Annotated in this window: 101 protein-coding genes, 2 tRNA genes and 5 pseudogenes (1 of these 108 only partly in view); 56 read left to right on the plus strand and 52 right to left on the minus strand. The window is 48.4% G+C overall.

Annotated features, from left to right (window positions below; all coding sequences use genetic code 11):
* Positions 1–339 precede the first annotated feature (339 nt).
* Complete coding sequence (locus VY86_RS24675) at positions 340–561, plus strand: hypothetical protein (protein WP_158019889.1); 222 nt, start codon at positions 340–342, stop codon at positions 559–561.
* Between the two features lie 29 nt (positions 562–590).
* Here the strand turns inward: VY86_RS24675 and xerC (VY86_RS09920) are convergent, their stop codons facing one another.
* From xerC (VY86_RS09920) to VY86_RS09930, 3 genes are all read right to left on the minus strand, one after another.
* Positions 591–1,619 (minus strand): site-specific tyrosine recombinase XerC, encoded by a 1,029-nt coding sequence (gene xerC / locus VY86_RS09920; protein WP_046976807.1) that lies wholly within the window; start codon positions 1,617–1,619, stop codon positions 591–593.
* Between the two features lie 464 nt (positions 1,620–2,083).
* Positions 2,084–2,419 (minus strand): hypothetical protein, encoded by a 336-nt coding sequence (locus VY86_RS24680; RefSeq protein WP_158019887.1) that lies wholly within the window; start codon positions 2,417–2,419, stop codon positions 2,084–2,086.
* Between the two features lie 48 nt (positions 2,420–2,467).
* Positions 2,468–5,245: a CHC2 zinc finger domain-containing protein gene (locus VY86_RS09930; protein WP_046974830.1), complete on the minus strand. Its 2,778-nt coding sequence runs from the start codon at positions 5,243–5,245 to the stop codon at positions 2,468–2,470.
* Positions 5,246–5,377: 132 nt separating this feature from the next.
* On the opposite strand from VY86_RS09930, the gene VY86_RS09935 reads away from it, so the two are divergent.
* The 3 genes from VY86_RS09935 to VY86_RS09945 all read left to right on the plus strand — a co-directional run bounded on the left by VY86_RS09935 (position 5,378) and on the right by VY86_RS09945 (position 6,353).
* Positions 5,378–5,740 (plus strand): helix-turn-helix domain-containing protein, encoded by a 363-nt coding sequence (locus tag VY86_RS09935; RefSeq protein WP_046976653.1) that lies wholly within the window; start codon positions 5,378–5,380, stop codon positions 5,738–5,740.
* A 78-nt stretch (positions 5,741–5,818) separates the two neighbouring features.
* Positions 5,819–6,142, plus strand: coding sequence for a SymE family type I addiction module toxin (locus tag VY86_RS09940; RefSeq protein ID WP_046973704.1), 324 nt, complete (start codon positions 5,819–5,821; stop codon positions 6,140–6,142).
* Between the two features lie 13 nt (positions 6,143–6,155).
* Positions 6,156–6,353, plus strand: a complete 198-nt coding sequence (locus tag VY86_RS09945; RefSeq protein WP_046973705.1) for a DUF7706 family protein — start codon at positions 6,156–6,158, stop codon at positions 6,351–6,353.
* Between the two features lie 54 nt (positions 6,354–6,407).
* Here the strand turns inward: VY86_RS09945 and VY86_RS09950 are convergent, their stop codons facing one another.
* From VY86_RS09950 to VY86_RS09960, 3 genes are read right to left on the minus strand one after another with little or no spacing between them, the layout of a single operon-like run.
* Positions 6,408–6,881: an SMI1/KNR4 family protein gene (locus tag VY86_RS09950; RefSeq protein WP_046973706.1), complete on the minus strand. Its 474-nt coding sequence runs from the start codon at positions 6,879–6,881 to the stop codon at positions 6,408–6,410.
* A gap of 15 nt (positions 6,882–6,896) precedes the next feature.
* Positions 6,897–7,412 (minus strand): RHS repeat-associated core domain-containing protein, encoded by a 516-nt coding sequence (locus VY86_RS26680; protein WP_046974831.1) that lies wholly within the window; start codon positions 7,410–7,412, stop codon positions 6,897–6,899.
* A complete protein-coding gene (locus tag VY86_RS09960) occupies positions 7,396–8,778 on the minus strand; it encodes an IS4 family transposase (RefSeq protein ID WP_046973493.1) in 1,383 nt (460 codons plus the stop codon). The genes VY86_RS26680 and VY86_RS09960 overlap by 17 nt, the downstream gene beginning before the upstream one ends.
* Positions 8,779–8,993: 215 nt before the next feature.
* On the opposite strand from VY86_RS09960, the gene VY86_RS24685 reads away from it, so the two are divergent.
* Both VY86_RS24685 and VY86_RS24690 read left to right on the plus strand, forming a co-directional pair.
* Complete coding sequence (locus tag VY86_RS24685; RefSeq protein ID WP_158019888.1) at positions 8,994–9,137, plus strand: hypothetical protein; 144 nt, start codon at positions 8,994–8,996, stop codon at positions 9,135–9,137.
* A 473-nt stretch (positions 9,138–9,610) separates the two neighbouring features.
* Entirely contained in the window at positions 9,611–9,790 is a 180-nt protein-coding gene (locus VY86_RS24690; protein ID WP_158019938.1) for a hypothetical protein, read from the plus strand.
* A gap of 30 nt (positions 9,791–9,820) precedes the next feature.
* Here the strand turns inward: VY86_RS24690 and xerC (VY86_RS09970) are convergent, their stop codons facing one another.
* Both xerC (VY86_RS09970) and VY86_RS09975 read right to left on the minus strand, forming a co-directional pair.
* Positions 9,821–10,852 carry a site-specific tyrosine recombinase XerC gene (xerC, locus tag VY86_RS09970; RefSeq protein ID WP_046974818.1) on the minus strand — a complete coding sequence of 344 codons (1,032 nt, stop codon included), beginning with the start codon at positions 10,850–10,852 and terminating at the stop codon, positions 9,821–9,823.
* 248 nt (positions 10,853–11,100) lie between these two features.
* A complete protein-coding gene (locus VY86_RS09975; protein WP_046974819.1) occupies positions 11,101–13,827 on the minus strand; it encodes a CHC2 zinc finger domain-containing protein in 2,727 nt (908 codons plus the stop codon).
* A gap of 136 nt (positions 13,828–13,963) precedes the next feature.
* Here VY86_RS09975 and VY86_RS09980 point away from each other — a divergent pair, with 136 nt between their 5' ends.
* From VY86_RS09980 to VY86_RS09990, 3 genes are all read left to right on the plus strand, one after another.
* Entirely contained in the window at positions 13,964–14,296 is a 333-nt protein-coding gene (locus tag VY86_RS09980) for a helix-turn-helix domain-containing protein (RefSeq protein ID WP_046976802.1), read from the plus strand.
* 77 nt (positions 14,297–14,373) lie between these two features.
* Positions 14,374–14,694 carry a SymE family type I addiction module toxin gene (locus VY86_RS09985; protein WP_046974820.1) on the plus strand — a complete coding sequence of 107 codons (321 nt, stop codon included), beginning with the start codon at positions 14,374–14,376 and terminating at the stop codon, positions 14,692–14,694.
* 14 nt (positions 14,695–14,708) lie between these two features.
* Complete coding sequence (locus VY86_RS09990; RefSeq protein WP_046974821.1) at positions 14,709–14,906, plus strand: DUF7706 family protein; 198 nt, start codon at positions 14,709–14,711, stop codon at positions 14,904–14,906.
* 66 nt (positions 14,907–14,972) lie between these two features.
* On the opposite strand, the gene VY86_RS09995 is transcribed toward VY86_RS09990, so the two are convergent.
* Together VY86_RS09995 and VY86_RS26185 are read right to left on the minus strand one after the other, a co-directional pair.
* Positions 14,973–15,449 (minus strand): hypothetical protein, encoded by a 477-nt coding sequence (locus VY86_RS09995; RefSeq protein WP_046974822.1) that lies wholly within the window; start codon positions 15,447–15,449, stop codon positions 14,973–14,975.
* A complete protein-coding gene (locus tag VY86_RS26185) occupies positions 15,446–16,354 on the minus strand; it encodes an RHS repeat domain-containing protein (RefSeq protein WP_052760811.1) in 909 nt (302 codons plus the stop codon). The genes VY86_RS09995 and VY86_RS26185 overlap by 4 nt, the downstream gene beginning before the upstream one ends.
* 100 nt (positions 16,355–16,454) lie before the next feature.
* Between VY86_RS26185 and VY86_RS24695 the strand changes: the two genes are divergently transcribed.
* The 3 genes from VY86_RS24695 (at position 16,455) to VY86_RS24705 (ending at position 17,257) form a co-directional block, all read left to right on the plus strand.
* Entirely contained in the window at positions 16,455–16,610 is a 156-nt protein-coding gene (locus VY86_RS24695; protein WP_158019930.1) for a hypothetical protein, read from the plus strand.
* A gap of 141 nt (positions 16,611–16,751) precedes the next feature.
* A complete protein-coding gene (locus tag VY86_RS24700; protein ID WP_158019939.1) occupies positions 16,752–16,955 on the plus strand; it encodes a hypothetical protein in 204 nt (67 codons plus the stop codon).
* 80 nt (positions 16,956–17,035) lie between these two features.
* A complete protein-coding gene (locus tag VY86_RS24705; protein ID WP_158019934.1) occupies positions 17,036–17,257 on the plus strand; it encodes a hypothetical protein in 222 nt (73 codons plus the stop codon).
* 30 nt (positions 17,258–17,287) lie between these two features.
* On the opposite strand, the gene xerC (VY86_RS10015) is transcribed toward VY86_RS24705, so the two are convergent.
* A complete protein-coding gene (gene xerC, locus VY86_RS10015; protein ID WP_046974818.1) occupies positions 17,288–18,319 on the minus strand; it encodes a site-specific tyrosine recombinase XerC in 1,032 nt (343 codons plus the stop codon).
* 248 nt (positions 18,320–18,567) lie between these two features.
* A complete protein-coding gene (locus VY86_RS10020; protein WP_046974819.1) occupies positions 18,568–21,294 on the minus strand; it encodes a CHC2 zinc finger domain-containing protein in 2,727 nt (908 codons plus the stop codon).
* Positions 21,295–21,430: 136 nt separating this feature from the next.
* Between VY86_RS10020 and VY86_RS10025 the strand changes: the two genes are divergently transcribed.
* From VY86_RS10025 to VY86_RS10035, 3 genes are all read left to right on the plus strand, one after another.
* The gene (locus VY86_RS10025) at positions 21,431–21,763 is read left to right on the plus strand and encodes a helix-turn-helix domain-containing protein (protein ID WP_046976802.1); all 333 of its coding nucleotides are present in this window, start codon (positions 21,431–21,433) and stop codon (positions 21,761–21,763) included.
* Positions 21,764–21,840: 77 nt separating this feature from the next.
* The gene (locus VY86_RS10030) at positions 21,841–22,161 is read left to right on the plus strand and encodes a SymE family type I addiction module toxin (protein WP_046974820.1); all 321 of its coding nucleotides are present in this window, start codon (positions 21,841–21,843) and stop codon (positions 22,159–22,161) included.
* Positions 22,162–22,175: 14 nt separating this feature from the next.
* Positions 22,176–22,373, plus strand: coding sequence for a DUF7706 family protein (locus VY86_RS10035; RefSeq protein WP_046974821.1), 198 nt, complete (start codon positions 22,176–22,178; stop codon positions 22,371–22,373).
* 66 nt (positions 22,374–22,439) lie between these two features.
* Here VY86_RS10035 and VY86_RS10040 read toward each other — a convergent pair whose 3' ends face one another.
* From VY86_RS10040 to tssB, 19 genes are all read right to left on the minus strand, one after another.
* Positions 22,440–22,916 (minus strand): hypothetical protein, encoded by a 477-nt coding sequence (locus VY86_RS10040; RefSeq protein WP_046974822.1) that lies wholly within the window; start codon positions 22,914–22,916, stop codon positions 22,440–22,442.
* On the minus strand, positions 22,913–27,355 hold the full coding sequence (locus tag VY86_RS10045) for an RHS repeat-associated core domain-containing protein (RefSeq protein ID WP_238591656.1): 4,443 nt from the start codon (positions 27,353–27,355) through the stop codon (positions 22,913–22,915). The genes VY86_RS10040 and VY86_RS10045 overlap by 4 nt, the downstream gene beginning before the upstream one ends.
* Before the next feature lie 18 nt (positions 27,356–27,373).
* Positions 27,374–27,796 carry a DUF1795 domain-containing protein gene (locus VY86_RS10050; RefSeq protein ID WP_046974823.1) on the minus strand — a complete coding sequence of 141 codons (423 nt, stop codon included), beginning with the start codon at positions 27,794–27,796 and terminating at the stop codon, positions 27,374–27,376.
* A gap of 63 nt (positions 27,797–27,859) precedes the next feature.
* A complete protein-coding gene (locus VY86_RS10055; RefSeq protein WP_238591668.1) occupies positions 27,860–29,695 on the minus strand; it encodes a type VI secretion system Vgr family protein in 1,836 nt (611 codons plus the stop codon).
* Positions 29,696–29,776: 81 nt separating this feature from the next.
* Positions 29,777–31,114, minus strand: coding sequence for a VasL domain-containing protein (locus tag VY86_RS10060; RefSeq protein ID WP_046974825.1), 1,338 nt, complete (start codon positions 31,112–31,114; stop codon positions 29,777–29,779).
* Positions 31,115–31,172: 58 nt separating this feature from the next.
* A complete protein-coding gene (gene tssM, locus VY86_RS10065) occupies positions 31,173–34,718 on the minus strand; it encodes a type VI secretion system membrane subunit TssM (RefSeq protein WP_046974834.1) in 3,546 nt (1,181 codons plus the stop codon).
* On the minus strand, positions 34,715–36,142 hold the full coding sequence (tssA, locus tag VY86_RS10070; protein ID WP_046974835.1) for a type VI secretion system protein TssA: 1,428 nt from the start codon (positions 36,140–36,142) through the stop codon (positions 34,715–34,717). Before tssA ends, tssM begins: the two co-directional genes overlap by 4 nt.
* Before the next feature lie 4 nt (positions 36,143–36,146).
* Entirely contained in the window at positions 36,147–36,794 is a 648-nt protein-coding gene (gene vasI, locus VY86_RS10075; RefSeq protein ID WP_046974836.1) for a type VI secretion system-associated protein VasI, read from the minus strand.
* Entirely contained in the window at positions 36,791–37,591 is an 801-nt protein-coding gene (locus VY86_RS10080) for a helix-turn-helix domain-containing protein (RefSeq protein WP_046974837.1), read from the minus strand. The genes vasI and VY86_RS10080 overlap by 4 nt, the downstream gene beginning before the upstream one ends.
* Positions 37,588–40,227 carry a type VI secretion system ATPase TssH gene (gene tssH / locus VY86_RS10085; RefSeq protein ID WP_046974838.1) on the minus strand — a complete coding sequence of 880 codons (2,640 nt, stop codon included), beginning with the start codon at positions 40,225–40,227 and terminating at the stop codon, positions 37,588–37,590. The genes VY86_RS10080 and tssH overlap by 4 nt, the downstream gene beginning before the upstream one ends.
* Before the next feature lie 10 nt (positions 40,228–40,237).
* Complete coding sequence (icmH, locus tag VY86_RS10090; protein WP_082111213.1) at positions 40,238–41,008, minus strand: type IVB secretion system protein IcmH/DotU; 771 nt, start codon at positions 41,006–41,008, stop codon at positions 40,238–40,240.
* Positions 41,008–42,360 carry a type VI secretion system baseplate subunit TssK gene (gene tssK, locus VY86_RS10095; RefSeq protein WP_046974839.1) on the minus strand — a complete coding sequence of 451 codons (1,353 nt, stop codon included), beginning with the start codon at positions 42,358–42,360 and terminating at the stop codon, positions 41,008–41,010. The genes icmH and tssK overlap by 1 nt, the downstream gene beginning before the upstream one ends.
* A gap of 2 nt (positions 42,361–42,362) precedes the next feature.
* Positions 42,363–42,929 carry a type VI secretion system lipoprotein TssJ gene (gene tssJ / locus VY86_RS10100; RefSeq protein WP_071881009.1) on the minus strand — a complete coding sequence of 189 codons (567 nt, stop codon included), beginning with the start codon at positions 42,927–42,929 and terminating at the stop codon, positions 42,363–42,365.
* On the minus strand, positions 42,929–44,215 hold the full coding sequence (gene tagH, locus VY86_RS10105) for a type VI secretion system-associated FHA domain protein TagH (RefSeq protein ID WP_046974840.1): 1,287 nt from the start codon (positions 44,213–44,215) through the stop codon (positions 42,929–42,931). Before tagH ends, tssJ begins: the two co-directional genes overlap by 1 nt.
* 5 nt (positions 44,216–44,220) lie before the next feature.
* Complete coding sequence (tssG, locus tag VY86_RS10110) at positions 44,221–45,273, minus strand: type VI secretion system baseplate subunit TssG (protein ID WP_023043435.1); 1,053 nt, start codon at positions 45,271–45,273, stop codon at positions 44,221–44,223.
* A complete protein-coding gene (gene tssF / locus VY86_RS10115) occupies positions 45,237–47,084 on the minus strand; it encodes a type VI secretion system baseplate subunit TssF (protein WP_046974841.1) in 1,848 nt (615 codons plus the stop codon). The genes tssG and tssF overlap by 37 nt, the downstream gene beginning before the upstream one ends.
* A 2-nt stretch (positions 47,085–47,086) precedes the next feature.
* Positions 47,087–47,527, minus strand: coding sequence for a type VI secretion system baseplate subunit TssE (tssE, locus tag VY86_RS10120; protein WP_046974842.1), 441 nt, complete (start codon positions 47,525–47,527; stop codon positions 47,087–47,089).
* A 6-nt stretch (positions 47,528–47,533) separates the two neighbouring features.
* Positions 47,534–49,012 carry a type VI secretion system contractile sheath large subunit gene (gene tssC / locus VY86_RS10125; protein WP_021323275.1) on the minus strand — a complete coding sequence of 493 codons (1,479 nt, stop codon included), beginning with the start codon at positions 49,010–49,012 and terminating at the stop codon, positions 47,534–47,536.
* A gap of 23 nt (positions 49,013–49,035) precedes the next feature.
* On the minus strand, positions 49,036–49,533 hold the full coding sequence (gene tssB / locus VY86_RS10130; RefSeq protein ID WP_046974843.1) for a type VI secretion system contractile sheath small subunit: 498 nt from the start codon (positions 49,531–49,533) through the stop codon (positions 49,036–49,038).
* 928 nt (positions 49,534–50,461) lie between these two features.
* On the opposite strand from tssB, the gene VY86_RS10140 reads away from it, so the two are divergent.
* The 4 genes and pseudogenes from VY86_RS10140 to VY86_RS10155 form a co-directional block, all read left to right on the plus strand.
* Complete coding sequence (locus VY86_RS10140; protein ID WP_021323277.1) at positions 50,462–50,980, plus strand: Hcp family type VI secretion system effector; 519 nt, start codon at positions 50,462–50,464, stop codon at positions 50,978–50,980.
* 586 nt (positions 50,981–51,566) lie between these two features.
* Positions 51,567–52,409, plus strand: coding sequence for a 23S rRNA (adenine(2030)-N(6))-methyltransferase RlmJ (locus VY86_RS10145; RefSeq protein ID WP_046974845.1), 843 nt, complete (start codon positions 51,567–51,569; stop codon positions 52,407–52,409).
* Between the two features lie 110 nt (positions 52,410–52,519).
* Positions 52,520–53,872 (plus strand): glutathione-disulfide reductase, encoded by a 1,353-nt coding sequence (gorA, locus tag VY86_RS10150; RefSeq protein ID WP_158019940.1) that lies wholly within the window; start codon positions 52,520–52,522, stop codon positions 53,870–53,872.
* A 38-nt stretch (positions 53,873–53,910) separates the two neighbouring features.
* Positions 53,911–54,381, plus strand: a pseudogene (locus VY86_RS10155) (amidohydrolase family protein); the annotation flags it as partial.
* A gap of 144 nt (positions 54,382–54,525) precedes the next feature.
* Here the strand turns inward: VY86_RS10155 and fecA are convergent.
* The 4 genes from fecA to VY86_RS10175 form a co-directional block, all read right to left on the minus strand.
* Positions 54,526–56,886 carry a TonB-dependent Fe(3+) dicitrate receptor FecA gene (gene fecA, locus VY86_RS10160; RefSeq protein WP_046974848.1) on the minus strand — a complete coding sequence of 787 codons (2,361 nt, stop codon included), beginning with the start codon at positions 56,884–56,886 and terminating at the stop codon, positions 54,526–54,528.
* Positions 56,887–56,984: 98 nt separating this feature from the next.
* The gene (gene fecR, locus VY86_RS10165) at positions 56,985–57,935 is read right to left on the minus strand and encodes a ferric citrate uptake sigma factor regulator FecR (RefSeq protein ID WP_046974849.1); all 951 of its coding nucleotides are present in this window, start codon (positions 57,933–57,935) and stop codon (positions 56,985–56,987) included.
* A gap of 1 nt (position 57,936) precedes the next feature.
* On the minus strand, positions 57,937–58,458 hold the full coding sequence (gene fecI, locus VY86_RS10170; RefSeq protein ID WP_046974850.1) for a ferric citrate uptake sigma factor FecI: 522 nt from the start codon (positions 58,456–58,458) through the stop codon (positions 57,937–57,939).
* A 272-nt stretch (positions 58,459–58,730) separates the two neighbouring features.
* Positions 58,731–59,285 (minus strand): YtfJ family protein, encoded by a 555-nt coding sequence (locus tag VY86_RS10175; RefSeq protein WP_046974851.1) that lies wholly within the window; start codon positions 59,283–59,285, stop codon positions 58,731–58,733.
* Positions 59,286–59,572: 287 nt separating this feature from the next.
* Here VY86_RS10175 and VY86_RS10180 point away from each other — a divergent pair, with 287 nt between their 5' ends.
* Positions 59,573–59,779, plus strand: a complete 207-nt coding sequence (locus tag VY86_RS10180) for a DUF1107 domain-containing protein (protein ID WP_011148633.1) — start codon at positions 59,573–59,575, stop codon at positions 59,777–59,779.
* Positions 59,780–59,881: 102 nt separating this feature from the next.
* On the opposite strand, the gene paeA is transcribed toward VY86_RS10180, so the two are convergent.
* On the minus strand, positions 59,882–61,213 hold the full coding sequence (gene paeA / locus VY86_RS10185; RefSeq protein ID WP_046974852.1) for a polyamine export protein PaeA: 1,332 nt from the start codon (positions 61,211–61,213) through the stop codon (positions 59,882–59,884).
* Between the two features lie 155 nt (positions 61,214–61,368).
* The gene (gene msrA, locus VY86_RS10190; RefSeq protein WP_046974853.1) at positions 61,369–62,016 is read right to left on the minus strand and encodes a peptide-methionine (S)-S-oxide reductase MsrA; all 648 of its coding nucleotides are present in this window, start codon (positions 62,014–62,016) and stop codon (positions 61,369–61,371) included.
* 115 nt (positions 62,017–62,131) lie between these two features.
* On the opposite strand from msrA, the gene tamA reads away from it, so the two are divergent.
* From tamA to VY86_RS10205, 3 genes are read left to right on the plus strand one after another with little or no spacing between them, the layout of a single operon-like run.
* Positions 62,132–63,874, plus strand: a complete 1,743-nt coding sequence (tamA, locus tag VY86_RS10195; RefSeq protein ID WP_046974854.1) for an autotransporter assembly complex protein TamA — start codon at positions 62,132–62,134, stop codon at positions 63,872–63,874.
* Positions 63,871–67,644 carry an autotransporter assembly complex protein TamB gene (gene tamB, locus VY86_RS10200; protein WP_046974855.1) on the plus strand — a complete coding sequence of 1,258 codons (3,774 nt, stop codon included), beginning with the start codon at positions 63,871–63,873 and terminating at the stop codon, positions 67,642–67,644. Before tamA ends, tamB begins: the two co-directional genes overlap by 4 nt.
* A gap of 2 nt (positions 67,645–67,646) precedes the next feature.
* Positions 67,647–67,994, plus strand: a complete 348-nt coding sequence (locus tag VY86_RS10205; RefSeq protein WP_046974856.1) for a gamma-glutamylcyclotransferase family protein — start codon at positions 67,647–67,649, stop codon at positions 67,992–67,994.
* A 102-nt stretch (positions 67,995–68,096) separates the two neighbouring features.
* On the opposite strand, the gene ppa is transcribed toward VY86_RS10205, so the two are convergent.
* Positions 68,097–68,627, minus strand: coding sequence for an inorganic diphosphatase (gene ppa / locus VY86_RS10210; RefSeq protein WP_046974857.1), 531 nt, complete (start codon positions 68,625–68,627; stop codon positions 68,097–68,099).
* Positions 68,628–69,587: 960 nt separating this feature from the next.
* Between ppa and VY86_RS10220 the strand changes: the two genes are divergently transcribed.
* The 3 genes and pseudogenes from VY86_RS10220 (at position 69,588) to VY86_RS26295 (ending at position 72,656) form a co-directional block, all read left to right on the plus strand.
* Positions 69,588–70,829 carry a cytochrome P450 gene (locus VY86_RS10220; RefSeq protein ID WP_046974859.1) on the plus strand — a complete coding sequence of 414 codons (1,242 nt, stop codon included), beginning with the start codon at positions 69,588–69,590 and terminating at the stop codon, positions 70,827–70,829.
* Between the two features lie 48 nt (positions 70,830–70,877).
* Complete coding sequence (locus VY86_RS10225; protein ID WP_046974860.1) at positions 70,878–71,183, plus strand: hypothetical protein; 306 nt, start codon at positions 70,878–70,880, stop codon at positions 71,181–71,183.
* A gap of 219 nt (positions 71,184–71,402) precedes the next feature.
* A pseudogene (locus VY86_RS26295) lies at positions 71,403–72,656 on the plus strand (MFS transporter).
* Between the two features lie 341 nt (positions 72,657–72,997).
* Here the strand turns inward: VY86_RS26295 and fbp are convergent.
* Positions 72,998–74,002 carry a class 1 fructose-bisphosphatase gene (gene fbp / locus VY86_RS10240; RefSeq protein ID WP_046974863.1) on the minus strand — a complete coding sequence of 335 codons (1,005 nt, stop codon included), beginning with the start codon at positions 74,000–74,002 and terminating at the stop codon, positions 72,998–73,000.
* Positions 74,003–74,167: 165 nt separating this feature from the next.
* Between fbp and mpl the strand changes: the two genes are divergently transcribed.
* Positions 74,168–75,538, plus strand: a complete 1,371-nt coding sequence (gene mpl, locus VY86_RS10245) for a UDP-N-acetylmuramate:L-alanyl-gamma-D-glutamyl-meso-diaminopimelate ligase (RefSeq protein ID WP_046974864.1) — start codon at positions 74,168–74,170, stop codon at positions 75,536–75,538.
* 46 nt (positions 75,539–75,584) lie between these two features.
* Here the strand turns inward: mpl and argR are convergent, their stop codons facing one another.
* Positions 75,585–76,055 (minus strand): transcriptional regulator ArgR, encoded by a 471-nt coding sequence (argR, locus tag VY86_RS10250; protein ID WP_046974865.1) that lies wholly within the window; start codon positions 76,053–76,055, stop codon positions 75,585–75,587.
* Between the two features lie 453 nt (positions 76,056–76,508).
* On the opposite strand from argR, the gene mdh reads away from it, so the two are divergent.
* Positions 76,509–77,447 carry a malate dehydrogenase gene (mdh, locus tag VY86_RS10255; RefSeq protein ID WP_046974866.1) on the plus strand — a complete coding sequence of 313 codons (939 nt, stop codon included), beginning with the start codon at positions 76,509–76,511 and terminating at the stop codon, positions 77,445–77,447.
* Between the two features lie 102 nt (positions 77,448–77,549).
* On the opposite strand, the gene VY86_RS10260 is transcribed toward mdh, so the two are convergent.
* A complete protein-coding gene (locus VY86_RS10260) occupies positions 77,550–77,816 on the minus strand; it encodes a helix-turn-helix domain-containing protein (protein WP_021323294.1) in 267 nt (88 codons plus the stop codon).
* A gap of 185 nt (positions 77,817–78,001) precedes the next feature.
* On the opposite strand from VY86_RS10260, the gene VY86_RS10265 reads away from it, so the two are divergent.
* Both VY86_RS10265 and VY86_RS10270 read left to right on the plus strand, forming a co-directional pair.
* Positions 78,002–78,349 (plus strand): DNA-binding protein, encoded by a 348-nt coding sequence (locus VY86_RS10265; RefSeq protein ID WP_046974867.1) that lies wholly within the window; start codon positions 78,002–78,004, stop codon positions 78,347–78,349.
* Between the two features lie 76 nt (positions 78,350–78,425).
* Positions 78,426–78,800, plus strand: a complete 375-nt coding sequence (locus tag VY86_RS10270; RefSeq protein ID WP_046974868.1) for a DNA-binding protein — start codon at positions 78,426–78,428, stop codon at positions 78,798–78,800.
* Between the two features lie 22 nt (positions 78,801–78,822).
* Here VY86_RS10270 and ispB read toward each other — a convergent pair whose 3' ends face one another.
* Entirely contained in the window at positions 78,823–79,794 is a 972-nt protein-coding gene (gene ispB / locus VY86_RS10275) for an octaprenyl diphosphate synthase (RefSeq protein ID WP_046974869.1), read from the minus strand.
* Between the two features lie 250 nt (positions 79,795–80,044).
* Between ispB and rplU the strand changes: the two genes are divergently transcribed.
* The 3 genes from rplU to cgtA all read left to right on the plus strand — a co-directional run bounded on the left by rplU (position 80,045) and on the right by cgtA (position 81,933).
* Positions 80,045–80,353 (plus strand): 50S ribosomal protein L21, encoded by a 309-nt coding sequence (rplU, locus tag VY86_RS10280; RefSeq protein WP_021323298.1) that lies wholly within the window; start codon positions 80,045–80,047, stop codon positions 80,351–80,353.
* Between the two features lie 19 nt (positions 80,354–80,372).
* On the plus strand, positions 80,373–80,630 hold the full coding sequence (gene rpmA, locus VY86_RS10285) for a 50S ribosomal protein L27 (protein ID WP_015836118.1): 258 nt from the start codon (positions 80,373–80,375) through the stop codon (positions 80,628–80,630).
* Between the two features lie 127 nt (positions 80,631–80,757).
* Positions 80,758–81,933: an Obg family GTPase CgtA gene (gene cgtA, locus VY86_RS10290; protein ID WP_046974870.1), complete on the plus strand. Its 1,176-nt coding sequence runs from the start codon at positions 80,758–80,760 to the stop codon at positions 81,931–81,933.
* A 57-nt stretch (positions 81,934–81,990) separates the two neighbouring features.
* Here cgtA and dacB read toward each other — a convergent pair whose 3' ends face one another.
* Positions 81,991–83,439 (minus strand): serine-type D-Ala-D-Ala carboxypeptidase, encoded by a 1,449-nt coding sequence (gene dacB / locus VY86_RS10295; protein ID WP_046974871.1) that lies wholly within the window; start codon positions 83,437–83,439, stop codon positions 81,991–81,993.
* Between the two features lie 260 nt (positions 83,440–83,699).
* Between dacB and greA the strand changes: the two genes are divergently transcribed.
* On the plus strand, positions 83,700–84,176 hold the full coding sequence (gene greA, locus VY86_RS10300) for a transcription elongation factor GreA (RefSeq protein WP_046974872.1): 477 nt from the start codon (positions 83,700–83,702) through the stop codon (positions 84,174–84,176).
* A 136-nt stretch (positions 84,177–84,312) separates the two neighbouring features.
* Here greA and yhbY read toward each other — a convergent pair whose 3' ends face one another.
* On the minus strand, positions 84,313–84,606 hold the full coding sequence (yhbY, locus tag VY86_RS10305) for a ribosome assembly RNA-binding protein YhbY (protein ID WP_046974873.1): 294 nt from the start codon (positions 84,604–84,606) through the stop codon (positions 84,313–84,315).
* A gap of 137 nt (positions 84,607–84,743) precedes the next feature.
* Between yhbY and rlmE the strand changes: the two genes are divergently transcribed.
* The 18 genes from rlmE (at position 84,744) to VY86_RS26190 (ending at position 104,100) form a co-directional block, all read left to right on the plus strand.
* Complete coding sequence (gene rlmE, locus VY86_RS10310; RefSeq protein ID WP_015836112.1) at positions 84,744–85,373, plus strand: 23S rRNA (uridine(2552)-2'-O)-methyltransferase RlmE; 630 nt, start codon at positions 84,744–84,746, stop codon at positions 85,371–85,373.
* A gap of 48 nt (positions 85,374–85,421) precedes the next feature.
* Positions 85,422–87,374: an ATP-dependent zinc metalloprotease FtsH gene (ftsH, locus tag VY86_RS10315; RefSeq protein WP_021323302.1), complete on the plus strand. Its 1,953-nt coding sequence runs from the start codon at positions 85,422–85,424 to the stop codon at positions 87,372–87,374.
* A 75-nt stretch (positions 87,375–87,449) separates the two neighbouring features.
* A complete protein-coding gene (folP, locus tag VY86_RS10320) occupies positions 87,450–88,295 on the plus strand; it encodes a dihydropteroate synthase (protein ID WP_046974874.1) in 846 nt (281 codons plus the stop codon).
* The gene (gene glmM / locus VY86_RS10325; protein ID WP_046974875.1) at positions 88,292–89,629 is read left to right on the plus strand and encodes a phosphoglucosamine mutase; all 1,338 of its coding nucleotides are present in this window, start codon (positions 88,292–88,294) and stop codon (positions 89,627–89,629) included. The genes folP and glmM overlap by 4 nt, the downstream gene beginning before the upstream one ends.
* A gap of 175 nt (positions 89,630–89,804) precedes the next feature.
* On the plus strand, positions 89,805–90,143 hold the full coding sequence (gene secG / locus VY86_RS10330; RefSeq protein ID WP_046974876.1) for a preprotein translocase subunit SecG: 339 nt from the start codon (positions 89,805–89,807) through the stop codon (positions 90,141–90,143).
* Positions 90,144–90,203: 60 nt separating this feature from the next.
* Positions 90,204–90,292 (plus strand) — tRNA-Leu (locus tag VY86_RS10335).
* A gap of 60 nt (positions 90,293–90,352) precedes the next feature.
* Positions 90,353–90,429 (plus strand) — tRNA-Met (locus VY86_RS10340).
* Between the two features lie 210 nt (positions 90,430–90,639).
* The gene (gene rimP / locus VY86_RS10345) at positions 90,640–91,092 is read left to right on the plus strand and encodes a ribosome maturation factor RimP (RefSeq protein WP_023043415.1); all 453 of its coding nucleotides are present in this window, start codon (positions 90,640–90,642) and stop codon (positions 91,090–91,092) included.
* 21 nt (positions 91,093–91,113) lie between these two features.
* Positions 91,114–92,622 carry a transcription termination factor NusA gene (nusA, locus tag VY86_RS10350; protein ID WP_046974877.1) on the plus strand — a complete coding sequence of 503 codons (1,509 nt, stop codon included), beginning with the start codon at positions 91,114–91,116 and terminating at the stop codon, positions 92,620–92,622.
* Positions 92,623–92,646: 24 nt separating this feature from the next.
* Positions 92,647–95,358 carry a translation initiation factor IF-2 gene (gene infB, locus VY86_RS10355; RefSeq protein ID WP_046974878.1) on the plus strand — a complete coding sequence of 904 codons (2,712 nt, stop codon included), beginning with the start codon at positions 92,647–92,649 and terminating at the stop codon, positions 95,356–95,358.
* A 65-nt stretch (positions 95,359–95,423) separates the two neighbouring features.
* Complete coding sequence (gene rbfA / locus VY86_RS10360; RefSeq protein ID WP_046974879.1) at positions 95,424–95,834, plus strand: 30S ribosome-binding factor RbfA; 411 nt, start codon at positions 95,424–95,426, stop codon at positions 95,832–95,834.
* Positions 95,834–96,781: a tRNA pseudouridine(55) synthase TruB gene (truB, locus tag VY86_RS10365; protein WP_046974880.1), complete on the plus strand. Its 948-nt coding sequence runs from the start codon at positions 95,834–95,836 to the stop codon at positions 96,779–96,781. The genes rbfA and truB overlap by 1 nt, the downstream gene beginning before the upstream one ends.
* A 122-nt stretch (positions 96,782–96,903) precedes the next feature.
* A complete protein-coding gene (rpsO, locus tag VY86_RS10370) occupies positions 96,904–97,173 on the plus strand; it encodes a 30S ribosomal protein S15 (protein ID WP_015836102.1) in 270 nt (89 codons plus the stop codon).
* Between the two features lie 244 nt (positions 97,174–97,417).
* Positions 97,418–99,547, plus strand: a complete 2,130-nt coding sequence (gene pnp / locus VY86_RS10375; RefSeq protein ID WP_046974881.1) for a polyribonucleotide nucleotidyltransferase — start codon at positions 97,418–97,420, stop codon at positions 99,545–99,547.
* Positions 99,548–99,669: 122 nt separating this feature from the next.
* Positions 99,670–100,554, plus strand: coding sequence for a lipoprotein NlpI (nlpI, locus tag VY86_RS10380; RefSeq protein ID WP_021323312.1), 885 nt, complete (start codon positions 99,670–99,672; stop codon positions 100,552–100,554).
* 106 nt (positions 100,555–100,660) lie between these two features.
* Positions 100,661–100,735 (plus strand): protein YrbN, encoded by a 75-nt coding sequence (yrbN, locus tag VY86_RS26505; protein WP_350305794.1) that lies wholly within the window; start codon positions 100,661–100,663, stop codon positions 100,733–100,735.
* On the plus strand, positions 100,725–102,656 hold the full coding sequence (locus VY86_RS10385; protein ID WP_046974882.1) for a DEAD/DEAH family ATP-dependent RNA helicase: 1,932 nt from the start codon (positions 100,725–100,727) through the stop codon (positions 102,654–102,656). Before yrbN ends, VY86_RS10385 begins: the two co-directional genes overlap by 11 nt.
* A 1,318-nt stretch (positions 102,657–103,974) precedes the next feature.
* Positions 103,975–104,100 (plus strand): hypothetical protein, encoded by a 126-nt coding sequence (locus VY86_RS26190; RefSeq protein WP_274521085.1) that lies wholly within the window; start codon positions 103,975–103,977, stop codon positions 104,098–104,100.
* A gap of 952 nt (positions 104,101–105,052) precedes the next feature.
* Here the strand turns inward: VY86_RS26190 and VY86_RS10400 are convergent.
* A pseudogene (locus VY86_RS10400) lies at positions 105,053–105,307 on the minus strand (carbon starvation protein A); the annotation flags it as partial.
* Positions 105,308–105,352: 45 nt separating this feature from the next.
* Positions 105,353–106,579: an RNA-guided endonuclease InsQ/TnpB family protein gene (locus VY86_RS10405; protein ID WP_046974885.1), complete on the minus strand. Its 1,227-nt coding sequence runs from the start codon at positions 106,577–106,579 to the stop codon at positions 105,353–105,355.
* A gap of 58 nt (positions 106,580–106,637) precedes the next feature.
* Here VY86_RS10405 and tnpA point away from each other — a divergent pair.
* Positions 106,638–107,042 (plus strand): annotated as a pseudogene (gene tnpA / locus VY86_RS10410) (IS200/IS605 family transposase).
* A 57-nt stretch (positions 107,043–107,099) separates the two neighbouring features.
* Here tnpA and VY86_RS10415 read toward each other — a convergent pair.
* A pseudogene (locus tag VY86_RS10415) lies at positions 107,100–107,270 on the minus strand (sensor histidine kinase); the annotation flags it as partial.
* Between the two features lie 236 nt (positions 107,271–107,506).
* Between VY86_RS10415 and VY86_RS10420 the strand changes: the two are divergent.
* The 3 genes from VY86_RS10420 to VY86_RS10430 are packed head-to-tail and all read left to right on the plus strand — an operon-like array spanning position 107,507 to position 110,786.
* On the plus strand, positions 107,507–108,478 hold the full coding sequence (locus VY86_RS10420; RefSeq protein ID WP_046974886.1) for an HlyD family secretion protein: 972 nt from the start codon (positions 107,507–107,509) through the stop codon (positions 108,476–108,478).
* Between the two features lie 11 nt (positions 108,479–108,489).
* Positions 108,490–109,635: an ABC transporter permease gene (locus tag VY86_RS10425; protein ID WP_046974887.1), complete on the plus strand. Its 1,146-nt coding sequence runs from the start codon at positions 108,490–108,492 to the stop codon at positions 109,633–109,635.
* Positions 109,635–110,786, plus strand: a complete 1,152-nt coding sequence (locus VY86_RS10430) for an ABC transporter permease (RefSeq protein ID WP_046974888.1) — start codon at positions 109,635–109,637, stop codon at positions 110,784–110,786. Before VY86_RS10425 ends, VY86_RS10430 begins: the two co-directional genes overlap by 1 nt.
* Positions 110,787–111,906: 1,120 nt before the next feature.
* Here the strand turns inward: VY86_RS10430 and VY86_RS10435 are convergent.
* The 5 genes in view from VY86_RS10435 to tssI are tightly spaced (at most 15 nt apart) and all read right to left on the minus strand, a layout consistent with a single transcriptional unit that may run on beyond the window.
* On the minus strand, positions 111,907–112,965 hold the full coding sequence (locus tag VY86_RS10435; RefSeq protein ID WP_046974889.1) for a type VI immunity family protein: 1,059 nt from the start codon (positions 112,963–112,965) through the stop codon (positions 111,907–111,909).
* 15 nt (positions 112,966–112,980) lie between these two features.
* Positions 112,981–113,196 (minus strand): hypothetical protein, encoded by a 216-nt coding sequence (locus VY86_RS10440; protein WP_046974890.1) that lies wholly within the window; start codon positions 113,194–113,196, stop codon positions 112,981–112,983.
* Between the two features lie 3 nt (positions 113,197–113,199).
* A complete protein-coding gene (locus tag VY86_RS10445; RefSeq protein ID WP_046974891.1) occupies positions 113,200–114,345 on the minus strand; it encodes a DUF3396 domain-containing protein in 1,146 nt (381 codons plus the stop codon).
* A 15-nt stretch (positions 114,346–114,360) separates the two neighbouring features.
* Entirely contained in the window at positions 114,361–114,570 is a 210-nt protein-coding gene (locus VY86_RS10450) for a hypothetical protein (RefSeq protein WP_046974892.1), read from the minus strand.
* Positions 114,545–115,343, minus strand: partial view of a type VI secretion system tip protein TssI/VgrG gene (gene tssI / locus VY86_RS10455; RefSeq protein ID WP_238591657.1) — the final stretch only. The gene runs 911 nt beyond the window's last position; the window shows 799 of its 1,710 coding nt (coding positions 912–1,710); its start codon lies beyond the right edge, outside the window; the stop codon is at positions 114,545–114,547. The genes VY86_RS10450 and tssI overlap by 26 nt, the downstream gene beginning before the upstream one ends.

The following is a 115,343-nucleotide window of genomic DNA, read 5'->3' on the forward strand; positions in this document are numbered from 1 at the left end:
GGCGAGCACGGGGACGAGCAACGAAGCGCAGCGCAGTGCGAGCCGCGCGCAGCCAGTGCAGCGGGGTTGGGGCGGGGGCAATAAACTGCGGCCAGCTCGCTGGCCTGCTTTCAGGGCTGTTGACCTTGACGGACTGACCGGCAGCGGCTTAAGGCGGATGTTGACACCGGAGCCGCCAGGGACGGCGGCGACTGCGGCGGCCGGTTTTGGCACCGCGACTGACAGCAGCGGGCGCAGCCCGGTGCGCCTCTGGGGCTGAGAAGCTCAATCCGGCGGCCAGCCGCTCACCGTTGTTGAGGTGGCCGCGCAGCGCCCTGCGGTGGGCGGCGCCGACATAATGTGCCGTTAAGCGTTGTGGGCCGTGCAGGCCCATTTCGCTTAATGCCACATTATGTTCATTGGGGGCTGACCGGCAACGGTGCTGACAGAGGACGCGACGGCTTAATGCCGGGCGGCCACCATTTACCGCCGGCACGCCGAAGGTCGGCAGGCAGTCTGTGCGCAGGGACGCGCTCAGTCTGCCTTTCACTGCACTCCACACGCTCACAGGGAACCGGCTAACATTAAGATTGTCCGGCAACACAGCACGTTCAGACCGGCTTCGGGCTGTCCGGCTTGTCACTCTCCGCCTGCTTGTCGTCTGGCGTGGCCTGCTTTGACTGCCGTTCTGCCGGGTGGGTCTGCTCATGCACTTGCTTTAAGTGACCGATGGCCACCCGCGTATAGATTTGCGTCGTCTCCAGTTTCTCATGCCCCAGTATCGCCTGGATGTGCCGGGTGTCCGCGCCGTTCTCCAGCATCTGGGTTGCCATTGAGTGGCGGAACAGATGACAGGCCCCCGGTTTAGTCAGTTGCGCCTGTTTACGGATGCTGTCGGCGGCTATCCAGGTTAACGTGCCCTTTGCCAGTCCCCGGCCTTTCCTGGTGATAAACAGGTGTCCACTGTCACCCCGCCGCGTTAACTCGGGCCGGACGCTGAGCCAGCGGCTTAACCAGTGCAGCGCCTGTTCGCCGATGGGCACCACCCTATCTTTACGGCCTTTACCCTGTCTGACCAGCACCACCCCGCGCCCGAAGTCCACCTCGCTTAACAGCAGGTTGGCTACTTCCATCCGCCGGATACCGGTACTCCACAGTACTTCAAGGATAGCGCGATTTCTCAGCCCGGTTGGGGTGTTGATATCCGTTGCGGCTAAGACCGTGTGGGTTTCCTCTTCATTCATTACCTGTGCCGGCAGCCGTTTTTCTTCCTTCGGCAACACCAGACTGTCCACCGGGTTATACAGGATATGGTGACGTTGCAACAGCCAGCGGAACCACTGACGTAAGACACTCAGGCGGTCCCGCTGACTGCCCGGCGTGTAGGGCTGGCCGTCCGCTTTACGGTGGCTTCTCAGCCAGCGCTGGTAACTTTCCAGCAACGGCAGGCTGACCTGCGGTGCGGTCATCACCCCACGCGCTTCGCACCAGTTGACGAACGGCAACAGCCGCTCTTCATAGGACTCTTGTGTCCGTTCGCTTAAGCCCTGTCCCTGCACGGCTTCCAGCCAGGCCGCCAGATGCTGGCGTAAGGTGGCGAAGCGGGCCGGGATGGCGTCGGGTTGACCGTGGGTCTCCATGACAGAGGGGCGTTTTTTTCTGTCTGGCGAGGCGAGGGTTGTTGCCGGGCTGGTTGGGATAGCGTGCTGTTGCTGCAACCAGTCGAACCACAGGCGTAAGGACCGCAGGCGTCGGCGCTGACTGTCCTGCGTATAAAGCTGGCCGTTGGCCTTGCGGTACCGGGCCAGATACTGCTGCCAGTTTTCCAGTAACGGTTCGGTGACCTGAGCGGCGGATATTACGCCCTGTTCCTCACACCAGTTGACGAACGGTGACAGCCGTTCATGACGGGCGGACTGGCTCTTTTGACTCGCCCCCTGCAACAGCAGGTTATCCAGATACGCGTCCAGATGCTGGCGCAGGGTCAGCGAGCGGGGGTTGGATTGATGTTTAACGGGTGATGACATGATGGGATTTCCTGTAGGGAACAGCGGTTAATGGTTATCGGTGTGTGATACATCACGACGGTACGATGGCTTGATTCTTAGGTGGCCGGAACAGTCCTTTTCTGTCTGCCCCAACTTGCGGACCGCTCAGCCCGGTATTGCTGCGGTCTGGCGTCCATTTCCCGGCCTCCAACTTGGGCCCAACTTGACCCCAACTTGAGGGCAACTTGCGGTTCAGTCAGTCCAACTTGCGTCGGTCGTATTCCGGGTTTTCGGGTTCTATGATGTACTGGCAGTACGATACGACGGCTTTTTCTTATTATTGCCGGAACAGTGTTTTTCAACCGTCCCCAACTTGCGAGCCGTTCCTCCCAGTATTGCTGCGGTCTGACGCCGGTTTCCCGCCCTCCAACTTGGGCCCAACTTGATCCCAACTTGAGGGCAACTTGCGGTTCAGTCAGTCCAACTTGCGTGAGTCATATTCAGGGTTTTACCGGTTTTTCCGGCGCTGTCAGGTCAATCAGGCCGCACAGATGGGCTTCTTCTGCGCTGTCGCCGTTCCACAGCAGTTCATACTGCAACAGATGGCCGCGACTGCCGCCGTGGACTAACAGATATTCCATGTCGGCCAGTCGCTGACAGTGGACTTTTAACTGGTTATCGCTCCACTGGGTGTAATGGCGGATATCGCGGCGGGTAAAGCGGACCGCGTTCACCGGGCGTTGCTGCGCTGTCGCCGTCTCTTTCACCATCGCTTGTATCAGCAGTAACAGTTTTCGGGTCTGGGGCGACATTTCATCCAGCGTGCGGCCTAATATCTCGTGGGCCAGCCGGTTTGCTAAGCTAATATCGTCTTTGGTCACCTCGATATATTCAAGCCGTTTGCCCCGGTGTTCCGCGGTCTTCACCTCGCGCTGGTGCTGATGCAGCAGGGCGATACTTTGTATCAGGGTGAGATATTTCATGTGGTCGCGTCGGGTGCGGGTTTTATCGCTCATGAACGTTAACTGTGAGGCATAAGGGTTAACCACATTCAGCGGGCGCAACAGCCGCTGGGCGTTTTGATGCAGTTCGGTGATATATGCCTTTTCATTCTCGGCCAGTAGACCTTCCAGCGTTTGTTTATGGCGCTGCAAGGCGTGGATAGCTTCGGTCTGCTCCCGCGATTCGTTTACCGTCAGCACCAGACAGCGGTTTAACAGCTCTTCATCCACATCTATCGCGGTGGTGGTGAGCATCAGCATCACCGGCCCTTTTACCGTGTACTGTTTGGTCACCAGATTCCCGCTGGCGTCATCTTTACCGGTGCTGGCAATGGTCAGTTCGCCGTCGCTTTGCAACAGTTTGAGCGCATAGGCGGCCTGCCTGACGCCTTCCTCTTCGGCAATGGCTAAGATTTTATGCTGGAGATTGGTTTCCCCCAGATAGAACAGACTCTGGCCGGTCATGGCGCTGTATTGCAGCCGTTCTTCTTCCGGTATCAGATTGAGTACCGCATCCATTAAGCTGCTTTTCCCTGCCGCCGAACTGCTTTGTATCAGCACGGCCAGCGGACGGTCCAGCTTGCGACTGACGGCGGCTAAGTAACCGGCCAGCAGGTTAGTGGATTCGCCCACCACGCCACAGGCGGCTAAGTCAGCGGTGATGCGTTCACTCAGTTTCGGGTCTTGCAGCAGCGCCAGCGCCGCAGCCCGCTGGTCCTCGCTCAGTTCGGGAACCGGTGGGGGTTCGGTTTGTTCACTGACGCCGGCCTGTTGACACTGTTCCAGTACCAGCAACACCTGCCCCAGTGCCCGGCGCAGGTCACCTTCGGCCAGCCCGAGTTCGGTGGCGGCCAGCCGCGCATACCCGCCCCGGCTGCGGGCGCTCATCATGTCCACGCTGTCGGCAAACATCACGCCGCTGTCGGTATCAACGACCTGAACATTCACTTTCATCACCGCCGCCCCGGCTTTCACCTGTGACAGGCCCCGGATACCCCACTGTTGTGTGCCCAGCGTCAGGGATATCTCGCCGTTAGCGCCGGTTTCCCAGACCACATTCGGCATTGACGGCAACGCGGCTATACCGGCGGCTAATGTGCTGACTGTTTCCGGCACCGGAACCGGCTGATGTTCAGCCAGTGCGGCCCGCTCTGTTGCAGTGGTGGCCTGTACCTCTGCCGCTTCCTGCATCGGCACGGCACTGTCGAGCAACAACCCGAAGGCCCGTTCCGGCTCAGCGACCTGACACAGATAGCCGTTGGCATCCATGCCCTCGGGGAACACCACCCGGAACACGGTGATACCGACGGCGGTCAGTTCGGCGGCCAGTTTTACCGCCGCTTCATTGCCTGCCGGATCATTGTCGTAGGCGATCAAGACCTGCTTAACGCCATGCCGCCGAAACGCCTGCCGCATCTCATCGGTGAAGCCGTTCACCCCATAGGCGGCGGTGACATGGCGGTGACCGGCCACCCAGAACGACAGGGCGTCGATCAGGGATTCACAGAGGATGACCGTCCCTGAACTGATCAGCGCCGGCTCATTCCATATCCCGCCATGTGCGCCGGGAAGGTACAGATGCAGCGGCGTTCCTTTACGTAAACGGTCGGTGATTTTGCGCCCGTAGATCTCGCGGATCTGGCCGTTCGGGTCGATAACCGGTATCACCAGCGAACCGGTAAAGTGCTCGTGCCCGCTGTCGCGCATCAGCCCCACGGCCCGAAGACGGGCGCGGATCTGTGCGCCGGCCTGCACCGCCTTGATGGGCAGGCGATAGGCTAACGTGCGGTTGGCAAAGCCCAGTTTAAACTGGGCGACTAATTCCGGGTGGTTGAGCCGGCGTTTTTCCAGATAAGCCAGGGCTTCGGGGGCATTCAACAGCGTATGATGGTAGAACCCGACGACCCGACTGAGCAGCGCCTGCCGTCCGGCGTCATCATCGGCCAGCATGGCGGGTTCATCCGGTTTCACCAGCGGGGCCACCGAGGGGTTATCTCCCAGTATCCCGCGCAACTGTTCCACGGCCCGGCGCAGACTTAAGCCTTTGGTTTTCATTACCCAGTCCAGCACGGAGCAGCCGGCATCACAGCCAAAACAGTGATAAAGATTTTTTGCCGGTGAGATAACCATTGACGGGGTTTTCTCCTGATGGAACGGGCACAGCAGCACGTAATCTTTGCCGCGTTTAAAGAGCTGTCGCCCCTGTTGCTCCACCACGGCGACTAAGGAGACGGCGGCTTTCAGGTGCTGTAATTCTGCTTCCGGGATGCGTGCCATAAGTTTGTTCCTTTGAAACCTTGTCAAGACCACTAATATGTTTTATTATGGCACATATATATGTACTATCGTCAAGTGGATATTAATCAAGGGGGTAAAATCATGAGTCACTCGGTTTACTGGTGCTTATCTATGCCCTTATCTGAACGACTCATTGCTTTACGTAAGCAACGTAGCTTATCTCAGCAGGCGATGGCTGATGCTATTGGGATTCATGCTAATAGCTGGAAGAAGTACGAGACAGGGCAGGCTCAGCCTTCCCTCGATGTATTGAAGAAGATCGCGACTTCGCTGAATGTCAGCACGGACTTTTTGTTATTTGATGAACATGAACGTGTGCCAGTTGATGAACTGTCCTTGCAGTTTGAAGCCATCAGCCAGCTTCCTGATGATGAACAGAGTATTGTTCGTGAAGTGCTGGAGAGTTTAATTATCAAGTATCAGTCCCGACGTTGGGATTCAGCCAGACAGGCAGCGAAGAAGAAAGAAGAGTAACGAATAAAGCTAACGCGGATTGCCAGTGCGCCAACACTGACAACCCGCTCACCACAGCAACTAATAGGAGTAGTCACTATGGCTAAGGCGCATTCTAAAGCAGAAGCGGCAGTAAATAAAGCTGTGAAAACAGAACGTTATTACACGGTGGGCTATGTGCCGAACGGGAATAAGGTCAACAACGCCACACCGGCGATACATTTGAAGGGGCTGTGGCTGAGACAGGCGGGGTTTAATACTGGCGGCCAGATTACGGTGAAGGTGATGGATGGCTGTCTGGTTCTGATTCCTGACAGTGAAGCCACACAACACTATCAGCAGCAATACCAGCGGCAGCAAAGCCAACTTAATGAGATTAAGCTGCGGATGCGGGAGATGCTGGCTGAATACAACGCGGGCTAAGGGAGAGGATAAAATGAAAGTGGTGATTGAGCATTTGCAGGACATTCAGTTAACCCACATTGAAGCGCTGGCCTTGGCCCAACTGGTTAAACGACTGAACTGGGCGGAGATACGCGCCTGTGCCGTGAATGACGAGGAAGCGTATCAGATTAAGGATGCGATCTCTAAGCTCCAGTCCGCTCTGGCTTACCGTGGGTATTCACCAAGGTAGATCATAAGAAGACCGGAAGATATCGAAGGATCTTCCGGTTTTGATTCGAAATCATTATTGAGTTAAAACATCTAAATCAAAATGTTCTGGTTGGAAACCTCTGTTAACAACAAATTCAAAAAAATCCTCTTTTATTGATTCAATGCTTCCATCCCCTGATGAATCAAAAAAATATACTTCATTTTTATATTGAGTCTTCTCTTTTAAAAAACCGTAATAACCACCAGTTTCATCATCACTAAAAGCAATGAAACCTTGTGGCATTGAGACCATTTCATATTCTTTATTCTTAACAGGTAAATACCACTCACTATTAGGATTAAGAGAGTAAATATTCACGAATGCAAAATACCCGGCATTATAATTATTTGAAAAATAAATATATTCATCTGGTAAAGTTCCTCCTACAAGCAACTCTACTTGTTCTATATCCTCCTTACTTGCCAAATATTCATCTCCTGATAAAAACCAATTTGGTTTGATGCTTTTTACATAATTAACAACTCGTGAGAATTCATGTGTATTCATGTTAGTACCAAAATATTAATCGTAAATTAGATGAGGATATATTTGCTCTGCACCTTGTTCTCTTGCTCTATACCACCAATGTAATTTCCTATCCGCATCTCGCATGGCCGGTGTGACACCCTGATTAAATTTATTTGGATGTAATGCAGTATTGCCTCTATGAACGTTTGGTAAAACTTCATGGATGGCAGAGCCTGGCATTTGATGAGCATGATGTAGATCTGGCGAGCCTAAACCTTTAGGTGTTCTTCCATGCAATCCATTAAATATGTCTTGTTTACTCCAGTCTCCAGATATTCTGACGGGCTTATCATTCACTCCATAACCAAAACCCGTTTTTGTATTAGGTTTACTGAAATTAGATGATTCTCTGGCGGCTTTACTTGCTGCGATATTGTCCAGAACACGTTGTTTGATTACTGGGCATGTTGCCAGCCCCAGAGGATCAACCCATCCGGTGGGATTATGGACATACGAATACGGGTTCGGACCCCCATTTAGCCCTGTCTCTTGATCAGATCTCCAAATCAACTGATTTAGCCAGCAAATAGCCGTCTATCAGGGTTTGCAGCCGAAACCAACCTTCCCAAAGTCGTTCCCATCCGACTCGACCCGTGCGTTTGGAATCGTACCAGCCGGCCAGTTTTCCCAGATTGATGAAGGCCCAATGCAAGCTCGGGGCTTTTTTCGGCACACGGCATTTTTCTTGTTTTGACCACAGTAATTTCCACGCCAGGGGGCTTAATACTGTCTCACAGCTCTCTTTCTCTGCTTCTTCTTTGTTCAGACCCTTAAAACGCAGCTGGTGTATCCGTACCGCAATAAAGGCCAGCAGCACTATCATCCGCTCCAGATTATCTTTGCTTTGCATACGCAGCGCTTCTACCTGCGTGCCGCCCGTTTTCCACGCTTTGTGAAATTCTTCTATCAGCCAGCGGCGCTCGTAATAACTGAATATTTTATGGGCGTCTTCCTGACTGTTGACGGGTTCGGAGGTCAGAAGATGCCAGCAAAGCCCATCCTCCGGACCTTTTTCGTAGCAACCGACATAAAATATCCGCACCGCTTCACCGCTTTTTCCTTCGGGGATTTTCAACGTCACTTCGGCATAACGGATATCACAATGCGCGACACGCGCCTGACGCCCGCCTTTCTGTCTGATCTGAACTAATCGTTCTCCAGCACTCTGTAACTGGCTGATAAAGTCATAAAGTTTATCCTGACTTTCCTCAATACGCCGGTTTTGCATCGAACGGATGACGAAACGGTGTTTTTGGCTCGTTTTATAACGCAGATATTCAATGATATCGGCTTCACGGTCACAGACAGAAATCACGTTGGCCATCTGCTCCCCTAACCGGCTGTCGACGGCTTGTGAGGCCCGTTCCCACTTATAACTCTCTTTCCCTTCATAAGGGCGTGTGTCGCGTTGTCGGCTTTTGCCATAATCACTGACATCTCGACACCAGCGCTGTTGCTCTATCAACCCCACGACCTGTTGTTCTTCAGGCGCAAATAACAACACCGAGTGTACCTGCATGCCCCGGGATTTTTCCGTCGAGGTGGTATAGCCGAGTTCATCGGCGACCGACGCGTGGGAAAATGACAGGGTTGTCGTGTCTTCCAGCGCTAACAGGCAACGATAACGTTGAGCGTGAGCGACGGTGGCGGTAAATCCGGCTTCGGCGATGGCCTGAGGCGCAATGGCGGAATTTCGGGTCAGTCGGTAGGCCGCTTCAACATCGGCAGGAGAGTCAAGAGATTGCACGAGCGATTGTCCTATATGGTTAGCCAACGAACAGGCCACTTTCACCAGGCGGTTGGTACGGCGTTTATCACCTAATTCCGCATGTTGAAACGTGTCATTTGCCCATTGTTCAGCGCAGGTTGAAAACATAAAGATTACCTCAAGTCGTGTTTGTTATTGAGATCAATCTATGAGGAAAAAGTTCAATAACGAGGGGGCAGGTTAAAATATTTGTGTAGGAAAGACAGCATTTAGCCCGAGCGGGTCTTAGGGACTATCCCGACGCCATCATACAGTTTAGCGGACCTTTCCCCCTGATTTAGCAGCCTTTTTCTCCGCCGCTTTTTCCCACCCTGTTAAAGAACATGCCAACTGGCCCCGACGGGCACTTTCCCGATGTTAGCGCATTTTTTCCCCGACGTCAGCGCCGGGTTTCGCCCCGCTTTGCCTGCCGGAACCGGGTTTTATTGGGAACCCGTGGCGGCGGTGCAGCTTGTCTGCGCCGCTGACGCGGGTTGGCCGGGTGCGGGCTGGCGAAGCCCGCAGGTGAAGCTTTTCAGCGGGGAGCCCCCGCTCGCGGGGGCGGACGGGGCGGAGATGGCGAGTACGGGAACGAGCGAGGAGCCTGCGACTGCGAGCCGGACGCAGCCAGTGCAGCAGGGTTGGGCGGGGGCCATAAATTGCGCCAGCTTGCTGGCCTGCCTTCAGGGCGGTTGACCTTGACGGACTGACCGACAACGGTTTAAGGCGGATTTTCGCCCCGGAGCCGCCACGGACGGCGGCGACTGCGGCGGCCGGTTTTGGCTCTGGGGCTGACAGCAGCGGGTGAGCGGGCGAACCCGGTGCGCCACACTGCTCTGAGAAGCTCAACCCGGCGGCCAGCCGCGCACCGGGGCCAAGGTAACCGCGCAGCGCCCATGGGTGGGCGGTGCCGACATAATGTTTGTTATGCGAGGTGGGCCGTTCAGGCCCATTTTGCATAATGCCACATTATGTTGAATGGCGGCTGACCGGCAACGAGAGTTGCAGAGGAAGACGAGGCTTAATGCCGGGCGGCCGTCATTTACCGCCGGCACTCAGCAGGTGGGCAGGCAGTCTGTGCGCAGGGATGCGCGCAGTCTGCCTTTCACTGCACCCCACACGCTCACAGGGAACCGGCTAACATCAAAGACTGTCCGGCAACACAGGGCGTTCAGTCCAACTTCGGGTTGGCCGGCTTATCACTCTCCGCCTGCGGGTTGTCTGACGGTGTTTTCTGTTCGGGCTTCCGTTCTGCCGGGTGCGTCTGCTCATGCACTTTCTTTAAGTGACCGATTGCCACCCGTGTATAGATTTGCGTGGTTTCCAGACTCGCATGCCCTAATATCGCCTGGATATGTCGGGTATCGGCCCCGTTGTCCAGCATTTGCGTGGCCATTGAATGTCGGAACAGGTGACAGGCCCCGGCTTTCTCCAGTTGCGCTTTTTGGCGAATACTGGCGCCCGTCAGTTGGGTGAGTCTGTCGCGTGACATCTGCCGGCCATTGAGGGTGATAAACAGGTGGCCGCTGTCATGGCGGTGGGCCAGTCGCGGCCGCACGCTGTCAAGGTAGCGTTGTAACCAGTGCAGGGCCTGTTCCCCGATGGGCACCACCCGGTCTTTACGGCCTTTGCCCTGTCTCACCAGCAGTACGCCGCGCCCGAAGTCGATGTCGCTTAACCGCAGATTGGACAGTTCCATCCGCCGGATACCGCTGCTCCACAGCACTTCGAGGATGGCCCGGTTTCTTAAGCCGGTCGGCCTGTTGATATCAATGGCCTGTAATACCGTCTGTGTTTCGTCCTCGCTTAGCACCTGAGCAGGCAGGCGTTTGTCTCTTCGGGGCAACACCAGTTCCTCGGCCGGGTTATACAGGATGTATTGGCGTTGTCGCAGCCAGCGGAACCAGACTCTGAGGTCACTCAGCCGTTTTGACTGTGTGCTCACGGCCAGCGTGTTGCCGTCGGCTTTACGATAGGCTCTCAGCCAGGACTGATAACTTTCCAGTAACGGCGGGCTGACTTGCGGGGCGGACATGACCCCCCGGGCCTCACACCAGTTAACGAACGGCAACAGCCGTTCCTGATAGCCGGTCAGCGTCCAGACGCTGTAGTGTCTGGCGGTCAGGCAATCCAGATAGGCTTTAAGCTGCTGGCGTAATGTGGTGAGATGAGCGGGGCGTGTAGAAGCGATGGTCTGAGTCATGACGGGGTTTCCTGTAAGGTACATGGATTGTTGTTATGGGGTAATCATTGACTACGATACGATGCGGTTTTTCTTTATTGCCTGCCGGAACAGTGCTTTTTCCTTTACCCCGACCGGTTTAGCGTCGGGGCCTTGTATAGCCTGCATTTGGGTGGATTTATACTGCCCGACCAGCCCACGACCTGCACCCGACAGGCGTGCGACCGTCTGAGTGATAACCCCGACCGGATGGAATCATACGCCGACTTTTAGGGCGCTATCAGGCCGCACAGGTGCGCCGTGTCGTTATCTTCACCGTCGAACAGCAGTTCATAGACGAACGTCAGTCCGCGACGGTGCAACAGCAGGTATTCCATTTCGACCAGCCGTGACAGATGGATTTTTAGCTGGGTATCGCCCCATTGGATGGCGTCACGCAACAGTTTGCGGGTGAACAGCCACTCATGGCGCGGCTGCCCGCTGGCTTTTACCCAGGCTTGTATCAGCAGCAACAGTTTCCGGGTCTGGGGCGGCATCTCATCCAGTGTGCGGCCTAATATCTCGTGGGCCAGCCGGTTTGCTAAGCTAATATCGTCTTTAGTCACCTCGATATATTCAAGCCGTTTGCCCCGATGTTCCGCGGTCTTCACCTCGCGCTGGTGCTGATGCAGCAGGGCGATACTTTGTATCAGGGTGAGATATTTCATGTGGTCGCGTCGGGTGCGGGTTTTATCGCTCATGAACGTTAACTGTGAGGCATAAGGGTTAACCACATTCAGCGGGCGCAACAGCCGCTGGGCGTTTTGATGCAGGTCGGTGATATACGCCTTTTCATTCTCGGCCAGTAAGCCTGCCAGCGTCTGTTTATGGCGCTGTAAGGCGTGGATAGCTTCGGTCTGTTCCCGGGATTCGTTCACGGTTAGCACCAGACAGCGGTTTAGCAGCTCTTCATCGACATCTATTGCGGTGGTGGTGAGCATCAGCATCACCGGCCCTTTCACCGTGTACTGTTTGGTCACCAGATTCCCGCTGGCGTCATCTTTACCGGTGCTGGCAATGGTCAGTTCGCCATCACTTTGTAACAGCTTAAGCGCATAGGCGGCCTGCCGCACCCCTTCTTCTTCGGCTATCGCGAGTATCTTGTGTTGGAGATTGGTTTCCCCCAGATAGAACAGACTCTGGCCGGTCATGGCGCTGTATTGCAGGCGTTCCTCTGCCGGTATCAGATTGAGGACGGCATCCATCAGTGAGCTTTTTCCGGCTGCGCTGCTGCTTTGTATCAGCACGGCCAGCGGACGGTCCAGTTTGCGGCTGACGGCGGCTAAGTAACCGGCCAGCAGGTTAGTGCTTTCCCCCACCACGCCACAGGCGGCTAAATCAGCGGTGATTCGCTCACTCAGTTGCGGGTCTTGCAGCAGCGCCAGCGCCGCTGCCCGTTGGGCTTCACTGAGTTCAGGTTGAGATTGAGTGGCTGTCTGTTCACCGGCACGGGCCTGTTGACACTGTTCCAGTACCAGCAACACCTGTCCCAGCGCCCGGCGCAGGTCACCTTCGGCCAGCCCGAGTTCGGTGGCCGCCAGCCGCGCATACCCGCCCCGGCTGCGGGCGTTCATCATGTCCACGCTGTCGGCGAACATCACGCCGCTGTCGGTATCAATCACCTGCGCATTGACTTTCATGACTGCTGCCCCGGCTCTGACCTGAGCCAGCCCGCGAACACACCAGCGCAGCGGGCCCAGTGAGATGATAATTTCGCCGTTTGGCCCGGTCTCCCAGACGACTCCGGGCAAAGACAGCGGTTTTGTTGCCCGCTCAGCGGCTAAAGCAACAGGGGGTTCCGTTGCCGGGGACGGCGGCGCTGCCGGTGCGACCGGTGCTTCGGTATCGGTTTCCTGCGCCGGGTCATACATCGGCACCGCGCCATCCAGCAATAACCCGAATGCCGGTTCGGGCTCGGCGACCTGACACAGATAGCCGTTGGCATCCATGCCCTCGGGGAACACCACCCGGAACACGGTAATGCCGGTGGCGGTCAGGTCTGCGGCCAGTTTCACCGCCGCCTCATTGCCGGCGGGGTCATTATCGAAGGCAATCAGCACCTGCCTGACCTGATGCCGTTGCAGTGCCTGCCAGTGGTCGGGGGTAAAGCCATTGACGCCGTAGGCAGCGGTCACGTTACGGTATCCCGCCACCCAGAACGACATGGCATCGATTAATGATTCACACAGGATAAGCGATTTGGACGCTATCATGGCGGCTTCATTCCACACGCCGCGGTGCTCGCCGGGCAGGTAGAGATGTTTCGGGGTACCCGCCCGCAGGCGCTGGATGATTTTCCGGCCATAGATTTCCTGTACCTGCCCGTGGTTGTCGAGTACCGGTATCACGAGCGAGCCGCTAAAGTGTTCGTGACCTGACGCTCGCATCAGGCCCACCGCTTGCAACCGGGCCCGGATAGCGGCCCCGGTTTTCAGTTGTTTCTCCGGCAGCCGGTAAGCCAGAGTTCGGTTGGCAAAGCCGGGCTTAAAACCGGCGACTAATTCGGGATGATGTAACCGGCGTTTTTCCAGATAGGCCACGGCTTCCGTGGCGTTCAGCAGCGTATGATGGTAAAACTCCACCACCCGGCTGAGCAGCGCCTGCCGTCCGGCTTCGTCTTCGGCCAGTACGGTGGGTTCATTCGGCTGAACCAGCGGCGCGACAGCCGGATTATTCCCCAGCGTGCCGCGCAGGTGCTCTGCCGCCCGCCGCAGGCTCAGGCGTTCGGTTTTCATCACCCAGTCCAGCACTGAACCGCCAGTGTTGCAGCCAAAACAGTGATAGAGGTTTTTTTCCGGGCTGAGGACCATTGACGGGGTTTTCTCCTCATGGAACGGGCACAGCAGCACGTAATCTTTGCCGCGTTTAATCAGCTTGTGGCCCTGTTGTTCCGCCACGGCCACTAAGGAGACGGCTGTTTTCAGGTGCTGCAATTCTGCTTCCGGGATGCGTGCCATAAAAATGTTCCTTTTAAAACCTTGTCAATGCTCTATATAGATACTATTATATGTCCTATAAAGGTTATTTAGTCAAGTCTATTCGGAACAGGGGGAGATAATGGAAGCCATCACGACTGATAAAGGAACATTCTGGATGAGCTTTTCTGCCCGTTTTCTGCAACTGCGTAAGCAACAAGGACTGACTCAGCCCCAGATGGCTGACAAGGTGGGGATACATCTGACACAAGTTCGTCGCTATGAATCTGGTGAGGCTCAACCCTCTTTAGACATTCTTAAACGTATTGCTGTTACGTTTAATGTTTCGGCTGACTGGCTGATATTTGAGGAGGGCGAGCGGGAGCCGCAGGACGAACTTAAGCTCAAGTTTGAGGCGGTTAAACAGATGGATGAGGAAGAACGACGCTCTGTGACCTCAGTTTTGGATGCCATGATTTTAAAACATCAGGCAAAGCGGTTACTGAGCTGACTTGATTTAACGCGGCGCTGAGGTGCTACAACACCCCGGTGCCGCTCACCACAAGCAACTAATAAGGGTAGTTAATTATGGCTAAGGCGCATTCTAAAGCAGAAGCGGCGATAAATAAAGCTGTGAAAACAGAACGTTATTACACGGTGGGCTATGTGCCGAACGGGAACAGGGTTAGCAACGCCACCCCGGCGATACATCTGAAGGGGCAGTGGCTGAGACAGGCGGGATTTAATACTGGCGGCCAGATTACGGTGAAGGTGATGGACGGTTGTCTGGTGCTGATTCCAGAGAGTGAAGCCACGCAACAACAGCATCAGCAGTACCAGCGGCAACAGGCCCAACTGCGGGAGATTAAGCAGCAGATGCAGGCGCTGATAACCGGTTTTGCGGGTTAAGGGGAGAACATGAGATGACGATAGCGATTGAACATTTACAGGACATTCAGTTAACCCACCTTGAAGCGCTGGCCTTAGCCCAACTGGTTAAGCGGCTGAGCTGGGCGGAGATACGCGCCTGTGCCGTGAATGACGAGGAGGCGTATCAGATTAAGGATGCGATCTCTAAGCTCCAATCTGCTCTAGCGTACAGTGGGTATACCCCAAGATAGATCATAAATAAGGCCGGAAGATCACGGGGATCTTTCCGGCTTTACCAATTTTTATTTCTAATAGTATTAGTAAACTATTAGATTTCCATTAGGCCATTCCCCATCCCAGCCACAAGGGAGGTGACCACTTTCATATACTTCAATTAACTTTTCAAAGAATAGAGGTTTTTTCAATTTATCCTTATATGTGTCTTCTATTAAGTAATGGACGATATCCCAACTAACGCATTGAGATAAAATTAAAGTATCAAATCCATCTATATCGGGAATCTTTTTAACTACTTCTTTCTCAAGGAAATTTTTGGCATCTTTAGCTATATTGTTCCAATTTTGGAATACAATTGAATGATTTATTGCTAAAAAGCCAGATATATCATTGGCTGCTTCTAGTGTTACATCTTCCCATTCTGGAGCAGAAATATATTGATTTGCATCACTCGAACTTTTTACCATCTTAATGCCGGGTATATTTAATTGATTTCCTACATTAGAAAACCAATCTATAGACAAAAGCCTGTTTATTGAATGACTAGATATTTTCATGGTTTCACCTGATTTATTCTCCCTGGTATTCTAGGCACTTTCATACCACCAAGAGCACCATGCTGAATCCTATTTTGTATACTATACCTGATAGCTTGATTTACTTGACTAGCAGATAATCCTGCCGATTCTAAAGAATGTTTGACAGCTTGAGTATATTGAATGTTAGTTGGTCGTTGCCCAGTAAACTCGCCACCTCTTCTATACTTATTCCAGAACTGCTCTAGAGATTTATGAGCCTCATAATGAGGAGTGCCGGGTTGCGTAAAAGCATTACCTTTTAACTTAATTGCAGCACCACTATTGGTTGGAATTACCCCCCTATAAGCGGCATCTTGGTTTAAGTGATGAGATTGCCCTGGTTGAGGATCTTTTTTCAAGCTGCCATGAGGACCTAAGGCAGGATCACCAGATGGAAACTCACATTTCTTTGACGATAGCCCTAACGGATCGATCCAACCCGTCGGATTATGCGCGTAACTGTAAGGATTTACTCCTCCTGCTAACCCCAAAGGATCGGTGCTGAGGTAACAACCCCCTTCCGGTAAATAATACCTGAACCGGTTATAGAATAAACCACTTTCCTCATCAAACAGTTGCCCCGCGAACCGCAGGCCCGGATCCAGCGGCATGGCTTCCGGCAGCGCCAGGTTCAGCCCGTACAGCGACTGTTTCGGCTGCCGCCACACCCGCTTGCCGGCCGGGTCAAACAGCGCCAGCGGCTCACCGGTCGGCGCACTCACCGCATACTGCGTCTCAATCGCCCCCACCACCAGGTCCACCCGGTTGTCCAGATTGAGGGTAAACTGCTGCGTCTGCTGGGCCATCAGCTCCCAGCCGTCAAACACCAGATGGCGGATTATTTTCAGCCGCCCGTGCTGATATTCGCGGATTTCCGCCGGCACGTCGCCGTCCCACAGGTCTGGCGTATCCCGGCATCATCATACTGACGGGTGGACTTTTCCCCCTGATTTAACAGCTTTTTTTCTGCTGCTTTTTCCTGGTTTGTTAAAGTGCATTCCAACTCGCCCCGACGGGCACCTGGCCGATGTTAGCGTATTTTTTCCCCGACGTCAGCGCCGGGTTTTGGCCCGTTTTTCCTGCCATAACCGGGTTTTATCGGGAACCCGTGGCGGCGGGGCAGCTTGTCTGCGCCGCTGACGCGGGTTGGCCGGGTGCGGGCCGGCGAGGCCCGCAGGTGACGCTGTTCAGCAGGGAAGCCCCTGGGGGCTGCACGGGGCGGAGATGGCGAGCACGGGGACGAGCAACGAAGCGCAGCGCAGTGCGAGCCGCGCGCAGCCAGTGCAGCGGGGTTGGGGCGGGGGCAATAAACCGCGGCCAGCTTGCTGGCCTGCCTTCCGGGCTGTTGACCTTAACGGACTGACTGACAACGGTTTAAGGCAGATTTTCGCCCCGGAGCCGCCAGGGAGGGCGGCGACTGCGGCGGTGGGTTTTGGCACCGCGGCTGACAGCAGCGGGCGCAGCCCGGTGCGCCTCTGGGGCTGAGAAGCTCAACCCGGCGGCCAGCCGCTCACCGTTGTTGAGGTGGCCGCGCAGCGCCCTGCGGTGGGCGGCGCCGACATAATGTGCCGTTAAGCGTTGTGGGCCGTGCAGGCCCATTTCGCTTAATGCCACATTATGTTGAATGGCGGCTGACCGGCAACGAGAGTTGCAGAGGAAGACGAGGCTTAATGCCGGGCGGCCGTCATTTACCGCCGGCACTCAGCAGGTGGGCAGGCAGTCTGTGCGCAGGGATGCGCGCAGTCTGCCTTTCACTGCACCCCACACGCTCACAGGGAACCGGCTAACATCAAAGACTGTCCGGCAACACAGGGCGTTCAGTCCAACTTCGGGTTGGCCGGCTTATCACTCTCCGCCTGCGGGTTGTCTGACGGTGTTTTCTGTTCGGGCTTCCGTTCTGCCGGGTGCGTCTGCTCATGCACTTTCTTTAAGTGACCGATTGCCACCCGTGTATAGATTTGCGTGGTTTCCAGACTCGCATGCCCTAATATCGCCTGGATATGTCGGGTATCGGCCCCGTTGTCCAGCATTTGCGTGGCCATTGAATGTCGGAACAGGTGACAGGCCCCGGCTTTCTCCAGTTGCGCTTTTTGGCGAATACTGGCGCCCGTCAGTTGGGTGAGTCTGTCGCGTGACATCTGCCGGCCATTGAGGGTGATAAACAGGTGGCCGCTGTCATGGCGGTGGGCCAGTCGCGGCCGCACGCTGTCAAGGTAGCGTTGTAACCAGTGCAGGGCCTGTTCCCCGATGGGCACCACCCGGTCTTTACGGCCTTTGCCCTGTCTCACCAGCAGTACGCCGCGCCCGAAGTCGATGTCGCTTAACCGCAGATTGGACAGTTCCATCCGCCGGATACCGCTGCTCCACAGCACTTCGAGGATGGCCCGGTTTCTTAAGCCGGTCGGCCTGTTGATATCAATGGCCTGTAATACCGTCTGTGTTTCGTCCTCGCTTAGCACCTGAGCAGGCAGGCGTTTGTCTCTTCGGGGCAACACCAGTTCCTCGGCCGGGTTATACAGGATGTATTGGCGTTGTCGCAGCCAGCGGAACCAGACTCTGAGGTCACTCAGCCGTTTTGACTGTGTGCTCACGGCCAGCGTGTTGCCGTCGGCTTTACGATAGGCTCTCAGCCAGGACTGATAACTTTCCAGTAACGGCGGGCTGACTTGCGGGGCGGACATGACCCCCCGGGCCTCACACCAGTTAACGAACGGCAACAGCCGTTCCTGATAGCCGGTCAGCGTCCAGACGCTGTAGTGTCTGGCGGTCAGGCAATCCAGATAGGCTTTAAGCTGCTGGCGTAATGTGGTGAGATGAGCGGGGCGTGTAGAAGCGATGGTCTGAGTCATGACGGGGTTTCCTGTAAGGTACATGGATTGTTGTTATGGGGTAATCATTGACTACGATACGATGCGGTTTTTCTTTATTGCCTGCCGGAACAGTGCTTTTTCCTTTACCCCGACCGGTTTAGCGTCGGGGCCTTGTATAGCCTGCATTTGGGTGGATTTATACTGCCCGACCAGCCCACGACCTGCACCCGACAGGCGTGCGACCGTCTGAGTGATAACCCCGACCGGATGGAATCATACGCCGACTTTTAGGGCGCTATCAGGCCGCACAGGTGCGCCGTGTCGTTATCTTCACCGTCGAACAGCAGTTCATAGACGAACGTCAGTCCGCGACGGTGCAACAGCAGGTATTCCATTTCGACCAGCCGTGACAGATGGATTTTTAGCTGGGTATCGCCCCATTGGATGGCGTCACGCAACAGTTTGCGGGTGAACAGCCACTCATGGCGCGGCTGCCCGCTGGCTTTTACCCAGGCTTGTATCAGCAGCAACAGTTTCCGGGTCTGGGGCGGCATCTCATCCAGTGTGCGGCCTAATATCTCGTGGGCCAGCCGGTTTGCTAAGCTAATATCGTCTTTAGTCACCTCGATATATTCAAGCCGTTTGCCCCGATGTTCCGCGGTCTTCACCTCGCGCTGGTGCTGATGCAGCAGGGCGATACTTTGTATCAGGGTGAGATATTTCATGTGGTCGCGTCGGGTGCGGGTTTTATCGCTCATGAACGTTAACTGTGAGGCATAAGGGTTAACCACATTCAGCGGGCGCAACAGCCGCTGGGCGTTTTGATGCAGGTCGGTGATATACGCCTTTTCATTCTCGGCCAGTAAGCCTGCCAGCGTCTGTTTATGGCGCTGTAAGGCGTGGATAGCTTCGGTCTGTTCCCGGGATTCGTTCACGGTTAGCACCAGACAGCGGTTTAGCAGCTCTTCATCGACATCTATTGCGGTGGTGGTGAGCATCAGCATCACCGGCCCTTTCACCGTGTACTGTTTGGTCACCAGATTCCCGCTGGCGTCATCTTTACCGGTGCTGGCAATGGTCAGTTCGCCATCACTTTGTAACAGCTTAAGCGCATAGGCGGCCTGCCGCACCCCTTCTTCTTCGGCTATCGCGAGTATCTTGTGTTGGAGATTGGTTTCCCCCAGATAGAACAGACTCTGGCCGGTCATGGCGCTGTATTGCAGGCGTTCCTCTGCCGGTATCAGATTGAGGACGGCATCCATCAGTGAGCTTTTTCCGGCTGCGCTGCTGCTTTGTATCAGCACGGCCAGCGGACGGTCCAGTTTGCGGCTGACGGCGGCTAAGTAACCGGCCAGCAGGTTAGTGCTTTCCCCCACCACGCCACAGGCGGCTAAATCAGCGGTGATTCGCTCACTCAGTTGCGGGTCTTGCAGCAGCGCCAGCGCCGCTGCCCGTTGGGCTTCACTGAGTTCAGGTTGAGATTGAGTGGCTGTCTGTTCACCGGCACGGGCCTGTTGACACTGTTCCAGTACCAGCAACACCTGTCCCAGCGCCCGGCGCAGGTCACCTTCGGCCAGCCCGAGTTCGGTGGCCGCCAGCCGCGCATACCCGCCCCGGCTGCGGGCGTTCATCATGTCCACGCTGTCGGCGAACATCACGCCGCTGTCGGTATCAATCACCTGCGCATTGACTTTCATGACTGCTGCCCCGGCTCTGACCTGAGCCAGCCCGCGAACACACCAGCGCAGCGGGCCCAGTGAGATGATAATTTCGCCGTTTGGCCCGGTCTCCCAGACGACTCCGGGCAAAGACAGCGGTTTTGTTGCCCGCTCAGCGGCTAAAGCAACAGGGGGTTCCGTTGCCGGGGACGGCGGCGCTGCCGGTGCGACCGGTGCTTCGGTATCGGTTTCCTGCGCCGGGTCATACATCGGCACCGCGCCATCCAGCAATAACCCGAATGCCGGTTCGGGCTCGGCGACCTGACACAGATAGCCGTTGGCATCCATGCCCTCGGGGAACACCACCCGGAACACGGTAATGCCGGTGGCGGTCAGGTCTGCGGCCAGTTTCACCGCCGCCTCATTGCCGGCGGGGTCATTATCGAAGGCAATCAGCACCTGCCTGACCTGATGCCGTTGCAGTGCCTGCCAGTGGTCGGGGGTAAAGCCATTGACGCCGTAGGCAGCGGTCACGTTACGGTATCCCGCCACCCAGAACGACATGGCATCGATTAATGATTCACACAGGATAAGCGATTTGGACGCTATCATGGCGGCTTCATTCCACACGCCGCGGTGCTCGCCGGGCAGGTAGAGATGTTTCGGGGTACCCGCCCGCAGGCGCTGGATGATTTTCCGGCCATAGATTTCCTGTACCTGCCCGTGGTTGTCGAGTACCGGTATCACGAGCGAGCCGCTAAAGTGTTCGTGACCTGACGCTCGCATCAGGCCCACCGCTTGCAACCGGGCCCGGATAGCGGCCCCGGTTTTCAGTTGTTTCTCCGGCAGCCGGTAAGCCAGAGTTCGGTTGGCAAAGCCGGGCTTAAAACCGGCGACTAATTCGGGATGATGTAACCGGCGTTTTTCCAGATAGGCCACGGCTTCCGTGGCGTTCAGCAGCGTATGATGGTAAAACTCCACCACCCGGCTGAGCAGCGCCTGCCGTCCGGCTTCGTCTTCGGCCAGTACGGTGGGTTCATTCGGCTGAACCAGCGGCGCGACAGCCGGATTATTCCCCAGCGTGCCGCGCAGGTGCTCTGCCGCCCGCCGCAGGCTCAGGCGTTCGGTTTTCATCACCCAGTCCAGCACTGAACCGCCAGTGTTGCAGCCAAAACAGTGATAGAGGTTTTTTTCCGGGCTGAGGACCATTGACGGGGTTTTCTCCTCATGGAACGGGCACAGCAGCACGTAATCTTTGCCGCGTTTAATCAGCTTGTGGCCCTGTTGTTCCGCCACGGCCACTAAGGAGACGGCTGTTTTCAGGTGCTGCAATTCTGCTTCCGGGATGCGTGCCATAAAAATGTTCCTTTTAAAACCTTGTCAATGCTCTATATAGATACTATTATATGTCCTATAAAGGTTATTTAGTCAAGTCTATTCGGAACAGGGGGAGATAATGGAAGCCATCACGACTGATAAAGGAACATTCTGGATGAGCTTTTCTGCCCGTTTTCTGCAACTGCGTAAGCAACAAGGACTGACTCAGCCCCAGATGGCTGACAAGGTGGGGATACATCTGACACAAGTTCGTCGCTATGAATCTGGTGAGGCTCAACCCTCTTTAGACATTCTTAAACGTATTGCTGTTACGTTTAATGTTTCGGCTGACTGGCTGATATTTGAGGAGGGCGAGCGGGAGCCGCAGGACGAACTTAAGCTCAAGTTTGAGGCGGTTAAACAGATGGATGAGGAAGAACGACGCTCTGTGACCTCAGTTTTGGATGCCATGATTTTAAAACATCAGGCAAAGCGGTTACTGAGCTGACTTGATTTAACGCGGCGCTGAGGTGCTACAACACCCCGGTGCCGCTCACCACAAGCAACTAATAAGGGTAGTTAATTATGGCTAAGGCGCATTCTAAAGCAGAAGCGGCGATAAATAAAGCTGTGAAAACAGAACGTTATTACACGGTGGGCTATGTGCCGAACGGGAACAGGGTTAGCAACGCCACCCCGGCGATACATCTGAAGGGGCAGTGGCTGAGACAGGCGGGATTTAATACTGGCGGCCAGATTACGGTGAAGGTGATGGACGGTTGTCTGGTGCTGATTCCAGAGAGTGAAGCCACGCAACAACAGCATCAGCAGTACCAGCGGCAACAGGCCCAACTGCGGGAGATTAAGCAGCAGATGCAGGCGCTGATAACCGGTTTTGCGGGTTAAGGGGAGAACATGAGATGACGATAGCGATTGAACATTTACAGGACATTCAGTTAACCCACCTTGAAGCGCTGGCCTTAGCCCAACTGGTTAAGCGGCTGAGCTGGGCGGAGATACGCGCCTGTGCCGTGAATGACGAGGAGGCGTATCAGATTAAGGATGCGATCTCTAAGCTCCAATCTGCTCTAGCGTACAGTGGGTATACCCCAAGATAGATCATAAATAAGGCCGGAAGATCACGGGGATCTTTCCGGCTTTACCAATTTTTATTTCTAATAGTATTAGTAAACTATTAGATTTCCATTAGGCCATTCCCCATCCCAGCCACAAGGGAGGTGACCACTTTCATATACTTCAATTAACTTTTCAAAGAATAGAGGTTTTTTCAATTTATCCTTATATGTGTCTTCTATTAAGTAATGGACGATATCCCAACTAACGCATTGAGATAAAATTAAAGTATCAAATCCATCTATATCGGGAATCTTTTTAACTACTTCTTTCTCAAGGAAATTTTTGGCATCTTTAGCTATATTGTTCCAATTTTGGAATACAATTGAATGATTTATTGCTAAAAAGCCAGATATATCATTGGCTGCTTCTAGTGTTACATCTTCCCATTCTGGAGCAGAAATATATTGATTTGCATCACTCGAACTTTTTACCATCTTAATGCCGGGTATATTTAATTGATTTCCTACATTAGAAAACCAATCTATAGACAAAAGCCTGTTTATTGAATGACTAGATATTTTCATGGTTTCACCTGATTTATTCTCCCTGGTATTCTAGGCACTTTCATACCACCAAGAGCACCATGCTGAATCCTATTTTGTATACTATACCTGATAGCTTGATTTACTTGACTAGCAGATAATCCTGCCGATTCTAAAGAATGTTTGACAGCTTGAGTATATTGAATGTTAGTTGGTCGTTGCCCAGTAAACTCGCCACCTCTTCTATACTTATTCCAGAACTGCTCTAGAGATTTATGAGCCTCATAATGAGGAGTGCCGGGTTGCGTAAAAGCATTACCTTTTAACTTAATTGCAGCACCACTATTGGTTGGAATTACCCCCCTATAAGCGGCATCTTGGTTTAAGTGATGAGATTGCCCTGGTTGAGGATCTTTTTTCAAGCTGCCATGAGGACCTAAGGCAGGATCACCAGATGGAAACTCACATTTCTTTGACGATAGCCCTAACGGATCGATCCAACCCGTCGGATTATGCGCGTAACTGTAAGGATTTACTCCTCCTGCTAACCCCAAAGGATCGGTGCTGAGGTAACAACCCCCTTCCGGTAAATAATACCTGAACCGGTTATAGAATAAACCACTTTCCTCATCAAACAGTTGCCCCGCGAACCGCAGGCCCGGATCCAGCGGCATGGCTTCCGGCAGCGCCAGGTTCAGCCCGTACAGCGACTGTTTCGGCTGCCGCCACACCCGCTTGCCGGCCGGGTCAAACAGCGCCAGCGGCTCACCGGTCGGCGCACTCACCGCATACTGCGTCTCAATCGCCCCCACCACCAGGTCCACCCGGTTGTCCAGATTGAGGGTAAACTGCTGCGTCTGCTGGGCCATCAGCTCCCAGCCGTCAAACACCAGATGGCGGATTATTTTCAGCCGCCCGTGCTGATATTCGCGGATTTCCGCCGGCACGTCGCCGTCCCACAGATACGTGGTCAGCTTACCGGTCTGGATACAGCGCTTTTCGGTGCGCCGCCCAAAAGCATCATAACGATATTCCCACCGGTGGCCGTCCGGAGTGATAAGGCCGGTCAGCTGGTTCTGGCTGTTCCAGCGGTATTTCGTCAGCGCCAGCCGGTGGCCTTCGGCTAAGAACTGTTTCTCTTTCAGGCGACCGGCCAGGTCGTAAACAAACCGGTGTGAACCCACCCAGTTCAGGCGGTGACCCGCCTGGTAGAGGGTTTCCCCCATAATCTCCTGCACCCCGTCGAACCGCCGGGCGGGGTAACCCGTTGCATCATATTGATAATGCTCGCGCAGGTTCTGCCCGTCACTGACCGAGACCACCTGGCCGTTGCCGTTAAGGCGGTAGCGCAGCTGCTGCCCGTCATCACTGGCCGCGGTCAGGTTCAGCGCGGCATCATAGTCATACTGGCGCGCCAGGCGGGCATAGGCCGGTTCGCTCATCTCCGCCAGTTCAGCCGGCCGGAAAAGGTGGGGGTTGCAGCCCGCCCGCTGTGCCGTCAGTAACCCCATCAGGTTATACTGCTGGCGCACAATGAAGCCGCTGTCGGTGTAACGACCGGTGTCCCGTCCCGCCTCATCCCGCGCCACTGTCAGGGGCGGCTGGTTGTCTAAGGTCAGCCCGGTCAGTTCCCCGGCCCGGTTAACCTGTATCCGGCTTTGCCAGTGTCCGGGCTGGGTTTGTCCGGCAAATCGTGACGGCCCGGCTGCCGGTGCGGTTTCTCCGGTGAACAGCTGCCGTTCGACGGTGCGGTTATCCGGGTAGTGACGCTGAATTTCCCCGTGCGGCTGGATTTCCCGCACTATCCGGTCCTGGTCGTCGTATTCAAACTGTAAGGTGCTGTCCGGGGCGTCAACCCGCCGCAGCCGTCCGGCGATATCATACTGGTAACGGGTGGTGCCCTCCGGGGTATGCAGGGCGGTGAGGCGCTGTGCCGCGTCATAGTCATAACGGGTGACGGTCTCTTCCCCGTCCCGCTTTTCAATGCAGTTCCCCGACAGGTCATAACGGTAGTGCCAGCGGGTGCCGGCGTAATCCTGCTCGGTGATAACCCGGCCCTCCGCATCCAGCGTGTAACTGTAGGTTTCCCCCATCGGGTTAATCACCTGCGTCAGTTGCAGGGTATCGGCATCATAGCGGTACTGCCAGCGATGGCCTTCGCCGTCCCGGCGGGCCACCGGCAGGTCAAACGGGCCGTATTCCACCTGCCAGGCCACCCCGCGCGCATCGGTCCAGCGGGTCAGGTTGCCGTGACGGTCATGGTCAAAATGTTCCGGGTGGTTGTCGGGCCGGTCGCTGACGGCCACCCGGTGATGCCGGTCGTAACGCCAGCGCCACAGTGCCCCGGCGGCGGTCAGGCTGCGCAGCCGGTCCTGGCTGTCATAGCCCAGGCTGACGGTGCGGTTCTCTTCATCAAACAGCCTGACCAGTCGCTGCCGGGTATCATATTCCCGGGTGCGGCGGTTGCCGTCCGTGTCTTCTTCCACGGTCACCAGCCCGAAGGCATTGCGGGTCAGGGTGGTTTTCCGGCCATCCGGGGCAATAAATCCGGCGGGCTGGCCCTGTTCATCATACAGTGGCAGCCAGGTCCGGTGCAGCGGGTCGGTCATGCCGGTCAGGCGCAGGTCGGTATCATAGCTGTATTGCCAGCGGGCGCCGGTTGCATCGGTGAAGGATGTCACCCGGCCGGTCTCGGCCAGGTAGGTCAGGGTCAGGGTTTCCCCCTGCGGTAATACCTGTTGGACCAGATTACCCCAGTCATCATAGTCATAGCGGGTCACACTGCCGCCGGGCGTGTGGATTTCCGTGACCTGCTGCTGGTCGTTGTAATGCCAGACGGTGGTGTGCCCCTGCGGGGTCGTGGCGCGGGTGAGGCCGGGGGCGTAGTCCAGGTGGACCGGGTAGAAGCCGCCGGCGCCCACGCTGTCGGTACAGCGCCCCTGTTTATCATAACGGTAATCCACCCAGGTCTGGTCACCGTCAGACCAGCGGCTTATCAGGCCCTGGGCGTTATATTCATAGTACAGGTGAAAATGCTGGGTGCTGTCGGCTTCGGCCAGCCGGCCATGGTCATGGTAGTGATACCGCGCCATCACCGCCTGTAAGCCGTCATCGGTCCGGAGGATCTCGGTCAGTTGCCCGTTCAGGTTATAACGCAGGGACAGGACCGGTCCGTCACTGTGAATCACCTGTGTCAGCTGATACTGCGCGTTGTAGATAAACCGCAGCCGGTTGTCATACCCATCCCGGTGTTCGGTCAGCAGCCAGCGCTGGGGCTCATCGGCGGAAGCCGGCACGGGCAGGGAAAAAGACTTGCGGACCGGGGAATCACGGTGGCGGAGGATATAGCCCTGCTCGCCGCGGCTGAGGGTGAAATCCGGGTGGTCCGGGTTGGTGCTGTGCGTATAAGCGGGCGGCAGGGCGAAGTAGAGTGACGCCCCTTCGGTGGTGCCGATGTCTACCCGGTCACCGGTGACCCGGGCGCATTCGGAGAAGCTGTCGGTCCAGTCCGGCCCCAGTAAGCCCTGTTCCCCGGGGGCCCAGCTGCGCAGAAACACCAGCGGCAGGGTCTGGCCGAGGGTGATATCGGTGCGCTGGTCGAAGAGCTGGCCGGTGGTGACGTCAATCGGGTCGCCGGTGAAGAATTTTTTGGTGCTTTCCCGGTAACGTTTCACCCCCCGGGTTTCTTTAAAGGCGGTTTTGGCGCAGGAAATCGTTTTACCCGAGGCGATTTTCCCGACATGCCGGGCCCCGGCTTTTGCCCCGTTCAGCACGGCCTGCCGGCCGGTTTGCGTGAACAGTTTACCCAGACCTTTTATGGCCCCCCGGGAGGGCGGCGCCAGAAACTCAACGGCCATCAGAAGGGCCCGTTCCCAGGCGGAGAACTCTTCGGCAATGGCTAAATAGGTGCCCTGACCGGAGCCGATGAACACGGTTTTGGCCCCGGCTTTGATGGTGGCGCCGCAGGCCAGTTTGTCATCTGTCCGGGCTGCCGGGGCGCCGTTGATAAACACGGTTTCACTGCCCTGGGCAATCAGCGGGGGTGCCGGGTGTTTATTGCAGCCGGCGGTATCGACGGTGGCCCGTGCCGCGGCTTTACCTTCAATAAACACATTGGGGGAGCCGGTCAGCAGTACCCCACTGGGCGGGCCGAGACTGTCCACCATTTTCGTGACCGCCGAACTGGCGGCGCTGATGACGTTACCCAGGGCCAGGGTACCGGCGGTGCCGAGTGCCAGGACCGCGACGGTGGCTAATCCGCCGGTGCCGACCACCACCGCGGCGGCCACGGCAAATACCGCGGCACTTATCAGCGCGCCGGTAATGGCCCCGGCCAGCGCCCCGAGGAAGCTGGCATGTTTAATCGGGTCGCCCTCCCGGGCCGCTGCCGGGCCGGGCGCGCCCGGTGGGGCTGCCACCGGGGCGGTATGTAACGCCCCGACCCGGGCAATCCGGGTGACGATGTCATCACTAAGTGACATGTTGCACCTCCTGTCAAATCAGCCGGCGGCCTGGAAGCTGTCGATAACGGCCAGCAACGCCTCGCGCTGACCGTCCGCAAAGGGGGCGGGGGAGGTCAGGTTGAAGGTCAGCAGCCGGGGGCCGCGGATTTGCAGCACCACGGTCTGGTACATGTCCCCTTCCGGGCTTGTCCACTGGTAATCCAGCCGGCGGGCGGGTTGCTGGCTCAGGGTGATTTCGCTGCGCTGGTGCTCCTGATAACCGGGCAGGTGCGTGCGGAACTGTGCCAGGGTCTGTTCATAATACGCGGTGTTATCCATACCGGCAGGGACGGGGGTGCGGCTGACCACCAGATTAATGCCGCTGTCATCCGGCAGCACGAAGACGTTCATGGATTCATCCCGCCAGCTGGCCGGGAGAGTCAGGGTGCCTTCATGCATCTGATACAGGGTGTTTGTCATGCTGTTTTTCCGTGATTGATTGAAATCATGTAGTTAAAGGTGTTGTTCATGGAGCAATACCGGTCAGTTGACATTGACCTGTTTGCCGTTGAGGGTGATAGTGGCGCCCTGAATGTTGATATTGCCGGCGCTGTCGATGGTGATGCTGCCGCCGGCGGTCGCAATCTCGATACCGCCGGCCCGGGAGTGTATCCGGATGTTATTTTTCACGTTCAGCAGGCTGTCTTGTTCTACGGTGATTTGCCGCAGGCCGGAGATGGCGCTGACTTCATTGCCGGTCACCTCTTTATGGCGATTTTTTCTGACGGAAAGTATCTGGTCATTGCCGATGCTTTCGGTGTGGTTGTGCATGACCCGGGTTTCGCGGTCATTGAGCACCACGGTGTTCATATCGCGCTGCGCATGCAACGCGAGCGCTTCACTGCCTTTGGCATCCTCAAAGCGCAGTTCGTTGTAACCGTCGCCCTTGTGGGTTTTCGAGCGGAAAGCCATCTGGGTTTTGCTGCCCGGCAAGGTGCCCGGCGGGAGGTTGCTGGCGTGATAGGTGCGGCCGGTGACAATCGGCTGGTCCGGGTCACCGTCGAGAAAGTCCACCACCACCTCCTGACCGATACGCGGAATAGCCAGCATGCCCCAGCCCTGGCCGGCCCACGGTTGCGTTACCCGTATCCAGCAGGAGCTGTGGTCGTCACTCCGGCCGTACCGGTCCCACAGGAATTGCAGCCGGATACGGCCGTATTGGTCGCAGAAGATTTCTTCCCCGGCCGGGCCGACGACTTTGGCAATCTGCGGGCCGTCCATCACCGGTTTGCGCCCCGGCCTCGGACGCCAGTGCTGATGCGCCGGGATAAAGGTGAACTGGTTGCTCATGACGGTGCCTGACTCGCCGCCGGCCTGTTCCAGTGCCTGCGGCTGGCGGCCGTTGTGAGCGACGCTGACCAGCTGCCAGAGCTGATTCAGGTCATCGCGGGGATGGCCGGTGAGGGTGAACAGGACCCCCGGCCGCATCGCGGCGTGGTTACTGTCGCCGTGGCCGGTCAGGGCGTCATTGCGCAGGGCTTCCAGCCGGTAGCGGGTGAAATCAGCGCCGTGCTGCTCGTCTTTGAAACGGCCGGGAAAATCGAAGTGTTCATAGCCGGTGTGCTGGAGAGGTTGTTCCCGCATATGGTGGCGGAACTCGGCGGCCCAGACCGGGTTTTTGAAGGTGTAATCCTTCAGTTCCACGGTGGCCGGCCGGACCTGAGCCTGCCGGGTCAGCGCGGTGACGCACAACTGCTGTGCCTGGGTTGCCTCGCCCGGGTGATAGGGCAGGACCGGGCCTTTGGCGAGGGCGCCCGCCACGTCGGCGAACACCAGGGTGTTCTTGTTGCCGGTGAACTCAAAGAAGTAAAACAGGCCTTCTTCGGCGGCCAGCCGGTGCAGGAAGTCAAAGTCGGTTTCCCGGTACTGGACGCAGAATTCCCGTTCCGGGTGCGGATGGCGCAGGCGGAACACCACATCGCGGACGCCGCTTTCTTTGAGCAGGGTGGTGAGAATGGTTTTGATATCCTGCTGCTGAAAAATCCGTGAATTCTGGCGCAGGGTGGTGCGCCACATATCGGGGCGGAGGGTCATCTCATAGCGGGTCTGATGTTTGCCGGTGTTGCCCTGAACAAAGCTGGCGACCATGCCGGTGACGGTGCGCTCGATTTTCCCTGCGCGCAGGATGGCGAGGGTGGCGCTGTTATCAAGGACCGCGGCGAAATCAATCGCCGGGTCGGCACTGGCTAAGCTGACGGTCAGCGTAAACGGGGTGGACAGGCTTTCACTGAGTGAAAACCCGGCGACGACAAAGGTGTGGGGCGGCAGGCCGCCGGCGGTGAGGGTGAACTGCAACCCGCCGGCGGGTTGCGCCGTCATCCGGTCAGCCAGGTGTTGGGCGATTTGCCCGGCGGATTTTTTCTGCAATGACATATAAGGGGTCCTTTTCTGGTTCTGAAGTTACGGCCGGTCTTTCTCAGGGCGCGCGGTCAGCCCGGCGTCTTTTTGCAGCGCATAGTAGCGACTGAGCAGGGCATTAAAGCGGTCGTCGGTCTTTTTTCTCAGCGCCGGTGAGACGGGATGTCCCTGTTCGACCGCCGCGGAGAACTGACGCAGCAACTCTTCCAGCGGCACGTCGCGGTTGTGGCTGGTCTGAATCTGATAAATCGCGGTTTTCAGGTAGGAGAGGGTGAAACTGCCGCGGTTGCGCTCCTGCGCCAGGATTTTGTCGGCTAATTGCTGGAGCTGATTTCGGGTCTGATGCCAGCTGCCCGGTCGCGGGGCGTTATCCAGCCGGACGGCCTGTAACTGTTGCCAGCGGGCGGTTTCTCGCTGCTGTTCGCGGTCCTGCGGCCAGGTTTTCTGTGCCATGTCGGTCAGCTGTTCGGCATGTTGCAGCACCACCAGCGGGGAGGTGTCCGCTAACCGGGTCAGCTGCTGTTCATAGTTTTGCAGGTCCGGCTGATACAGCCAGGCCAGTCTCGCGCCGTCCGGCGTACCGGTCAGGGCCGTGAGCTGGTGTTGCAGCGGTCGGTAAAGCCCCAGCCAGCTGCCGGTCAGGACCAGCGCGCCCAGCAGTACGCCCAGTCCAAAGCCCTGTAAGGCACTCATCCGGGGCGGCGGCTCAGGGAAACGGACCTGGACTTTGGGCTGATGGCTGTCGTAACCGGGGGCGTCGTCGGTTTCCGGTTCAGCCGGTTCCGGCTCGGCGTTAGCCAGGTAAACCAGCGGCGGCATCTGGACAGGCCTGGGCGCCGGTGTGGGCAGGATACGGGTATTTTCCAGTTTTTTGGCGGTGTTCTGGAAAAACCACAGCAGGTTTTCGACTTTGGGCAGGCGTTTTAAATCGGACTGCTGGAGCCGGTCAACTATCAGCTGTAAGGCCCGTTCGGCCCGGTAAATCAGGCGCCGGTCGCGGGCGGTGTAGTCGTGCTGGCGCAGGGCGTGGCCGCTGCGGGTGTTAAACCAGTCGAGCAGGTCGGTGCGTACCGCGGGTTGGGGCGGCCACAACTCATCCCACTGGCTGACCATCACGCCGGCCAGTAACTCACAGCCTTCGGTAAAGCCGGCCAGGCCGCTCAGTTGCATCCGGGCCAGGGTGTAGTAAATCGCGCTCTGTAAATCAACGCCGTGGGTGCGAAACAGCGTCAGGGCCAGGGATTCAATCAGCGGCCAGTTCACCGCCGGCTGAGACGGGTGGTTAATTTTGTTGATTTCTTCGCGTATTGCCGTGAACGCCGGCAGGTGCATCGGGTTACCGCCGGCACGGATAATCAGGTTTTCAGGGGGTTCACGCATGGCAGTTTATCCTTAACGCAGCCCCGCCGGCGCGGGGACAGGGCTTTTTTTATGTTCATCAGTAGAGGGTGTCAGGCAGGGTGAACTGGCTGAACAGACCGCCGGCAAACGGGTTGTCGGATTCATCCACGTAGATACGGTAGGTCATGTCACCGCCATCCACGCTGAACAGCACATCAAAGGAGTCCTGACGTACGTTGGTCAGTTTGCCGCTGTTAATCAGCCGCAGTTGGGCCCACGGGCCGGTGAAGCTGACGGCGCGTGGGGATTTGCCGCTGACGTCCGGTATCAGGGTGAGCTGACTTTCCACCCCGGCGCGCATGGAGTTGGGCCAGATTAAGTGCACGATGCTGCCGCGGCCGTGGGCGTAATCGAGTAACTGTCCATCGAGGTTAAGCAGGCTGCGGCGTTTGTTGCCGGTCAGGCTGAGGGGTTCAATGGCAAACTGGGTGCCCAGGCCGTTTTGCGCGGTGAAGAAGGTGTCGCGGATACGGTCAGCCCGGGTCAGCTGTTTCAGGACATCCGGGCGGATAAGCGGTTCACCGTCGGTGCCGTAGATTAAGTTGTTCTCGACAAACGGTTTGAGGTTCTGCTGATAGAAGGCATCCAGCGTGCCGCCCGGGCGGAAGAAGCGGTCAAATTCACTGAGCGGCACATCCTGGGTGGCTTCCGGGTTGAACGGATAGCGGCCGGCCAGGTAGGTCTGGTACTGTTTGACGACGTTTTCGCTCCATTCGACTTCCAGCGAGCTGACCGCGGCCATCATGACCACCCGCCACGCCTGTTCAGCCAGTTCACCGACCCAGCGGTTTAACGGTTCCGGCAGGGTTTTCGCCAGCTGCTGCACGTCGAAAATGGGGTCGCTGTTGTTCTGTTCCAGTCGCAGCTGGACGGCTTTCAGGGCGGCTTTACCCGGTACCGGGGCGTTCTGAATCGCCAGCAGGTAGCGGTGCAGCTCTATCAGTTTCTGATAAACGCCCTGTAGGGTGCTGTTTTTATCCCCGTATTCCACCAGCACGGCGGTTTCCGGGGCGAATTCCCGGTTGATGCGCACCCGCAGGCGATAATCCGGCGTGTCGCGTAACCGTTGCTGCTCTTTGGCCGGCAGCGTATGATTAATCACCGGCAGGCGGGTGTTGTCGCTGAGGATTTGTAATGCGCGGCTGAGGGGCTGTTCCCCGCTGATAACCTGCTCAATGGCGCCGATGGCCTGCGGGATATCGGTAAAATGACGGATATCCAGATTGTTCATGGCCCCGCGCCAGGTGGCGGTGTAGTCACCCAGGTACTGTTCGGTGATTTGGCGCTGGATTTCTTGCCGGTCGGTCTCGCTGTACTGCACGTTGTGCGACAGATTCAGCACCCAGCTGTCCATCACGGTCAGGTCAATCAGCGGGTCGTCCTGTTTGACGAAGTAGTTGTTCAGGCCGTTCATCGTCAGGAACTGCGGGATAATCAGCTGTTTGTCATTATTGGCGATAAAGATGCTGTCAAAGCTGGGGCCAATCTGGTCACGCAGGTTGAGCGGCGGCGGCAGTGAGTCCTGGGCTTTGATGCGCAGGGTCTGGTACACCCGCTGGTAAATGGAGAGCTGGCTCAGTTCTTGCTGGGCGTTCATCATCGGGCGTTGGTAAGGGGCAAAGCTGCTGATAGCCGCCGGGTTATCCGCCTCACGCGCCGCCCGCCAGTCCGTGTGGTCCAGCGCATAGTCGAGGTGGGTCAGCAACTGTTCCTGTACCTGACGCTGGCCGTTAAAGACCTGACTCCAGCGTTCGCGCATGTACTGTTCTACCAGTGATTTATTGCGGCCGCTGCGGTCTTCCAGCATCCGCATGATGCGCAGGACTTCGAGTTTCTCTTCACTGCCTTTGGCCGCCTGGTTCAGGTCATCCAGCAGGCCATTCATCAGCGCAGGCAGGAAGCGCTGGGACAGCAGTTGCAGGTAGGTGTTTTCAACATACGGGCCGACATCGGCGCCCTGGTACAGTCCCATATCCGCGAACAGCCCTTTCTGATGGTAATCCCCGTAGGCCAGCGTCGCTTCCCGGAGAGGGTTCAGCAGGGGCAACTGTAAGTTCCCGTTGCGGTCTTCCCCTTTGGGTGGGGGAATGGACAGGAAGGTTTTGGCCTGTGCCAGCACTTCTTCACCGGCCCGATAGTTCTTCTGATAGTTATCGTGCCAGCCTGCCCACAGCGCCAGGGCAACCGCGGCGCCGGTGGTGGAGAAGGCCAGGAGTTTGCGGCGGTTGCGGCTTAACCACAGGCGGTTTTCCGCCGCCAGATTGGGCTCGGCCAGCAACACGTCTTCAAACAGCGAGCGGGTGAAGTAGGGGGCGGTATCCGCCACCGGCCAGGTCGGAAAGGCCTGTGGCCCCAGGTGATACTGCACGGCGGCAGACTGGGTAAAGATGTCGTCCATCTGGCCGATTTGTCTGGACGAGGTGAGATAAACGCCGCGCAGTCCGGGCTGTGCCGGGCCGCCATTGTAGAGAATACCCTCCAGCAACTGGATCAGGTAACTGTGCAGTCCCTGTATCTGACGGGTGAAACTGAACAGCGGGCTGCGCTGGTTGATATCCACCTTGTTGAGCATCATGTCCGGCATCGCGGCATTGAGCTGCTGCATCCACTGGTGCCAGAACTGCGCCAGCTCAGTACGCCAGCGGTGCTCATCCTGCGCATTCAGGCTGAAGGTGACGCCCAGTATCTGTGTGCGTTGCGGCTTGTCCAGCGACTGGAACGCCGCACTGAATCCATGCAGCCGATCCAGTTTGGTCAGCACCAGATAGCAGGGGAGGGGGTTGTGCAGGGTTAACCGCAGATCTTGCAGGCGCAGATGGAGCGCAGCAATATACCGTTCGCGTTGCGCTTTGTTGTCGGTCAGTAAACGATGGGTGTCCACCGTCAGGATAATGCCGTTGAGGGGCTGGCGCTGACGGTTTTCGGTCAGCCAGGTGAGCAGGGATTGCCACAGGCGGGCGGGCAACTGGGGCTTGCCAGTGTCTGACGGCGATATCTGGTCGATAAGAAAGCCGTCCGGGTCAATGATGACGGCTTTTTCCCCCAGCCAGCAGCGCAGGTGCAGGGGGTGAGCCTCTTCCCCTTTAGGGCTGTCCGGGAGGGCAATGTCAGTCAGTTTGTAGCCTTCCTGAATCAGCGAGGTTTTGCCGCTGCCGGTATTGCCCAGCATCAGGTACCAGGGGCGCTGGTAGAGGTAATGCCAGGTGCCGAGATGGCGCTGTAACTGTGCTTTCCAGTGATTGAGGTAGCTGTCCTGATGGGTAATATCGGCCAGGACCGGATCGACCTCCCTTAACGCCACATCCAGTTTGAGTTTTTCGAGCTGACGCAGACGGCGCCAGATTTTGGTCCCGATAAAGCCCAGAGCCAGCAGGATAATAATGACAGTCGCCAGCCCGCGGGCGGAGAGATTTTCCAGCGGGTGGGTTTGTCTGAACTGCCAGCCGGGGCCCCACCCCCATATCCAGATGAGGGCAATACAGGGCAGGAGGGCCAGTATCAGCGAGGCGGTGGCTTTGAGCGGCGGCAGGCGCGGCATCGCCGGTTTTTTGATATTTTTCAGAAGAAGAGAGAGCCAGTTCATGGGTTAACGCTCCTGTTGGTCATCGTATCCTTTGAGACGGCGGTCATGGCGGCTTTTTCTGCCAGTGCCGCCAGCAGGCCGGGCTCCCAATGGGTGAGTGACAGGTGTTGTCCTGCCTGTAACAGATGCCGGTAATGTTGTTGCGCCAGGGCCGTCATGCCCGCCTGTTCAAGCAACTGTGCCGTGAGCAGCTGACCGTAGAATTGATCCCGGGGTTCGGTCAGTTGTTGCTGGTGCTGTTCTGCCGCGTTGAGGGCGGCCTCCAGTCCGTGCTGCCGGAAACATTGCCAGATAGCTTCCTGATCCGGTGTTGCGCCGCCGTTAACGGCCGCCGTCGCCGGCGGTTGCAGCCAGTTCAGGGTTGAGGATGAGATAAACGGACTCCTGTCGGAAAAATAGAGGGTTTGTAAAACCGGCAGGCGGTCAAGAAAGGCGTTCAGTTCATCACGGATGGCCCCGGCGACGGCGGCATAGCCGAGTTTTTCGGCAGCCTGAGCCGCGATAGCGTGGCCGTCAAGCCAGTAGGGGGCGAGGGTCAGGCTCTGTTCTATCTGTCGCAGCAGGGATTTATCGGCCGTGGGCAGTTTTGCCAGATAATCCGCGGTCCGGTCTGCCGAAGTGGGCGCCAGTGGGGTTTTGCCTTCACTGTTGGCCATCGGTGCGGTGGTCAGTGTGTGCCAGATGGCATAACGGCGCAGACGGTAACCCGTGGTGGTGTCGGGCTGGCGTTCGCACAGGAGATCAGCAACGGTGAGTAAGGTTTGTTTCCAGGCTTTTTCACTGGAGCTGTCTACCGCGATATCCGGTGCCGGTGTCAGCGCTGAGGTGCCCGCGGGTTGTGCGGCGGTTTCTGTTGATTCAACCGGTGCGGCGACGGGTTTTGGCGCGGGTTTGCGGGCATAGCGGGGGCGTAGCTGGTCGATCTCTTTAGCCAGTGCAGGTTCATCGGTATGCCAGCATTGCGCCAGATGGGCCAGTGCGCCTTGCGCTGCTTCTCGCTGAGCTTCATTAGCCTGTTCGCAGAAACCTGCATGAGCAGTGTCAAAACGTTTAATGACCTGTTGTGCCAGGCGACGTTTGAGCAGGGGTTTTTGCGGCCAGGCGGTCTGCCAGTAATGCTGGATATAATCGGCCAGCAGCTCCATTGCCAGTATCAGTTCAGCGGGATTGCTGCTGTGTTGCAATGTGCGCAATAAATGAACCATCAGCCTGAAATCTTTGCTTTTTTCGCTGAACAGTTGCAGCGCCTGACGCTGGATCTCTTCAATGTCGAGGGTGGAATGGGCCAGTGATCCCAGCTTAACCATTTCCCCGTCAATATATTCCCAGGCGGGTTCGTTTTCATCCAGCTCCTTGCCAATCAGTTCATCCGATAAGGGGGTCAGCAGGAGTGCCTGCCAGTCAAATTGTTTCCTGATATCCATGGGATCACCAACGACAGGCGGTGCGTAAAGGTTTCACCGCCTGTTCCAGTTGAGAAATGTTGAATGTTATCTGACTTCCGTTGTCAGTTTTGATGGTCAGGGTGTGGCCTGTCATCAGTCGTTTAAGTTGTTCAATACCTGGTAGCCCACGGCTGGATTCCAGCAGATAGCCATTTTCGCGTAAGAACCAGTCGGCGCTGAATTGGGTTATGTCAGTCGAAATCATCACCGTGCCGCTGTCTTGTGGTTTAGCCAGGGCGACCTGTATCCGGGTGATGCTATCGATACAACTTAGCATCAGTACCGGCCGTGGTGGCAGTGCGCCGATCGCGGGCGTGGTGAGTATGACGCGGTTCGGTATTCCCTCGGATTGGGTAGTGATAAAACCGGTTGAATGATCAGTTCGTTTCATTTCCTGTTCCATTGCCTGTCTCCAGGCCGGACCGGTTTTTTCTAACGGGATAACGGCAATGTTATCCACTTTATCCAATAGACGGTCATAGCAATCGAGTCTGATCAGCGGTGAAGGTTCTGAACGACATTGCAATAAGGCCGATAATGGAGGCTCTGTTGTGGTTTCCTGAGCTGGTTGAATATCAGGCGTGCCCGTCAGAGAGGCGATTAATGAACTGACAAGTAACAAGAAGCTCATAATTTACACCTGTATTTCGCCAGCTTATAAGTCAATGTGCGGGGAGCAATTCCCAGGCTTTCAGCAATTTGTTTGGTGTTGTTGCCGTAAACATGCTGGCGTTGTATCAGCACCGCACATTCAAACTCTTCGATTGCCTGAGGCAGGTTGTCAATTTTGCTGTAATCGTGAGAGACGCTGGCCGATGTTTTGTTTTCTGCTGTGGTGCTCAATGAAGCCAATAATTCATCAAGCTGTTTCTCTTTTTGGCGCTGGGTCTGGAAGACCTGGCGGATCTGGCGCAGTTGTTCACGCAGTTGTTCCAATTCCTGCAATCTTTTTAGCCGGTGCTGCATCACATAGCAGTAGATGTAAAACATGTTGCTATCGTCAGCAAAGCGACTGACATTTTCGGCGAAAACAGCAATGACACCACATGCTTGTCCGTTGCAGTTAAACAGCGGGATGGCATGCAGACCACAGCGGTGGGGAAGCTCTTCTACAAAGGTGCGAAAGTTTTGATTGTCTACCCGTACTCCTTGATTGAGTGACCCCCAGGTTGTGGGGGTTCCTTTGTACAGGATTTGTACCAACGGATGGTTGATATCGCCAATATTGACGTCCAGTTGCAGAGCGCTTATTTGGTTTGGCGCTGGCAGCCGGTAGCATTCAAGGCGGTTTTCATTCACGTTAAGCAGAGAGACCAGCAAGGCGTCAAAACGCTGGCGTTGGTGATTCACCTGAAGAAAGTGGTGAACCAGCTGCTCAATAGAGTCATTTTCCAATAACGCTAATGCGCTTTTCAGCCGTTGTTTCATGGTATCTCCTCAACCGCCGCGTTGAATTCATGTGCATCAACGGTTAGCTGGATAGTACTGATCTGTTTTCCTGAAGCCATTTTTTGCAGCAGCAGCAGGGATAGTGGCGGCAACAAAGCGCCATCAATGATCGATTCCAGCATACGTGCGCCGTTTTCAGCTCGGGTTGCTCGTTGCAGTATCTCTTCAATAACCTCGTCACTGATGGTGACTTCGGCATTGAAACGTTGGCGTAATAGGTTATCGAGGCGGGTCAGTTTGCCCTGGATAATGGTTTTCAGGGTGTCGTATCCCAACGGCAGATAAGGCACCACTTCCATTCGCGCCAGTAGTGCCGGTTTGAAGAAAGCCGCCAGTTCAGGGTAGAGCAGGTCGTTCATCTCTTCCGGTTTATCAGCGTTATCAACAATGGTTTGATAGCCCAGGTTGGAGGTCAGGAAGAAGACCACGTTTTTGCAATCAATCACCCGGCCTTCACCATCGGCCAGTTCACCTTTGTCGAATGCCTGATAGAACAGGTTCAGTACGTCAGGATGGGCTTTTTCCACTTCATCAAGCAGGACAACGGAGTAAGGTTTTTGGCGAATAGCTTCGGTGAGTACGCCACCTTCGCCATATCCCACATAGCCGGGAGGTGAGCCAATCAAGCGGGAAACGGTGTGTTTTTCCTGAAATTCAGACATATTAATGGTGGTCAGGTATTGACGGCCTCCGAACATTAATTCCGCAATTTGTAAAACGGTTTCGGTTTTACCAACACCGCTTGGCCCTACCAACAGAAAGGCGCCCAGAGGGCGACCGGGGCGACGCAGGTCGGCTCTGGCTGTCAGCAGATGTTGATGCAGACATTTGATGGCGAGATCCTGCCCTTTGATGCTTTGTCCCAGATGGATTGGCAGTTCAGTGACAACAGAGAGTTCACTTTGTGAAAGACGATTAAGTGGTACGCCGGTCCATTCAGCGATAACCGCCGCAATCTGGTCTTTATTCACATGAGGAGAAACCAGTGTCTGTTGTTGCTGTAACTGCTCCAGCTGTTGATTAAGTTCAGCCAGTTTAGTAATCAGCTCTTCGGTTGTTACCTCTGAAGATGTTGCGCTCTTTTCTGTTTCATCAGTTGTTTCATCCGTTAACAGCTGACGGCGCAGTTCAATAATTTGCTGAACCAGTTGCTGTTGTTGCTGCCAACTGGTTTCCAGTTCAGTTAGTTTTTCCGCTATTTCTTGCTGTTGCTGCTGTAGTTCATCCAGTCTGTCAGTATGTTGGTTCAACCCCATCCGTTGTTCCCTTGCCAGAACATCTGATTCCATTTGCTGCTGGTGGAGCTGGTTTTTCAGTGCAGAAATCTGACGCGGCGGAGAGGTCAGATTGATGGCGACACGTGCACACGCGGTATCCAGTACGTCAATCGCTTTGTCCGGTAACTGGCGACCGGAGAGGTAACGGTCACTTAATACCGCAGAGGCTTTCAATGCTTCGTCATCGATCAATACGCCATGAGACTGTTCATAGATTGCCCGCAGGCCACGCATAATAATAGTGGCTTCTTCCGCTGTCGGTTCGGCCACTTTGACCAGTTGAAAACGGCGGGAGAGGGCCGCGTCTTTTTCGAAATATTTTTTGTATTCGCCCCAAGTGGTTGCGGCGATAGTTTTTAGTTCACCACGCGCCAGAGCGGGTTTCAGCAGGTTGGAGATATCCAGCCCGCCCTGTTGGTTGCCTGCGCCAATTAGTGTGTGGGCTTCATCGATGAACAAAATAACTGGTACGGATGATTGGCTGATTTCACTCATGATGCCTTTGAATCGTTTTTCAAATTCACCTTTTACCGCAGCTCCCGCCTGTAATGCGCCCAGATCCAGCGTCATCAGTTCACTGTTGCGCAATTTTTCTGGTACCTGATTGTCGATAATGCGCAAAGCTAGCCCTTCAATCAGTGCACTTTTACCCACGCCCGCTTCACCCACCACAATTGGGTTATTTTTACGGCGACGGCAGAGAATATCGATCATCAGGTCGATTTCAGTGTCGCGGCACAGAACCGGATCGAGTTTTCCCTGACGAGCCTGTTCTGTCATATTCTGAGTAAAGCGGGCGAGCAGGCTGTCACTGTTGGCGGCGGTTTTGCCTTGTCCGTTTTTATCGTTCTCCACAATAGGTTGTTCGGCAGAGCCGGCAGTCCATTGTGTGAAATTTTGACGCAGCAATTCGCGGTTTATTCCCGATAGAAGACGAGCGGATTGCGGTGTCAGGTAGCGCAACGGGCTGAACAGCAATGTCATCAGCATGACACCGCTGCGTAATTCTTGATGCTGCATTTCGGTTGATGCTAACAGCCAGCTATCCTGTAACCACTCCACCAGCATCGGGGAGAAGTTGGGGTAGGCTTGAACCATCGTTTGGTGGTGAGGGATCATTTGATCGAGCTGTTCTTTCAGCAAGTCACTGTCCACCTCGGCTTGATTGAAGATCGCTCTGACATCACTGAGAGGTGTGTTGATCATTTGCAGCAGTAGCTGAGAGACAGTGATCTCAGGTTGCTGCTGGCTGACACACTGTGCCGCCGCCGTTTCCAGAGCGTGCCGGGTCATCGGATTTAAACGGTTAACTAATGTGGGTAGATCAATCTGGATCATCGGTTCTTTCCTAGCTCAGTAAATTATTTAGCTGTTGTAAGATGTTCTCGGTCTGGCTGTGCAGCCGGATAGCATAGAAGCCATAAACCACGGCGAGCAGTGCAGTACCGCTCCAGAACAGGTGTTTGATGGTCAGACGTTTACCCAGTCGGTAGCGGCCATCACGCTTGTTAGCGTTACTGTGCAGAATGGTTGCTGGCGCTTCTCCCCGCAGTGTGTGCAGTTGTTGGTGTAACCGGCGGAATAAATGTTCAAAATCATCACCTTTCTGCGAAGCCACTTTGTAGCGGCCACGGTAGCCAAGGCAGAAGCAGAGATAGATAAATTCCAGCAGATGCTGATAGCGCTTAGGTTCACCCATTAAACGCTCCAGCAACTGAAAGACCTTTTCACCACCCCAGGTTTCATTGTGAAATCTCACCAGCAGTGATTGTTGTAACCACTCATTTTTGCTGTTCCAGCCATGCCCCAGTGCAGTTTCGTCAATGAAGGTACAGAGCATGTAGCGGAAAGAGACAATTGCGCCCGGTTCATAACCTTTAGTTTGCAGAAATTGTTCGATTGCCTGAATATCGGTCACGACCTGTTGGTAAAGCTGGTCCGGCAACGGTTGATCACCCATGTCTTTCAGACGCATCACCATGCCAAGCAGCGGTGTGGCGGCATCAATCATCGGGTTCAAGCTTTCTCCACGCAGCGGTAACTGATACTGACGATGCGAAACAGCATCAGTGACTTCCGGCGTTAGAGCCGGGTTGTCATTAATGGCTTCGGTTTTCATTAGTCACTCCCATTGCTGACTGCCCAGAATTGCATGTCTAATCCAGGGAAGTCCCCCGAGACATGGAAGGCAATGGTGGTGCCTTTCAGAATCTCTTGCCACGCCGTGCCTTGTTGATCAAAACGGAAATAGGTGTAGCCGGCGTGATAAGGCAACTGACGTGGAGCCGCAGGAAGTGCGACCAGTCCTACGCCAGGCAACTGGACGCTGACCCTTTCGCGGATTTTTTCCAACGATGTGACTTTAGTTTGCTGAGGGAATTGGCGGAGTAATTGATCCTGTGGCATCTGTGCGCGGATTGCCAGAATGAAATCCGCTTTGGTCAATACATCACGATCATAAATGTTTGCCACTTGGATACCATTTGATTGATTTTGTAGTTTAATTGGGATCGCGCGCGGGGTCAGGACAACACCCAGTGCTTCGCGCATGGGGATCATGGTTTCCTTGAATGTCTTCGTGAGATTGTCATGAGTGTAATCCGGTACAATGCCAACCTGACGCGATGCAGCCGTGAATGTTCTTAGTTCACCACAGGTTTGGATCAATTGAGTGAAAAAATCTTGTGGGTGCAGAATGGATTGTCTGGCGTAGTGGGTAAACCATGGCTGAACCCGGTTAACTAACTGGAGCATCATAAATTCAGCAACATCAGCTACTCCTTGCTGACTAGGTGAACCAATCCGATCAGAGAGTGATCTACCTCGTTCTATCAGTGCCATATTCACTTCATCCATGTAGATTTTTAACCGGCTGGAAACATTGATGGATGTACAGGTTGGCACGAATTCTTCATCCAGTATGAGAGTCCCAGTCGGCAACTTTTCTATTATCTGGCATAACGGTAGCAAAGAGAACGCGCTGAGATCCTCTGAGCCCTGTTTCAAAACCGGTGTCAGTTGTGCCAGCATGAGCTGGCTGACATCACCGCCATCAGTATGCAGGTCACGGATATCCGCCGTATGTTCACGGTAGCGTACAGCCCCGGCCTGATCGGATTCCGAATGGGAGATTTCATTGAGGGTGTCGTTGGCTATTGGTAGTGCCAGGTAGATACTTTTGCTGTTGCTATCGTGCAGATTCTCTACATCAAGTGGCTGAGGCGTGACATCCTGATGCGGAATAGAAAACACGGTGCCATCCGGCATGATACCGCTGGCTTCAGTGATACCGATACGCCCCAGAGCGAGAAGATCCTTGTCAATAGTCAGGGAACTGAAACCGTAACCGTAACTGGTTAAGGTTGCCAGGCGGCTGTGAGCCAGATAGTCATTATGTTTTTGTTGCTGCTGAAAGTGTTGTGGCTTGATAAATAATCCTTCGCGCCAAATTACCCGATTTTTACCTGACATAATTATTGCTCCTCTTTTCTAAGTTCAACTTCGTTCGCTCTGATGTGCACCAAGATGTGGTATTGCTGCCCTGTGTCTTTTACTTTGATCACTTTTTTCCATTCAGATTGATTGATATCGGCATAACGAACGATGACGCCGATGTAACGGCTATTTTTTTCCAGTGGGATGACTGGCAACGGTTTGTACTGCCCCGGCAATAAGGTGTAATCCTGATGGTCGATGTAATTTTTCCCCAGCGCTTTATCCAGTTTGTCGCTCTCAAGCTGATCATAATCAGCGGCAAGCAGACGGGAATCTTCACTGAGATAGATCAGATGCATTTCAACCGGTGTGGGTTCGCCATTTTTGTTGGGATTGATATCAGGCTCTGCCAGCAAAGTGATCGCCGCGGTGGAAGGTAAATCCGCAGGTTGACCGACCGGGGTCGATGGGTCCCAGACAACCTGTCCGACTTTCTTCGTAGCCTGCCATGCACCGCTGCAACCGCTTAACATCAGCGCTGCCAGCAATACAAGCCATAAGGTGTGATTACTGAACCATGAGGTATTACCGCCGGAGCGTTTCATTACTGGCTATCCTCTAAACCCTGACGCAGAGCGCGGTCATAAGCTTGTTCATAGACTTCACTAAACAGTTTTTCGAATCCTTGCTGGCGGCTGGAAGCCAGTTCGCGGTAGTAACTGGTGTACATTTCCCACGCCCAGGTTGCGTCTTTCTCCTGCGTCTCATGACTGCGACGGTATTGAGCGAAACGGTTGAGCAGGTGTGCCGGTGAGAAAGCATCCAACATGGTGTTCAATGCGGCAGTGATCGCGATCCGGTTAGCCTGATAGTGCAGTTGCAGGTTGTGCAGGCTCTCAGCGACGGCGGATGGCGCAGAGAGATGTACCGGGCTTTTTTGATCCGCGAACATCACCTGCATGGTGGTGTCGTAATCCATATTGAGCCGCAGTGGGTTGTCTTCGATAGGGCGTAGTTGCTTATCACGCAGACCATGCTGTGCACGTTGCAATGCCAGTAAGCCTTCAATCGCCGCTTTCATGGTTTTACCCATTTCTTCCAGAAAGTCGTTGGCCTGTTGGCTGTTATGCAAAGGTAATTGTGTGCTCAATCCTCGCATCAATGGTGTGATAGCGATGTGCTGCTGTTCCATGTCCTGATATTGTTCACTTAAAGGTGAAGAGATACTCGGTAAATCAACAAAATCCCGATCCATAGCATTGCCTCTGTTGTCTGAGAGGGGAGAGAAGAATAATGGGGCGTTGTAATGGCCTTGTTGCAGGCTCTGGTTTATTTCATTACTCACTGGGGTTTGGTCCAGTGTGGTCAGATTTTCGCTGTCGAGAACCTTAAGTGGGTCATGGCTAAAATCGTGGTTAATCGTTGGCGCCAAAGAACGATGATCGGTGAAAGTGGTATCTTGGGCTGGGTCTTTTTCCATCATGGCATCCAGTGGATTGCTATAGCTGGAGACGAGTGATTCCGGTGATACCATCATGGGATCAATCCGATCTGCGTCGGAAAAACTGATATGGCTTTTGATCACCAATTTGCCGACAGTAATTTCATCTCCTTGTTGCAATCGGATGAAGCCGGTACCCGAGGTCAGTGGTGATTGATTCACAAACAGAGGCCCGGCGATCATTTGCAGACAAAATGCGCCATCACGCCACTGAATAGTAAATTGTGATGGATTGATATTGCCTTTCTGATCCTGAATAGACCAAAGATGGCTTTCGCTGCTGCCGACGGTGCCGCCTTGAGTGGAGAACAGGCAACTGGCAGATTTGCCGCTTTCCAGTTGATCGCTGTTGATCACGCGTAATGAAAGGGTTGGCTGTTGTTTTTCCATCGTCTTTATCCACTAACTGAAATTGTGATAAAGGGTTTCTTTTCCGGCTCGCCGAGAAAGCTGGTCCACCCTAGATTATTGTTTTGTTTCGTACCAAGCACCATGCCGCCCGCTTGGTTTTCGGCCAGTCCAAGACGCAGATCCCAAGCCAATTGATCGCGCAGGACAAAGCAGATAAACATCACCAGTGGCAGGAAATTTTTTCCGTCTGGTAGGAATGACAGGAAGTGTTCACGGGATAAGTCATTGATACATATCATAAATTTACTGTTGCAACTTCTCACCCATGAACCGAGGAAAAAGTTTTCTCCCATGATGGACTGTTCAATCTTTTTTTTCCGACCTTTTAATTTCAATTTTCCGCCCAGACGGTTTTGTTGTGATGGTCCAATGGCGATTTTCCTAATTTCCCAGCCATGCACGGTAACATCCGGCAGATCAAAGCAGTGTGAAATCAAACTGCGTATGACTTCTGGTGATCGACCGGGGCTGGCTAGCAGGCCGGCATAGGCCAGCATTTTGCTATGATTGATATTTAAATGAGCACGGTTCACATCACTGCCAAGCCCAACCAAAGCAAACATGCGCTGAGAAAAATCGTCCATTCCGTTTTTGTCAAAACAGATGTAATAACGATATTTCCGCCAGATTTGATAAAGCATGACGACTGAGCGGTGATTGAAAATATTCAGAAAATCAGTCAGCCGGTTTTCGCCTTGGGCTTCTTCCCATGCCAGTGAATCAAGGTAGTAACCAGGCATCGGTGACTGGCTACCATGTAATCCAAGAAAAGAGACTTCCATCTGAAAACGACCTTGCTCGGTACGTTTCACAGAGACAACATCTCTGGTCGGGAAAGCCAGGCTGGCACTGGATTTGAAACTGATTGCTTCCCGGTCAGGGCGATCGGTTTGCCCCGTTTTTTCCCACGCTACCGCCAATTGGTTGAGTAACTCGACCAATTGATAAAAATTGTATTTTGAGACATCCGGCACCAGATTTTCTGGCGAATTTTTCCCCGTTACATCAACGCGTGTTGACCTATTTGTTCCGGCCATTCATAGCATTCCTGATTATCTAAATTGATCACTTTCAGCATGTGGAAGGAATTAATGCTGGCATATAATGCGAAGAAGCGTGACAGTATGTTGCAGAATAGGTAGAGCTCACCTTCAGAGCTGAAAGCCTGTTGCCGGATATACAATGTTGATTCCGAACCACGTACAGGAAGTCCTTTAAACAGGCGGTCTATTGGTTTCGTTTCGATCCGTTCAATCGCGTTCAGCCGTTTTTGTGATGACCGTGATGACTGCCTATTATATATGCTGGGGAGATCGTAGGTACTCAGTACCTGTTTCAGGGAGTCCTTATTCAGTAATGTCATATAATTCAGTGACATATTTGATATGAGGGACCAGTGATATTCGCCGCTCATCAATGGATAAAGTGGAACGGATGGGCGGGTTATATTACGAAACGACGCAAATGACGGGCTGCCCAGTGAAGCGTAATTAATGTCACCCACCCGTAGTTGCAGTGGCAGTTCGCGGTTGGTGCAGGTCAATTTGACAGAAACATTTTCATGCCTTTCCAGTTTCAGTAGCTGTGATGCATCGCCACGTACGAAAGAGAGATAGTGCTCAAGTCCTTTGCGGAAAGGGGATTCTTTGACCCTGATACGGAAATAGCGGGTGTTGAGTTCGCTTTCATGCTCGATTTGATGATGAAAACTTTCAAATGGTACATAGCTCCGCTCACTACCGCGCGTGAAGTCGGGTTTACCATCTGGACCAAGCAGATTGCTTTCCACTTTATCAATGGAAAAAATGTCGTAGCGATCAGGATGGCTATAGCTGGCTTTCAATGGATATTCCGCCTGGCTGCCATCCAATAGGATAGCTTCGCTATCCATTGGGAAGAGGTTGATTGCCGGTACACAATGCAGCCGGAAAGTATCTTGGCGGATTTTAACTTCCGGTGGAAGTGCTTCTGAAAAATAGAGATTCAGCGTAAAATCACTGGCTTTAAGATCTGCCGGTAACTTGGGGAAACCCGTGATATCAAAAAATAGAAACCCTTCAGAAAAGCAGAAGTATTCCTGTAAAATGCGATAACCCATATAAGAATTTTTTGGGTAAGGCAACAGGGCATCTTCCCGGTTAAAACCAACCGGAACGACATCAAAATCCGGCAATGAAATGGTGGTATCGCCTACGATAAGTTTTGCGTCTTCAAGGTAGTAACTGAGCCAAAAATAGAGCTGTGTACTGCTGTAATCATCGCCGCTCAGATAAAAACGCAGCTTATCAAGTTGCAGCTCTTGTAAGCTAAGTTCTGTCTTTGAGGTAAAGTTCAGACCAATAACACCTTGCTCATTGCTGTTATTGACGGAAATGTCCCTGATCGACATTGGAAACAGCCAGACATCACGGCATAAAGTGAAAGTACAGCGGTTGTCTCTGTCTGCTTTATTTGCGTTGGTACTGCTTGAGTATATATTTTCATCTTCCTCGTCATCATCATTTGCTAACGGACAACTCTGGATTTGCGTGCCGCGCTTAATCTGCGTGGCTTTTGTGACGGTGCTTTCATCGGGTGTGTACTGGATAATCGTCATGCTGGGTGTTGGCCGTAGATAGTTTGGCCATAGCATATGCAGTAACCCGTGAGTCAGTTCGGGGAACTGATCATCAATTTTTGCCCGTAAGTTACCGGCAAGGAATGCAAATCCTTCCAACAGACGCTCAACATCCGGGTCAGAGCCTTGTTCAGACAGAAATGAAGCTAGGTGAGGATGTTCAATTGCAGCTTGTTTCCCCAATTGTCTCAGGTAATCCAATTCCTCTCTGAAGTATTTTTCAAGTGACATATTTACTGAGTCCGCTCTAGGCAATAACGCCGGTTGTTATCCAGTTGAATGTTAAATTCAACCACATCATGAATATCATCCAGGGATACCTGGGCACTGATGTGAAAACTCAACAGCAGCGGGTCACTATCATCGTGGATTGCACTGACAGAGACTGACGATATTCTTGGTTCATAACTTCTAATGCAATGTTCTATTGCCTGTTCAATACTTTGCTTAAAGTCAGTTGCGGTGGTTGTGGCGTCATTGAGATCAATAACGCCAAGATCTACCGCACTCTGACAAGCCCCCGGATGGGTATTGAGAACATTATTCAGGTGCCGTCTGATGGAGTTGAGTAGCTCACGCATTCTTGACTGGCGGGAAGAACCGGAGTTCTTCCCCTGAATACGCTCAAACAAGCTGGCAGAGCCCTCTCTATTCCAACTGTACAGCGCAGCCATGACTCATTACTCCTTATCCAAACGCCCTACCAATGACAACTCAAAGCTGGCTCCCATGTATTTGAAATGAGGGCGAACTTGCATTGCCACCTGATACCAGCCTGGATCTCCTTCCACATCCAAAACCTGAATTTGGGCAGAACGCAGCGGGCGACGGCTGCGGACATCTGTTGGTGGATTTTCCTGATCGGCGATGTACTGTTTCAGCCAGGTGTTCAGTTCACGCTCCAGATCCTGACGCTCTTTCCAGGAACCAATCTGCTCGCGCTGCAACACTTTGATGTAGTGTGCAAGACGGTTGATGATGAACATATAGGGCAGTTGAGTACCCAGTTTGTAGTTGGTTTCAGCCATTTTCCCTTCGCGGGTGTTCGGGAATACTTTTGGCTTCTGAACTGAGTTGGCAGAGAAGAATGCAGCGTTATCACTGCCTTTACGCATTGTCAGGGTGATAAAACCTTCTTCAGCCAATTCGAACTCACGGCGATCAGTAACCAGAACTTCTGTTGGAATCTTGGCCTGGATTTGTCCCATTGCTTCGAACAGGTGAACGGGTAGATCGCTGACAGTACCGCCGCTTTGCGGGCCGATAATGTTCGGGCACCAGCGATATTTGGCGAAGCTGTCAGTCAGGCAGGATGCCAGCAGATACGCAGTGTTGCCCCACAGGAAATGTTCGTGATCTTTGCTGACATCTTCCTGATAGTTAAAGTTTTTAATTGGGTTTTCAATAGTTGAATATGGCAGACGCAGCAGGAATCGTGGTGTTGTCAAGCCGAGATAACGTGAATCCTCAGATTCGCGCAGAGCACGCCATTTGGTGTGAGCAGGGCCTTCAAAGACGGATTTCAGATCTTTAATTGCTGGCAGTTCGGTAAAGCTGCTAATGCCAAAGAAATCAGGCGCGACAGAGGAGAGGAATGGCGCATGAGCCATTGCACCAACCGCGCTGACGTATTGCATCAGTTTGATATCGGGTGAGCTATTGCTAAACGCGTAGTTACCGATAACTGCGGCCACCGGTTCACCGCCAAACTGGCCATAACCTGTTGAGTAAACATGCTTGTATAAGCCTGACTGGATGATTTCTGGTGAGAATTCAAAATCTTCCAGTAATTCTTCTTTGGTGGCATGGATGATGTTGATTTTGATGTTTTCACGGAAATCTGTGCGATCAACCAACAATTTCAGTGAACGCCATGATGATTCCAGCTCTTGGAACTCTTTGGCGTGCATGATTTCATCGACTTGAGTGCTCAGTGTTTTATCAAGTTCAACAATCATTCTATCAACGACAAGCTTGTTGATAGGTTCTTCGTTAGAGCCTGTATCCAAAATGCTGCTGATAAAAGCCGCAACACCTTGTTTTGCTATGTGGTAGCCGTCATTTTCCGGCGTCATTCTTGCCTGAGACATAATCTCGTCAAGCAAAGAGGTGGTGGACCCTGGGGCTAATGTTGTACTGCTCTCTTCATGCAAGGACATGTTAAAAACTCCTTTTCAGTCAATTACTTTTGATTGACGATTTCAAGCTCTTTTAGAAGTTGTTCGCGGACTTTTTCATCACCCAGTAATTCTTGTAAACGGGTGCGGAACGCCGGAATATTTCCTAACGGCCCTTTGAGTGCGACAAGTGCTTCACGCAGTTCCAAAAGTTTATTTAATTCAGGAACTTTCTTTGCCACGTTATCGGGTGAAAAATCGTTTAGTGATTTTATTTCCAGGTTAATTGGCAGGTCATCTCCACTATCATCATTGAGACGATTAGGGACGCTAAATGTGAGATTGATGTTTGCTTCATTCATCACAGAATTAAAATTATTTTTGTGCACAGAAACAGCTTGACGTTCTTCAATTGGCGTATCTTCTTTCGTCCCTTTAAGATCACCGACAATAAGTAAATTAAGTGGTAATTCGATTTCAGCTACTTGATCACCGGTATTAGGAACGTATTTTATATTAATCCTTTCCTTCGGTGCTACACTGCCTGGGCTATTTTTACTCATATTAAAATCCTTCGGGTAATACAATTTCGGCAATTAGGAATTATTTGATAACAATATTGATGAGAGAGTTGCCCCTGATACCTACCTATTATGTGTTGGATAACATAAAAATCCCTCCTGATTTAATGAAACGGAGGATTGACTGCATTGAATTGGGTAGTAAGCCGACTTGTACGAGTATATAGATAAATACGGATTCAGAATATTCTTACTCATCGAGCAATAGCATCAATATAGACAGCTCTGCAAAGCAGAGTGTCGCATTTTGTTTTTTTATTGTAAAGATAAAACATAGGCAGATATACCCCTCTATTCGGCCTTTTGATGATTTTATTATATTTTGCAATAATTTACGCTTTGATCTTTTCTTAAGCAATTTCTTTGTCAAGTCCCCCAATATAGTAATATTAGCAGCTATTTTTCTGGGTATTTATAAATTTTTAGTGATTTTTTGTTTCATTGTGTAACAAAGTGTTTCCAAGTGTATTTCTGTTTACATCTTGGAGTTAGTTTCACATTGCAAATATTATTTACGTTATTAATTAGGTGGGTGATTTTGATCTATTCATCAATTTTCAATTGACCAAGAAACAATTTTTCTTGACTTTATTTAAATCTTTATATTTCATGTGGATATGTTATTTGTCTGCTAAGGGGAATTATTGTTATCAGTTAATTATTCTTTTTATTTATAAAAAACAATATTATTTTATTAAAATAGCATTAATTGTAATATTTATGTTTGCTGGTGATGGGCAAACAATTTTGCAATTTAGATTTTATTTTGAAATGAGCTGTTTGGTATTTATTATTCATTTCAGCGTTCATACATTTGTAAGTGATTTTTTTCAAAATGAAATAGTTACTATGGAAATTAATATGATCGCTACCTTAAATATGTTGACACAATTTCTTAAAGGATATTTTTATGCCAACTCCGTGTTATATTTCCATCACTGGAAAAACCCAGGGTAATATTACCGCTGGTTCATTCACTGCTGAGTCAGTGGGTAATATTTATGTTCAGGGGCACGAAGATGAAATGCTGGTTCAGGCATTTGATCATGTAGTTACCGTACCAACTGATCCTCAATCAGGTCAGCCTTCTGGTCAGCGTGCTCATAAACCATTCCGTTTTACAGTTGCATTAAATAAATCGGTTCCATTGCTTTATAACGCATTGGCTTCTGGTGAAATGCTGACGAATGTGGAATTGAAATGGTACCGCACTTCTGTTGAAGGAAAACAAGAGCATTTCTTCACAACTCAGTTGGAAGATGCCACTATTATCGACATTGATTGCAAAATGCCGCATTGTCAGGATTCAACAAAATCTGAATTTACTCAGTTGGTTCGTGTTTCTCTGTCTTATCGTAAGATTAACTGGGAACATACAACCGCAGGTACTTCTGGCGCAGATGATTGGCGCGCACCTATTGTTGCCTGATAGGTAATATAATCATTCAGCCAATGGAATATCGTTTCATTGGCTGAAAAACTTAGTTGTTTTATTAAAATTAAGGATTATTAATAACTACCTTCAATTTCTTTCAGTTTATTTTATTCTTTTTCTTTCTCTATTTTTTACACGTATTATTTAACGATTTTACTAAATGTTTCCGATAACACTCAGTCATCTTTTTATGCTTTTACTTTAGCTATTTTTCCTGGTTACAGTGGATGTTAACATTTTTCAGTGCTTGTTCTAAGCTGGAGATTCGATAAGCATCAACATGAAATCTTGCGTATTTACGGTATATAATAATTTCTTATGATTGGCAGTGAGAACACAGGTAGCAGCACTTTCTTAAATATCATATTTTATCCTGACAAAATGTTTTACCTATCCTAAACGTTAATAGATATGACAAGATTGCTTTTCTGAGTTTGATATCCAGGATCCTGCCATTTTTATCGCTAATGGGGCTATAATGATGCCTTACCATCTGTCCCATCTACTGGGATGGGTTTTTAGTTGTCAGGTATTCCATACTGGCAAGTAATCTATTCTCTGCTCTGGGATCTAAAACCTAATGCTAAGTTATCGTCACAGCTTTCACGCCGGTAATCATGCCGATGTACTGAAACACACTGTACAAAGCCTGATCATTGAATCTCTTAAAGAAAAGGAAAAACCTTTTCTCTATTTAGATACTCATGCTGGTGCTGGCCGCTATCAACTCAGTGGTGAACGCGCTGAACGTACTGGTGAGTATCTGGAGGGGATTGCCCGCGTCTGGCAGCGTGAGGATCTACCACAAGAATTAAAAGTTTATATGAGTGCAGTAACTGCACTGAATCAGAGTAGTAATTTACGTTATTATCCGGGATCGCCTCTAATCGCCCGCCATTTATTGCGGCAGAATGATAAGCTTAATCTGACTGAACTGCATCCGAGTGACTATCCTTTATTACGTAATGAATTCTCCCGTGATAACCGCTCTAGGGTTGTGCGTGAAGATGGTTATCAGCAATTAAAATCACAATTGCCGCCACAAAGTCGCCGTGGATTTATCCTTATTGATCCTCCTTATGAGTTGAAATCTGATTATCAGGCGGTTATTCAGGCAATTGAGGAAGGTTATAAGCGTTTTGCCACAGGTGTTTATGCGTTGTGGTATCCGGTGGTATTACGCCAGCAGATCAAACGTCTGGTTAGAGATCTGGAAGCAACGGGCATTCGCCGCATTTTGCAAATTGAGCTGGCTGTCCGGCCTGATAGTGATCAACGGGGGATGACCGCTTCTGGCATGATCGTAATTAATCCCCCCTGGAAGCTGGAACAGCAGATGAAATCGGTGTTGCCGTGGTTACACAAAGTTCTGGTGCCGGAAGGAACAGGCCACACATTGGTTAAATGGATTGCACCAGAATAATTTTCAGCAATGGCAGTGAGAGCCAGAACCATCACAACTGATTGATACTTTTTGCCATAATAGGCTATCGGGTATTGACCCTTTACACTGATTAGATGGAAACGATCCAAATGAGCAAACATTACAACTATATAGCAATTGGTGGTGGCAGCGGTGGCATTGCGTCAATTAACCGTGCGGCTATGTATGGGCAAAAATGTGCCCTGATTGAGGCTAAAGCATTAGGGGGAACTTGCGTTAATGTGGGATGTGTGCCGAAAAAGGTGATGTGGCATGCGGCGCAAATTGCTGAATCTATCCACCAGTACGGGCCGGATTACGGCTTTGATACCACTGTCAACCGCTTTGACTGGAAGACACTGATTGTCAGCCGTACTGCTTATATTGATCGTATCCATCAATCTTATGAACGTGGTTTGGGTAATAATAAAGTTGATGTGATCCAGGGTTTCGCCCATTTTGTTGATGCACACACCGTTGAAGTGAATGGAGAGAAAATAACCGCAGATCATATTTTGATTGCGACGGGTGGGCGTCCTGTACGTCCTGATGTACCAGGCGCGGAATATGGTATTGATTCTGATGGTTTTTTTGAACTGGGAGAGATGCCAAAACGGGTTGCGGTTGTTGGTGCGGGTTATATTGCGGTGGAAATCGCTGGCGTATTGCACGCACTTGGCAGTGAAACCCATCTGTTTGTGCGTCAACATGCACCTTTGCGTACTTTCGATCCGATGATTGTTGAAACACTTTTGGAAGTTATCAATACCGAAGGACCCACTTTGCATACTGAATCTGTGCCGAAAGCAGTGATTAAAAATGTGGATGGTAGCCTGACTTTGCAACTGCAAAATGGCAAAGAACAAACCGTTGATACTTTGATCTGGGCTATTGGCCGTGAACCGGCAACGGATAATCTGAATCTGTCTGTAACTGCTGTTGAGCTGAACGAAAAAGGCTACATCAAGGTTGATAAGTACCAGAACACCAATGTGAAAGGTATTTATGCAGTAGGTGATAACACTGGTGCGGTGGAATTAACGCCTGTTGCGGTTGCAGCAGGTCGTCGTTTGTCCGAGCGCTTGTTTAATAATAAGCCGGAAGAATATCTGGATTACAGTAATATTCCAACTGTTGTATTCAGCCATCCGCCGATTGGTACTGTCGGTCTGACTGAACCTCAGGCAAAAGAGCAGTTTGGTGAAGATCAGGTGAAAACTTATCAATCTTCTTTCACTGCGATGTATACCGCTGTCACTCAACATCGTCAGCCATGTCGGATGAAACTGGTGTGTGTCGGGCCGGAAGAGAAGATTGTTGGCATTCATGGTATTGGTTTCGGAATGGATGAAATACTGCAAGGTTTCGCTGTTGCATTGAAGATGGGAGCAACTAAGAAAGATTTTGATAACACGGTTGCAATTCATCCGACTGCGGCGGAAGAGTTTGTAACAATGCGGTAATAATATTGTCAAAAATTCATCTATACATCTTTTCTATTCTGGAAAATACGTTCGCTTTGACCACGTTGGATGAGGGCAAATTGGTAGAAACTGCTTCCCGTTTAGTGGAACAGCAAATCACTATTGCCTCCACAGTACTGATCGGCAGCCTGATGATGCCGTTACCGCAACTCAGTGCCAAAGGGGTGTTTATCATGACTGGTACTGACAGTGTGATTGATCACTGGTCGCCATTCGGCACTGGTGACATGTTGGAGAAAGCTAATTTGTATGCGCAATTGTACCATGGTTCAGATGAGTTTCATCTTTCCCGCTCTATGGCTATTGCTACCGGTGGTGTGTTGCCGCTTAACGACCAAGGCCAGCGTATTTGGCCTCAGGTGGGTGATAAAGCTGACTTTGTCCTGGTGACAGCGAGTTGTTCTGCTGAGGCGGTGGCACGTCTGCCTACTCGTCAGGCAACGTTCCATCAGGGGCGCCTGGTGGCTGGTACTGTAGCCAGGGTTTGATTCGTCCTCACCACTTTTAATGATGGCGCTGCCCCGGTAGAGAAAGAGGAATACTGGAAAAAGGCTAATAATGTGTCCTAAATTAGTGGACCACTACAAAATAATAAAGCCGGGCAATGGCCCGGCGAAAGGGTTAACGTAGCATCAGAACTTCAGCGAGCCTTGCATATAGAATATGCGCGGCTGCCCGGCGTAGATGCCTTTATTGTTATCATCATAGGAACGGGTGTAATACTCGCGGTCGAAAATGTTTTTCACCCCAAAGGCTAGAGTCAGATTGGCCATTTGTGGGCCGAAGTCATATGCCATGCGCGCATCCCACAGCATAAAGCCCGGAATGCGGCCGGTGCTGCCATCGGCACTTTCCTGTACTGTGTTAGCGTTATCAGCAAACTGGCTGGATTGGAATTCGCTGTTGAGGTTGAAGGTCCAGTTGCCAGGTTTGTAATCCATACCAAGTGTACCTTTATGTTTCGGTGAGAACGGCACTTGATTCCCGTAGGTCTCGCCTTTTTCACGAATTTCCGCGTTCACATATGTGTAGTTGGCGTAAACCGAAATGTTCTCCAATTTAGGCGTAAGCTCGGAAAGATTGTAACGTGCCTGAGTTTCCAGCCCAGTGTGCCGGGTTTTCCCACGTGCCGTAACAGTATCGTTAGTCTGGTTGGAGTCGTATTGATTGTTGAAGTTAATCAGGAACAGCCCCATTTCCGCAGTCAGAGCGCCGTCGTCGTAGCGGGTTCCGACTTCCCAGGTGCGCGCTTTTTCCGGTTCTACATTGCCGCTCCGCACAGCCTTACCAATCTGGCTGTACTGTACGGTCCCGAATGAGCTTTCTGTATTGGCATAAAGATTCCAGCTGTCAGTAACGTGATAAAGAACGTTGAGTGCAGGCAGCGGCGCATTGTAGCTTACTTCTTGGCGGGTGCCTTTCAGGTTGTTGTTTTGGATGGATTTGATGTGTTCGAATCGTACCCCTGGAGTGATGGTCCAGTTGCCGATATCAATGCGGTCGTCAATGTACCAAGCATGAGCCTCGGTGCCAGAGCGGGTATTACGGTCATAAGGGCTCGATGTGCTGGGTAATTCGCCGCTGCTGGTGGCGGTGTAGTAACGCATTTCGTGACTGGATTCATTCACGTAACGGTAGCCAATCCCTACTTCATGGGCTGAAGGCCCTAAATTGAAGAGCTGGCTATAGCGCGGTTCGATGCTGCGCACCCAGTATTCCCGTGGGGAAAGGGTGATGCGTTTGCCCTGCTCGAGATAACCGCTGCGCAAGGTATGGGTATATAAGCTCTGAATATTGAATTTGTGCTGCTGGTCGGGCTGATACTGATAGCTGAAGCTTGCGAGCTGACGGCGGCCCCAGAAGCGATCATATGGGCGAGTGGATTGCCAGCGATTGGCATCGTAATTGGCGCGTGAAAGACCTCCGGGCATATCCGCACTGCCATCATAATATTGCAGCAGGCTGTTGAAGGTGTGCACTTCATTGGGTGCATAGCGGCTTTTGAGCATCATGTCGTCAATGTGCGTGGCGCTGTGTTCGCGCCAGTCGCTGCCACGTGTACCGGAGTAGAGAAGCGCCGTGCCGAAACCGTTATTTGCCGTACCTCCAATCATCAGATTATGGGTTTCTTTTGGATTATTTTGTGAAGATGTGGGGCCAAGCTGGCCTTCCACGCTTGCCTCAATACCAAAATCCTGTGGGATAGCGCGAGTCACAAAATTCACCACACCACCTACGCTTTGTGGTCCATAGCGCACAGCGCCGCCGCCGCGTACTACGTCTACTGCGTCCATGTTGCCGAGAGATACTGGCGCCAACGATAGCTGTGGCTGGCCGTAAGGCGCGAAGGGTACCGGAACGCCATCCATCAGAACCGTAGAGCGGCTGGCAAGACGCGGGTTCAGGCCACGAATGCCGAAGTTCATCGCCAGGTCGTGGCTGCCGGTACCGTTGTTTTCCGGTGCGCTGACGCCAGGAATGCGGTTTAGCACTTCACGCATTGTTGTTGCGCCTGTTTTAGCAAAATCTTCGCGGCGGATAACATCGCGTGCGCCTGCATGTTCAAACACGTCAGTTTCACGAGCATCGCCCAGCCAGTCGCCTATCACGGTCATCGAATCTTTTTGTGTGACAGACGTGAGTTCGAGCGTGAACGTGTTATCACCCAACGTTTTCGCCTGTAAATCAGTACCGGCCAGTAAGGTGTTCAGTCCATCGGTGATGGAATAATCGCCATGTAGACCGCGACTCTGTTTGCCGCGCGTTAAGCTGGCATCTACCGAAAGGGTAATACCCGAGCGGGTGGAATATTGATTGAGAACTTTATCCAGTTCGCCTGCATTAATGTCATAGTGTGCGCTAGCTGGCGTCACCGAAGCATACGTGATCCCCGAGGTTAGGCAAGCTACCGGTAACAGGCTTAAATGAATCGCCATTACCAGCGGTGTTGTTTTGTGAAACGCGCGCAGTGGCCGTGCACGTAAAGGCGTCATAACGTCTCCATAATCATTTTGTTGCTGTATTCACTTATAAGTCGAATGAAGAGGCAAAAAGGGACAATCGAAAATGATTATTTTTACGTTAATGATTTTTATCCGGGCAGAACATTCACCCAGTAACGAGTAATGTATTGAATCTTAACGGGAAGTGTTTTTTCTATGACGGTTAATACCGTATCGGTATTTTTTATCGGGAAAGTGCCGCTTAACCGTAGTGAGGAGACAGTTGGGTCACAGCGTAATACGCCGTTGCGATAGCGGGCGAGGGTCGCGATCACTTCACTCAGTGGCTTGTCGCTGAAGCTTAATATACCCTGCGTCCACGCGTTGTCTTCGGCGATTGCCGTTGTCAGTTCACTAAAATCGGTGGCGCTGAATCTTAAGCTTTCACCCTGACGCACAATATATTTGCGGTCAGTGCCGGTCAGTATCACTTCTACGGCATACTGTTGCACGCTAACTAGCGTGGTGTTGTCTTCCTGACGAACCGTAAATTGGGTACCCAACGCGGTCAGCTGTGCCTGGCGAGTTTGTACGCGCAATAACCTTGTTCCGGCATCGTGCCCGGTGGTGATGGCAATTTCGCCATACCAGAGATGCACCAGACGTTGCTGAGGGTCAAAACGGACATCTACTGCGCTGTCAGTATTGAGTGTAAGCAGTGTGCCATCGCTCAGTTGATGCTGCTGAATGTCCCCTTTAGCAGTACGGTAACCGGCTCGCAAACCCTCCCCTGTTTCTGAATGCCACAGTTGCCAGATACCGCCAACCCCTAGTAGCAACAGCACGCTTTTCATCATTCTGCGGCGTGACAGGTGTGTTTCCTGAAGTGTACGGCTTGCCACATTGCCTGGCACCACAAGCATCTGGTTACGCAGATTTTCCACCTGTTGCCACGCCCACTGATTATCCTGATGCTGTTCGTACCAACGTTGCCATTTTTCGGTTTGCCGTGGGCTTGCTTGATCGCTACTCAGTATTGCATACCAGTGTGATGCTGATTTTAGGGCCTGGAGACGAGAATTGGTTAATGTGGTATTCATATCAGAGTCCATGCTCCAGGCGAAACAACAAGCAATGCTCGGTGGCTTTGGCCATATATTTTTTCACGGAACTGACAGACACATTAAGACGTGAAGCGATGTCGCTGTAGGTCAGACTTTCAAGCTGAGACAGTAAAAACGCTTGGCGTATTTTGTTGCTCAGGCCATCGATCATCTGGTCGATTTGTTGGAGCGTCTCAAGCTGACACTGACGAATTTCTGGCGAAGGTATAAGCGCCTCGGGCTGTTGCGCAAGCAGTTCCAGATAGGCTTTTTCCAGAGCGTTGCGGCGAAACAGATCGATCATCACCCTTTTGGCGATAGTGCAGAGGAAGGATTTTGGGTCGCGAATTGTCTGTAGCGAATCATTGGTTATCACGCGCAGGAAGGTATCCTGCGCTACGTCGTCGGCGTCAAAGGACGATTGCAGTTTGGGCGTGAGCCAGTTTTTCAGCCAGCCGTGATGCGCGCCGTAAAACGATTCAAGCGTCAGCTCAGCGGAAACAACAATGTAGTCAGACATAGCTTTATAATATCAAAAGTTAATAATCACGGTATTATATTAATGTGAGAATGGTAATCATTACAATTATTCCTGAAGGTTTTTATTTCATGTTAATGTGATGTTGAGTCGGTGTGGTCACGAGACTTGTCGCAAGCCGAGCTTGAATTTACGTGATCCTGAAATTGCTGCTCTTAAGCAAAGCTGACGTTAAATAAGTTGCTTTTCAGTAGGGTTGTGGTGATAAGGGCAAACCGAAACATATCCGCAAGTCGTTATCACCACTGATGTTATTACTGTAATTCTTTACGTACCAATTCAATTACCTGTTTGATTTCGTTGCTGTTTAGCTTACCTTCTTTGGCAAACTTCGCTACGCCGTTTTTATCTAGGACAATAATGGCAGAATTTTTGGGTTCCAACTGCCAGGTTTTTTTGACTACACCATTGCTGTCAGCGATAAACTGGGACCAAGGAAACTCTTTTTTACTGTCTTCAATACTGCTGCGGACAAATGGCCCGGTACCAAATATGGCATCACTAACATTGATGATGGTGGTTGTTTGGTATTTTTCTTTTGAAAAATCAGCACGTTTTATTTCTTCTATCAGTGGAGCATTCAGTTCTTTCGCTGCACTACGACCTGCAATATGTTGTATGACTCTCACTTTTCCGATCAATTTTCCACTATCCCAATTTTGGTAGCTAAACTTATTATTGTTGAGTAACAACTCACCTTTATCATAAACACTGACTGCAGGAACATTTTGTTCCAGGTTAATGTTGTGAGCGAATGCCAGAACAGGAGAACAAAGTAGCGCAGCATATAACATAAAATTCTTGATCATAATTTTTCCTTTGTAAGTGAATGTGACGATGCACGGGTCTTTAGCATAGCGGTTATCAGTTGATTTATCTCTTTAAAGAAGATCAATTTTTTAACATTAAGTAAGAGATAAATTTACATAATTATGCATATCTAAATATCTGTCATTTTATGTAAATTCAGTGCATAAAACTAAAAATAGGGGAACAAAATCCGATAAACTCAGTCTACTATTCTACATAGCGGTGTGGTGTATGGAGTTGGTGCACCAAACGTAACCGTAAGAAGCATAGGAGGAAAAAAGCAGAGATGAAAATTTTTCACCGATATAACCCACTGAAAATTGCTCTCTACGTTAAAACTTTATTCCGTGGACGTTTATACATTAAAGATATGGGGGCTTTTGAATTCGACTGCGGCAAGATTTTACCGCCGAAGGTGAGAGACAAACGCCATTTCAGTGTGATGAGTGAAGTTAATCAGCAGGTGCTACGTTTGCAGGCCGAAATAGGATAGATAACGAGAATAGCCGCGAGCAGCATACTGAATAATCTGCGCCACGGTAAGTGGCGCTTAATATGAGAAGATTAAACGACCTCAGTTCAAAACAGGTCGTTTTTATTTATCATCACAGATGGTTGGATTATGAGCGGGAGCCGTGATGAGGGTGTCAGTGATTTTTGTGACTAATAGCTGATCGATTTTGTAGTTATCAATATCGACAACTTCAAACTTATAACCCGCAAACTTGACCGAATCAGTACGTTTTGGAATTTTCCTCAATCGGAACATCATAAAGCCTGCAATGGTTTCGTAGTTACTGGAATCAGGGAAATCATCAATATCCAGTACTCGCTGTACATCATCAATCGGTGTTCCGCCTTCAACCAGCCATGAATTTTCGTCCCGGACGACAATCTGCTCTTCTTGACCCTGACCAACCAAATCACCCATCAGGGTAGTCATAACATCATTGAGGGTAATCACACCCATGACCAGCGCATATTCATTCAGGATAATAGCGAAATCTTCACCGGCAGCTTTAAAGCTTTCCAAGGCATCTGAAAGCGTTAAGGTATCTGGAATGATCAGCGCGTTGCGGATCTGGACGCCTTTATTGAAGCTCAGGCTCTGGCCACTCAGGACTTGGTTAAGCAGATCCTTGGAATCCACATAACCGATAACATGATCAATATCTCCGTCACATATCAGATACTTGGAATGTGGTTGGGTGGAAACCTGTTGTTTGATACTTTCTTCGCTTTCATTCTTATCAAAGTAGACGACGCTTTCCCGTGAGGTCATGGCAGAAGGAACGGTACGGGATTCGAGCTCGAATACGTTTTCAATCAGTTCATGCTCTTGTTTACGCAGGATACCAGCAATAGCTCCTGCTTCCACAACCGCGAAAATATCGTCAGATGTGATGTCCTCATTACGCGCCATCGGAATTTTAAAGATCTTAAAGATAAGATCAGCCAGTCCATTAAATAACCAAACTAATGGGCGGAAAATTGCCAGACAGAAACGCATTGGATTAACGATTTTCACCGCGACAGCTTCTGGTTTGATCATACCGATACGCTTTGGTGTCAGGTCAGCAAGCAAAATAAATGTACTGGTCACAATGATGAATGAACAGATAAAGCCGAGTTGTTCTGCCCATTCTGGTCGCATAAATTGAATGAAAAAAGCTTTTAGTGAAGGAGAGAATGCCGATTCACCGACAACACCTGCCAAAATGGCGACTGCGTTCAGGCCGATTTGCACAACGGTAAAAAACATCCCTGGAGATTCTTGTAATTTGAGGACATGAGCTGCGTTGACATTACCTTCATCTGTCATCAGTTTTAATTTGATTCGCCTTGAGGCAGCAAGAGAAATTTCAGATAACGAAAAAAAGGCGCTGATCGCGCACAGTAAAAGCACCACTAATAGACTGTTTAGCATAAGGTATCCGTGTTTTACCTCCGGTGATTGGGTAGGTTATTGTTGAAAGAACACCGGAGGAAACAATAAAAATCATATAAAATAAAAAGTTGCAATAAATACTTAGAAAGCTATTGATTAGTGTGTTAATTATAACATCAGTTTGGATGAGTCGGCTAGTTTTTGCTCATTTGTGGTAGGCAAATGCCAATACCGCCTAACCCGCAATACCCCTCAGGATTTTTAAACAGATACTGTTGGTGATAGTCTTCAGCAAAATAGAATGGCCCTGCTTCTGTGATCTCGGTTGTAACAGGTCGGTTATCTTCTTGTTGTTGCATGGCTTTTTGGAAGCGTTCACGGCTGGCTAATGCCAGTTCATGTTGCTGAGGTGACACAGTATAAATCGCGGAACGATACTGAGTACCAATATCCCCTCCCTGACGCATTCCTTGAGCCGGGTCGTGGTTTTCCCAGAAAAGTTTTAACAGGTTTTCGTAACTATTTTTTGCCGGATTATAAACAATTCTGACAACCTCGGCGTGACCGGTCAGGCCGCTACAGACTTCTTCATAAGTTGGATTTGGTGTTGTACCACCGCTGTAACCCACAGAGGTCGTGTAAATATCAGATTGTTGCCAAAACAGCCGTTCTACGCCCCAGAAGCATCCCATACCAAAATAGGCAACTTCCATATTGGCTGGAACAGGCTCTATTGCATGATTGGTGACAGTATGGTTAGGTGAAATCTTAAGTGGTTCAGCTCTTTCTGGTAATGTACTTTGAGAATCAATAGATGGGGTTTCACTAGCTGAAGTTGACACAATTCCCTCCTGTAATTATTAAGTTTTCAGATATTGATAGATTGTATATATTATAAGCTTTATTCAAGATTAATTTTATTATAGTTAAATTATTCCGATTAGGTTAGGAGTTCGCGTGTCGAGATACCCCATTTTATGTTTTCTTTGTGTGTCTATCGCAACTCCCATCGCTCATAGTGCTAGTCTTCGCCTGAAAATAGAAGGATTAACCGGCAGTTTAGAAAAAAATGCCCGAGTTCATCTTTCCACCATCAGTACTGACGAAGTTGCGGCGGATGGTCGTTTCCGCTCTCGTGTAGATAAAGCGATTAGGGAAGGTCTGCGTCCCCTTGGTTATTATGAACCCATTATCGAATTTACCTATCAGGAAAATAGGCCCCCCGCTCGTCCGGTATTAACAGCAAAAGTCACCGCCGGTGAACCTATACGGATTGCCAGTGTTAATGTTGTTTTGGAAGGTGGGGCTAAAACAGATGGAGATTATGCCAAACTTGTTAAAAGCAAAAGTCCAAAAAAGGGGACAATTCTTAATCATGGCGGCTATGAAAGCTTTAAAGGTTCTCTGACCGGGCTTGCTATTAGAAAAGGTTATTTTGACGCCGTAATGAAAAAGAGCCAATTGGGTGTTGCTAAAGAGCGGCATGAGGCATTCTGGGATTTTAATTTTAATAGCGGTGAGCGTTATCACTTTGGTCAGATATATTATCGTGGTTCACAAATTCGTGAAGATTATCTGAGTCACTTGGTGCCGTTCAAAGAAGGGGATTTTTATACCTCGGAACAATTGGCGGAATTCAACCGGCGGCTGGCAGAAACTGGCTGGTTTAATTCAGCACTAGTGACACCTGATTTTAATGCTGCCAGAAAGAGTGGTAATAAGACTCTCCCTCTTGATGCGGTATTAACACCACGTTCCAAAAACTATGTTGAACTAGGTGGGGGTTATGGAACAGATGTTGGGCCACGGGTAAAAGCTAAGTGGACAAAACCATGGCTGAATTCCCGTGGGCATAGCCTTGGCACGAGTATCAACCTTTCTGCACCTGAACAGGTGATTGATGCTACCTATAAAATGCCGCTGAAAACGAACCCGCTGGAGCAATATTATGCGTTGCAGACGGGTTATAAACGTAAGGATGTCAACGATACCGTATCAGATACCGCGACGGTGAACCTTTCCCGTAACTGGGATCTTTCAACTGGTTGGCAGTATGGGATCAATATGCGCTGGAGCCTCAGCCACTTTACTCAAGCCAATGTCACGAATACTGCTATGTTGTTGTATCCGGGAGCGAACGTGAGTCGTATCCGTCAGCGTGGGGGTACGATGCCTTATTGGGGCGATAGCCAGCGTTATTCCATTGATGTTTCTGATACCCTTTGGGGCTCTGATGTGGATTTCCTGGTATTACAGGCGCAAAACGTTTGGATCAGAACTTACTGGGATAACCATCGTTTTGTTGCCCGGGGTAATTTGGGTTGGATAGAAACCAATGAGTTCCAGAAAGTCCCTCCTGATTTACGTTTCTTTGCCGGTGGTGATCGCAGTGTCCGTGGTTACCAATATCAGAAAATTTCTCCTAAAGACGATAAAGGAAAATTGACCGGGGCATCCATGTTGATCGTGGGTTCGCTTGAGTATCAATATAACGTAACGGGTGATTGGTGGGGTGCTGTTTTTGTCGATACCGGTGAAGCAGTCAATGATGTTAGAAGGAGCAATTTTAAGACCGGCGCAGGTGTTGGTGTGCGTTGGGCTTCTCCTGTCGGACCCATTAAGTTTGACCTTGCCAGGCCAATAGGGGATTCAGAATCCCGTAATATCCAGTTTTACATCGGGTTAGGATCTGAATTATGAGATGGATTAAGAAGGTCAGTATTGCTTTTTTGCTGATTATTACGCTGTTGGTTATTACTGTTGCCGGATTGGTAGGAACGCAATCTGGCCTGCATACTATGATTAACAGTGCCATCCGTTGGGTACCGGGGCTGGATATTGCCAATGTCAGTGGTGGCTGGCGTGATTTGACCCTGAAAGGTGTCAGGTATCAGATGCCCGGTGTTGATGTTAATGTGAATCAACTCCATCTTTCGCTGCGTCTTTCTTGTCTGAAAAACAGTCAGTTATGTATTAATGCATTGACGACAGAAGGCGTAAAAGTGGTGATTAATACCAAACAATTGCCACCTGCGAGAGAGTCATCGTCAGAATCAGAGCCTCTGACTGAATTAGAGACGCCGTATCCGATTTTACTTAACTTGCTATCCATTAAAAATGCCGTGGTCACTGTAGATGATAGGGTATTTGCCCTTGATGAATTCAGGACCGCAGCTAAGTGGCAGCAAAAGGCGTTAATTCTTAAGCCAACAAAAATCAATGGATTGCTGGTGGGATTGCCAAAAACGACTCCTGAGCAATTGAAAACAGCGGAAGCAGCAGAGAAAGCAAAGCGGAAAGTTGAACCGGAAAAGTCGTTGGGAGAAATCCTGAAAACAGTGTTCTCTCAGCCGCTACTGGCAACGTTACCTGAAGTGCCTATTCCACTGGATATTACTGTTGAAGAGATCAGTGGTAAGCAATTACGGCTGACCGGTGATACCAATATCATAATCAATGACTTATTACTGCAACTGAGTAATCAGGGGCAGCAGATTCAGCTCGATAAATTGAATGTAAAGGCACCGGAAGGTTCTTTAGCCGTTCATGGTTCCGCGACTTTGGCACAGCAATGGCCGGTAAAGCTGTCAATAAAAGGTGAGATAGATCAGCAAGAGATTCAAGGGCAAAAAGTTGACTTGAAGCTTAATGGAGCCTTGCTAGAGCAACTCAACTTAATTCTGAATTTGTCTGGCCCTGTCAAAGCTAAAATTGATGCCCAGGCGGAACTGGCTAAGGCCGGTTTGCCAGTGCGTATGACGCTTGAAAGCCAGCAACTGAGTTGGCCTTTGACGGGAGAGCCTGAATATCAGCTTGATAATGTAAAAATGCGCCTGAATGGTAAAACGAGTGGTTATGATTTGTCGTTGCGTTCAGGCATTAAAGGTAATGAAATGCCACCGGCATTATTGGTGTTGGATGCTAAAGGTAATGAAGAACGCTTTAAGTTGACCCGCTTGCGCTTGTCTGCCTTGCAGGGAAGGGCTGAACTGGTCGGTGTGGCAGATTGGAGTAAGGCGGTAAGTTGGAATGCGGTGTTGACACTCTCTGGAATCAATACTGCTAAACAGTGGCCGGAATGGCCAGCCGAAATAGATGGAAAAATGGTGACTCGTGGCAGTTTGCACGGTGGTAGCTGGCAGCTCCGAATCCCAGAAATCGCACTTGATGGTAATGTAAAACAGAACTTGATAAAAGCCAGGGGTAAGATTTCGGGTAATGCGGCTGGTCAGTGGAATATTCCTCAATTTGAGCTGGCTTTAGGGCGTAATAAAATCAATCTCCAGGGACAGTTGTTCAAACAGTGGCAACTTGATGGCGATATCAGAGCACCGAGGCTGGATGGCTTATTACCGGGGCTTGGAGGTGTCGTTAATGGGACGCTGAAACTGCGTGGTAATATGCAAGCGCCTCAAATTCTGGCTGATCTGAATGCTAATGGGTTGAAATGGCAGGATTTGCGCATTGATAGTGTTAATGTGAAGGGAGATGTACGTTCTGCTGCGCAGATCCAGGGCGATCTTGCTATCAAAATCGGTCAGTTGAAACAGGCTGATTTAATCGTTCGTAGTTTGACGTTGAATGCTAAGGGCAATGAAAAACAGCATAATTTGCAACTGAAGGTCGATGGTGAGCCAGTTGCCGGTCAACTTGCGCTTAATGGTAGTTTTGATCGCAAGCAACAACGATGGAAAGGCGATATTAATAATACCCGTTTTGATACCCCGGTTGGCGAATGGCGTTTAACCAAAGCTATTACTATTGATTATTTCAATCAGCAGCAGAAAGTCACTGTGGGTACTCATTGTTGGTTGAATCCACATGCGCAGCTCTGCGTACCGAAACCCATTGAAGCGGGTGCCAACGGTAGTGCATCTATTGCTCTTGATCGTTTTGATCTTGCTATGATTCAATCATTATTGGGGCCTGAAACACATTTGAAAGGTGTATTCAGTGGTAATGCTGATGTTAAATGGAGTGCTGGAGGTGGATTGCCTCAGGCCAACGTTAATCTGCGTGGTGATGCGGTGCAGGTTAAGCAAGTGATTGATGGCATCGCATTACCTGTAGATTTTCAAACCCTGACACTCAATGCAGGCTTGAAGAATGGAGCCGCAGAGCTGAATTGGCTGTTTAACATTATGGGAAATGGTCAGTTTAACGGTGCGGTACAGGTTGCTGATCTTGAAGGGCGTCGCAAACTATCAGGCAATGTAGGTATTCAGGATATTTCACTGGCGTTGATCGAACCGATTCTTGGAAAAGGGGATAAGGCAGAAGGTCATTTGAACGCTAACCTGCGTCTGGGCGGAAATGCTAAAAATCCATTACTGTTTGGTCGGTTAAGCCTGAGCGCACTGCAAGCTTCGGGTCATTGGATTCCATTTGATATTACTCAAGGGCAACTTGGTGTAAATTTTGATGGAATACGTTCCAATCTTGATGGTGTTATCAAAACCCCGAAGGGGCAATTTAACCTGAATGGTGATGCTGACTGGCGTAATTTGGATGCGTGGCATGCAAGAATTGCCGCTAACGGTGATAAGTTGAGGGTAACTTTGCCACCAATGGTGAAAATTGATGTCAGCCCTGCTCTGGTGTTTGAGGCTTCTCCTCAGTTGCTGAAATTGGATGGTAACATTGATATTCCCTGGGCGCGTATTACAGTTAAAGAACTACCCGAATCGGCTGTTGAGGCTTCATCGGATGAGATTATATTAGGTGAGAATCTTCAGCCGTTAGAAGTGAAAAAAGCGTCAATCCCGATTCAAAGTAACTTGACGATTCATATAGGCGATGATGTTCGACTCAGTGCATTTGGCCTCAAAGCGAAACTTAGAGGCGCTTTGAAAGCTGTTCAGGGTGAACAGGGTTTGGGTTTGAATGGCCAGGTTGATATTCTTGATGGCCGTTTCCATGCCTATGGACAGGATCTGATTGTCCGTAAAGGGATGATTATGTTTTCAGGTCCACCGGATCAACCATTGCTTAATATTGAGGCTATCCGTAACCCCGAATCAACGGATGGCCGTGTTATTGCAGGGGTGAGAGTTACCGGTTTGGCGGATCAGCCAAAAGTGGAAATTTTCTCAGAGCCTGCTAAATCACAACAGGAAGCGCTTTCTTACCTGTTGCGTGGTGAAGGGTTGGAGAGCAGTGGCTCGGACAACTCCCAGATGACGGCAATGTTGATCGGGTTGGGGGTTGCGCAGAGTGGTCAGTTAGTGGGTAAAATCGGTGAAATATTTGGTGTTTCCGATTTGGCACTGGATACTCAAGGGGTTGGTGATAAATCACAGGTAGTTGTTAGCGGCAAGATCACAAAAGATCTGCAAGTTAAGTATGGTGTTGGTATATTTGATTCACTGGCAACATTAACCTTACGCTATAGGTTAATGCCTAGATTGTATCTGGAAGCAGTGTCTGGTATTGATCAGACATTGGATTTGCTCTATCAGTTTGAGTTTTAAAAATGCGAATTATTGTTTATGGCAGCTTACGGCGCAAACAGGGCAATCATCACTGGATGACCGATGCTCAATGGTTAGGGGATCATCGGCTCGAAGGCTATGAGCTGTATGACCTTGGGCATTATCCTGCGGTAATCCGTGGTGACGGGAGTATTGAATGTGAGGTATATCGCATCAACTCAACTATTCTGACAGAATTAGACGATTTGAAAGATAATTATCGGGAGTATGTAAGGGAGTTGATTCAGACACCGTATGGTAGTGCATGGATATATCTTTATCAGTTTCCGGTAACCGGTTTACGGCGGATAAAAAGCGGTGACTGGTTAAAGCGCCACGCAGAAGAGTAAATAAAAATCCCTTTTTATCACGATAAAAAGGGATTATGACATTAAAAAACCTCTGCCGGTGATGTTCCACAGAGGTTTTTTAATTATGCACGTAAAGATGGATTATTTCTTAGCAGCACGTTCGAAAGAGGAGACAATTTCTGTTTTAGCCGCTTTGGCATTATCCCAACCATCAACTTTGACCCACTTACCTTTTTCCAGATCTTTGTAGCGCTCAAAGAAGTGAGTGATCTGAGCGCGCAGTAATTCTGGCAGATCGTCCACATCCTTAATGTGATCATATTCTTTGGTTAGTTTACTGTGTGGAACTGCAACCAGTTTTGCGTCTTCACCTGATTCATCAGTCATTTTCAGAACGCCAACCGGACGGCAACGGATCACCGCACCTGGTTGTAATGGGTATGGCGTTGGAACCAGAACATCAACTGGGTCACCATCCAGAGACAGAGTATTGTTGATGTAACCATAGTTACATGGATAGAACATTGCGGTAGACATAAAACGGTCTACAAACAGCGCACCGGATTCTTTATCAACTTCATATTTAATGGGATCTGCGTTGGCAGGGATCTCAATAATGACATAGATGTCTTCAGGCAGTTCTTTCCCTGCCGGTACTGAGTTTAGGCTCATGAAAGTTTCCTTTATTTCAAACCAGAATAGAGTGGGGAGTATTATAGCCAAAACATTTTTTAAAGTACTCTCCATTTTTCTGACAAGTAGCTTGTTGGTAAATGCTGTCTCTGAGTTTGGCGACTGTGGGGCAGTCACTAACGGATAGCACAGGTTCTCACTCATCTTTCGATGAAGTCTGATTTTCCAGGCTATTTGGGTTGATGTGTTAACTATGCTGTATATACCAAAATTTTTGGAGTAATATTTTTTTAATAGGAGTGAATCAGAGTCTATTGGGATAGCACTTTTAATAAAGTTGTTCCTGTCCCAAGTTTCTGATGAGCACTATTCTCTATCTATACACGATCACTGGAATTTGTTTAGCCATATTTTTTGCTATTAAACTTGATTGTTTCATGCTCAGCCTCTCGGCAAGCAATGTCTAAAATAAAAGCTGTTTTATCAAGCTGCTGCTTTTGAGAATAAAGCATGTTGACTTGGCTCTGCACGCATGTTTATAGGGATCATTTTAGCCATAAGTGACCCCAATGTATGTCTAATAGGGATACTAAAATAAAAGATATGGTTACTGAGAGAGGAAGTATGAGCCTTTTGGAGTCATATCGAAAGACAGATTATTTGGATGTGTGCAAAGTCATCATCGAAATGATAAATCAGAGTACCACTCAGATAGCCTCCACAATACTTACCCAATTTTTCTTCAACTCTAAAGGTCATATTAACCTCAGTACTTTCCAAGATTTCACCCGCTGTGCAGTAATAATTAGCAAGCAATTCTTAATCGAACACGAATACGCAATGAAAGAAGATGAGTATTCAAGGCAAATACTCTCTTGTTTATTTGAATCATTGATGCAGAGACGACAAGAAAGTGAATTGGTCCGGAATATCGTTGATTTGATTTCATCGTTAACTGAGCAACAAACACTAACATACTACTAAAAGGGAGAGTAATAAATGGAGCAGTTCAGCGTGTATGGAGATACATACCTTAACGACAGATACTCAGTATATGAGCGTTTGAGAAATGAGGCTCCGGCATATTTTTCTAAGGAAATGAATTCATGGTTTATCACTCGATACGAGGATGTATCAAGCTTATTACGTTCAAACGATTTGATTACTAGCCATCTTATTCAGGAAAAATTAGATAACCTCAAAGAAGGTGAAAGTGAACACTTTAAAGAAATTATCGACATCATTTCAACTTGGATGATTTACAACGATAGACCAGTTCACACACGCCTTAGAAAGTTCATGAACCAAGCATTTATGAGAAAAGAGCTTGAAATTATCAAGCCTGAAATTGCTAAGATTACACATACACTGATCCAAAAAATTACAGATAGTGGTTGCACAGAAATTGACTTTGTAGAGGAAATTGCACACCCATTACCTGCGATGATTTTGTGCAAAATGTTAGGTCTAGATGAAAGCGAGGCAGGAAAGTTCATCAAATGGTCGGATGATATTGCTGATTTTATGCAAAATTTTGTGGTATCAAGCGTACCAGACAAAGGAGTTTCAGATATTACTAAAAAGAGCATGAGAGAGATGTTTGATTTTCTGTTTGAAACCATTAAATCTCGTCGCAATATACCTCGAAATGATCTCATCAGTCGCTTGGCTAATTCTGAGAAATTTGAAGACGGAGCGATGTTAGGTGATGCAGAAATAGCGGCTCAAACTGTTCATCTGATTTTCGGTGGACATAAAATTCCGCAATTTATGCTAACAAATATGTTGCATTGCCTGATTACTCATCCTGAACAGATGGAAGCACTTAAACAAGATAGTTCACTACTTGATAATGCACTCATGGAATCAATGCGTTTTGAGGGGCCAATTCAATATGTCACTCGTCATGCATCCAAGGATATCGTACTGCACGGAGAAACTATAAAAAAATACGACTCGGTTTATCTGTTTTTAGGGGCCGCAAACCGCGATCCGCGAGCTTTCCAATATCCTGACATGTTTAATATTCAAAGAGAAGAAAAGTTAAATCATGTTGCGTTTGGTGGTGGGTATCATGCGTGTATTGGTGCTGCGTTTGTACAAATGGAGCTCAATGTGATATTAGAAGGGTTGTTTGGTGCCTTTAAAGATATTCAATCTAACTACAATATTCAAAGCCCTGATTGGTCACATAATCCAACCTTCCATGGTATTAAGTCAATGAGTATTAAGGTAAAATAATAATTATACCCCATCAGTTGTATTATTGTTGGGGCAATAGGGTATTATATGAAGTTTGTATTTTTAACGGATATTTACGGAATCTCAGAGCATGTTGAATTAATTACAAAACGTTTAGATGGTGATGTTTCATTTATTTCGCCTTACGAAAGAGAAAGTGAAATTCCAAATGATAAAGATGCAGTGTATGAATATTTTCACAGTGTATCATCAATAGAAAAATACACACAAAAAGTAAGATGTGCTCTTGAATATGTCGATTCTTCGGTGATACTAGTTGGATTCAGTATTGGTGCTACAGTGGGATTGAGAATATCAGGTGATAGGCATTTTCCGATTCAGAATTCTATTTGAATTTTTGGTTAACGTATTCGTGATTATTTGAATGTAAAACCAATTAAACCTATATCATTGTTTTTCTCCAATGATGAAAAATACTTTATCGATAAGCTAGAGTATTCTTATTGGATAACCATAGAGCTGGTAAATTGTGCCCACTCTGCGATATCATAACCTAATGGTTGTAATATTGCTGTAAGACTAATAAACAAGTCCGTAAGGTAATAATTATATATGTTGAATAATACATTAAAAACATTATGTTTCTCCTATTTTTTTGCGTGGGCCATTTTTCTCAATTTTTACTTTGTTATTGCTGAAAAAAGTGGTTTAGATGCAAATATAGCAGGAATAGTCAGTGGCATATCATTTTTAGCACGTACTGTAGGTCTGCTCACACTCTATCCCTACTTGATTAAACATTTTGGTACTAAAGGAACTGGGATATTACTTGCGGGTGGTACAGTAGTAACGTGCATCTTATTATTAATATCGACAAACAGTTACCTCTCAATAGTATGTTTAATTGCTGTTGCGTTCTTCTTACCGATTGGTCTCCCTGTAACTGAATCAACGTTGACTGGCTCAGATTTAAAAAGTGGTCAGTATGAAACGATTCGTTTATTTGGTTCACTTGGTTTTATTATTTCTATTATTTTTGCTAGTTTCTCATTTACTTATTATCAAAAAGAAATTTTAGTACTACTAATTGTATTGCCGGTATCTATAAATAAGTTTTCATAATTATGCTCCACTTCCAACCAGCCCTTGTGTACCAAGATATACAGCCTTTTCATCCAAGTGGTCTGTAGAATCAATGAGATAGGCTACAGAACCAATGTTGTTCAAAAAGAAAACAAAAGGCATAGGTGTATCAGTATTATGGAAAGCTATTTATATGGTGTGACGATGACTATGAGAGTGTTAAAAAATCAATACTATGATATTTCATTAACTAATTTTCAACCAATACACCTTTATGTATTTAGCATTGTCTTTTTAATTCAGGGTGCACATGCTGGTTTTTATGTGTTTGGTGCTCCGTATTTTCATGGATTAGGCTTCAATTCAGTAAAGATTTCGGCGATCTTCATAATTGGTATTATTGCAGAAATTGGCATATTTAAAACGCTTTCTTCCAATCAATCTATATCTTATCAATCCCTATTATTGGTTGCTACAGTAGCATCAATTATTCGATGGGGAGCTATGATTGCTTCAGACAATTTCATGATCATATTTATATCAGCAATGTTACATGGTATTACGTTTGGTGCGGCACATATTGCATTTGTTAGATTTATTAAAGGCGAAAATCCAAGTGGTAATTTTATTTCATCTTCATTTCTTATTTATGGTGCAATGATCATGAGCTTAAGCCTCAGTATAGTGACATTCAGTATCAATTCAATTGCATTTGAAAGCTACTTTACGATACCTGTGATAGTATCGATTGTTGCTCTCGTGCTAAATAAGATTCCAAAATAGCGCTACATCTTATACTACTCATAATTCTATATATAACAATGGGTTGAAGAAGGCCATGTGTAGCAAAATTATGAAATGTTATTTAGTAGCCATGTTAATGGTATATAAAAAATGTGGCGATCGCATAAAATTTTTTAGATTTTGATGGCTTAATTGAAGAGTATTGTTGGTAGCTTAATTTAATACATTGATTTTATAAGATATTTGATATTTTTTTCTCGTTTTTCTATGGAAATTGTAGGTCAATGGAAAAAGAGGATAGCAATAATAAAGTCATTATTTGACGGCAATGTTAAAGAGGCGGGAAGTTCCGCCTCTTAAGTAGTCATTAATAAATGAAATTATTCATCCGGGAATTCAGCCATAAAACTTTCGGCTTTCTCTACCATTGATTTACTGCCAACAAAGAAAGGCACGCGCTGATGCAGTTTGGACGGGATGATATCCAGAATCCGATTAGCGCCATCACTGGCTTTACCTCCAGCTTGTTCAGCCAGAAATGCCATTGGGTTGCATTCATACAGCAGTCGCAGTTTTCCTGATGGATGACTAGCGGTACTTGGATAAATGTAGATTCCGCCTTTCAGCAGGTTGCGATGGAAGTCAGCAACCAATGAGCCAATATAACGTGTGGTGTAAGGACGTTGAGTCGCTTCATCCTGTTCCTGGCAATATTTAATGTATTTCTTCACTCCCATAGGGAATTTGATGTAATTCCCTTCGTTGATGGAATACATATTGCCTTTGGGTGGGAACTGGACTTTCTCATGAGAAAGACAGAATACGCCGAGTGAAGGATCATAAGTAAAGGCATGTACACCACATCCAGTGGTATAAACCAACATAGTTGAAGAACCGTAGACAACATATCCGGCGGCGACTTGGCGATGACCTGGTTGCAGGAAATCTTTTTCAGTCACTGGTTCGCCGATTGGGGTAATACGGTGGTAGATAGAGAAGATAGTACCAACGGAAACGTTTACATCAATATTTGAAGAACCGTCTAATGGATCCATCAAAACAACATATTTTGCATTTTCAGCGCGGTCGCCTTCGAAAATAACGATGTCGTCTTCTTCCTCGGAAGCGATACCGGCAACTTCACCGCGTGCTTTCAATGCTGCTTTGAGTTTTTCATTAGCATACAGGTCCAGTTTCATCTGAACTTCGCCTTGGATATTGGACGCACCGCTGGTCCCTAAAATATCCACTAAACCGGCTTTGTTGATATCACGGTGAATGATTTTTGCTCCGAGCTTAATAGCGGAAAGCAATGCGGTGAGCTCACCCGTGGCATGAGAAAAATCTTGCTGCTTTTCGACGATGAATTCGCCTAATGTTTTCATGACGAAAGTCCTGAATGTGATTTGATAGTGGTTTTAGAGTGTGCATTGCACTCTTTCGCGGGCAGTTTAGCCAAAGAAAGGGATGATTCATAGGCTATTCCATTTCTTATCTTGCTTTTGATGGTTAGAATAGTGGCTAACTTCATGCTATGGAATGGGAAATCAATGCGTATTCATATTCTTGGTATCTGCGGTACTTTTATGGGTGGACTGGCAATTTTGGCACGTTCTCTCGGCCATGAGGTAACCGGCTCAGATACCAATGTTTATCCACCAATGAGTACCTTACTAGAAAAACATGGGATTAGCCTGATTCAGGGATATGATCCGGCACAATTGGATTCTGTGCCAGATATGGTCATCATCGGTAATGTCATGAGCCGTGGAAATCCTTGTGTAGAAGCTGTGCTGGAGCGTGGGCTCCCTTATACCTCTGGTCCTCAATGGCTGCATGATTATGTCTTGCCGGAGCGTTGGGTTCTGGCGGTTGCAGGGACGCATGGCAAAACAACAACCGCCGGCATGTTGGCTTGGATTCTGGAAGCTTGTGGTTATAAACCGGGTTTCTTGATTGGCGGTGTTCCTGGGAATTTTGAAACATCAGCTCAGATCGGAGAAAGTCCGTTTTTCGTGATAGAAGCCGATGAATATGACAGTGCTTTCTTTGATAAACGATCCAAGTTTGTGCATTACAGCCCACGTACGCTGATCATGAATAATCTCGAATTTGATCATGGGGATATTTTTGGCGATCTGGCAGCTATTCAGAGACAGTTCCATCATCTTGTCAGGATCATTCCGGCTAGTGGCAAGATCTTTGTGCCGGATAACGATATTAACCTGAAGCATGTCTTGTCTATGGGATGCTGGAGTGAATTGGAGCTGGTGGGTGAAACTGGTCGCTGGCAGGCAAAAAAGATAAGTACAGACAGCAGTGATTATCGGGTGTTTTATGGTGGTGAAATTGTTGGAGAAGTGAATTGGTCATTGGTTGGTGAACATAATATGCGTAATGGGCTGATTGCGATTGCAGCTGCACATCATGTTGGTGTCCAGCCAGTCGATGCTTGTCGTGCTTTGAGCGATTTTATTAATGCCCGCCGTCGCCTTGAACTACGTGGTGAGGAGAATGGCATCACCGTTTATGATGATTTTGCGCATCACCCGACAGCAATTCTGGCAACACTGGAAGCTCTGCGTAGTAAGGTTGGTGGAACTGCCCGTATTATTACTGTGTTAGAACCGCGTTCAAATACTATGAAAATGGGGGTAAGTAAGAATGAGATCGCGCCAGCGCTGGGGCGTGCTGATGAAGTGTTCTTATTTCAGCCAGCTAATATTAAATGGCATGTATCAGAAATTGCAGATCGTTGTGTTCAGCCAGCGTATTGGAGCGCTGACATTGATTCGCTGGTGCATATGATTGTTGATAAGGCACAGAAAGGCGATCATATTTTGGTTATGAGTAATGGCGGGTTTAGCGGTATTCATGAGAAACTACTATCTGAACTGAATAAAAAAACTTATCAGTCCTGAGGATGGCGGCAGGAAAAATGAATCGCGCCAGTATGGCGCGATTCATTTAAAGTTCTTGTTCGAACAATTCAAGAATTTTTTCACGTAGCTGTTCTGCTGTGAAACCTCTGGCAAGTGTGATGAAGATGGTGTCGTCACCCGCGATACTGCCAAGTATACCTTCTGCTTTACCAAGGGAATCCAACAAGCGAGCAATAAGCTGAGCAGCACCAGGGCTTGTACGAATGACAACAATTGAATGGTTGTGATCAACATCCAGTACCAGGTTTTTTAGTGGACTAGTGGCAGTAGGGACGCCAAGCTCAGCAGGAAGGCAGTAGACCATTTCCATTTTTGCATTACGGGTGCGAACAGCACCAAATTTAGTCAGCATTCTGGAGACTTTGGATTGATTAATATTCTTAAAACCTTCTTCCAGCAAGGCGGTAACGATTTCTCCTTGAGAGCTAAATTTTTCTTCTTTCAATAACGCCTTGAAAGCTTTTACTAACTCTTCCTGTTTAGAGGGAGTACGCATATTTCACCATATTCAATCATCTATGAAGATTATATTATGCATATAAATGAATTTTTATGCAATAAAAATGATCTTATCACCATTTTTAAAGCATGAATTAGTCTTATGCTATATAGAAATTCACAAAATATGAATATGAGAATTTGCTTTTTTGGGTTGGTTATCATGTAAGTATATTGTTAATCAAATGATGTTGTTTGGTGTTGTTGTTGGGTGTAAGGTATTTAGCGGGTTATTTCATAAAATCATAAGGCAATTATCAAAATAGTGTCCATTATCTCATTAACAGATAAGCATTTTGCCTAGAATACGGCGACTTTTACGTCCCACGATTAGAGCGTAAGTCCGCAATTTGGCTGTTAACAGATTGTTTTCAAGAAAGTAGTAATTTATGGTTTGTAACCAGATGAATTCATAGCATTTTAAAGTATAAACGATTTAAGGAGTATCAGGATGAAAGTTGCAGTTCTCGGTGCAGCCGGTGGTATTGGTCAGGCTCTTGCTCTTCTACTAAAAACCCAGCTTCCTTCAGGTTCAGAACTCTCTTTATATGATATCGCTCCAGTGACACCTGGGGTGGCTGTTGATTTGAGCCACATTCCAACGGATGTGAGAATTAAGGGCTTTGCTGGTGAAGATGCAACGCCAGCGTTGGAAGGGGCGGACGTTGTATTGATTTCTGCTGGTGTTGCCCGTAAACCAGGTATGGATCGTTCAGATCTGTTTAATGTGAACGCGGGTGTCGTTCGTAACCTGGTAGAACAAGTAGCTAAAACGTGTCCGAAGGCACTGATTGGGATTATTACTAACCCAGTCAACACAACTGTAGCTATTGCGGCTGAAGTGCTGAAAAAAGCGGGTGTATATGATAAAAACCGTCTGTTTGGCGTAACAACCCTGGATATTATCCGCTCCAATACTTTTGTTGCTGAATTGAAAGGTAAAAAACCGCAGGAAATCGAAGTGCCGGTTATCGGTGGTCACTCTGGTGTGACGATCCTGCCTCTGTTGTCCCAAATCCCTGGTGTGAGCTTTACTGATGAAGAGTTAGCAGCCTTAACTAAACGTATTCAGAATGCAGGTACTGAAGTCGTTGAAGCTAAAGCTGGTGGTGGATCTGCAACTCTGTCTATGGGACAAGCTGCGGCTCGTCTGGGTCTTTCTTTGGTCCGTGGCTTACAAGGCGAAAGCAATGTTGTGGAATGTGCTTATGTTGAGGGTGATGGCAAATATGCGCGTTTCTTCGCTCAACCGGTTCGTTTGGGTAAAAATGGTGTAGAAGAGCGTCTGGACATCGGCAAGTTGAGTGATTTTGAACAAAAAGCACTGGAAGGCATGTTGGACGTATTGAGAAAAGATATAGAATTAGGTGAAAAATTCATTAATAACTAATTGGTATATTTTATAAATATAAAATATATAGTTATGAAACAATAAAAACCGCTGGTATAACGAATTACCGGCGGTTTTTATTTAACGAAAATAATTCGTTAGCTAATTATTTGTTTGTTCGCGTACTTTCCTTTCTAATAACTCTCCGGTATTTGGATCAAAATAACGACTCGGCCAAATCTCTGAAGGGTGTATTTCCAGATAATTCGCAATTATCCATTCTCCCTTTGGCCATGGGCGAGACAGTGCATTAGCGAGTGTAGATGAGCTCAGTCCCGCTTTGCGTGATACCTCAGCTAAGGTTGTTCCCCGCTTGCGTAAAGCTGCAATTATGTCGGCAGGATGCCAATCAGATTTCCTTGAAATCATTTTTAATCCTTTTTTTATTAAATTTGATGCTATGTTAGTGGTATAAATAACAGGTCTGCATGAGAGCAATAACGAACTGAAACCTGTTATTGAGAAACAAAATAGCATTATTTTTCTAAAAATATTTCCAAATTTTTTCTTAAAAACTTCTTTTTTGAACTTGGTTACAAAAATAGAGAAACGTGATGAAAAAAGAGTGGTTTTCGGCCAAGGAATTGGTTGGCGTGGGTGAGTTACCTGGATCACCACAAGGAGTTAATGCCAGAGCAAAACGCGAGGAGTGGTTATGTCAGAAAAGGCAAGGAGTACAAGGCAAAGCAGTCGAATATCACTATTCCTGTTTTCCAGAGACGACCATTGCAGCGCTGGAGCTTCATGAATCATCTTCTGAGTATCAGGTGCAGAAGCAAGATCCTTTATCGATTTGGGTTGGGGCTTTCCACCAGTTGTCAGAATCTGAGAAACAGGCTGTGACAGCCATGATTTTACGAGACGGTATCAGAAGCTTTTTGGAAAAAATTTCTGTTATTTAACTCTTTTTTGGAAATTAAAAATGCCAATTAACTTGGCTTCTTCTTCATTATCCCGGTGCAAAGTGAGAAGAAAAGTATGAAAAAAGAATGGTACTCAGCTAAAGAGCTGGTTGGTATTGCCGGACTTCCTTCTTCGCCACAGGGAATAAATCTGATGGCAAGGCGGGAAGGATGGGAATATAGACGTAAACTGGGTGTTCAGGGCAAGGCTCTTGAATATCATATAAATAGTTTGCCTGAAGATGTACTTAATATGTTATCCGTAGGGGAAAACACAGTTGATTACGCAAACAAACGGCAGGACCCATTCTTAATCTGGGTTGAAGCTTACTATCAACTGACTAAAGTTGAGCGGGAAAAAATTGTGAAATTCATTCTTCGGGAAGGGTTGGCAAAACTTATTAGCTATATTGATGTTGAAGACGTAGAGAAAAACCTGGAGGCAGATTAACCCCAGGTTTTGCTGCTATCAATTAAGAGAGGCGTTGTACGGCGATATGTGCTAACCCCACAAGTGCTTGCTTGTATGGGGAGCTTCCCAGCACCTGTAAAGCAGCAATGGCTTTATCTGCTTCTTCTTCTGCTCGCTTACGGGTATATTCCAGCGAACCGCACTGTTTCATTGTTGTCAGTACGGTTTCGAGTAAGTGGCGACCATTACCTTTTTCAATTGCTTCACGGATAAGTGATGATTGTTCTGGGTTACCATGATTCATAGCGTGCAGCAATGGTAATGTTGGTTTACCTTCATTGAGGTCATCACCAGTGTTTTTGCCTAGTGTGTCGCTATCGGCATCATAGTCCAGCAAATCATCAATTAGCTGGAATGCAGTGCCTAAATAACGCCCGTAATCTTGTAAAGCAGCTTCCTGTTTTGGTGTCGCGTTGGAAAGAATCGCAGAAGAGTGGGCGGCAACTTCAAACAGCCGCGCTGTTTTACTGTAAATCACGCGCATATAATCGTCTTCAGAGATATCTGGGTCATTGCAGTTCATTAGCTGTAAAACCTCGCCTTCAGCGATAACATTGGTTGCTTCTGACATCAGCTTAAGAACCCGCATAGAGTTAAGAGTCGTCATCATCTGAAAAGAGCGAGTGTATATAAAATCGCCAACCAGTACACTGGCCGCGTTACCAAAAGTGGCATTGGCTGTGGCTTTGCCACGTCGCATATCCGATTCATCCACAACATCATCATGTAACAAGGTTGCTGTGTGGATAAATTCAATTAAAGCGGCAACAGTAATATGCTTATCACCCTGACAACCTAATGCTCTGCCAGCGAGAATGGCAATGATTGGGCGGATGCGTTTTCCACCGCCACTGATTATGTAGTAGCCCAGTTGATTTATAAGAGTAACGTCAGAATTCAACTGGCTAAGAATGGCTTCATTTACCGCTGCCATATCATCAGCGGTTAGCTTGATAATAGATTCTAAATTCATGTTTTTTCGGCTATGGGTTCTAATGCAGAGCAGTGTTCATATTAACATTATAATAGTTATCGCTGTGTCTTGATTGTACTCGAAAAACAGTTCAAATAAATGACAATTCAGAAACTATGTTTTTTTATCATCTGCTCTAATTCTGCTCTTGTCTTCTTAGGCTTTTTTGCGTAGAATTCGCGCCCTATTATGAATATTTATAGCGCGCTCTGGAATGATATTTAGGGGGCGTGCGGAAAGCGGAGTTTATATGTACGCGGTTTTCCAAAGTGGTGGTAAACAACACCGAGTCAGCGAAGGTCAAACAATTCGCCTGGAAAAGCTGGACATCGCAACAGGTGAAACTGTTGAGTTTGACCAGGTTCTGATGGTCGCTAATGGTGATGACATCAAAATCGGCGCTCCTGTAGTTGAAGGCATTAAAGTCAAAGCTGAAGTGGTTGCTCATGGTCGTGGCGAGAAAATTAAAATCGTTAAGTTTCGTCGTCGTAAACACAGCCGTAAGCAGCAAGGCCACCGTCAGTGGTTCACTGATGTTAAAATCACTGGCATCGCTTAAGATTTAGGAGAGCAGATTAATGGCACACAAAAAGGCTGGCGGCTCAACTCGTAATGGCCGCGATTCTGAAAGTAAACGTCTGGGTGTAAAACGTTTTGGTGGCGAGTCTGTATTAGCAGGCAGCATCATTGTTCGTCAACGTGGTACTAAATTCCACGCTGGCAGTAACGTTGGTTGTGGTCGTGACCACACCCTGTTCGCATTAGCTGACGGGAAAGTTAAGTTCGAAGTTAAAGGCCCGAAAAACCGCAAATTTATCAGCATCGAAGCTGAATAAGTTTTTCGAGTTATAAACCGAATCAGAAGCCCTGCAATGCGTTGCGGGGCTTTTTATTATTCTGAAACGCCATCTCTGGGTAAAACAGCCGTCCAGCACTATAGTGGCTATCATACGGAGAAAAAATATGAAATTTGTAGATGAAGCCAGAATACTGGTTGTTGCGGGGGATGGTGGCAATGGTTGTGTCAGCTTCCGTCGTGAAAAATATATTCCGAAAGGTGGGCCAGACGGTGGTGACGGTGGAGATGGTGGAGATGTTTATCTGCTGGCAGATGAAAATCTCAACACACTAATTGACTATCGTTTTGAAAAGTCTTTCCGGGCGGAACGTGGGCAAAATGGCCAGAGCCGTGATTGTACCGGTAAACGTGGTCAGGATATTACGATTAAAGTGCCTGTTGGTACGCGTATCCGCGATGTGGCAACCGGTGAGGTTTTGGGCGATATGATTCGTCATGAACAGCGTCTGATGGTAGCGAAAGGTGGGTTCCATGGACTGGGTAATACCCGCTTTAAATCTTCTGTTAACCGGGCTCCTCGTCAAAGAACAATGGGGACTTCAGGTGAAACCCGCGAATTGATGCTGGAACTAATGTTGTTGGCAGATGTTGGTATGCTGGGGATGCCAAATGCGGGTAAATCCACATTTATCCGTGCTGTTTCTGCCGCTAAACCAAAAGTTGCAGATTATCCATTTACAACTCTGGTACCAAGCTTGGGTGTAGTAAGGATGGATAACGAGCAGAGTTTCGTGGTTGCGGATATTCCAGGGCTTATTGAAGGTGCTTCCGACGGTGCTGGCTTGGGTATTCGTTTCCTGAAACATTTGGAACGTTGTCGGGTGCTGCTACACTTAATTGATATTTGCCCTGTTGATGAATCAGATCCTGTCGAAAATGCCCGTATTATTGTCAATGAGCTACAGCAATACAGCGAAAAATTGGCAGAAAAACCACGCTGGTTGGTATTCAATAAAGTTGATCTGTTAGAGCCAGAAGAAGCTAAACAGCGTGCGCAAGCTATCGCTGATGAATTAGGTTGGGAAGGCGATTTTTATATGATCTCAGCGATAAATCGTCTGGGTGTTAAAGAGCTTTGTTGGGATATTATGGAGTTTATGAAAACCAAACCTCGTAATATGAGTACAACAGAAGATGAAGCTCATCCAGAGAAAGTTGAATTCATGTGGGATGATTACCATAAAGAGCAGCTAGAACAAGTTTCGGAAGCAGACGATGACTGGGATGATGATTGGGACGAAGATGACGATGAAGGCGTTGAGGTTATTTATAAACGTTGATGCTCCTGATCTTTCATTAATAGCTAAGGGCGCCACCTATTTGTGGCGCCGATTTTATTAGTTGTGTTGGTATAAATCTTTATACAATCTGCTTTCGAACCGTACCAAGGGAACACGGCGGTTGCGGTGATCTTTTTGTGGTACAGCATAAGCAGAAATAAATTGCACGAAGGCAACTTGCTGACCGCTGGCAGTGGTTATAAAGCCAGCCAGATTATACACTCCTTGCAGGGCTCCGGTTTTAGCCGAAACTTTCCTGTTTACTCCTGCTTCATCTAATCCTCCCCGGTATCTTAGAGTACCGTCATGACCAGCTAATGGCAGCATGGAAATGAAATCTAATTCTTGATCATGTTGAGCAATAAACTGCAATACTTCCATCATGGTTGCTGGGGTGATCAGATTATGGCGGGATAATCCTGAGCCATCTACCATCACGGTATTTCCCAGGTCGATACCTGCTTTTTGTTTCAATACTTGCCGTACCGCATCAGAGCCTGAACGCCAGGTTCCTGGTATATTAAAGTGTTGTCGGCCTATTGTCCTGAATACGGTATCCGCGATCATATTGTCAGATTTTTTCAGCATTATTTTCAGCAGATCATGTAATGGCGCTGATTGATTCTGAGCCAGAACTTTACCCGGCTCAGTTGGTAAGCTTTGGCGTTTGAGGCTGCCTGTGATTTCAATTCCCGCAATTTGCAGTTCGTTTTTGAGAACTGCCCCCGCATAGCTGGTTCCGTTCTGAATAGCGAAAGCTAATGGTAATGGTTCGCTGCGTTGAGTAAGGCATCCGGTAAGTGTAAAACGATTGAGTTCTCCTGGAACGACATCTAATTCACAGTACTGGCTTTCAGGAGCGCCTTTTGCCAATGTTTTAACTTCACTGAACATATTCACTGGATAAAAAGATGCAACACGGATGAATGCAGTATCACCGGGACGTTCTGCGCTATACAGTGAAACGGAAAAACAGTTTCGATCTACGATTGCGGCAGCAGGTGGCGCACTGAAACATTGGGTCATGTCATTCCATACCCAGCCGGGAGCCTTATCGTGGCTGGTAAAAGCGGAGACATCTATTAAAAGATCACCGTCAATTTTTTTCACGCCGGCTTGGCTCAAAACTGTAACCATATTGCGAAGTTGTTGACGGGTCAGTGTTGGATCTCCGACAAAACGAGCGATCAAATTCCCTTTTAAAATACCGTTTGAAATTTTGCCATGACTTTCCAATGTGGTGATAAAGCGATAGTCTTTTCCTAGTTGTAACAATGCTGCAAGCGCTGTGACAACTTTCAGCGTACTTGCTGGCAGAGCCATTTGCTGCCCGTGATAATCAATTACCGGGGTACTGGCACCAACTTTCTGAGCGATTAATGCAAGATTAGTGCCATCAGGCAGATATTGCGTATATTCCTCAACAGGTGTGGCGTTTGCGTTGGGGGTAGCCAAGTACAGACAGGTAACGCAAACTAATTTGCTGGCAATTTTAAAGAAGGACATAAATTTCGCATATGGATGTGGACATGCCACAATACTAAGACGCAACGAGGGGGAAAGTAAACGATGACCCATCATCAAGTCTACGTTAGAATGATATATTAATATGTAGAATATGACTGTGAACTCTGGGTAGCGCGGTGGTTCACATTATTGTTTATTGTCTGGAAGCCCGCCCGACAAGGCGTGCTCATTGTGCTGTTATCTGAAAACATCAGGATGATGCTTGTTTTTTGCTCAGGAAAGATTTAGAGGATTAATAAATGAAACAGATTCCAATGACGGTACGTGGCGCGGATAAGTTGCGCGAAGAGTTAGATTATCTAAAGAACGTACGCCGTCCAAAAATTATTTCAGACATTGCTGAAGCGCGTGAACATGGTGATCTGAAAGAAAATGCTGAATATCATGCAGCTCGTGAACAGCAAGGTTTCTGCGAAGGCCGTATTCAGGAAATCGAAGCTAAACTTTCTAATGCACAAGTGATTGATGTCACAAAAATGCCCAAGACTGGGCGCGTTATTTTTGGCGCTACAGTTACAGCTTTGAATGTAAATACGGATGAAGAGCAGACCTACCGGATTGTAGGTGATGATGAAGCTGATATTAAAGAAAACTTAATCTCAGTGAATTCACCGATTGCCCGTGGTCTGATTGGTAAAGAAGCTGATGACGCTGTTATTATCAAAACACCAGGCGGTGAAGTTGAATATGAAATCCTGAAAGTTGAATATATTTAAACTTCAGAATTAGCCTGTTGCTATTGATTCCTATTAGGTAAAGTTACATAAAAATCGTAGAGAAGGTAAAAAAGGCCGGATATGGCCTTTTTTACCATAATCATGCGCATGGCATTTTTATATAAATGTGGTTTGATTATTTAGGTAAAATAATTCTGCGTTCTTCCGATTGGCGGTAAAGAACCAGTGTTTTTCCGATAATTTGCACATTATATGCACCAGTTTCGCGGACAATTGCATTGGCGATCAAATTTTTGATTTCACGATCTTCGCCTGCGATTTTGACTTTGATAAGCTCATGGTGTGCCAGTGTTTGTTCAATTTCAGCCAACACGCCCTCAGTCAAGCCGTTGTTACCAATCATGACGACAGGTTTTAACGGATGAGCTAGACTTTTCAGGTGTTGCACTTGTTTTTTATTAAGAGTCATTGTTTTTTTGCTTAGTTAGGATTGAAAACGGGACATTCTACCGCCATCTCATATCTATCACCATAAATAGTGTGTTGTGGTTTTGGTGTGCGGAGCAATAGATATCTGGCTCTTTATTAGTATAGTTGGAAAGGACAATGGCCAATAAAAAACGTTCGGCAAGCTCCAGCCGCTGGTTACAAGAACACTTTAGTGATAAATATGTTCTTCAGGCACAGAAAAAAGGGCTTCGTTCTCGCGCTTGGTTTAAACTTGATGAAATTCAACAAAGTGACAAAATTTTTAAGCCCGGCATGACCGTTGTCGATTTAGGCGCCGCCCCTGGTGGATGGTCTCAGTACGCAGTGAGTCAAATTAATGAGAATGGGCGGGTGATTGCCTGTGATCTTTTACCGATGGATCCAATTGTTGGAGTCGATTTCCTTCAGGGCGATTTTCGTGATGAACTTGTATTGAAAACATTGCTTGAGCGAGTTGGTGATAACAAAGTCCAGGTCGTCATGTCGGATATGGCACCCAATATGAGCGGAACACCTGCGGTCGATATTCCTCGATCCATGTATCTGGTTGAATTGGCGTTAGATATGTGTCGTGATGTGCTGGCCCCCGGGGGGAGTTTCATTGTCAAAGTGTTTCAGGGAGAGGGCTTTGATGAATACCTGAGGGAAATTCGCTCCCTGTTTACGAACGTGAAAATTCGTAAGCCAGACGCTTCGCGGGCACGATCGCGTGAAGTATACATTGTAGCGACAGGGCGGAAACTATAGTACCCTGAATGCTATTTGTTAACACAGTTGTAATATGAGGTTAATCCCTTGAGTGACATGGCGAAAAACCTGATTCTCTGGTTAGTTATCGCAGTTGTGCTGATGTCGTTATTCCAGAGTTTTGGTCCCAGCGATTCCAATAGTCGTAGGGTGGATTACTCTACCTTCATCAATGAGTTAGCCCAGGATCAGGTGCGCGAAGTTCGTATCACAGGTCGTGAAATTAATGTTAGTAAGAAAGATAACAGCAGATACACCACTTACCTACCAATACAGGATGAAAAACTGCTTGATACGTTACTGAATAAGAACGTGAAAGTGGTTGGTGAACCGCCGGAAGAACCAAGCCTGCTAACTTCTATTTTCATTTCCTGGTTCCCGATGTTACTGCTTATCGGGGTCTGGATTTTCTTTATGCGTCAGATGCAAGGCGGTGGCGGTAAAGGGGCAATGTCTTTTGGTAAAAGCAAAGCCCGAATGCTGACAGAAGATCAGATTAAAACCACTTTTGCTGATGTTGCTGGTTGCGACGAAGCGAAAGAAGAAGTCGGTGAACTGGTGGAATATCTGCGTGAGCCAGGCCGTTTCCAGAAATTGGGTGGAAAAATCCCAAAAGGTATTCTGATGGTCGGGCCTCCAGGTACTGGTAAGACTTTGCTGGCAAAAGCCATTGCCGGTGAGGCAAAAGTGCCATTCTTTACTATTTCCGGCTCTGACTTTGTTGAAATGTTTGTCGGTGTTGGTGCATCCCGTGTTCGTGATATGTTCGAACAGGCGAAGAAAGCGGCACCTTGTATCATTTTTATTGACGAGATTGATGCAGTAGGCCGCCAGCGTGGTGCCGGTTTGGGTGGTGGTCACGATGAACGTGAGCAGACTTTGAACCAGATGCTGGTTGAGATGGATGGCTTTGAAGGTAACGAAGGTATTATCGTCATTGCCGCAACTAACCGCCCTGACGTACTTGATCCGGCGTTACTGCGCCCTGGGCGTTTTGACCGCCAGGTTGTTGTCGGTCTGCCAGACGTACGTGGTCGTGAGCAGATTCTGAAAGTTCATATGCGCCGGGTTCCTTTGGATACTGATGTCGATGCTTCTGTCATTGCGCGCGGTACTCCGGGATTCTCTGGTGCTGATTTGGCGAATTTGGTGAATGAAGCTGCTTTGTTTGCTGCCCGTGGCAACAGACGTGTGGTTTCTATGGTTGAATTCGAAAAAGCGAAAGACAAAATCATGATGGGTGCGGAGCGCCGTTCCATGGTGATGACGGAAGAGCAAAAAGAATCAACTGCTTATCATGAAGCAGGCCATGCCATTATTGGTCGTTTGGTTCCTGAGCATGATCCTGTTCATAAAGTTACCATTATTCCTCGTGGCCGCGCTTTGGGGGTGACTTTCTTCCTGCCGGAAGGGGATCAGATCAGCGCTAGCCGCCAGAAACTGGAAAGCCAGATTTCAACCTTATACGGCGGCCGTCTGGCAGAAGAGATTATTTATGGTCCAGACAGTGTTTCTACTGGCGCATCTAACGATATCAAGGTTGCAACATCAATTGCCCGTAACATGGTAACGCAGTGGGGTTTCTCGGAAAAACTCGGCCCATTGCTCTATGCGGAGGAAGAAGGAGAAGTGTTTCTCGGGCGTTCAGTTGCGAAAGCTAAACATATGTCTGATGAAACTGCTCGTTTGATCGATCAGGAAGTTAAGGCCATTATCGACCATAACTATCAACGTGCCCGTCATATCCTGATGGACAATCTTGATATTCTGCATTCGATGAAAGACGCATTGATGAAGTACGAAACTATTGATGCACCTCAGATCGATGACTTAATGAATCGTACGAATGTGCGCCCGCCAGCAGGATGGGAAAATGGTAACGGTAGCAACAATAACAGCCGACCAGCAAGTAATACGCCATCGCCACAGGCTGCAAAACCAACTGATGATGTCAATACGTCGGTACAAGATGGTGAACAATCAGAAAATAAAGATCTGTAATTGTTCCTTAGTCCGATAGATATACCATTAAACCCCAGGCAAGTCCTGGGGTTTTGATATTAAAGGTAGACCAACATGAAACTCATAGCCAGAGATAATGTTCTCGATCTCTCCCGCCCGCAAGTGATGGGTATTTTGAATGTTACTCCAGATTCATTTTCTGATGGCGGTGCTCATAATACTTTGGATATGGCCTTACGACATGCTGAAAAGATGGTTCTTGAAGGAGCTGCAATCATTGATGTTGGTGGAGAATCTACCCGTCCGGGTGCTGATGAGGTCAGTGAACAGGAAGAAGTAGATCGGGTTGTTCCGGTTATTGAAGCTTTAGCTCAACGATTTAATATTTGGATTTCTGTTGATACCTCAAAAGCATTGGTTATGAGTGAATCAGCAAAAGCTGGTGTTCATTTGATTAACGATATTCGTTCATTGCAAGAGTCTGGTGCTTTGGAAAGTGTTGCTCAATCTGGCTTACCTGTTTGTTTGATGCATATGAAAGGTCAGCCGAGGACTATGCAGGATGCGCCACATTATGAAAATTTGTTGGGCGAAGTGAAACAATTTTTTACTGAGCAAATTGAACGTTGTATGGTGGCAGGGATAGCAAAAGATAAACTTATTCTTGATCCGGGCTTCGGTTTTGGCAAAGACTTGACGCATAATTATCAGTTACTGGCGCATTTAAACGAATTTCATCAATTTGGTTTGCCTGTGTTGGCAGGAATGTCACGTAAGTCCATGATAGGTCAATTGATTCATGTCCCACCACAAGAAAGGGTTGCCGGTAGCGTGGCCTGCGCTGTTATTGCCGCTATGCAAGGAGCGCAAATTATCCGGGTACATGACGTTAAAGAGACCGTGCAGGCAATGCGAATTGTTGAAGCAACACTTTCAGTAAAGGAAGAAAAGAAACTATGAGTAATCGCAAATACTTTGGTACTGATGGCATCCGTGGCAAAGTGGGCGATAGCCCAATTACGCCGGATTTTGTGTTAAAGCTCGGTTGGGCTGCGGGTAAGGTACTGGCTCGTCATGGTTCTCGTAAAATCATTATCGGTAAGGATACCCGCATTTCTGGCTATATGCTGGAGTCTTCTTTAGAAGCAGGTTTGGCAGCGGCTGGTTTGTCTGCTTCATTTACTGGTCCTATGCCAACACCAGCTGTTGCTTATCTGACCCGTACTTTCCGTGCTGAAGCTGGAATTGTTATTTCTGCTTCTCATAATCCTTATTATGATAATGGTATTAAATTCTTCTCTATTGACGGTAAAAAACTGCCGGATGATGTGGAAGAAGCGATTGAAGCTGAAATGGAAAAACCACTGACTTGCGTGGAATCCGCAGAATTAGGACGTGCAAACCGTATTGTTGATGCGGCTGGTCGTTATATTGAGTTCTGTAAAGGGACATTTCCAAGCGAACAAAGTCTCAATGGGTTGAAAATTGTTCTTGACTGCGCTAACGGTGCGACTTATCACATTGCTCCAAATGTATTCAGAGAGCTAGGGGCTAATGTTGTGACGATTGGCTGTGAGCCGAACGGGATTAATATCAACGAAAAATGTGGTGCTACCGATGTTCGGTTGTTGCAGCAACGTGTTGTAGAAGAGAAAGCAGATGTTGGCCTGGCATTCGATGGTGATGGTGACCGCGTGATTATGGTTGACCACTTGGGGCAGAAAGTTGATGGCGATCAGATCCTTTATATTATTGCCCGCGAAGCCTTGAGACAGGGGCAACTGCGTGGTGGTGTTGTGGGTACGCTGATGAGCAATATGGGATTGGAGTTGGCATTGAAGCAGCTTGGTATCCCATTCTTGCGTGCTAAGGTGGGTGACCGTTATGTGCTGGAAAAATTGCAGGAAGAAGGCTGGCGTTTAGGTGCTGAAAATTCCGGTCATGTTATCCTGCTTGATAAAACAACTACAGGTGATGGTATTGTTGCTGGCCTTCAGATTCTGAGTGCAATGGTGCGTAACCATATGAGCCTGCATGATTTATGCAGTGGTATGAAACTTTTGCCGCAGGTGCTGGTAAATGTTCGTTTTTCTGGTTCACACGATCCGCTTCAATCAGAAAATGTAATCAGTGTCGCCAAATCTGTTGAGGCTGAATTAAATGGCCGTGGACGGGTACTATTACGTAAGTCGGGCACTGAGCCATTGATTCGTGTCATGGTGGAAGGTGAAGATGATGTTCAGGTAACGGCTTTGGCGCATCGCATTGCTGATGCAGTGAAACACGCTGGTTAATTTGTTGTTTTTTTCCTCAAGTGATTCTGATTATTGAAATTAACCTTGCGTATCAGATGTTGTTTGGTTAGTATTCACACCCACTCAACAGGCGATTAATCTGTTTGGGTGGGTGATGCGGTATAAGGTAACCACGTAAATCGTGGTAAACCCCACGAGGATACAGGTACAACATATGTATGGAGCTCTTTTAGTTGTTTTCTTGCTGGTTGCTATCGGGCTGATTGCCTTGGTTATGCTACAGCAGGGTAAAGGTGCTGATATGGGTGCTTCCTTTGGTGCGGGTGCGTCTGCAACACTGTTTGGTTCATCGGGTTCTGGTAACTTTATGACCCGTATGACTGCGCTTTTTGCCACTCTGTTTTTTATTATTAGTTTGGTGCTTGGCAATATGACCAGTAACCAAACAGGTATAAGCAGTAAGTGGGAGAATATCGGTGAACCGGTTAAAGTCGAGAAGTCTACAGAAATCCCGACGGCGCCAGCAGCACCGAATAGTGACATTCCGCAGTAATCGTCACGAAAAAGAGAATTGAGATGAGGTTGTTGGTTAAGTAGATAGCCTTATATCAGTGCCGAGGTGGTGAAATTGGTAGACACGCTACCTTGAGGTGGTAGTGCCCACACTAGGGCTTACGGGTTCAAGTCCCGTCCTCGGTACCATTAAATTCAGATAGCTTGCGTTTTGGCAGTTATCAGCGTAGTATTTGCCACGTTTTCGAACGCGGGATGGAGCAGCATGGTAGCTCGTCGGGCTCATAACCCGAAGGTCGTCGGTTCAAATCCGGCTCCCGCAACCACTTCTTAAAAGATGTACCTTTTTCGAATGAAATAATTCAGCAATATTTAACGTATTGATCCTGATTTGAAAGGTGCGTGAAGTGAGTGGTTTAAGTCACTGGCAGCAAATAGGGTCCAGTTGCATAAAGCCCCGAATTTCGGGGTTTTTTGTTATTTGACAACAGAACTACTGGGCTAATGAGCCCTTTTTTTATGTCTTGGGGGTGGGTTTGTCCACATTAGAACAAAAATTAACAGCGATGATTTCAGCACCAGTTGAAGCTTTAGGCTTTGAATTAGTCGGCCTGGAGTTTATTCGTGCGCGTGTTTCTACACTGCGGATCTATATTGATAGTGAGAATGGTATCACTGTTGATGATTGTGCTGATGTTAGCCACCAGGTCAGTGCAGTATTGGATGTCGAAGATCCTATCTCAGTGCTTTATAACTTAGAAATTTCTTCACCTGGCCTAGAACGTCCATTGTTCACGGCTGAACATTACCAGCGTTTTATTGGTGAAGAAGTCAGTCTGGTTTTACGTATAGCAATGCAAAACCGTCGGAAATGGCTGGGCATTATCAAAACTGTCGACGGCGAAATGATCACGGTTACGGTGGATGGAAAAGATGAAGTGTTCGCACTGAGCAACATCCAGAAAGCGAACCTGGTACCCCACTTTTAAAGTTCGGATGAGGCAACTAGGATGAATAAAGAAATTCTGGCTGTTGTGGAAGCGGTTTCCAACGAAAAATCTCTTCCACGCGAAAAAATCTTCGAGGCGCTGGAAACAGCACTGGCCACAGCCACCAAGAAAAAATATGAACAAGATATTGATGTTCGTGTCAGTATAGATCGTAAATCTGGCGATTTTGACACCTTCCGCCGTTGGTTAGTTGTTGAAGACGTGACTCAGCCAACTCGTGAAATTACGTTGGAAGCGGCTAGATTCGAAGAGCCTGAAATTGATTTGGGTGGCTATACCGAAGATCAAATTGAATCAGTCACATTTGACCGTATTACAACGCAGACTGCTAAACAGGTTATCGTACAGAAAGTACGTGAAGCTGAACGCGCTATGGTTGTTGACCAGTTTCGCGAACAGCAAGGTGAGATCATCACCAGTGTCGTTAAGAAAGTAAATCGTGAAAATATCACGCTTGATCTGGGCAATAATGCTGAAGCAGTTATCCTTCGCGAAGACATGTTACCAAGGGAAAATTTTCGCCCAGGTGACCGCGTGCGTGGTGTACTGTATGATGTTCGCCCTGAAGCACGAGGTGCGCAACTGTTTGTCAGCCGTTCCCGCCCGGAAATGCTGGTTGAACTGTTCCGTATTGAGGTTCCGGAAATTGGTGAGGAGCTTATTGAGATTAAAGCTGCTGCCCGTGATCCGGGGTCCCGCGCTAAAATCGCAGTAAAAACTAATGATAAGCGTATCGATCCGGTTGGTGCTTGTGTTGGTATGCGTGGCGCGCGAGTACAGGCCGTTTCCAGTGAACTGGGCGGCGAACGAATTGATATCGTATTGTGGGATGATAACCCAGCTCAATTCGTAATTAATGCTATGGCTCCGGCTGATGTTGCATCCATTGTTGTTGACGAAGACAAATGCACGATGGATGTTGCCGTTGAAAGCAACAACTTGGCTCAGGCTATCGGCCGTAATGGTCAAAATGTGCGTCTGGCTGCGCAGTTGCTGAAAAAACACCGTGGTGATGACAAATGGGAATTAAATGTCATGACTGCCGAGGAGCTGCAAGCAAAACATCAGGCAGAAGCTCACGCTTCTATTGATACATTCACTAAGCATCTCGATATTGATGAAGAGTTTGCGACTGTTCTGGTCGAAGAAGGTTTCTCAACTCTGGAAGAACTGGCTTATGTGCCAATTAAGGAGCTTCTGGAAATTGATGGCCTTGATGAGGAAACTATCGAAGTCCTGCGTGAACGTGCAAAAGCTGCTTTAACTACTTTGGAACTGGCTCAGAAAGAGAGTCTTAGTGATAAGCAACCAACTGAAGAGTTGTTAAATCTGACTGGTATGAACCGCACTCTGGCATTTGACCTGGCTGCCCGTGGCATCTGTACGCTGGAAGATCTTGCCGAGCAGGGTATCGACGACCTATCGGATATTGAAGGTTTGAGTGATGAGCAAGCAGGAGAGTTCATCATGGCTGCTCGCAATATCTGTTGGTTTGGTGATGATGCGTAATAAACTGTAGCAGGAAGGAACAGCATGACAGATGTAACCGTAAAATCACTGGCAGAAGAGATCCAGACTTCGGTTGATCGCCTGGTACAGCAATTTGCTGATGCAGGGATTAAAAAAACCGAAGCTGATTTTGTCTCCCAGAAAGAAAAAGAAGCTTTACTGGCGCATTTGAACCGTGAACAAGGCGGTTCAGCTGGTAAACCAGATAAATTAACATTACAGCGTAAAACACGTAGTACATTGAGTGTTTCAGGCACCGATGGAAAAAGCAAACCGGTAGCCGTCGAGGTCCGCAAAAAGCGCACATATGTAAACCGCGATGCAGTTGAACAGGCTAAAGCGGAAGAACAGGCGAAGCGTGAAGCGGAAGAGCAAGCACGGCGCGAAGCAGAAGAAAAAGCGCAACGCGAAGCCGAAGCAGCAGCGAAGAAACTCGTTGAAGAGCAGGCTAAACGTGAGGCAGAAGAAATAGCCAAACGTGAGGCAGCTGAAAAAGCTAAGCGCCAGGCAGCGGAAAATGAAAAAGTGACCAATCAACATACCGAACATAAACAAAAACCAGCTCAAAATGAGAAAGCCCGTCGAGAAGCAGAAGCTGCTGATCTTAAGCGCAAAGCAGAAGAAGAAGTGCGCCGTAAGGTAGAAGAAGAAGCTAAACGCGTTGCTGAAGAGGCTCGCCGTATGGCTGAGGAGAATCAGGATAAATGGTCAAATGATTCAGATTCCAGTGATAACGAAGATTATCATGTAACTACCTCCCGCCACGCTCGTGCGGCAGAAGACGAAAACGATGCCAAAGTTGAAGGGGATCGCCGTGCTCGCAGCCGCAGTGGTAAAACAACTCGTCAGAAGAAAAATAATAAACATTCTGAATCCAAAGCGGATCGTGAAGAAGCCCGTGCAGTTGGCCGTACAAAAGGCAAGCAACGTAAAACCAGTACATTGCAACAGAGCTTCAACAAGCCTGTAGCTGCAGTTAACCGTGATGTTGTAATTGGTGAAACTATTACTGTTGCAGAGCTGGCTAATAAGATGGCGGTTAAAGGCTCTCAGGTCATCAAAGCCATGATGAAAATGGGCGCAATGGCAACTATCAACCAGGTGATTGATCAGGAAACTGCACAACTGGTTGCTGAAGAAATGGGTCATAAAGTCATCCTGCGTCGTGAGAACGAACTGGAAGAAGCGCTGATGAGTGACCGCGATACCGGTGAAGCTGTAGCAGAATCGCGTGCGCCGGTTGTGACTATCATGGGTCACGTTGACCACGGTAAAACTTCTCTGTTGGATTACATTCGTTCTACGAAGGTGGCTTCTGGTGAGGCGGGTGGTATTACCCAGCATATCGGTGCTTACCATGTTGAAACTGAAAGTGGCATGATTACCTTCCTGGATACTCCAGGACACGCTGCATTTACTTCAATGCGTGCGCGTGGGGCGAAAGCTACTGATATCGTGGTTCTGGTTGTTGCTGCCGATGATGGTGTAATGCCTCAGACTATCGAAGCTATCCAGCATGCAAAAGCAGCGAATGTTCCTGTGGTTGTTGCAGTTAACAAAATTGATAAACCAGAAGCCGATCCGGATCGCGTGAAAACTGAGCTTTCTCAGCACGGTGTTCAGCCTGAAGAGTGGGGTGGTGAAACTCAGTTTATCAATGTATCTGCTAAAGCTGGTATCGGAATTGATGAATTGCTGGACGCAATCTTGTTGCAGGCTGAAGTTCTTGAACTGAATGCTGTCCATTCTGGTATGGCAAGCGGTGTTGTTATCGAATCGTTCCTGGATAAAGGCCGTGGTCCGGTTGCGACAGTACTGGTTCAGGAAGGGACTTTGAACAAAGGCGATATCGTACTTTGTGGCTTTGAATATGGACGCGTTCGTGCGATGCGTGATGAACTGGGCCGTGAAGTGTTTTCCGCGGGCCCATCTATTCCAGTGGAAATCCTTGGTCTGTCCAACGTGCCGGCAGCTGGTGATGAAGCAACTGTTGTACGTGACGAGAAGAAAGCCCGTGAAGTGGCTCTGTATCGTCAGGGTAAATTCCGTGAAGTCAAACTGGCTCGTCAGCAGAAATCTAAACTGGAAAACATGTTTGCTAATATGGAAGAAGGTGAAGTTTCTGAACTGAATATCGTTCTGAAATCTGACGTTCAAGGGTCATGTGAAGCGATCCGCGAAGCACTGGAACAACTGTCTACCAATGAAGTGAAAGTGAAAATCATCGGCTCTGGGGTGGGTGGTATTACTGAAACTGACGCTACATTGGCTGCTGCTTCCAATGCAATTATTCTGGGTTTCAACGTTCGTGCCGATGCTTCTGCACGCCGTGTCGTTGAAAATGAAAACCTGGATCTGCGTTATTACTCCGTTATCTATAGCCTGATTGATGAAGTTAAACAGGCAATGAGTGGTATGCTGGCGCCTGAATATAAACAGCAGATCATGGGCCTTGCAGAAGTTCGTGATGTGTTTAAATCACCGAAATTCGGTGCGATTGCAGGTTGTATGGTGACTGAAGGTACCATTAAGCGTAATAACCCAATCCGCGTACTGCGTGATAACGTGGTGATTTACGAAGGTGAACTGGAATCCCTGCGCCGCTTTAAAGATGACGTTAACGAAGTCCGTAACGGTATGGAATGTGGTATCGGCGTTAAGAACTACAACGACGTTCGTGTCGGTGATATGATCGAAGTATTTGAAGTTATTGAAATTAAACGTTCTATCGCTTAATTCCTACCGCTGGTTAATTTCATTGTTGGGGGGCTTATGCCCCCCAAATGTCAGGAGATATAACAATGGCAAGAGAATTCAGCCGTACTCAGCGCGTTGCACAGGAAATGCAAAAAGAGATTGCCATCATTTTACAGAGAGAAGTAAAAGATCCCCGGATCGGTATGGCGACTGTTTCTGGCGTTGAAGTTTCCCGTGATTTGGCTTATGCCAAAGTATTTGTTACCTTTCTGAATGTATTGACTGAAGAACATGATTCTGAGGTGGTGAAAAATGGTACTAAGGCATTGAATGAAGCTTCTGGTTTTATTCGTTCTCTGCTGGGTAAGGCAATGCGTTTACGTGTCGTACCAGAACTGACTTTCTCCTATGATAATTCCCTGGTAGAAGGGATGCGGATGTCCAATTTGGTCACTAATGTTGTGAAGAATGATGAACAGCGCCGGGCTTCTGTGGATCACAAAGAGGAGAAGTAATGGGGCGTCGTCGTCGTGGTCGTGATATACATGGCGTGTTGTTACTGGATAAGCCGCAGGATATTTCTTCTAATGATGCGCTGCAAAAAGTAAAACGTATTTTCAACGCCAATAAAGCTGGTCACACTGGCGCGTTGGATCCGTTGGCGACGGGTATGCTGCCGGTTTGTCTCGGTGAAGCTACGAAGTTTTCCCAGTTCTTACTTGATTCTGATAAGCGTTATCGGGTGATAGCCCGTCTTGGTCGGCGTACTGACACATCTGATTCACACGGACAGATCATCAGTGAAAGAGCAATCCGGCTAAATCAGGCTCAGCTTAATGAAGCTTTGGCTAAATTCCGTGGTGATACCATGCAAATTCCTTCGATGTATTCTGCACTGAAACATCAGGGGAAACCACTGTATGAGTATGCCCGTCAAGGTATTGAAGTGGAACGGGAAGCACGGCCAATTACGGTCTATGAATTACAGTTTATCCGCTGGGAAGATGATGAACTGGAATTAGAAATACACTGTTCGAAAGGAACTTATATTCGCACTATTATTGATGATTTAGGCGAATTATTAGGTTGTGGTGCTCACGTTATTTATTTACGTCGTTTACAGGTAGCGAATTATCCAAATGATCGAATGGTTACGCTTGAGCAATTATATGAATTGCAAAAGCAGGCTGAAGATCGGGAAATACCTTTAGGCGAATTAATTGATCCGTTGTTATTACCAATGGATAGTGCAGTTGCTCATTTCCCAGAGGTTAATTTACTTCCGGTAGTTGCAGCTTATTTTAAACAAGGTCAGGCGGTACGAAGTGCTAAATCTCTGGCTCTGGTTGAGAGTATGGTGCGCGTAACTGAGGGTGATGAACGCAAATTCATTGGCATTGCTGTTATCAATGACGATGGGCTTGTTGCTCCTCGCCGTTTGGTTGTTGAAAACCGGGATTAGGGTATTTGGGGCTATCTTGCGCTTAACTTATTTGCAGCGTAGAATGGCGCAGCTATATCTTGGGTGGCTGAATTAGAGATCGGCACCTGTAATTTTAATTTATGTATTTTTGGAGTTGTAATATGTCTCTAAGTACTGAAGCAAAAGCGCAAATTATTGCTGAATTTGGTCGTGATGCGAATGACAGTGGTTCTAGTGAAGTGCAGATTGCTCTGCTGACCGCACAAATTAACCACCTGCAAGGCCATTTTTCAGAGCACAAAAAGGATCACCATAGCCGTCGTGGTCTGCTGCGCATGGTTTCTCAGCGTCGTAAATTGCTGGACTATCTGAAGCGTAAGAATGTAACAAGTTACACTGCGCTGATTGGGCGTCTTGGCTTGCGTCGCTAATCAAGCAAGTTTCAGTGGAAAGGGGCCATATATGGCCCCTTTTCTTCTGAGAAATCATCATATGTAGCAGCATAAGAATGCTGATGATGATTTAGGTAAGGCTCTTCGGTTACAGAGGTTCGCGCGGCTAATGAGAGTGCTTAAAGGAGTGAGACCTGTCATTAGTCGCGAGGATGTGGCATGAAGAGATCATTCATTGTTGTCTGCTGAATATAAAAGACAACGTTAACGAAAGGATATTATTTTGCTGAATCCGATTGTTCGTAAATTTCAATATGGTCAACATACCGTTACTATCGAAACGGGTATGATGGCGCGCCAAGCCACAGCTGCTGTCATGGTCAATATGGATGACACTGCTGTATTCGTCACTGTTGTTGGTCAGAAAAAAGTAAAAGCTGGTCAGGATTTTTTCCCGCTGACGGTTAACTATCAGGAGCGTACTTACGCCGCAGGCCGTATCCCAGGCAGCTTCTTCCGTCGTGAAGGCCGCCCAGGAGAAGGCGAAACGTTGGTAGCCCGTTTGATTGATCGCCCTCTGCGTCCTCTGTTTCCGGAAGGTTTCCTGAACGAAATTCAGATTGTAGCGACTGTGGTTTCTGTCAATCCACAAATTAACCCGGATATCGTTGCAATGATTGGCGCTTCTGCTGCGCTGGCATTGTCTGGTATTCCATTCAATGGCCCGATTGGCGCTGCCCGCGTTGGTTATATTAATGATCAATACGTGCTGAACCCAACTAGTGATGAGCTGAAAAATAGCCGTTTGGATCTGGTGGTTTCAGGTACTGCTGGTGCTGTTTTGATGGTGGAGTCTGAAGCAGATCTGCTGACTGAAGAGCAAATGCTGGGGGCGGTAGTGTTCGGTCATGATCAACAGCAAGTGGTTATTGATAACATTAATGCGTTGGCTGCGGAAGCGGGCAAAGAGAAATGGGATTGGGTGCCAGAACCTGTTAACCAGGCGTTGCATGATCGTGTAGCTGAATTGGCGGAAAGCCGTCTGGGTGATGCTTACCGTATCACTGAGAAACAGGAGCGTTATGCTCAGGTTGATGCTATCAAAGATGAAGTTACAGCTGCGTTGTTGGAACAGGATGAAACTTTGGAAGAAGCGGAAATCCATGAAATTCTGGGCAGCTTAGAGAAACATGTTGTTCGTAGCCGTGTCCTGCGCGGTGAACCACGTATTGATGGCCGTGAAAAAGATATGGTTCGTGCGTTGGACGTACGTACTGGTGTTCTGCCCCGTACTCACGGTTCTGCATTGTTTACCCGCGGTGAAACTCAGGCTCTGGTTACTGCGACTCTGGGGACAGAGCGTGATGCACAGATCATTGATGAGCTGATGGGCGAACGTACAGATCGCTTCTTGCTACATTATAATTTTCCTCCCTATTCTGTTGGCGAAACAGGTATGATGGGGTCACCAAAGCGTCGTGAAATTGGTCATGGCCGTTTGGCTAAACGTGGTGTATTGGCAGTCATGCCAAAAGCTAACGAGTTCCCATACACAGTTCGTGTAGTTTCTGAAATTACAGAATCTAACGGTTCATCTTCAATGGCATCTGTTTGTGGTGCATCTCTTGCGTTGATGGATGCAGGTGTGCCGATTAAAGCCGCTGTTGCTGGTATTGCAATGGGTCTGGTGAAAGAAGGTGATAACTTTGTTGTTCTGTCTGATATTCTGGGTGATGAAGATCATCTGGGTGACATGGACTTCAAAGTAGCGGGTAGTTGTGAAGGTGTCAGTGCGCTGCAAATGGATATCAAAATTGAAGGTATCACCCGTGAAATTATGCAAGTTGCGTTGAATCAGGCAAAAGGTGCGCGTTTGCATATCCTGAGCGTGATGGAGCAGGCAATTAACAGCCCACGTAATGATATTTCTGAATTTGCGCCACGTATTCACACTATCAAGATTAACCCAGACAAGATCAAAGATGTTATCGGTAAAGGTGGTTCGGTTATCCGTGCATTGACTGAAGAAACTGGGACTACCATTGAGATCGAAGATGATGGCACAGTGAAAATTGCTGCAACTGATGGCGAAAAAGCAAAACATGCAATCAGTCGTATTGAAGAAATTACTGCGGAGATCGAAGTTGGCCGTATTTACGCCGGTAAGGTAACCCGTATCGTTGATTTTGGCGCATTTGTTGCTATCGGTGGTGGTAAAGAAGGCCTGGTACATATTTCGCAGATTGCTGATAAGCGCGTTGAGAAAGTGGCTGATTATTTGCAGGTTGGTCAGGAAGTATCAGTTAAAGTACTGGAAATTGATCGCCAGGGCCGTGTTCGCCTGAGTATCAAAGAAGCGACAGCCGGCACAGCTGTTGAGGAAGCACCACCAGCACCACAATCAGCAGAATAAATTTGATGTCATAAACGGTGTCTTGTAAAAAAGCGCCGTTTAATAGACTCAGGGCAGGAGGCCCAATAAATGCAATAGGTGATAGGGCATTCTTAATCAATGTCTGACTTTGGGAGTAGGAAATGAATTTTTTTCTGCGCTGGTGTTATGCTGTAGCAATACTTATTTTGGCGGGATGCAGCAGCAAGGATTGGCGTAAAAACGAAGTTTTTGCTATTCCATTACAACCTTCATTGCAGCAGGAAGTTATTCTGGCCCGTATGGAACAGATTCTTGCGAGTCGATCATTGACAGAAGATGAGTACGCACAGCTTTTATATGAGAGGGGTGTGCTGTATGATAGTCTCGGGCTGAGAGCTTTGGCACGGAATGATTTTTCTATTGCCTTGTCTATTCGGCCTAATATTCCAGAGATTTTTAATTATCTGGGAATTTACTTTACGCAGGCTGGCAATTTTGACGCCGCCTATGAAGCGTTTGATTCTGTATTAGAGCTTGATCCAACTTACAATTACGCGCGTCTGAACCGTGGCATCGCGTTGTATTACGGTGGCCGGTATAAGTTAGCGCAGGATGATCTGCAGGCGTTTTATCAAGACGATCCAAATGATCCCTTCCGTTCGTTGTGGTTGTACCTGGTGGAAAAAGAATTTTATCCTAAAGGAGCGATGGTAAACTTGTCGCAACACTACGAAAGAGCGAACCGGGGGCAATGGGGCTGGAATATAGTTGAATTCTATTTAGGCAAAATCAGTGAATATACATTGATGGATCGCCTGAAAGAGAATGCAACGGATAACACTTCGCTCGCTGAGCATCTCAGTGAAACTGACTTCTATTTAGGTAAACATTACCTAAGTCTGGGGGACAAGGATAGCGCATCTGCGTTATTTAAGCTGACGGTGGCTAACAATGCACATAACTTTGTTGAGCACCGCTATGCATTGTTGGAATTGGCGCTGTTAGGCCAGGAACAAGACGACCTATCAGAATCGGACCAGCAATAGCTGACGAACATTTCGAGATCGATTAGCAGAGTCCACATCTTGACCGATGAGGGCTTATTTGTTCGTTTAATTAAATACTTTGAGCCAGTTCACATTTTAAATGAAAATGACCGAAATTTTTTTCAATGCGTTATGTAGACTGGCCGCCATAACTAATGAGGCACCATTACATGACCACTGAGACTGAAATCTCTTTTGCTGATCTGGGTTTATCAGCACCTATTCTTTCTGCACTGGAAGATCTTGGCTATGAAAAGCCATCCCCAATCCAGCAACAATGTATTCCCCATTTACTGAATGGTCGTGACGTGTTGGGTATGGCACAGACCGGCAGTGGCAAAACGGCGGCATTCAGCCTGCCTTTATTGCATAATATCAATGCTGAGCTAAAAGCTCCTCAGATCCTTGTGCTGGCACCGACTCGTGAACTGGCGGTACAGGTAGCTGAAGCGTGCGCAGATTTTTCTAAACATATGCGTAACGTGAATGTTGTTGCACTGTATGGTGGGCAACGTTATGACGTTCAATTACGTGCTTTGCGCCAAGGCCCACAGATTGTTGTAGGTACACCTGGGCGTCTTCTGGATCACTTGAAGCGTGGTACTCTGGATCTTTCTAACCTGAGCGGTTTAGTTTTGGATGAAGCAGACGAAATGCTGCGCATGGGATTCATCGAAGATGTTGAAAACATCATGAGCCAGATCCCGGCAGAGCACCAAACTGCGCTGTTCTCTGCAACGATGCCGGAAGCTATCCGCCGCATCACTCGTCGTTTCATGAACGATCCTCAGGAAGTGCGTATCCAGGCGAGTGTAACTACCCGTCCTGACATCAGCCAGAGCTACTGGTCTGTTTACGGTATGCGTAAAAATGAAGCACTGGTGCGTTTCTTGGAAGCTGAAGATTTTGATGCCGCGATTATTTTCGTGCGTACCAAAAATGCAACACTGGAAGTGGCGGAAGCACTGGAGCGTAGTGGTTACAATAGTGCGGCCCTGAACGGTGATATGAACCAGGCACTGCGTGAGCAGACACTGGAACGTCTGAAAGATGGTCGTTTGGATATTCTGATCGCAACGGATGTTGCAGCGCGCGGTCTGGATGTTGAGCGTATCAGTCTGGTTGTTAACTATGATATTCCAATGGATGCGGAATCTTATGTTCACCGTATTGGCCGTACAGGTCGTGCGGGACGTGCTGGCCGTGCGTTGCTGTTTGTAGAAAACCGTGAACGCCGCCTGTTACGTAACGTTGAACGTACAATGAAGTTGACTATCCCTGAAGTTGAACTGCCGAATGCCGAGTTGCTGAGTCAGCGCCGTCTGGAAAAATTCGCAGCCAATGTGCAGCAACAACTGGAAAGCAGCGATCTGGAGCAGTATCGTGCTCTGTTGTCTAAATTGCAACCTGCGGAAGATTTGGATATAGAAACTCTGGCAGCGGCGTTGTTGAAAATGGCACAAGGTGAGCGTCCGTTGATTCTGCCACCAGATCCGGTTCGCCGTCCTCGTCGTGAGTTCAACGAGCGTGATGATCGTCGTCGCAATAGTTTCGATGATCGTGGTGAGCGGGGTGAACGTAGTGATCGTCCTCGCCGTGAACGTCGTGATGTTGGCGAAATGGAACTGTACCGTATTGAAGTGGGTCGTGATGATGGTGTTGAAGTTCGTCATATCGTTGGTGCGATTGCTAACGAAGGCGATATCAGCAGCCGTTATATTGGTAACATCAAACTGTTTGCAACTCATTCTACAATTGAGCTGCCAAAAGGTATGCCAGGCGACTTGCTGTCTCACTTTACCCGTACTCGTATTCTGAATAAACCAATGAATATGCAGTTAATGGGTGATGCTCAACCATTTGAACGTCGCGAACGCCGTGGTGGCCCACGTAATGGGAACAGTAATGGCAATGCTCCTCGCCGTGATCGTGAGAATTTCAACGGTGGTGGCCGTCGTTTCAGCGGTGAACGCCGTAGTGGCGAAGGTCGTAGTGGTGAAAATCGCGGTGAAGGCCAAAGCCGTAGCAATTTCCGTGGCCGTAGCGATGAGAATAGTTCATCTGCTCCACGTCGTCGTTATAACAACAGCAACGCGCAGTAATTGACTGATATTTAAATGATAAAACGGCTCCTTTTTACAGGAGCCGTTTTTGTTGTCAGTGCCCTTCAATCTACCGAGTGTTTCGATTGTGGTATGTTCAATCTTCTTGGCGAATTTTTCCTTTTAGTTATCATTGTATTTATTACCTACTGCTGGCGTTTCGTGCCAGAAGGTGACTGATTGATTCAGTGCTTTGATTTCTATAAGAAGTTGGGAAATAGCCTTTCTCCCTTTTCGTTATTTTTCTGTATACATTAGTGACATTTGGTTTTCTGGTTGTTTATTGAATCTCATTATTCAACTGTTCTAAGTACCCTTTCATATATGATATCCGCTTGTGGGCCTCATTTTTGCCTGCTGTGGTTTGCATTGTCTCAGAGAGCCGAAAAAGCTTGGTGTAAAAATGATCCACGGTATACATTTTGTCATTTGGTACTCTATCAACGCAAAATGGATCAATTTCAGAATACAGCTGACTGTTGAATGTTATACCAACCTGAATGCATCGGGCGATACCGATTGCGCCAAGTGCGTCTAGACGGTCTGCATCCTGAACGATTCTCGCTTCTAAGGTTGTTGGTACTATATTTGCACTGAAACTGTGGGCGACAATTGCATGATGAATGTCTGAAAGGTATTTCTGGGGAGAGTATAACAATCATGCAGGTAAGCTGCGGGTATGATTACTTTACTGTTTGCTTTTTCTTGCAGACATAATCTTTTTGACGTTTGCACTACCCTCATAATATGGTTGATGTCATGTGCAGGATCCGTATTCATTTCTTTAGAAATGAACTCTCGGAATAGCATTTCATACCTGTTTAAATGTTCCATGAAAATGACTTTTTTTAAAAAGTTGCTGGGGGCTGTTGGCATTTCATATAGATAACTATACCGGGTGAGATCTCACATTTTTAATATGGATGTTTTACTTAAAAACAAATCAATTAAAGCTTGGAAAACATATGATTAAGCTATCAAAATCTCAGCGCAGGGTCTTCCTTTTTATGAAGTTTTTCATCATTAAAACGATCTGATCATCATCTTTCATAAAAAAGTGATTTTAACGATGACTATTTTTAACTATATCAATGAAATACTTGATCCACGCGCTGACATTAATGCTCTGAGTTTTATGATGAACCCGGGCGGCATTTTACACGCTTTATCTGAATGTGATAAAACAGCAGTTAAAAAAGCCGTTTTTCACCCGTCAATCTGGTTTTAAAATCTGGGAAAAAAGAGCAAGTTCATCATGAAAAAACAGGTAAAAACTTTAATCATGAAAAGTAAAAAGCAGTGATTAAGGATTTTTAAAATGGGTAAAAGATTAGATGCTTTGCTGAAAGAGAAAGAGAAAGAGAAAGAGAAAGAGAAAGAGAAAGAGAAAGAGAAAGCAGCAGGAAAAACGAGTTTTAAATTGATTAATCAGGTGGAAAAATGACAACATTAATCCAATAGCAAAAACATAAGATTATATTGAAACATTTAACAGGATTAAAAAAATTATCAGTGAAAAAAGCACGGAAAAGTTTAAAAGCATTAAAGATTATTAAAGAAACGAAAGTTGTTATTAATACCATTAATATATCTGTTACTCTCTCTGGTTTTAAACCTAAAAAAATCAAATACAGAAAAACGAGAGAAAACTTAATTATCAGTTTAATGTATTTATCGGCGATGTTACTCCCCACTTATTTTACATTTACCTAATATGCCATGACTATTTAAAAGAATGAATATCAGAGCGAGATCTCATATTTTTAGAATGGTTTTTTATTTGAAAATAAATCTCATTTAATTTAAAAAATATACTGAATACCTATAAAACTATTGATAAAGCCGTATTGAATGGACAAGATTATCAATATTCGCCTATTGGTTTATTCTTGCATAAAGGGGAATCCCGGCCTGGTAAATCAGCAAGTAAATAGCCTGATGAGATAAAAATACCCCTTTCTGTTTTTTCGGATAATCAACCCCTTTTTCAGGGCTTAAATCCTGCTAAATTAATCGTTTTATCCATTTTTTTATTGCGTTATTTTTAGGGTTTTCTTCGTAAAATGACCGGCGAAAAAGCGCTTTAATACCATTTGTTGGGATAACATTTTTTTACGCGCAGATTTCTTTTCAACTCTCTATTAATGGTTAATGATTTTCGATTAAATGTAATTAACTCTCTTCTGAAAAATTGCATTTATTGAGTTAAATATACCTTTGATATAAAGTCTTTAATTTTTCTATATTCACGTTTTTAAATGATGATGGTAGATTAGGTAAATGTAAAATAAGTGGAGTATAGAATCCGTTATAAATGAATTAAATATGCATTCATTTTTATAGTAAAAAAGCGGCCCCGATAAAGAGGCCGCTTTGGTCTTTAATACTAAGAAGAATCAGTTACTTAATACTTCGACCGGATTGTTTGCACTGCGTGCGCGCCATAGTTTCAGCCATTGCATGATAGAAGAAACCATAATCACGACGCCGAGGATAACCATCACAATGGAAATAGTCCCGTTGAAGATATTGAAACCTTTTGCTGCGGAGTTGAAATAGACATTTTTCACCATCCAGTAAGCCGCGTAGTTTACCGTAACATACAGGTAAGCCAGTGGGATCAGACAGGTCAACATATACCAGCGTTTTGACATCCTCCCCCCTTCGCACTTCGTGACTCAGGAGGGGGATCCCCGTTAGTGGGTGACGACTGATTGCTCAGTGTCTGGTTCCTGCTTCGACGGGCGGCCTGACTGCACCCTCCCTCCACAGGCAAGCACGGCATGTCCTGCCGCTAAAATGTTACGAGCACCGTTGATATCGGCATTTTCCGTATATCCGCATTTAAGGCACTCGAATTGACTTTGTGATAGGCGGTTTTCTTTCGCTGTATGACCGCAGCAGGCGCAACGCTGGCTTGTATAGGCAGGAGGGACTGCTAATACCTGACCCCCCCGCCAGCGTTGCTTGTACTCAAGCTGGCGGCGAAGTTCGTACCAGCCCTGATCCAATATCGAACGGTTTAAGCCAGATTTTGCCCGGACATAGCACCCCGGATGGCTTATCGACCCCGCTGCTGACTTTGACATGTTGGCAACCTTCAGGTCTTCAATGACTCTCATTGCGTGGTTTTTGCTGATTGTCGTGCTGACCTTGTGAAGGTAATCGCGGCGGATATTGGCGATATGTGAGTGTAGGTGCTGGATTTTACGCTTCTGTTTCTGCCAGTTGGCACTGAACTGAACTTTTCGGCTTAACTGACGCTGAAGCCTCGCCAGCTTGCGCTGATTGCGCTTAAAACTGTTTACAGGTTCGTATATTGTGCCATCCGAGAGCGTGGCCAGTTTTGTGACCCCCGCATCCAGCCCAATCATTGAGGAGGATTCATGCTGGGGGTCAGGCGTCTCAATTTCGACCTGAAATGAGATGGACCATTTACCCGCTGACTGGCTGATGGTGGCATTTTTAATTTTTCCGTTCACCTCCTGCGATTGCCGGAATTTAACCCAACCGAGACCTGAAGGCAGTTTGACCCGACGATGTTTGAGTCGACAATATTTCTCAAAATTAATGAAGCGGATCGCATCGCGTCCGTCATTTTTTCTTTTAAATACAGGCGCTTTTGCCGACAATTTTTTATCAAAACAACGTTTCCACGCCCCGTGTAAATCTTTGAGTTTGTGCTGAAGGTTATCCGTGTAGGCTTCCTGCAAAAAGGCGTGTTCCGGTCTGTTTTTCCACACCGTGAGCATCCTGTTCAGCGCAAAAGCGGAGGGAAGTTTGCCGCCTGACTCAAGAATGCGCTTCGTCTCGTCAAGCCCGTAATTCCAGACGAAACGCGCACAGCCGCATAACTGCCGCAGACGCTGCGACTGTTCTTCGGTGGGTTCCAGTCTGAATTTGTAGGCTTTCAGAAGTCGCATGATGGCTCAGTGTGGAGTAGATGTCATCACTATCGTACCGCAATTTTGGTTAAATTCAATGCAGGAAGACAAAATCAACCGTTCACGGCAGGCTGCTTTTCTTTTGCCTGTACATCTTGTGTTTGTGACCCAATACCGTAGCAATATTCTGGGTGAGTGACATTATGCGGCATTCCATCAGTATGCAGGTGAGGTATGCCGTGATTTTGGTGCTGAGCTAAAAGAGAGTCACGGTGAGCCCGACCACGTCCATATGCTGATTGAGTCCCCTCCAACCGTGCAACTGTCCGTGCGGGTCAATTCACTGAAAGCCGTGACCTCTCGCCGTCTGCGTAATCAATTTTTGGACTTGCGCGGAGCTTACGGCAAGCCTGTGTTGTAGTCTCGCTCATACTTCGCTGGATCGTGCGGTGGGGCGCCGCGGGAAGTCGTGAAAAAATACCTTCAGCATCAGCGTGGCTGAGAGTTATTCGGGCTTTTCAAGCCCGTCCTCCCCTCCCGCCTTATGTCCGCGGGAGTACCCTTTGGAGGAAAAGATGGAGAAAATGACATAGCACAGCAATTTATGAGGTAAACGCACCGTAACTTGTAACAGTGGAATAAATAGCGGTGTCTTACTTAGCTGCCAGGCGATCACCAAATAGACACACATCTGCTGTAGTAATAACAACACAAGGTTAAATTCGTACATGGGTTTTCCAGAAGGATAAACGAATGTTGCTAGTTTACAGAAATAGCTAAATAAGATTATCAAAAGTTTATTTCAAGTAGTTCAATATTTGACAAGAATCATAAACCACTACACTATTATAAAAACTTATTCTTTCCGCCAGTAATTATACGCACAAATATATAAGAAATTTTCTATAGAATAATGTGAAGATGTTATTAGTTTCAGGTTGAGCAATTTTGGGTGTGTAAGACATAATGAAAAAAAGAACACTTTTTACGATCTTACTGGTTATCTTGCTCACAGCAATGGCTGTGTTATTTCGTTCTCATAACCAATATTTATTGTTGCAAGGTGAAGTTGATGCGCCGGAAGTGATTGTGACATCTAAAGCCAAAGGCCGGGTGATCGCGCGCCACGTTGAGCGGGGAGATGATGTCAAAACCGGTCAGCTGCTGATCACGCTTGAAAGCCCTGAATTACTGGCTCAAGTCGCCTCATTGGAAGCTGTCCGTGATCAGGCTAAAGCCCAGTTAGAGCAATCTCTGCATGGTACGCGTGAAGAAAGTCTCCGGAATCTGGAAGCGGGTTTGGCACAGGCTCAGGCTGAATATGATAATGCGGTACGTGAATATAACCGTATTCAGAACATCGCGTCTAAAGGCTATGTTTCACGAAATGAACTGGATAACGCCCGCAGAAGCAGGGATGTTTCCTATCAAAAAATGCAGGGAGCGAAAGCCGCGTTAGATGAAGGTATGCATGGTGACAGGATTGAGCTACGCCAGAAATATGCGGCGGCTCTGCGTCAGGCTGAACAGCAACTCATTGAGTTACAAACCCAGAAAGATGATTTACAGGTTAAAGCGCCAGTCGAGGGTGAAGTTGGGCCGATTCCGGCAGAAGTGGGTGAATTATTTAATGCCAACAGCCCGTTGGTGACATTAGTTCGTGTCTCGGAAGCCTATTTTATTTATAACTTGCGGGAAGACATTTTGGCGAAAGTGCGCAAAGGGGATAAAATCAAACTCCGTGTTCCTGCGCTGGGTGATAAAGAGATTGAAGCAGAAATACGTTATATCGCCCCGATGGGAGATTACGCAACCAAACGCGCGACTCGTGCAACCGGTGATTTTGACCTAAGAACCTTTGAAGTTCGTTTGTTCCCCTTACAGCCGGTTGAAGGCTTACGCCCTGGTATGAGCGCCTTGTGGCGTTGGGATAAATAGGTGACTTGCTGATGAGGGGCAAGGTTGCATGGCGTGGGTTCGAACGCGCTTTTAGTCAAGAGATTCGGGCTACGATCCGCAGTCCAGTTTTTCACTGGCTAAGTTGGTTATTCCCTTTGATGCTGTTTGTGCTAATCAGCGCTAACTTTTCAGAAGGGACGTTGCTCAATCTGCCGGTATCGGTAGTGGATAATGATCATAGTCCGTTGTCACGTAGTCTGATCCGTAATCTGGATGGCGCTTCTCATGCGCATATTAAATCCTACGATGGAGGATTGCATGAATCTCTTGAACGGCTTGGCAACGCTAAGGATTACTCTCTGCTTTATATCCCGAATGATTTTGAGGCTGATGCTCTCCGGGGGTACCAGCCAACCGTTCGTATGTATTACAACGCATTGTTTTATGGTGCCGGGAGTTATTCTATTCAGGATTTCAGTGGCGTAATGGCGGAGATCAATGCGAAATACCGTTCCGTATTGGCAACGGAGATGGGGCGCAAGTTACCTCCGTTAGCCAATGTCACACTCGCTTATGACAGTCTTTTCAATGCCAGTGGTAGTTACATCTATTATCAGCAGTTTGCGGCCACTATCCATTTGTTACAGCTTTTTGTTGTGACTTGCACGATTTACAGTATGTCCCGCGGCAGTACGCTGATGACAATGAAACCGTTTACCTTCGCCCTGTTGGGAAAACTGGCGCCTTATACCCTGTTTTTTACTCTGTTGTTGATCGTGGAGTTGGCGGCGCTGATTGGGGTATTTGATGCAAAAGTGAATGGTAATCCAATATATATGGTGGTAGTAGGTTTCTTCTATGTGATTGCTGCTCAAAGTATTGGCCTGCTGCTATTTACTTTCACCAATAGCGCATTGACAGCTTATAGTCTTATCGGGGTGCTGGTAAGTATTGCGATGACCTTTTCAGGTATGTCTGTACCCGAATTATCAATGATATTGCCGGCGAGGATAATTGCCAATCTTGAGCCTTTGACCCATGCCTTGAATGCGATGTTTGATATTTTTCTGCGTGAGGTTTCTTTGCTGGGTATTTTATCTGTTTGTGCTTCGTTACTGATCTATCCGCTCGTTTGTTCCCTGCTGGTGCGTAACCGGTTATTGAAACGGCTTAGTCTGCCACAAGGCGGTGAATGATGCAGATGTATTGGCAGACGTTTCGCCGGGTGTTAATGGGAATGCTGGAAAAACCCATGTGGATGTTGATGTTGGCTTCCCTGTGTCTGATGAGTTTGGTGTATGTCCGGCCAACAGTATGGGATCTGCCCGTTGCTGTGATCGATCAGGATCACAGCTTCGCCAGTCGTGCTCTGATACGTCAGCTTAACTCCACGGCTAAAATTGCGGTCCACAGCTATGACAATCTGGCTGATGCCCGTCACGATCTGCTATTACGTGAAATTTTTGCGATCATTATCATACCGGCGGATCTGGAGAAAAATATCCTTAATGGAAAAAATATCACCTTCCCGATTTATGGAGATGCAACGAGTCGTCTTGCCAATGGGCAAATTCAGCAAGAGTTAACCTCTGCCCACCGGCAATTGCTGAGTGAATATAACAGCAAGTTACTACTGAAATATGGTTTCAGTCCTGAACAGGTAAAGCTATTACTGATGCCAATTCGTAGTGAAACTGTTGGGTTGTTCAACCCAGGTGTTAGCTTTGCTGCAATTACCTTTCCTGGTTTGTTGGTGATGTTGTTGCAACACTCTTTGTTGATATCTTGTGTGCGGGTCAGTATTACGATGCGCAGTACGCCGAAAGGTAAACCTCCATTACCTGTCTATTTAGGGGCATTATCGGCGCTATTACCCATCTGGCTTTTTCTCTCCATCATATTTTTTGTTCTTTGGCCGTGGGTATTGGGATACCGTCAGGAAGCGTCTATTCCTCTGTTATTAATGCTGACTTTCCTGTTTATGCTGTCGGTGTTTGGATTGGGGAAGCTGGTGACAGAATGCATGCGCAGTGTGGAAATGATCTATCTGACGCTCGCCCTTAGCACAACGCCTGTGTTCTATATTTCCGGCACAATCTGGCCGGTACAGGCGATGCCTGATTGGGTAAGGGCAATCTCTTCCGCCTTACCATCCACTTGGGCGACAAAAGCGATTGCAGGTGTTAACCAGATGGGGCTGCCATTACAGAATGTATTGGGAGATATCGCTATGATGTTGATCCTTGGCGTGGTTTATACGCTGCTGGGGATTCTGATCGGGAAAGTGCGCAGTGGTGAATTTAGCAAAAATCGCCGTAAACCTTCGTCCAGTGCGGGAGGGATATAAGGCGAGAAACCCGATAGGAGCAGGTAAAAAACTCGGTACTGTACTGATATTGGAAGAGAAAACATCAGGAAAAACGGATTTTAAATTTATTAACTTTGGTTATAAACAAAACCAAGCTTAAAAAACACGTTAGCTTTCTATTCGATGCTATTAATCACGAAGTATTGAAAGCACGATTAATCGCATTAAAAAATTTTTTTAAGTAAAAGATGTTACATGGTTGAAAAAGGTTTTCGAAAAGAGAGATAAATCGTTAAAGAAAGCCAGGAAACTTTTTGATTAATCGGATTAATAGAGAGAAAAGGATAAAAACGTTTAGCCGTATTAAAAACGATTAAAGAAATAGGCTTTGATTTTAATATCATTGGAATATATTTTTATCCTCTCTGGTTTTAAACCTGGAAAATCAAATAAAGGAAAAAACTTCAGTATCAGTTTAATGGAAGTAGTAAAATTTAAATATGAGTCAGAAAACGGAAAAAACGATTGAATTTACAAAAAACGGCACAATGAAAACCATTCATTAAATAAATGTTTAATTAAAAAATAAGAAAACCCTCAGAATGAGAATAGCTCGTAAACCCCTTTTCATTGGCGATGCATTCTCCTCTTATTTTACATTTATTTAACCTGTCATAATCATTTGAAAACGCAAATGCAGAGGAGATTAACACTTTGATATAAAAGGTGGATTAAACTCAATAAACATCTTTTTCAAATGGACAGTGAATTGTATTTAATCGAAGTCCATTAATTATTAATAGAAAGTTGAAAGGAAATCAGCGGGAAAAAGAATATTATCCGAATAGATTGAGATTAATGTGTTTTCTCACTATTATTTTACGAAGCCAATCACACCGCTTTGCATGTTGTCAGTTTTTATGATATCGATGCCGGCGTTGCTCTTTACCAAAAAGCGGCCAACAGCCGGGGAAAAGAAGGTGAAATGAAAAATAAGTAAAGTGGAATCCCGCCCTGAGGGCAGGATAACGCTGAACTAACTGGCACTTAAGGGAAAGTCGTCATAGAAGTTAAAACTGGTCAGCTGTGATCTCCGCCGGGAAAAATAATCATGAGTTTCCATATGCTCTCCGTTCATGATGAGGCAGTGGATAATCTGTTATTCCCACATGTTTTCTGCTTCTCGTATCAGATGCCATACCGTTGTCCCCGGCTCCGCGCCCTGAATATCAAAGGCAGTCGCGCCCTGAACAAAGAAATACTGTTTGTCAGGCTGGCTGTCGGTGCGCCAGAATCCGCTGACCAGCATCGGTTCGCCGCTTCTCACCGGGGTTACATGCAGGGGACCCCGGTCATAGCGGGCATACCAAGCCAAGGTGGAAGTTGAATTAAAATGACCCGCCCCATAAAAATGCAGTGAATGACCTTCACGAGGGATCACCCGTATCGGACGTATCAGTTGGTTAATGGCAAAATAACTCTCCGGGTAACGAGCCAGTGTTTTACGTATCCAATGTTCCCCACCCAGACGTCCTACAAAGCGTTTAGACAACAGGGTTATCCAGTTCATCCCTCGGATGGAATGACCATACTGTAATTTGGCTGTATGCACTGCCGAGTTCACTTGCAAGGCGGGGTAGCGTTGCGCTAACTGGTACTCCAGAGAAAAGTAGTCATAGTAGTCTTTGGGTAAGACCAGACAATAGCCACAGTCCCCACTGTCCGGTTCGAGTTGTTCACACAGAAAATCCAGCCAGGTCATAAAGCGAACCATTCCTTCTTGCTCTTTCAGATAATTCCAAGGAAGTGTCAGGCTTAGGTAAGAACTGCCGTTATCACCGCTTATTTCTCGGGAATCCAGGTAACACATCAGATAATTAGGTGCCTCATCTTCATTTTTGGCATTACTGACCACCCAACTAGAAAACTGGTTTTTTTTCTGATTAAGAATACCTTTTTCCACTTTGGCAATATTTTCCGGTGAATATTTTTTTAACCCTTTCAGCTCATGACGGTGAAAACGCAGGTGGGTACCAAATTCTTCGCGAAAGCGCCGGTAGCAGGCCAGAATGCGTTGCTTTTTCTCCTGAGTGTAGCCCTGTTTAAAAAACAGGGTAATCGAGAGCCCCAGGCGGGAAACGGTCAGTCCATCACCATTGATAAAAAGAAAAGCGGTCAGTTGTGATCTCAGTTGGGCAAAGTAATCTACAGTTTCCATCATTTTCTCCGTGAATTATGAGGCAGTGGCGAATGTGACACTCGCCAATATTGCTAGGACGGCAGCTAACGTTGCGGCCCCGACAGCAAGGGTGACGAGGATAACCACGGCAACTCCTGCTGGCCCGGGCAGGGAAGATTGCAGGTTGCCGAGCAGACCGGAGAGGATTTCACTGAAAAACTGGAACTCCAGCGCGTCCTCTTCTTCCCGCGTCTCTTTTTTGCTTCTCATCCTTTACTCATTCCTATTTTCTGCTTCTCGTATCAGATGCCATACCGTTGTTCCCGGCTCCGTGCCCTGAATATCAAAGGCAGTCGCGCCCTGAACAAAGAAATACTGCTTGTCAGGCTGGCTGTCGGTGCGCCAGAATCCGCTGACAAGCATCGGTTCGCCGCTTCTCACTGGGGTTATATGCAGGGGGCCCCGGTCATAGCGGGCATACCAAGCCAAGGTGGAAGTTGAATTAAAATGACCCGCCCCATAAAAATGCAGTGAATGACCTTCACGGGGGATCACTCGTATCGGACGTATCAACTGGTTAATAGCGAAATAACTCTCCGGGACACTGCCCGGCAGCGGTGTCAGATCTGGGTATTGACCCGCCCGGATCATCAGACCATTGGAGTAAGGACTAATGACCACATCCGGGTAACGAGCCAGTGTTTTACGTATCCAATGTTCCCCACCCAGACGTCCTACAAAGCGTTTAGACAACAGGGTGATCCAGTTCATCCCTCGGATGGAATGACCATACTGTAATTTGGCTGTATGCGCTGCCGAGTTCACTTGCAAGGCGGGGTAGCGTTGCGCTAACTGGTACTCCAGGGGAAAGTAGTCATAGTAATCTTTGGGTAAGACCAGGCAGTAACCACAGTCCCCACTGTCGGGTTCGAGTTGTTCACACAGAAAGTCCAGCCAGGCCATAAACCGGGTCATGCCGTTTTGCTCTTTCAGATAATCCCAGGGCAGCACCAGACTCAGGTAAGAGCTACCATCTTCACCATCAATTTCTCGGGAGTCCAGATAACGCATCAGATAATGAGGTGCCTCATTTTCATTTTTAGCATTACTGACGACCCAACCACAAAGCTGGTTTTTTTTCTGATTAAGAATGCCTTCTTCTACTTTGACAATATTTTCCGGTGAATATTTGCTTAACCCTTTCAGTGAATGGCTATGAAAACGCAACTGAGTACCAAACTCTTCACGAAAACGGCGATAGCAGGCCAGAATGTGCTGTTTTTTCTCCAGCGTGTAGCCCTGTTTAAAAAACAGGGTAATTGAAAGACCCAGGCGGGAAACAGTCAACCCATCGGCATTGATAAAAAGAAAAGAGGTCAGTTGTGATCTCAGTTGGGCAAAGTAATCTACAGTTTCCATCATTTTCTCCGTGAATTATGAGGCAGTGGCGAATGTCGCACTCGCCAATATGGTCAGGATGGCAGCTAACGCGGCGGCGCTCACCGCGGCAGCAGCGGCTAAAATTTCCACCAGTGCAATCAGCGCAGCAGCGACGGCAAGGGTGACAAGGATAACAACGGCAACGCCGGCAACAATCACCACCACTTCCAGCATTCCTTCACCCACCTCTTTTAATATTTGCATCCAGCTCATGTTTTTCAGCTCTTCTACCAATGGAAACGGCCTGCTGGCCTTTAATGGTCACCGTTTGATTTTGACTGACTTCCAGCGTCTGGAAGCCCTGCACCGCTTCATCATCATCGTTTTTAATAATGGTGGTACGGTTATGCTCAACTTCTGTTTTCTGGTCATGGTTTATCTGTGTGGTTTTATCCCTGAGAATCTGCGTCTTCATATCCCGTTGAGCATGAATAAACACTTCCTCGCTGCCGTTTTCATCCTCAAAACGCAATTCGTTAAAGCCATGACCTTTATGGGTCTTGGTTCTGAAGGTGGTGCGGGTCTTTTCCGCCGGTAAATTCAGCGGCGGACGGTTAAGCGCGTTATAGGTACATCCGGTAATGATGGGGCGGTCAATATCGCCGTTGAGATAGGAGATAATCACTTCCTGGCCGACTCGCGGTGTGGCCAGAAAGCCAAATCCATTGCCATTCCAGCCTTGTGCCACCCGTACCCAGCAGGAGGCCTGGTCGTCAGGCGCGTCGTAACGGTTCCAGTGGAAGTGAACGCGAACCGCCCCCTCTTTATTCACATAAATTTCTTCCGTGCCCGGCCCGACAACCGTGGCAACTTCATCGCCGTCAGCCAGGGGTTTATAGCGGTAGGGTGGACGCCAGTCGTTGCGGCCGGGAATAAACCGGGTCTGTGAGTTGAGGGTGGTGCCGGCTCCGCCATCACCCAAAACGGCAGGGACATGCCCTTTATGCTGGGAAGAGACGACTTGCCAGCGGTCATTC

Source organism: Photorhabdus thracensis (genome assembly GCF_001010285.1).
Taxonomy (GTDB): Bacteria; Pseudomonadota; Gammaproteobacteria; order Enterobacterales; family Enterobacteriaceae; genus Photorhabdus; species Photorhabdus temperata.

What these genes read in the sequence shown, in the direction of transcription:
- tssJ (WP_071881009.1), bottom strand. Translation starts at nt 42,929, where the DNA reads ATGAAACGCTCCGGCGGTAATACCTCATGGTTCAGTAATCACACCTTA.
- VY86_RS24690 (WP_158019938.1), top strand. Translation starts at nt 9,611, where the DNA reads ATGCCACATTATGTTGAATGGCGGCTGACCGGCAACGAGAGTTGCAGA.
- VY86_RS09980 (WP_046976802.1), top strand. Translation starts at nt 13,964, where the DNA reads ATGAGCTTTTCTGCCCGTTTTCTGCAACTGCGTAAGCAACAAGGACTG.
- mpl (WP_046974864.1), top strand. Translation starts at nt 74,168, where the DNA reads ATGCGTATTCATATTCTTGGTATCTGCGGTACTTTTATGGGTGGACTG.
- tssA (WP_046974835.1), bottom strand. Translation starts at nt 36,142, where the DNA reads ATGGATATCAGGAAACAATTTGACTGGCAGGCACTCCTGCTGACCCCC.
- xerC (WP_046976807.1), bottom strand. Translation starts at nt 1,619, where the DNA reads ATGGAGACCCACGGTCAACCCGACGCCATCCCGGCCCGCTTCGCCACC.
- fecR (WP_046974849.1), bottom strand. Translation starts at nt 57,935, where the DNA reads ATGAATACCACATTAACCAATTCTCGTCTCCAGGCCCTAAAATCAGCA.
- secG (WP_046974876.1), top strand. Translation starts at nt 89,805, where the DNA reads ATGTATGGAGCTCTTTTAGTTGTTTTCTTGCTGGTTGCTATCGGGCTG.
- rlmE (WP_015836112.1), top strand. Translation starts at nt 84,744, where the DNA reads ATGGCCAATAAAAAACGTTCGGCAAGCTCCAGCCGCTGGTTACAAGAA.
- greA (WP_046974872.1), top strand. Translation starts at nt 83,700, where the DNA reads ATGAAACAGATTCCAATGACGGTACGTGGCGCGGATAAGTTGCGCGAA.
- mdh (WP_046974866.1), top strand. Translation starts at nt 76,509, where the DNA reads ATGAAAGTTGCAGTTCTCGGTGCAGCCGGTGGTATTGGTCAGGCTCTT.
- VY86_RS10445 (WP_046974891.1), bottom strand. Translation starts at nt 114,345, where the DNA reads ATGGAAACTGTAGATTACTTTGCCCAACTGAGATCACAACTGACCTCT.
- tagH (WP_046974840.1), bottom strand. Translation starts at nt 44,215, where the DNA reads ATGGAAAAACAACAGCCAACCCTTTCATTACGCGTGATCAACAGCGAT.
- VY86_RS10080 (WP_046974837.1), bottom strand. Translation starts at nt 37,591, where the DNA reads ATGAAACAACGGCTGAAAAGCGCATTAGCGTTATTGGAAAATGACTCT.
- VY86_RS09975 (WP_046974819.1), bottom strand. Translation starts at nt 13,827, where the DNA reads ATGGCACGCATCCCGGAAGCAGAATTGCAGCACCTGAAAACAGCCGTC.
- VY86_RS10175 (WP_046974851.1), bottom strand. Translation starts at nt 59,285, where the DNA reads ATGATCAAGAATTTTATGTTATATGCTGCGCTACTTTGTTCTCCTGTT.
- VY86_RS09945 (WP_046973705.1), top strand. Translation starts at nt 6,156, where the DNA reads ATGAAAGTGGTGATTGAGCATTTGCAGGACATTCAGTTAACCCACATT.
- VY86_RS10050 (WP_046974823.1), bottom strand. Translation starts at nt 27,796, where the DNA reads ATGACAAACACCCTGTATCAGATGCATGAAGGCACCCTGACTCTCCCG.
- VY86_RS10425 (WP_046974887.1), top strand. Translation starts at nt 108,490, where the DNA reads ATGAGGGGCAAGGTTGCATGGCGTGGGTTCGAACGCGCTTTTAGTCAA.
- rpmA (WP_015836118.1), top strand. Translation starts at nt 80,373, where the DNA reads ATGGCACACAAAAAGGCTGGCGGCTCAACTCGTAATGGCCGCGATTCT.
- VY86_RS10045 (WP_238591656.1), bottom strand. Translation starts at nt 27,355, where the DNA reads ATGTCACTTAGTGATGACATCGTCACCCGGATTGCCCGGGTCGGGGCG.
- truB (WP_046974880.1), top strand. Translation starts at nt 95,834, where the DNA reads ATGGGGCGTCGTCGTCGTGGTCGTGATATACATGGCGTGTTGTTACTG.
- fecA (WP_046974848.1), bottom strand. Translation starts at nt 56,886, where the DNA reads ATGACGCCTTTACGTGCACGGCCACTGCGCGCGTTTCACAAAACAACA.
- infB (WP_046974878.1), top strand. Translation starts at nt 92,647, where the DNA reads ATGACAGATGTAACCGTAAAATCACTGGCAGAAGAGATCCAGACTTCG.
- VY86_RS10270 (WP_046974868.1), top strand. Translation starts at nt 78,426, where the DNA reads ATGAAAAAAGAATGGTACTCAGCTAAAGAGCTGGTTGGTATTGCCGGA.
- VY86_RS10205 (WP_046974856.1), top strand. Translation starts at nt 67,647, where the DNA reads ATGCGAATTATTGTTTATGGCAGCTTACGGCGCAAACAGGGCAATCAT.
- VY86_RS09930 (WP_046974830.1), bottom strand. Translation starts at nt 5,245, where the DNA reads ATGGCACGCATCCCGGAAGCAGAATTACAGCACCTGAAAGCCGCCGTC.
- nlpI (WP_021323312.1), top strand. Translation starts at nt 99,670, where the DNA reads ATGAATTTTTTTCTGCGCTGGTGTTATGCTGTAGCAATACTTATTTTG.
- VY86_RS10145 (WP_046974845.1), top strand. Translation starts at nt 51,567, where the DNA reads ATGCTAAGTTATCGTCACAGCTTTCACGCCGGTAATCATGCCGATGTA.
- VY86_RS09985 (WP_046974820.1), top strand. Translation starts at nt 14,374, where the DNA reads ATGGCTAAGGCGCATTCTAAAGCAGAAGCGGCGATAAATAAAGCTGTG.
- VY86_RS10020 (WP_046974819.1), bottom strand. Translation starts at nt 21,294, where the DNA reads ATGGCACGCATCCCGGAAGCAGAATTGCAGCACCTGAAAACAGCCGTC.
- xerC (WP_046974818.1), bottom strand. Translation starts at nt 18,319, where the DNA reads ATGACTCAGACCATCGCTTCTACACGCCCCGCTCATCTCACCACATTA.
- paeA (WP_046974852.1), bottom strand. Translation starts at nt 61,213, where the DNA reads ATGCTAAACAGTCTATTAGTGGTGCTTTTACTGTGCGCGATCAGCGCC.
- tssK (WP_046974839.1), bottom strand. Translation starts at nt 42,360, where the DNA reads ATGTCAGGTAAAAATCGGGTAATTTGGCGCGAAGGATTATTTATCAAG.
- vasI (WP_046974836.1), bottom strand. Translation starts at nt 36,794, where the DNA reads ATGAGCTTCTTGTTACTTGTCAGTTCATTAATCGCCTCTCTGACGGGC.
- VY86_RS26190 (WP_274521085.1), top strand. Translation starts at nt 103,975, where the DNA reads ATGGGTAAAAGATTAGATGCTTTGCTGAAAGAGAAAGAGAAAGAGAAA.
- VY86_RS09995 (WP_046974822.1), bottom strand. Translation starts at nt 15,449, where the DNA reads ATGAAAATATCTAGTCATTCAATAAACAGGCTTTTGTCTATAGATTGG.
- VY86_RS10025 (WP_046976802.1), top strand. Translation starts at nt 21,431, where the DNA reads ATGAGCTTTTCTGCCCGTTTTCTGCAACTGCGTAAGCAACAAGGACTG.
- VY86_RS10060 (WP_046974825.1), bottom strand. Translation starts at nt 31,114, where the DNA reads ATGCGTGAACCCCCTGAAAACCTGATTATCCGTGCCGGCGGTAACCCG.
- icmH (WP_082111213.1), bottom strand. Translation starts at nt 41,008, where the DNA reads ATGAAAACCGAAGCCATTAATGACAACCCGGCTCTAACGCCGGAAGTC.
- gorA (WP_158019940.1), top strand. Translation starts at nt 52,520, where the DNA reads ATGAGCAAACATTACAACTATATAGCAATTGGTGGTGGCAGCGGTGGC.
- VY86_RS24685 (WP_158019888.1), top strand. Translation starts at nt 8,994, where the DNA reads ATGCCAACTGGCCCCGACGGGCACTTTCCCGATGTTAGCGCATTTTTT.
- rplU (WP_021323298.1), top strand. Translation starts at nt 80,045, where the DNA reads ATGTACGCGGTTTTCCAAAGTGGTGGTAAACAACACCGAGTCAGCGAA.
- tssM (WP_046974834.1), bottom strand. Translation starts at nt 34,718, where the DNA reads ATGAACTGGCTCTCTCTTCTTCTGAAAAATATCAAAAAACCGGCGATG.
- VY86_RS10440 (WP_046974890.1), bottom strand. Translation starts at nt 113,196, where the DNA reads ATGAGAAGCAAAAAAGAGACGCGGGAAGAAGAGGACGCGCTGGAGTTC.
- VY86_RS09960 (WP_046973493.1), bottom strand. Translation starts at nt 8,778, where the DNA reads ATGTTTTCAACCTGCGCTGAACAATGGGCAAATGACACGTTTCAACAT.
- VY86_RS09935 (WP_046976653.1), top strand. Translation starts at nt 5,378, where the DNA reads ATGCCCTTATCTGAACGACTCATTGCTTTACGTAAGCAACGTAGCTTA.
- VY86_RS10265 (WP_046974867.1), top strand. Translation starts at nt 78,002, where the DNA reads ATGAAAAAAGAGTGGTTTTCGGCCAAGGAATTGGTTGGCGTGGGTGAG.
- fecI (WP_046974850.1), bottom strand. Translation starts at nt 58,458, where the DNA reads ATGTCTGACTACATTGTTGTTTCCGCTGAGCTGACGCTTGAATCGTTT.
- VY86_RS10405 (WP_046974885.1), bottom strand. Translation starts at nt 106,579, where the DNA reads ATGCGACTTCTGAAAGCCTACAAATTCAGACTGGAACCCACCGAAGAA.
- tssB (WP_046974843.1), bottom strand. Translation starts at nt 49,533, where the DNA reads ATGAGTAAAAATAGCCCAGGCAGTGTAGCACCGAAGGAAAGGATTAAT.
- glmM (WP_046974875.1), top strand. Translation starts at nt 88,292, where the DNA reads ATGAGTAATCGCAAATACTTTGGTACTGATGGCATCCGTGGCAAAGTG.
- cgtA (WP_046974870.1), top strand. Translation starts at nt 80,758, where the DNA reads ATGAAATTTGTAGATGAAGCCAGAATACTGGTTGTTGCGGGGGATGGT.
- VY86_RS09940 (WP_046973704.1), top strand. Translation starts at nt 5,819, where the DNA reads ATGGCTAAGGCGCATTCTAAAGCAGAAGCGGCAGTAAATAAAGCTGTG.
- VY86_RS10225 (WP_046974860.1), top strand. Translation starts at nt 70,878, where the DNA reads ATGAAGTTTGTATTTTTAACGGATATTTACGGAATCTCAGAGCATGTT.
- fbp (WP_046974863.1), bottom strand. Translation starts at nt 74,002, where the DNA reads ATGAAAACATTAGGCGAATTCATCGTCGAAAAGCAGCAAGATTTTTCT.
- VY86_RS10180 (WP_011148633.1), top strand. Translation starts at nt 59,573, where the DNA reads ATGAAAATTTTTCACCGATATAACCCACTGAAAATTGCTCTCTACGTT.
- nusA (WP_046974877.1), top strand. Translation starts at nt 91,114, where the DNA reads ATGAATAAAGAAATTCTGGCTGTTGTGGAAGCGGTTTCCAACGAAAAA.
- VY86_RS10055 (WP_238591668.1), bottom strand. Translation starts at nt 29,695, where the DNA reads ATGACGGCGCAACCCGCCGGCGGGTTGCAGTTCACCCTCACCGCCGGC.
- VY86_RS10030 (WP_046974820.1), top strand. Translation starts at nt 21,841, where the DNA reads ATGGCTAAGGCGCATTCTAAAGCAGAAGCGGCGATAAATAAAGCTGTG.
- folP (WP_046974874.1), top strand. Translation starts at nt 87,450, where the DNA reads ATGAAACTCATAGCCAGAGATAATGTTCTCGATCTCTCCCGCCCGCAA.
- VY86_RS10430 (WP_046974888.1), top strand. Translation starts at nt 109,635, where the DNA reads ATGCAGATGTATTGGCAGACGTTTCGCCGGGTGTTAATGGGAATGCTG.
- VY86_RS10140 (WP_021323277.1), top strand. Translation starts at nt 50,462, where the DNA reads ATGCCAACTCCGTGTTATATTTCCATCACTGGAAAAACCCAGGGTAAT.
- dacB (WP_046974871.1), bottom strand. Translation starts at nt 83,439, where the DNA reads ATGTCCTTCTTTAAAATTGCCAGCAAATTAGTTTGCGTTACCTGTCTG.
- VY86_RS09950 (WP_046973706.1), bottom strand. Translation starts at nt 6,881, where the DNA reads ATGAATACACATGAATTCTCACGAGTTGTTAATTATGTAAAAAGCATC.
- tssC (WP_021323275.1), bottom strand. Translation starts at nt 49,012, where the DNA reads ATGTCCTTGCATGAAGAGAGCAGTACAACATTAGCCCCAGGGTCCACC.
- ispB (WP_046974869.1), bottom strand. Translation starts at nt 79,794, where the DNA reads ATGAATTTAGAATCTATTATCAAGCTAACCGCTGATGATATGGCAGCG.
- VY86_RS10450 (WP_046974892.1), bottom strand. Translation starts at nt 114,570, where the DNA reads ATGCAAATATTAAAAGAGGTGGGTGAAGGAATGCTGGAAGTGGTGGTG.
- VY86_RS10040 (WP_046974822.1), bottom strand. Translation starts at nt 22,916, where the DNA reads ATGAAAATATCTAGTCATTCAATAAACAGGCTTTTGTCTATAGATTGG.
- VY86_RS10220 (WP_046974859.1), top strand. Translation starts at nt 69,588, where the DNA reads ATGGAGCAGTTCAGCGTGTATGGAGATACATACCTTAACGACAGATAC.
- argR (WP_046974865.1), bottom strand. Translation starts at nt 76,055, where the DNA reads ATGCGTACTCCCTCTAAACAGGAAGAGTTAGTAAAAGCTTTCAAGGCG.
- xerC (WP_046974818.1), bottom strand. Translation starts at nt 10,852, where the DNA reads ATGACTCAGACCATCGCTTCTACACGCCCCGCTCATCTCACCACATTA.
- VY86_RS10385 (WP_046974882.1), top strand. Translation starts at nt 100,725, where the DNA reads ATGACCACTGAGACTGAAATCTCTTTTGCTGATCTGGGTTTATCAGCA.
- VY86_RS10420 (WP_046974886.1), top strand. Translation starts at nt 107,507, where the DNA reads ATGAAAAAAAGAACACTTTTTACGATCTTACTGGTTATCTTGCTCACA.
- tssE (WP_046974842.1), bottom strand. Translation starts at nt 47,527, where the DNA reads ATGGCTGCGCTGTACAGTTGGAATAGAGAGGGCTCTGCCAGCTTGTTT.
- tssF (WP_046974841.1), bottom strand. Translation starts at nt 47,084, where the DNA reads ATGTCACTTGAAAAATACTTCAGAGAGGAATTGGATTACCTGAGACAA.
- rbfA (WP_046974879.1), top strand. Translation starts at nt 95,424, where the DNA reads ATGGCAAGAGAATTCAGCCGTACTCAGCGCGTTGCACAGGAAATGCAA.
- VY86_RS09990 (WP_046974821.1), top strand. Translation starts at nt 14,709, where the DNA reads ATGACGATAGCGATTGAACATTTACAGGACATTCAGTTAACCCACCTT.
- tssG (WP_023043435.1), bottom strand. Translation starts at nt 45,273, where the DNA reads ATGGCCGGAACAAATAGGTCAACACGCGTTGATGTAACGGGGAAAAAT.
- VY86_RS10035 (WP_046974821.1), top strand. Translation starts at nt 22,176, where the DNA reads ATGACGATAGCGATTGAACATTTACAGGACATTCAGTTAACCCACCTT.
- VY86_RS10435 (WP_046974889.1), bottom strand. Translation starts at nt 112,965, where the DNA reads ATGGAAACTGTAGATTACTTTGCCCAACTGAGATCACAACTGACCGCT.
- tssH (WP_046974838.1), bottom strand. Translation starts at nt 40,227, where the DNA reads ATGATCCAGATTGATCTACCCACATTAGTTAACCGTTTAAATCCGATG.
- tamB (WP_046974855.1), top strand. Translation starts at nt 63,871, where the DNA reads ATGAGATGGATTAAGAAGGTCAGTATTGCTTTTTTGCTGATTATTACG.
- rpsO (WP_015836102.1), top strand. Translation starts at nt 96,904, where the DNA reads ATGTCTCTAAGTACTGAAGCAAAAGCGCAAATTATTGCTGAATTTGGT.
- VY86_RS10260 (WP_021323294.1), bottom strand. Translation starts at nt 77,816, where the DNA reads ATGATTTCAAGGAAATCTGATTGGCATCCTGCCGACATAATTGCAGCT.
- ppa (WP_046974857.1), bottom strand. Translation starts at nt 68,627, where the DNA reads ATGAGCCTAAACTCAGTACCGGCAGGGAAAGAACTGCCTGAAGACATC.
- yhbY (WP_046974873.1), bottom strand. Translation starts at nt 84,606, where the DNA reads ATGACTCTTAATAAAAAACAAGTGCAACACCTGAAAAGTCTAGCTCAT.